We start from the raw sequence: 112,580 nt of genomic DNA on the forward strand, positions 1-112,580 counted from the left end.
CGGAGCCATTCCGCGCCGCTGATGACGGTGCCGCCACCCTCGGTCGCGGCGTAGTAGTCGGTGACGACCGGCCCCCACCAGTCCAGCATCCGGCGCTTGACCTCGGGCGGGCACGGCGCCGCGCCGTGGATCATGTTCCGCAGCGAGGACAGGTCGTAGGCGCCACGCACGTCGTCCGGCAGCGCCAGCAGGCGGCGGAACTGCGTCGGCACCATGTGGCTGTGCGTCACGCGGTACCGCTCGATCAGGCGCAGCATCTCCTCCGGATCCCAGCGGTCCATCAGCACGGCGGTGTGCCCGAGCTGGATGGAGATCGCGACGAAGTTCAGCACCGCCGTGTGGTAGAGCGGCGAACCGCACAGGTGCACGTGGTCGTCGAACGGCGCGAGGCCGAAGATGCCGAAGAACCAGGCGGATGCTGCCGGGACCTCGTCGGGATCGGCGCCGGTGAGCGGCCGGCGGACGCCCTTCGGGCGCCCTGTCGTGCCCGAGGTGTAGAGCATCGGCGAACCGGCGGTGCGGTGCGCGGGCCGTCCTTCGCCACCCGCGCCGAGTTCGCCCACCGCGCGGAACCCGTCGATGCTCCCCACCGCGAACCGCCCTTCGGCGGGCAGCTCCGCCTCGTCGGCGGCGGCGACCGCGGCCCCGGCGAAGCGTTCGTGCGCGAGGAATGCCTTGGCCCCGCTGTCGGAGAGGATGTAGGCGATCTCGTGCCCCACCAGGTGCCAGTTGACCATCACGACGTAGAGCCCGGACTGGATCGCGGCGAAGTACGCGGCGACCAGCTCGTGGCTGTTGGGCTGCAGCACCACGATCGCGTCCCCGGTCTCCAGGCCCAGCTCCTGCAGCCCGCGCGCGTACGCGTCCGCCTTGGCCGCGAGCCTGCCGTAGCTGATCTCGGTGCCGTCCGGGTCGACCACCGCGGTCCGACCGGGTTCCGCCGCCGCGATGCTCCACAGACCGGTCGTGATACGAGTGTCCGCCGAGGTCGTCATGGGCTCGAATCTAGAACGTGTTCCACAGGCGGGCAAGTGCATCTTGCCGCTATTTCGAGAACGTGTTTCACTTCTGAGGTGAGTACAGTGCTGTCAGCTCCGCTCGAAGTCGGCTTCGACTACACACGTTCGCTCGGGCCGGTGCTCGGGCGCTTCTTCACCGGACTGCGCGAGCGCCGCATCGAGGGCGTGCGCGGCTCGGACGGCCGGGTGCACGTGCCACCCGTCGAGTACGACCCGGTGACGGCGGACCCGCTGACCGAGTTCGTCCCGGTCGGCGAGGAGGGCACCGTCGTCTCGTGGTCATGGATGAGCGAGCCGCTCGAGGCGCAACCGCTCACCCGCCCGTTCGCGTGGGCGCTGATCAAGCTCGACGGGGCCGACACGCCGATGCTGCACGCGGTCGACGCCGGCTCGCCCGAGCACGTCCACACCGGGCTGCGCGTGCGCGTCCGGTGGGCCGACGAGCCGGTCGGGCACATCCGCGACATCGCGTACTTCGTGCCCGTCGGCGCGCCCGACGGGACCGCGCCGGAGCCGCCGCCCGCGGCCGACCGCGAGGGCATCATGATCGCCCCGGTGCACCTGCACTACCAGCATTCCGCGTCACCCGAGGAAAGCCGCTACCTGGAGGCGCTGGCCGAAGGCCGGCTGATCGGCCAGCGGTGCCCGGCGTGCGGCAAGGTCTACATCCCGCCGCGGGGCGCGTGCCCGGTGGACGGGGTGCCGACCGAGGAGGAGGTCGAGCTGCCCGACACCGGGATCGTGACGACCTTCTGCATCGTCAACGTGCCGTTCCTCGGGCAGCGCCTCAAGCCGCCGTACGTCGCCGCCTACATCCTGCTCGACGGCGCCGACATCGCGTTCCTGCACCTCGTGCTGGGCTGCGACGCGTCCGAGGTGCGGATGGGCATGCGGGTGCGTGCCGCGTGGAAGCCGCGCGAGGAATGGTGGACGAGCCTGGAGAACGTCGACCACTTCGAGCCGACCGGCGAGCCGGACGCGCCGTACGAGTCCTTCGCCCACCACCTGTGAGGGGTGCTTCGATGTCAGATGTCGCCGTGGTCGGGTTCGCGCAGGCGCCCAACGTCCGCCGCACCCCGGGAACCACGAACGGGGTGGAGATGCTGGTGCCCATCTTCGCCGAGGTGTTCCGGCAGACCGGCTTGTCCAAACAGGACATCGGGTTCTGGTGCTCGGGGTCCTCGGACTACCTGGCGGGCCGGGCGTTCTCGTTCATCTCCGCCGTCGACGCGATCGGCGCCTTCCCGCCGATCCACGAGTCACACGTGGAGATGGACGCCGCGTGGGCGCTGTACGAGGCGTGGCTGAAGATCCGGATGGGCGAGGTCGACACCGCGCTGGTGTACGGGTTCGGCAAGTCGTCGGCCGGGCAGCTGCGCCGGGTGCTGGCGTTGCAGCTCGACCCGTACGCCGTGGCGCCGCTGTGGCCGGACTCGATCAGCATCGCCGCCCTGCAGGCACGGCTCGGGCTCGACGCCGGGCTGTGGAGCGAGAAGGACCTGGCCGAGGTCGCCGCCCGGTACCGGGACGTCGACGTGTCGTCCCTTTTGGACGAGCCGTATCTCGCCGATCCCCTGCGGCCACACGACGTCGCGCCGATCACTGATGGGGCTGCCGTGATCATCCTCGCGTCGGCCGCCCGCGCGAAGGAGTTCGCCGAGCGGCCCGCGTTGATCACCGGTATCGAGCACCGGGTCGACACGCCGGTGCTCGGCGCCCGTGACCTGACCCGGGCCCCGTCGGCGGAAGCGGCGGCGCGGGCGGCGGGCGCGTCCGGGGTCGAGGTCGCGGAGCTGCACGCGCCGTTCACGCACCAGGAGCTGATCCTGCGTGCGTCACTCGGGCTCGACGAGCAGGTGCGGGTGAACCCGTCAGGAGGCGCGCTGACCGGGAACCCGATGTTCGCGGCGGGACTGGCCCGGATCGGCGAAGCGGCGAAGGAGATCTTCACCGGGCGCGCGAACCGGGTGCTCGCCCACGCGACCAGCGGGCCCGCGCTGCAACAGAACCTCGTCGCGGTCATGGAAGGACTCGACTGAATGGGCAAGCAACTCGCCGCGGTGCTCGGCACCGGGCAGACCCACCACCGGGCCAAGCGGACCGACGTGTCGATGCCCGGGCTGCTGCGCGAAGCGATCGACCGCGCCATGGCCGACGCGCAGGTGGAGTGGCCGGACATCGACGCGGTGGTGCTCGGCAAGGCGCCGGACCTGTTCGAGGGCGTCATGATGCCGGAGCTGTTCCTCGCCGATTCCCTTGGCGCGACGGGGAAGCCGCTGCTGCGGGTGCACACCGCGGGGTCGGTGGGCGGTTCGACAGCGCTGGTCGCGGCTTCGCTCGTACAGGCCGGGGTGCACCGGCGGGTGCTGACGGTCGCGTTCGAGAAGCAGTCGGAGTCGAACGCCATGTGGGCCCTGTCGATCATGCCGCCGTTCCAGATGCCGGTCGGCGCCGGTGCGGGCGGGTACTTCGCGCCGCACGTGCGGTCCTACATCCGCCGGTCCGGGGCGCCGGAGCACATCGGTGCCATCGTGGCGGCGAAGGACCGGCGGAACGGGGCGTTGAACCCGTACGCGCATCTACGGCAAAGTGAGATCACGGTCGAGTCGGTGCGGGCGTCGCAGATGTTGTGGGACCCCATCCGGTACGACGAGACGTGTCCTTCCTCGGACGGCGCGTGCGCGATGGTCGTGGGCGACGAGGCCGCCGGCGACGCGGTTCCCGGTGGGGCGGCGTGGATCCACGCGACGGCGATGCGCACCGAGCCGACGACCTTCGCCGGGCGCGACCAGGTCAGCCCGCAAGCGGGTCGCGACGCGGCGGCGGCGTTGTGGAAGGAGGCGGGGATCACCGATCCACTATCGCAGGTGGACACTGCGGAGATCTACGTGCCATTCTCGTGGTTCGAGCCGATGTGGCTGGAGAACCTGGGGTTCATGCCCGAAGGTGAGGGCTGGAAGCTGACGGAAGCCGGCGAGACAGCCCTCGGCGGCCGCCTCCCGGTCAACCCCTCGGGCGGCGTGCTGTCGTCGAATCCCATTGGCGCGTCGGGCATGCTACGTTTTTCCGAGGCGGCGAAGCAGGTGATGGGCCGCGCCGGGGACTACCAGGTGGACGGCGCCCGCATCGCCCTCGGCCACGCCTATGGCGGTGGCTCGCAGTATTTCTCGATGTGGGTGGTCGGCGCGGCGAAGCCTTAGGATTTTCGGCCGCGGCCGCGGTTGTGGTGGTGGTGGTGGTGGTGGTTCCGCGCGGTGGTTCCGCGCGGTGGTTCCGCGCGGTGGTTCCGCGCGGTGGTTCCGCGCGGTGGTTCCGCGCGGTGGTTCCGCGCGGTGGTTCCGCGCGGTGGTTCCGCGCCCGGTGGTTCCGGTTGGCGGTTGCTGGTGGCGGTTCCGCGCGCCGGTTCGAGCGGCAGTTCGAGCGGCGGTTCCGCGCAGTGGTTCCTGCCGGCGGTTGTGGTGGCGGTTCCGTACGCCGATTCGAGCGGCGGTTCCGCGCCCGGTGGTTCCTGGCGGGGCCGCCGCCGTTCGCGCGCGGTAGGTGATCGGATGCTTTCGAGCGCGGTAGACGGTTGGGGGCCGTCGCGATTTCACGGGAGGTGGATCGGCTCCCTCGCCATATCACCCCGCAGGCGCGGTTGGGATCCGCCGCCGCGGCGCGCGCGGGTGGGACAAGGTCGCCGCCGCGTGCTCCCGGGTGGGTGGAGGCGGCCGCAGCGTTGTGCCCGGGCAGGAGAGGGTTCGCCGCCGTATCGCGTCCCAGTGGGGGGCGGCTGCCGTATCGCGCCCGAATGGGGCCGGGTCGGCCACCGTCGCGTCGCAGCCGAACGAGTCGTGGTCGACTGCCGGAGTGGGGCGGGTCGGCCACCGTCGCGCCCGAATGGGGCGGGATCGACCGCCGCGTCGCGGCCGGGTGGTCGGGTCGACCGCCGGGTGGGACGGGGTCTGCCGCCGTCGCGCCCGGGTGGGGCGGCTGGCCCGGCCGCCGTGTCGCGCCTGGACGGCGCGTGAGCCGCCGCCACGCGGGGGGTTGATTGCGCCGCCATGTCATGCCTGGGTGCGCGGGTTCGACCGCCCGCGCGGATTCGGCCCCAGCGTCGCGTGATGAGGGGTTCGACCCACCAACGTTCCGCGCCCAGGAGGGCCCGCCGTGCGGGGGTTTGATCCCACTGCCATATCGCCCCAGGGACGGACAGGCTTTCACTGTCGGGCGGGGTTTGAGCGTAGTGCCGTTGCGCGCGCGGTGATTGCCGCCGTTTCCGTAATCAATCGCGGGACATCGCCATTTCCGCGGGAGTGCAGTGGTTCCCTCGCCATGTCGCGCCGCCCCTTGCCCGGAAGCCAGCGGGCCCCTCCCACCGGGAGGGGCCCACCGGGACAGCCTCAGGAGTAGGCGACCTGATAGTGCTTGATTCCGTTGAGCCACCCCGAGCGCAGTCGCTCCGGCGGGGCGATCTCGCGGATCCCCGGCATCTCGTCGGCGATGGCGTTGAAGATCAGGTCGATCTCCAGCCGAGCCAGGTTGGCGCCGATGCAGTAGTGCGAGCCGGTGCCACCGAAGCCGACGTGCGGGTTGTCCTCGCGCAGGACGTCGAACTGCTCGGGATGGTCGAACACCTCGGGGTCGAAGTTCGCCGAGCTGTAGAACAGCCCGACCCGGTCCCCCCGGCGGATCTGCTGGCCGCCCAGCTCGGTGTCCGCCATCGCGGTGCGCTGGAATGCGACGACGGGCGTCGCCCAGCGGACGATCTCGTCGGGAGCCGTCTTCGGGCGCTGGTCCTTGTAGAGCTCCCACTGGTCCGGGTGATCGAGGAAGGCCTTCATGCCATGCGTGATGGCGTTGCGCGTGGTCTCGTTACCCGCCACCGAAAGCAGGATGACGAAGAATCCGAACTCCTCGGAGTTCAACGACTCGCCGTCGACATCGGCGTGGATGAGCTTGGTGACGATGTCGTCCATCGGGCAGCGGCGGCGTTCCTCTGCCATGTTCCACGCGTAGCCGACCAACTCGGCGGAGGCGGAGAGCGGCTCGACGTTGTACTCGGGGTCGTCGTAGCCGATCATCTGGTTGGACCAGTCGAAGATCTTGCGGCGATCCTCCTGCGGGATGCCGATCAGCTCGGCGATCGCCTGCAACGGAAGCTCGCAGGCGACGTCCTGGACGAAGTCCCCCGAGCCCTTGTTCTTGGCCTCGTGCACGATGCGTGCCGCGCGCTCGCGCAGCGTGTCCTCGAGCTTCCCGATCGCACGTGGCGTGAAGCCCTTCGACACGATGCGGCGCAGCTTCGTGTGCTGCGGCGCGTCCATGTTGAGCAGCACCAACCGGTTCGCGTCCATGTTCTCCGGCGTCATGGTGTGGTCGAACCGAATGATCGCCAGCTTTTCCTGCGACGAGAACAGCTCGCTGTCACGCGAGACCGCCTTGACGTCCTCCAGGCGCGTGACGACCCAGAAGCCGTCGTCGCCGAAGCCGGCGACGTTGTGGGACTGGGCGTTCCACCACACCGGAGCGGTCCGTCGCAGTTCCGCGAACTCCTGCAGCGGAAGTCGTTGGGCGTACAGATCGGGGTCGGTGAAGTCGAAGCCGGCGGGGATCATCGGTGTTGCCACGGCTACCTCCCGGGATGCCACGTCGTCGTGGAACACGTTCTAGAACAGATTGAAGCATACGGTGTTAACTAAAGATAGATCTTCGGTGATACCCGTTTACTTTCTCGATTAGGATCTTGAAACTCCTGGTAGAACCGGTCCTCTTTAAACATGATCATAAATCGACTGACCTGCGGGTTGCTTGCCTGCTTATGAAACTTGTTCTAGTTTGAAAGGAGCGCGAGGCAACTTCGGACGAAGGAGACCACGGTGGGCGAACCCGTCATCGTCGAGGCCGTGCGGACCCCGATCGGCAAGCGGCGCGGCTGGCTGTCCGGGCTGCACGCGGCCGAACTGCTGGGCGCAGCCCAGGCGGCACTGCTCGAACGGGCCGGGCTCGACCCGGTGCTCGTCGAGCAGGTCATCGGCGGTTGCGTCACCCAGGCCGGCGAGCAGTCCGGCAACGTGACGCGCACGGCATGGCTGCACGCGGGTCTCCCTCAGGCCACCGGCGCGACCTCGATCGACGCGCAGTGTGGTTCCGCGCAGCAGGCCACCCACCTGATCGCAGGACTCATCGCCGCGGATGCCATCGACATCGGCGTCGCCTGCGGGGTCGAGGCGATGAGCCGCGTGCCGCTGGGCGCGAACCGCGGTGTGGACGCCGGGCAGCCGAAGCCGGACTCGTGGTCGATCGACCTGCCCAACCAGTACAGCGCGGCGGAGCGCATCGCCACCAACCGCGGCCTCACCCGCGAGGACGTCGACCGCTTCGGCCTCTCGTCACAGACGAGGGCTGCCACGGCCTGGACGCAGGCCCGATTCGACCGCGAGATCGTCCCGGTCAAGGCGCCGGTGCTCGACGACACCGGCGCGCCGACAGGCGAAACCCGGCTCGTCACCAAGGACCAGGGACTGCGCGAGACCACGCTCGAGGGACTGGCCAGGCTCAAGCCCGTCCTCGACGGTGGCGTGCACACCGCGGGCACCTCGTCGCAGATCTCCGACGGCGCGTCGGCCGTGCTGCTGATGGACGCCGCGCGTGCCCGCGAACTCGGGCTGCGGCCCCGCGCCCGCATCCGCGCGCAGGCACTCGTCGGTGCCGAGCCGTACTACCACCTGGACGGTCCCATCCAGGCAACGGAACGCGTACTGCGGCGCACGGGCATGACGATCAGCGATCCGGACCTGTTCGAGGTCAACGAAGCGTTCGCGTCGGTCGTCCTGTCGTGGCAACAGGTCCACCGGCCCGACCCGGCCAAGGTGAACGTCAACGGTGGCGCGATCGCGCTCGGGCACCCGGTCGGCTGCACCGGGGCCCGGCTGATCACCACCGCGCTGCACGAGCTCGAACGCCGCGACGAGAGCACCGCGCTGGTCACGATGTGCGCCGGCGGCGCCCTGTCCACCGGCACGATCCTGGAGCGAGTCTAGAGCTCGATACGCACCACCGGCCCGTTGTCCGGACGCTCGAATCGCACCAGCGACTTCCCGGGCCGCCACAGGGTGACCACGAGCGTCGTGCCCGCCACCTCGGTCAGGACCACCTCGGCGAGGTCGAGGCGGAACAGGTGGCACGGTTCTGTATTGCCTTGCACAGCTTCGATTTCCGCCGGATCGGTGACCTCCGTGGCGACGCCCGCGAGTTTGACGTCACCACTGCCGCCCGGAAAAGCATGGATCGCGTAGCGCCCGTCCCGCTGCAGATCCTGTGCCTTCCGTGCGCCGAGCATCGACCCGACCATCAGCTGCGGCCCCGCGAAATCGACCTCGGTACCGCTGACCCGGGGCGCCCCGTCACGGCGAAGCGTTGCCAGTACGTGACTTTCGGCAGCGTCGAACCGCGCGCGGACCTGCTTCGCAAGCTCGGGCGCGGCCTGGGTGAACTCCTGCCAACTGACCATGACAGCAGTGTGCCAGGGGGTACCGACAAAAACCGTGCCGATCGAAGGCGGCCGGAGGAAGTTACCGCTGCCGTACCTTGGCTGCGTCGTAGCGAGCGCGGGCTTCGGTCACCTCGGGAACCTTGCCCTCCACGAACTCGATGAGATCCCGCAGCTTCGCCGCGACCTCGATACCGCTGGGCGTCAGGCTGTACTCGACGCGCGGCGGGATGCTCGGCTGGGCCTCGCGATGCACGAAGCCGTCGCGCTCGAGTGCCTGCAACGTCTGCGCGAGCATCTTCTCGCTGACCCCGTCGACCTTGCGGCGCAACGCGTTGAACCGGAACGGCCCCTCGGCGAGCGCGGCCAGGGCGAGCGTGCCCCAGCGGCCGGTGATGTGCTCCAGGATGCCGCGCGACGAGCACGCGCGGGCGAAGACGTCCGCGACCAGCTGGTCGACTTCGGACACATCACTGCTCATATGTGTCACGGTACCTCCCGGACCACGCCGATCACTGTGACAACACTTACTCCTAGTTGGCACTTTCTCAAAGTTAGTACAAGCTGGCAGTCAGTATTCGAGACCAAGGAGAACCCCATGATCGTTGTCACCGGTGCCACCGGCCACCTCGGCCGCCTGGTTGTCGAAGGCCTCAAGCAGAAGCTGCCCGCCGAACAGGTCGTCGCCGCCGTCCGAACTCCGGAAAAGGCCTTCGACCTGGGAGTTGTCGTCCGCAAGGCCGACTACGACGAGCCAGAGACCCTGGTCACCGCGCTCGACGGTGCGGACAAGGTGCTGCTGATCTCGGGCAGCGAGGTGGGCAGCCGCGTGCCGCAGCACCGAGCCATCGTCGAGGCAGCACGGAAGGCCGGCGCCACGCACCTGGTCTACACGAGCGCCCCGAAGGCCGACACGACGCCGCTCATCCTCGCGCCCGAGCACAAGGCGACGGAAGAGATCATCCGCGAGTCCGGGCTGACCTTCACGTTCCTGCGCAACGGCTGGTACAACGAGAACTACGAGCAGACCGTGCAGCAGGCCGTACAGACCGGCAGCTTCATCGGCAGCGCCGGCGAGGGCAGGACGGCCAGCGCCGCGCGTGCCGACTACGCGGCCGCGGCCGTCGCCGTGCTGACCGGCGAGGGGCACGAGAACAAGGTCTACGAGCTCTCCGGCGACGTCGCGTGGACCCGCGCGGAACTGGGCGCGACGCTTTCCGACGTGTCCGGAAAGCCCGTCACCTACCGTGATCTGACCCCGGAGGAGCACCAGGCGGCGCTGGTCGAAGCCGGTCTGCCGGAGGCGACCGCGCAGTTCGTCGTCGCGCTGGACGGGAACACCAGGGACGGCCTGCTCGCCGAGACGAGCGGCGAGCTTCGTCAGCTGATCGGCCGCCCGACCACGCCGATCGCCGCCTACGTCGCGGACGTCGTCAAATCACTTTGACGCCGGTGGCCGGGCTCGTTCCGGGCCCGGCCATCTCACGCCCCGTACACCGGCTCCGGTGGCGGCGAGTCCGCCAGCAACCGGGACACCACGTTCCCCAGCTCCGATGGCTCCCACCTGGCACCCTTGTCCACGCTGACCCCGTGCCGCCAGCCCTGGGCCAGCGACACCCGGCCACCGTCGACCTCGAAGACCCGCCCGGTCACCTGCGCCGACTCGGCGCTGCCGAGCCACACGACCAGCGGTGAGACGTTCTCCGGCGCCATCGCGTCGAAGCCGGACTCCGGGGCGGCCATGTCGAAGGTCGGCTCGGTCATGCGGGTCCGAGCCGCCGGCGCGATCGCGTTCACCGTCACGCCGTAGCGCGCGAACTCCGCCGCCGCGACGACGGTGAGACCGGCTATCCCGGCCTTCGCCGCCGAGTAGTTGCCCTGCCCGACACTGCCGAGCAGGCCCGCGCCGGAACTCGTGTTGATCACGCGCGCCTCCGGTGCCCGTCCGGCCTTCGCCTCGGCACGCCAGTACGCCGCCGCATGCCGCATCGGCGCGAAATGCCCCTTCAGGTGCACGCGGATCACCGCGTCCCACTCGTCCTCGCCCAGGTTGACCAGCATCCGGTCCCGAAGGAAACCCGCGTTGTTGACCAGGACGTCGAGGCGCCCGAACCGTTCGAGTGCCGCGGCGACCAGCCGGGACGCACCCTGCCAGTCCGCCACGTCGTCGGTGTTCGCGACGGCTTTCCCGCCCAGCGCCTCGATCTCCTCGACGACCTCCTGCGCGGGTCCCCCGGAGGAGCCGCTTCCGTCGAGGGCGGCGCCGATGTCGTTGACGACGACCTGCGCCCCTTCCCTCGCGAAGGCGAGCGCGTGCGCCCGCCCGATGCCACGCCCGGCACCCGTGACGATGACTACGCGTCCTTCGACGATCACGTGTCCTCCCTGAGAAACGCCGGTACCTCGCCGCCGCCGTGCACCTTCAACGTCGCACCGCTGACGTAGGACGCCAGCGGTGAGGCGAGGAAGGCGACGCAGGCGCCGATCTCCTCCGGCTCGGCCAACCGTCCTAACGGGACGGTCGAGGCAGTGTTTTCCGTGTAGTGCAGGCTGGCGCGTTCCGTGCGCACCATGCCGACATCGAGAGCGTTGACCCGCACCTTCGGCGCCCACTCGACCGCGAGGCTCGCCGTCAGGTTGTCCAGGCCCGCCTTCGCGGCACCGTACGAGGCCGTTCCCGGCGAGGCCCTGGTCGCGGAGACGCTGCTGATGTTGATGACCACACCGCCTGAATCCTGTTGCTGCATCACGAAGTTCGCCTGCCGGGCGACGAACAGCGGGGCGAGCAGGTTCAGCTCGACGATCTTCGCGTGGAACCGCGGGGAGGCACCCGCCTCGGCATACGGGGCACCACCGGCGTTGTTCACCAGCACGTCGAGCCGGCCGATCGCCGCGATGAGCTGCTCCACCTGCTCCGGCTCCCGCACGTCGCACGGCACGAACTCCGCGCCCTCGACGAGGGTCGCGGGTTCCGTACGGCCACAGGCGAAAACCCGCGCCCCAGCGTGCATCAGCGTCCGGGTGATGCCCGCACCGACGCCACGCATGCCGCCGGTCACGAGCGCGACCGCACCGTCGAGCCGCAGGTCCAGCACGGGAACCTCCCGAAGCACTATGCGCTCCCGGAGCGCCCTGTTAACCTACCAAGCAAGTGCTAGGTTTGGAAGAAGGCGCCGATGCCCATCAGCACGCAGCACCCGGAGCCCGGTATCGCCGTGGTCACGGTGGATGCTCCCCCGGTCAACGCCCTCACCGTGCGGGGCTGGTTCGACCTCGCCGACGAGGTGACCGCCGCCGGCCGGGACCCCGCGACGCACGTGGTCGTCCTGCGCGCGGAAGGACGCGGGTTCAACGCCGGCGTCGACATCAAGGAGATCCAGCGCGACGGCGGTTTCGACGCGCTGATCGGGGCCAACCACGGTTGTGCGGCCGCGTTCTCCGCTGTCTACGACTGCGCCGTCCCCGTGATCGCAGCCGTGCAGGGGTTCTGCCTCGGCGGCGGCATCGGCCTGGTCGGCAACGCGGACGTCGTCGTCGCAGCGGACGACGCGACGTTCGGACTGCCCGAAGTGGACCGCGGCGCGCTCGGGGCCGCAACCCATCTCGCGCGGCTCGTGCCGCAGCACCTCATGCGCGCGCTCTTCTACACGGCCAGCACGATCGACGCACACCAGCTGCACCACCACGGATCGGTGTACGCGGTCGTCCCCCGCGAAGAGCTCGACGAGACCGCACTGACTCTCGCCCGGCAGATCGCCGCGAAGGACACGCGCGTCATCCGAGCGGCGAAGCAGGCGATCAACGGCATCGACGTGCAGCCCGTGCACCGCAGCTACCGCTTCGAGCAGGGCTTCACGTTCGAGCTCAACCTGGCAGGCGTGTCCGACGGGGCACGGCAGGCGTTTCTGGAGAAGGGAGCGTGATGGACAAGCGGATGACGGTCGACGAGGTCGTCTCGCAGTTGTGGGACGGGATGACGCTCGGCATCGGCGGCTGGGGCTCGCGGCGCAAGCCGATGGCGCTCGTCCGCGCGATCCTCCGCTCCCCGCTCAGGGAGCTGACCGTCGTCTCCTACGGCGGCCCCGATGTCGGCCTGCTCGCATCCGCGGGCAAGATCCGGCGGCTGGTGTTCGGTTTCGTCACACTCGACTCCATTCCTTTCGATCCATGGTTCAACCGGGTCCGCGAGGCGGGCGAGATCGAGGTGACCGAGTACGACGAGGGCGTCTTCGGCACCGGGCTTTCCGCTGCCGCGCAACGCCTTCCGTTCCTGCCGACCCGGGCGGGGCTCGGCTCGGACGTACTACGGCTCAATCCTCATCTGCGCACCGTCCGCTCCCCTTACGGGGACGAGGAGCTGCTGGCCGTGCCGGCACTGAAGCTCGACGCGTCGCTCGTGCACCTCAACCGAGCCGACGCGCGCGGCAACGCCCAGTACCTCGGCGTCGACCCCTACTTCGACGAACTGTTCGCCCTCGCCGCGGACCGGTGCTACGTGTCGGTGGAGAAGATCGTGGACGAGTTCGACGGTCCCGTGCAGACACTGCTGCTCAACCGTGCGAGCGTGCACGGCGTTGTCGAAACGCCTCACGGAGCGCACTTCACCACCGCCGCACCGGACTACGGGCGCGACGAACCGTTCCAGCGACACTACGTGACGTCCGCGAAGGACCCGGACCTGTGGCCGGGGTTCGTGGACAGGTTCCTCTCCGGCGACGAGGCGAGCTACCAGGCCGCGGTTGCGGAGTTCGCATGAGCGACATCACGCGGGCCGAGGTCGCGATCATCGCCTGTGCGGAACTCTTCCGGGGCGACGGTGAAATCCTTGTGAGCCCGATGGGCGCCATTCCCTCGCTGGGCGCGCGGCTGGCGCGGTTGACGTTCGAACCCGACCTGCTGCTCAGCGATGGCGAGGCCTGCCTGATCGCGGACGGCAGGACCGAGGGCTGGCTGCCGTTCCGGAAGGTGCTCGACACCGTTGTGCCGCACGGGAAACGGCATGTGGTGATGGGCGCGAACCAGATCGACCGGCACGGCAACCAGAACATCTCCGCCATCGGGGACCACGCGCGCCCGAAGAAGCAGCTGCTAGGAATGCGCGGCGGACCGGGCAACACAGTCAACCACCGCACGAGCTACTGGGTGCCCCGGCACAGCCGGCGCGTGTTCGTGGACGAGGTCGACATCGTCTCCGGTGTCGGTTTCGCGCGGGCGCGGCAGGCGGGGGTCGCGGGTTTCCACGACTTGCACCGGGTGGTGACGAACCTCGGCGTGCTCGACCTCCGGCCGGGCGGAATCCGGCTGTTGTCCGTGCACCCCGGCGTCTCGGTGGACGAGGTCGTGGCGAACACGACGTTCGAGCTCGACCTCGCCGATGTCACCGAAACGCGCCTGCCGACCTCCGAGGAACTGCATCTGATACGTGTCGTGCTCGACCCGAAATCGTTGCGGGACAAGGAGGTTTGATGCGGACCGCAATTACGTCCTTGACCGGCGTCACGCACCCTGTGGTACAAACAGCTATGGGCTGGGTGGCCGGACCCCGCCTCGTATCCGCTACCGCCGAAGCGGGCGGGTTGGGGATCCTCGCATCGGCCACCATGAAGTACGACGAACTCGAAGCCGCCATCAAGGAAACCCGGTCCCGCACCGGGAATCCGTTCGGGGTCAACCTGCGCGCCGACGCGGAGGACGCCGAGCGGCGGGTCGACCTGCTCATCCGTGAGGGTGTCAAGGTCGCCTCCTTCGCGCTCGCACCGCGCAAGGAGATGATCGCCCGGCTCAAGGACGCCGGGATCGTGGTCATCCCCTCGGTCGGCGCGGCGCGGCACGCCGAGAAGGTCGCCTCCTGGGGCGCCGACGCGGTGATCGTGCAGGGCGGCGAAGGCGGTGGGCACACCGGCGGCGTCGCGACGACGCTGCTGCTGCCGTCGGTGCTCGACGCGGTCGACATCCCGGTGGTGGCCGCGGGCGGGTTCTTCGACGGCCGCGGACTGGCCGCCGCGCTGGCCTATGGTGCGGCCGGTATCGCTATGGGCACGCGCTTCCTTCTGACGCGGGAGAGCACGGTGCCCGAAGTGGTGAAGCGGGCGTACCTGGTGCGTGGGCTCACCGACACGGTGGTCACGAGGAAGGTCGACGGGTTGCCGCACCGGGTCCTGCGCACGGAACTGGTCGACGGGCTGGAGCGGTCTGGCCGGGTGACGGGGCTGGTGCGCGCGGTCCGCAACGCGCAGCGGTTCCGGCGTATCACGGGCCTCTCGTGGCGCGGGATGCTGCGGGAGGGTGCGGCGATGCACCACGACCGGAACTGGTCGCAGGTGATCATGGCCGCGAACACGCCGATGCTGCTGCGTGCCGGGCTCGTCGAGGGCGACACGACCGCCGGGGTGCTGGCCTCGGGCCAGGTCGTGGGGCTGCTGGACGACCTGCCGGCGGTCGCGGACCTGATCGGGGGCCTCGTGGCCGATGCCGACGCGATCCTCGCTCGCCTGGGCACTCGGTAACCTCTCGGCCACGCTGTGCTTGACTTCGGGCCATGAACACCGAGGACGGCACCTGCGAGGTCGTGGACGCCGAACTGCACGTGCGGAGCCTCGGGGACGGGCCACCCTTGCTGATGATCTCGGGCGGCCTGGGTGCGGCCGGCAGCTACCAGGCGCTGGCCACCAAGCTGGCCGAGGAGTACACAGTCCTGCTGTACGACCGCCGTGGGCACTTCGAGAGCGCCGACATCACCGAAGGGCCGATTCCGGTCGAACGGCACGCCGAGGACGCGCGCGCGGTGATCCGGCACTTCGGGTTCGGCAAGGCCCTGGTGTTCGGCAGCAGCGCGGGCGCACAGATCGGGCTGGCGCTCGCCGCGCAGCACCCCGAGACCGTCGACGGGCTGGTCGCGCACGAACCCCCGGCGGTGCGACTGCTGCCGGACGCCGAAGAGTGGATGGAGTTCGCCGCCGAGCAGGTCGCACACGCCGAGTCCGGCGATGTGCTCACGGCGTTCAAGGGCTTCCTCGGGTCCATCGCGGGGGCCGGGCTCCCGACGGTCGGCACGATCCGGCTGCCGCAGGAGAACGAGTGGCGCCTTTTGTTCACCCGCGAGCTGACCCGGTTCTACGGCTACCTGCCCGATGTCGAATCGTTGCGGCGCTCGCAGGTGCCGATCGTGCTCGCCGCCGGGGAGGGCAGCCGGGGCTACTACCACTACCGGCCGGCCCGGGTGCTCGCGCTCGAACTGGGCCTGCCGTTCGTGGAGATGCCGGGTGCACACCTGGCACCGCAGCGCAACGCCGCCGACTTCGCCGTGGCGCTGTCGCAACTGCTGAGGGATCTGGTGCTCTGACGCCCCCGCTGAGCCGCCCGGACGTCGGGCCCGCCACGGGGGCGCGAGGCCACCGCCGGGCCGCCACCCAGTGCCGGCGCCGGGGCGCAGGGGCCACCACCGAAGTGCCGCCGGGTAACGGCCGGGCCGCCGGGGCGCTGAAGCCACCGCCGGGGCGCCGGGAAGGCTCGACGCCGGGGCCACCACCGCGCCGGCGCCTATTGACGGCCGGGGTGCCGGGGTGCCGGGGCGCTGAAGCCACCGCCGAGCCGCCGGGCGCCGAGGCCGCCCTGGTGCCGCCGCGGCACCCGGGGCCGCCGCTGAGCCCTCGGGGCCGCCGGGCTGCAGGGGCCACCACCGAACCGTCGGGGCGCCGAGGCCCCCGCCCGGTGCCGCCGCGGCGCTAAATCTCCCGAATCACCCGGCACGGGTTGCCCGCGGCGAACACGCGGGAGGGCAGATCCCTGGTCACCACGCTCCCGGCGCCGACCACCGTGTCGTCGCCGACCGTCACGCCAGGGCACACGATGACACCGCCGCCGAACCAGACGTTGTTGCCGATCGTGATCGGGGCGGCCGTCTCCCAGCGCTGACGCCGCAGCTCGTGGTCCTCCACCGGGTGCAGCGCTGTCAGCAGCTGCGCCCGCGGGCCGATCGACACGTCGTCGCCGATGCGGATAGGGGCGCAGTCCATCAGGATCGCGTCATAGTTCAGGAAGCTGTTGGAGCCGATTTCGATCAGGTAGCCGTAGTCACACTGGAAACGCGGCATGATCCACGAGCCTTCGCCGAGTCCACCGAGCAGTTTGCCCAGGAGGGGTTCACGCTGCTCAGCGGGGCAGGCGTTGAACTCGTCGCACAGCTCCTGCGCGCGCCTGCGCTCCGCCACCAGGTCGGGGTCACTGTCGCGGTACAGCTCGCCCCGCAGCATCCGGTCCTTCTGCTCGCCCACCGGCCCAAACTAGCGCATCCACATCGCGGAAACCGCTGTACGCTGGAATGAGGCGACCGGCGCCTTCCTCCCCAGTTTCGCGCCGGTCGCGGCTCCGGCGCACACTCCCCCTCGGGCGCCGGGGCATCCGACCCCCGGGCCGCGTCTTCCTCCCCCAGTTCGACGCCGCCCGGGGGTCCCTTTCAGTCCACTGTGGACGGAATGACCCGCACGCCGTCCCGCCACACCTGCTGGATACCGCCGGGCAGCGCCGCGAGGTCGAAGGCGTCCCCGGAGACCAGCACCAGGTCCGCGCGATAGCCAGGCGCGAGCCTCCCCAGTTCGTCGCCGTGACCCAGCAGCTCCGCCGACGACGAGGTCGTCGCCGCGAGGACCTGGGCCGGGCTCAGCCCACAGGCCTGCATCAACGGCAGCTCCTCGAGGTTCTCGCCGTGCGGACCGACGCCCGAGTCGGTGCCCATCGCGATGCGCACCCCCGCCTCGACCGCCCGCCGCACCGACTCGGCGTGCACCTCGGCGACCTCCTCGGCCTTGCGCACCATTTCCGCCGGCAGCGACGCGCCCGCCTTCACCGCCCGGATGACCGCCAGCGGCGCGACCAGGGTCGGCACCAGCCAGGTGCGGTGCTCGAGCATCAGCTCGATGGCCTCGTCGTCGAGGAAGATGCCGTGTTCGATCGAGCGGATGCCCGCACGCACCGCGTTCTTGATCCCCTCGGCACCCTGCGCGTGCGCCATCACGTGCCGGCCCTGCATCCTCGCCTCGGCGACCAGCACCTGCAGTTCCTCCGGGGTGAACTGGGAGTGCCGCGGATCGTCGCCCGGGGAGAGCACGCCGCCGGTGGTACAGACCTTCAGCACCTGCGCGCCCGCGCGCAACAACGTCCGGGCGACCCGCCGCATGTCGTCAGGGCCGTCCGCGATGGCATCCGGACGGCCGGGGTGGGGGATCCACGGGCCCGCGCACTGGCCCGAGGGCATCCAGTCGTCGCCGTGCCCGCCGGTCTGGCTGATGACGTTGACCGAGATCTGCATGCGCGGCCCGGGAATCAGCCCGTCGGCGACCGCCCGCTGGATGCCGAGGTCCGCGCCGCCGGCGTCCCGCACCGTCGTGATGCCCTGCTCCAGCGTCCGCCGCAGGTTACGGGCCGCCTCGTAGAACTGGTACGAGAACGGCAGCTGCAGCTGGCGGAGCAGGTCGACCCCGGACATGACCACGTGCACATGACAGTCGAAGAAGCCCGGCAGCACGGTCAGGCCGGTGCAGTCGACGGAGACATCGCCGTCGAGCCCGGTCCCGACGTCGACGATCCGCCCGTCCTCCACCACCACGTCACCGGCGGCACGATCGCTTCCGGTGCCGTCGAAAACCTGTCCCCCGGTGAAGAGAACCCTGCTCATACCCGCACCGCCTCCGCTTCGCGATCCGATGTGGTGGCGCGTTCGATGAGCGCCCCGACCAGCAGGACGACGACGTTCGCCGCCAGCCCGATCAGTCCGACGTTGACGTGCCCGACGAGATCCGTGTCGACGAAGGTCAGCCAGATGACCACGATCTCGCCGACGATGAGGCCCGCGAGCACGGGTCCCTTGCCGATCGGGACGCGGCGGGTGAACCCGAGCACGTTCGCCGGGGCGAGCTGCACCGAACCGCTGTAGGTGAGCAGCAACAGGTTCGCGAGGAGGTCTGGCCGGAAGATGCCCAGCAGCAACGAGAGACCGCACGCCAGCACCACCGTGCCGTGGTTGACCCAGAACTGCGTGCGAGGCCTGCGGACCCGCACGATGTTGCGTGCGACGAGCGACGAGATGCCGATCAGGATGCCCGCCGCGGGCACCATCGCCGTCGCGATCGCCGCGACCACCACCAGTCCCGTCGCCCAGCCGGGCAGCACGTCCTTGCTCAGGTTCAGCAGCACGCCGTTGGAGTCCGAGCCCTTGGGCAGCACCAGGATCGCGGCGAAACCGATGATCATCGGCAGCAGCAGGCACAGCTCGTAGATCGGCATCCAGGTGTAGTTGCGGCGCAGCACCTTCGGGTCGCGCGCGGACATCAGCGCCGGCCACGTGTGCGGCAGGCACATCAGCCCGACCCCGATCGCGCTGACCAGCATGCTCGTGATGAACCACGTGTGGTCGTTGCTGCCCGCGTGCACGGTCAGCACCTGCGGGTGCAGCTGGTCGATCCGGTGGAACACCCCGGAGATGCCGCCCGCGAAGTGCGTCGGCACCGCGACGAGCAGCACCACCAGCACGATCAGCATGATGACGTCCTTGAAGTACGAGGTCGCCGCCACGCCACGCAGCCCCGCCCACAGCACGAACGCCACCACCAGCGCGCAGCCGACGACCATCGACAGGGTCGAGGACGCCGCGTTACCGGTGACGAGCTTGACGATCAGCCCGAGGCCGGTGATCTGCAGCTGCAGGTACGGCAGCACGAACAGCACGCCGAGGACCGCCGAGAGCGTGCCGAGGAAGCGGCTGCCGAACCGGTCGGCGAGGAAGTCGCCCTGGGTGAGGTAACCGCGCTCCTTTCCCAGCGACCACAACCGCTTCGCCAGGAAGAACAGCACCATGTACCCGATCGGCACATAGGGCAGCGAGTACATCGCGGCTACCCCGCCGCTGAACGCCAGGCCCGCCATGCCGAGAAAGGTGAAGGTGGTGAACACCTCACCGGCCTGCAGGAACCACATGGTGACCGCGCCGAACTTGCGGCCGCCGACCACCCACTCCGACAGGTCGGCGGCCGGAGTGCGGCGGCCGAGGAACCCGAGCACGCCGATCAGCACGATGCCGGCGAAGGTGAAGACCAGGGTGACGGTCATTCGTCGTCACCCCGCTTGGCCATCATCCGCTCGGTGATCAGCAGGGCGGGCGTGCACAGCACGCACCACACGCCGCCCCAGACCATCATCTTCGGCAGCCCGAACCACAGGCCGGTGGTGTTGACGAACGGCAGGAACGGCATGATCGCCAGCGCCAGAGCGGGGATCAGGGGCACGAGATAGTACGACTTCACCGGATGCCTCCGCGTGCTTTTCAGGGAGTGAGCCGCCGCGCCGCGAGCTCGGCCAGCAGGGTGGCGGCGTCGGCGACCACGTTGTCGTCGAACGCCGCCCGGGGAGAGTGGTTGTAGGCGGCGGTGTCCGGGTCTTCGGCGAAGGTGGCGCCGAGGAAGACGAACGCGCCGGGAACGCGGTCGAGCACCCGGGAGAAGTCCTCCGAGCCGGTCATCGGGTTGACCAGCGGCTGGAAGCGCTCCTCGCCGAAGACCTCGCGCACCGTCTCGGCGGCGAACTCGTGGCCCGACTGGTGGTTGACGGTGACGGGATATTCCTGCTGGTAGCTGACCTCCGCCTCGAGTCCGTGCGAAGCGGCGATCTCCTGGCACAGCTGGACCGCGAACTTCGCGACCTTCTCCCGGGCTTCGGGGGAGAAGCTGCGGACCGTCGCCTCGAAGGTCGCGTCGTCGGGGATGATGTTGCGGCGGGTGCCGGCGTGGAAGACGCCGACGGTGACCACGACCGGGTCGAACACGTCGAACCGCCGCGTGACCATGGTCTGCAGCGCGGTGACCATCTCGCAGGCGACGGGCACCGGGTCGAGCGCCTGGAACGGGCGCGAGCCGTGCCCGCCGGCGCCGACGACCCGCACGAACAGCCCGTCGGAGGCGGCCATCAGCGGTCCCGGCCGGGACGTGAACATGCCGTTGGGGATGACCGAGGACGTGACGTGGATGCCGAACGCGGCGTCGGCGGGCCGGCCGGCGGCTTCGAGCACCCCTTCGGAGATCATGTGCCCCGCACCGTCCCAGCCCTCTTCCCCGGGCTGGAACATGAACACGACGTCCCCGGCGAGCCGGTCGCGATGCTGTGAGAGCAGGCGCGCGGCGCCGACGAGCCCGGCCGTGTGCAGGTCGTGGCCGCAGGCGTGCATCAGGCCGTCGTGGCGCGAGGTGTAGTCCGCGCCGGTCTGCTCGGTGACCGGCAGCGCGTCCATGTCGCCGCGCAGCAGCACGACCTCGCCGTCACCGCCCTGGCCACGCAGGACCGCCGTGACCGAGGTCAGGTCCTTGCCCGTGGAGATCTCCAGCGGCAGCCCGTCCAGCGCTTCGAGGACCTTCTCCTGGGTGCGCGGCAGCTGCAGGCCGACCTCGGGAATCTGGTGCAGCTCGCGGCGCAGCCGCACCAGGTCCTCGTTCAACGTCGCGGCGTCGTTCCGCAGGTCCATCGGTCTCCTCTCGTACGCTTGCGCTCCGATGTTGCGGTAACCGGGCACAGCCGCGTGGCGGATGCGAAGATTCCGTCATCGACGGACGGCTGAGACGAGGAATCGATCATGGTGACCGAGACCGACCTCAGTTTGGTGAATGCTTTGCAGGTCGACCCGCGCGCGCCGTGGTCGTTCGTCGGCGAGACCCTCGGCATCGGTGCGGTCACCGCGGCCCGCCGCTGGGACCACCTGCTCGGCGAGGGCAAGGCGTGGCTGTCCGCCTATCCGGCGGGCGGGGTCGCGTCGCGGCTGGCGATCGCGTTCGTGCAGATCGACTGCGCCCCCGGCCAACCGCTCCAGGTCGGCGCGGCGCTGGCCGCCGACCCGCACATCCCGACGGTGGAGTACGTCGCCGGTCCCTGCGACCTGCTGGTCCACGTCGTCGCGCCCGATCTGCGCGCCGTGACGGACTACATGGTGCACCGGCTCACGACACTGCCGGGCGTCGTGCGCACACGGACTCTCGTGTCGGCGCGGATGTTCAGCGAAGGCAGCCGCTGGCAGGTGCGCGCGATCTCGCCGGGGCAACGCGACGCGCTCGCGGCACGGGCGAAACAGCCACCGGCTCCGCCCCGCTTCGACGATCTGGACCGGCAGCTGCTGCTCCTGCTCGGCGAGGACGGCCGGATGTCGTTCTCGGTGCTCGCATCCCGGCTCGGCACCAGCGCGAGCACCGTGCGGCGGCGGGTGGAGGGCGCGCTCGCGAGCGGCGCCGTCCGGCTGCGCTGCGAGCTGGCGCGTTCGCTGTCCCCCGCACCGGTCACCACGATGTTGTGGCTGCGCGTGCCGCCGGACCGCCTGGAGTCCACGGCCCGTTCCCTCGCGACGGTGCCGGAGGTCCGGATGTGCGCGGCGATCGGCGGCTCCGCGAACCTGCTGGTCGTCGGCTGGGTCCGGGCGCCGGCGGACTCGGTCGCGCTGGAGAGCTCGCTGGTCACGAAGCTGCCGTGGGTGGACATCGTCGACCGGGCGGTCACCTTGCGCACGGTCAAGCTGATGGGCGCGGTCCTCGACGAGTCCGGCTACGCCCGTTCCCGCGTACCGCTCGACTTCTGGTCGCCGATCCTGCCCAGGCTCACAGACGCTCGATGATGGTGACGTTCGCGGTGCCGCCGCCTTCGCACATCGTCTGCAAGCCGTAGCGCCCGCCGCGACGTTCGAGCTCGTGCAGCAGAGTGGCCAGCAGCTTGGTTCCGGTCGCGCCGATCGGATGACCGAGGGCGATCCCGCCGCCGTTGACGTTCACGCGCTCGGGGTCCGCGCCCGTCTCGTCGAGCCAGGCGAGGACGACGCTGGCGAACGCCTCGTTGACCTCGAAGAGGTCGATGTCGTCGATCGACAACCCCGTCCTGCGCAAGGCATGCGCCGTCGCGGGGATCGGCCCGGTGAGCATCCAGACCGGATCCGCGGCCCGGACGGACAGGTGGTGCACGCGGGCCCGGGGCGTCAGGTCGTGCTCGCGCACGAAGGCCTCCGAAGCGACGAGAGCCGCGCTGGCGCCGTCCGAGATCTGGCTCGCGACGGCTGCGGTGAGCCGTGAACCCTCGCTCAACGGCTTCAGGCTCGCCATCCGTTCGAGGCTGGTGTCCCGCCGCGGCCCCTCGTCGTGGCGGAACCCGTCCACCGGCACGATCTCGGCATCGAACCGGCCCTCGTCCCGTGCCGCGATCGCCCGCTGGTGGCTGCGGTAGGCGTACTCCTCCATCGCCTGGCGGCTGATCCCCCAGTGCTCGGCGATCATCTCGGCACTGCGGAACTGCGAGACCTCGACGCTGCCGTAGCGCTCCTGCCAGCCCTTCGAACCCGAGAACGGGTCGTCGAACCCGAACTCGCGCCCGGCGAGCATCGCGGCGCTGATCGGAATCTGGCTCATGTTCTGCACACCGCCCGCGAGCACCAGGTCCGCCGTGCCCGACAGCACGGCCTGCGCGGCGAAGTGCACCGCCTGCTGGCTCGACCCGCACTGCCTGTCCACGGTCACGCCCGGCACGTGGTCGGGGAGGCCGGCGGCGAGCCAGGCGGTGCGGGCGATGTTGCCCGCCTGCGAGCCGAGGGTGTCGGTGCAGCCGAAGATCACGTCGTCGACCAGGGCCGGGTCGACGCCGGTTCGCTCGACGACGGCGTTGATCACGTGCGCGCCGAGGTCGGCGGAGTGCACGGCGCTGAGCCCGCCCCCGCGCCTGCCGACCGGGGTGCGCAGTGCGTCGAGCAGATATGCCTCAGCCATCGGGTCTCCTTTTCGCCGGGCGACGCCGGGTCGCGATCCCGTCGAGCACGATCGCCAGGTACTCCTGGGCGACCTCGTCGGCCGACAGCGGGCCCTTCGGGTCGTACCAGTGCACCGCCACCCACACGGTGTCGCGGATGAACCGGTAGGTCAGCTCGACGTTCAGTTCGGGGCGGAACGCGCCCTCGCGGACGCCTTCGGCCAGCAGCTCGGTCCACAGCTTGCGGAACTCGGTGTTGCGCCGCTCGATGTAGGAGAACCGGGGCAGCTTCGCAAGCTGCTTGGCCTCGTTCTGGTAGATCGCGACCTCGTCCGGGTGCGCGTCGATCGCCTCGAAGGAGGCGACCACGACGGCTTCGAGCGTCTTGCGCGGCCCGAGCCCGGTCCGCACGATCTCCGCGTAGGTGCCGAACAGCTCGTCGAGGAACCCGCCGAGGATCTCGTCGGCCATCGACTCCTTCGAGTCGAAGTGGTGGTACAGGCTGCCGGACAGGATGCCCGCGGCGTCGGCGATGTCGCGCACTGTCGTCGAGCGGTACCCGTGCTCGGCGAACAGGCGCGCGGCCAGGGTCAGCAGTTCGTCACGACGGCTTTGTTCAGGCATGCTGGCTGCTCACTGAGATCACCTCACCGGTCAGGTAGGACGCGTGGTCGCTGGCGAGGAATACCATCACATTCGCCACCTCCCACGGCTGCGCCGCCCTCCCGGAAACCTCGCGTGCGGTCAGGTCGGCCAGCAGCTCCTCGGTGGTGACCTTCGCCAGGAACGGATGCATCGCGAGGCTCGGCGCGACGGCGTTCACCCGGATCCCGTGTGGCGCCACGTCCACGGCGGCGCAGCGGGTCAGGGCCATGACCCCGGCCTTCGCCGCCGCGTAGTGGGCCTGCTCGGCCTGTGCCCGCCAGCCGACCACGGAGGCGTTGTTCACGATCGCACCCCCGTCTCCCTGCGCGATGAACGCCCGTGCGGCGGCGCGGGTGGCGCGGAAGGTGCCGTTGAGGGTCACGTCGAGCACCCGGAACCACTCGTCGTCGGCCATGTCCACAATAGACTTGCTGCCACCGAGTCCGGCGTTGTTGATGAGCACGTCGATACGGCCGAACCGGGCGATGGTGCCGTCGATCAGCGCCTGCACCTGGTCTTCGCTGGTCACGTCGCAGGGGATCGCGTGGACGTCGCCCAGCTCTTCGGCCTTCTCGCGCAGCCGCCGTTCGTGCCAGTCGCTCAGCACGACCTGCGCGCCTTCCTCGAGACTGCGCTTGGCGACGGCAGAGCCGATACCCGTGCCGGCCGCGGCCGTCACGACGACGACCTTGTCTCGCAACAGGTTCGCGCCCTCGGGGTATTTGGGGACGGGGATCACTGGCGGGCCTCCCGGGGCAACCCGAGCACGCGCTCGGCGATGATGTTCCGCTGAATCTCGTTCGAACCGCCGTAGATGGTGTCGGCGCGGCTGAACAGGTACAGTCGTTGCCAGGCGTCCTCCTCGACCATGGACGCCGGTCCGCGCACCATCATCGCCAGTTCGCCGAGGCTGCGATGCCAGTCCGCCCAGACCAGTTTGGACACTTCCGCGACCCCGGGCACCTGCGAGCCGAGGGTCCGCACAGCGTGAGCGCGCATGACCTCCAGGCCCATCCACGCCCGCGCCAGCCGCTCGGCGATCACCGGATCCTCAGCGGCACCGTTGTGCCGCGCGAGTTCGGTGAGTGCGGTGAGCTCGCGGCGGAAGCCGACCTGCTGGCCGAGGGTGGCCACACCGCGTTCGAACGCGAGCGTGCCCAAAGCGACGCGCCAGCCGTCGCCGGGCGTGCCCACGACGAGGTCCTTGGCGGTGCGGGCGCCGTCGAAGAAGACCTCGTTGAACTCGCTGGTGCCGGTGAGCTGGCGGATCGGGCGTACCTCGATGCCGGGCTGGCGCATGGGCACGAGTAGGTAGGACAGGCCGTGGTGGCGTTTGGACCCCGGCTCCGTTCGGGCCAGGACGAAGCACCAGTCGGCGACGTGGGCCAGGGAGGTCCAGATCTTCTGGCCGCGCAGGACCCACTCGTCCCCGTCGAGGGTGGCGGTGGTCGCGACGGCGGCCAGGTCGGATCCCGCCCCGGGCTCGGAGTAGCCCTGGCACCACAGCTCCTCGACCTTGACGATCTTCGGCAGGAAACGGCGCTGCTGTTCGGGGGTGCCGAAGGCGATCAGCGTGGGTCCGAGGAGCTCCTGCCCGAGGTGACTGACGCGGGCGGGGGCCTGCGCGCGGGCGTACTCCTCGTGGAAGACGACCTGGTCGTCGAGGCTCGCGCCGGCACCGCCGTGTTCTGCCGGCCAGCCGAGACAGTTCCATCCGGCTTCGGCGAGATGTCGCTCCCAGGCGAGGCGCTCTTCGAAGGCTTCGTGCTCCCGGCCGGGGCCGCCCTGCCCGCGCACATGCGCGAACGGCCCGTCGAGGTTCTCCTCGAGCCACGCCCGCAGGCGTTCCCGGAACTCGGGCATCACACCTCCTCGGCTTCGTCTCGCTGGACGCACTCACTGCGCCTCAACCTCTCGCCGCATTGCGAGTCGCGCATGTGGCTTTGAGGACACCCCCTAGGGCACCCGTGCGCTTCTCACCATCGCGCACATCCAGACGGCAGGATCGACTCCGCCGTCTCACCTCTCCGTCGCATTTCGGATGGAGCGAGGACATTTCGCGTGGAGCCGGGGCCACCGTGGCCAGTGTGTCCACACCACTGCACGGGTGCCGCCGCGTCGGCTCCACCCCGCACCTCGAATGGCGTAGGACGTTCCACTCGGTCCCGCCATCGTCGTCCGGCGCATTCAGCGCCATCCAGCCGGGCTCGGCAACCCCAACTCTCCAGCGCCGCGCTCGCATCACTGAAGCGATATCGCGGCGGCGCTTCCCGACACTGTCCCTCACCGCGCATCAAGGGGCGTCGGTGCGCGCCGCCCCTTCGCGCCTTTTCCTGCACGTGCCACCTCCCCCTGTCGCACCTCAACCGTTGCCTCTGTTCAAAACGTAGCCTCGTGCGTAGGCTACCCTACCAAGCACTTGCTAGGGAGAGGCGAATGGAAACCATCCCGGCCGCGGTCGTCCGGGCAGCGGAACGGTTCGGCGATCGCGAAGCGGTGGCCGACGGCCGGGTGCGCTGGACCTGGATGCAGCTGCACGAGCGAGTGCGTCGCTGCGCGGGACTCCTGCTCACCCAAGGAATCCGTCCGGGCGACCGGGTCGCCGTCTGCTCGCCCAACACTCATCACTGGATCGTCGCGGCGCTCGGCGCGTTGCACATCGGCGCGGTGCTCGTGCCGATCAACACTCGTTTCACCGGCCCGGAAATGCGGGACATCCTCGACAGAACAGAGGCGCGAGCACTGTTCGTGGCCACCTCATTCCTGGGCGTGGACCGGTTGTCGCTGCTGCGGGAGACAGGCGCACGACTCCCGGCAACCGTGCTGCCCATTGATCTGGACGAGCCGGCTGCATGGGACGGTGACCCAACAGGCGTAGACGACCTCGCGGCCGCGGTCCGACCCGGCGACATCAGCGATATCTTGTTCACCTCGGGCACAACCGGGCGCAGCAAGGGCGCGATGAGTGCGCACCACCAGGCGCTCTCGGTGGCGGCGGCATGGGCGGAGTGCGGCGAGGTCGGACCCAACGACCGCTACCTGGTCATCAACCCGTTCTTCCACAGCTTCGGTTACAAGGCAGGCATTCTCGTCGCCGTGCTGACAGGCGCAACCCTGCTCCCGGAAGTGACCTTCGACGTCGATCGCGCGCTGCGAGTGATCGCGGACGAACGTGTCACTGTCCTGCCGGGCGCGCCGACGATCTATCAGATGTTGCTGGACGCCCCTTCCCGCCCCGGTCACGATTTGTCGAGCCTGCGGCTGGCCGTGACCGGGGCGGCGACAGTGCCGGTCGCACTGGTCGAACGGATGCAGTCCGAGCTGTCCTTCGAAACGGTACTGACAGCGTATGGGTTGACCGAAGCCGTGGTGGCGACGATGTGCCGGGTGGGGGACGATCCGAAGACCGTTGCCCACACCTCCGGCCGCGCGGCGGCCGGTTGCGAGGTTCGCATCGACCCGTCGTCGAGCGAAATCCTGCTGCGTGGGCCGAACGTGATGCTGGGCTACCTCGACGACCCGGCGTCCACCGCTGCGGCAGTGGACAGCGAAGGCTGGCTGCACACCGGCGATGTGGGGGCGTTGGACGAGCGCGGGTATCTCACGATCACCGATCGCATCAAGGACATGTACATCTGCGGGGGCTTCAACGTGTACCCCGCCGAGGTGGAACAGACGCTCGCGCGGCTGCCTGGCGTTACCGAGTCGGCTGTGGTCGGTGTCCCCGACCCTCGGCTCGGCGAGGTGGGCAAGGCGTACATCGTGCAGCGCGCGCGGCTGTCCGCCGAGGACGTGCTTGCGCACTGCAAACGGAATCTGGCCAACTACAAGGTCCCGCGGCAGGTGGAGTTCTGCACGGAACTGCCGCGGAACGCGTCCGGCAAGGTGCTGAAACGAGTACTGAGGGAGAAGGCATGAGTGACGTCGTCCGTTACGAGCGGCGCGGACCGGTCGCGGTCGTGACGATGAACCGGCCCGAGTACCGGAACGCCCAGAACTCGGCGATGACGTACGCGCTGGACGAGGCCTTCACCCGCGCGGTGGACGACAGCGCGGTCAAGGTGATCGTCCTGGCCGGCGAAGGCAAGCACTTCTCGGCCGGGCATGACATCGGAACACCGGGGCGTGACGTCGACGTGTCGTTCGAGCGCAAGGCCGTGCTGTGGTGGGACCACGTCGACAAGTCCGGTGGAGATCAACGGTTCGCCCGCGAGTCGGAGGTCTACCTGGGGATGTGCCGGCGCTGGCGGGAGATGCCGAAGCCGATGATCGCGAGTGTCCAGGGCGCCTGCATCGCGGGCGCGTTGATGCTGGCCTGGGTGTGTGACGTGATAGTCGCCTCTGAGGACGCCTTCTTCGCCGACCCCGTGGTGCGCATGGGCATTCCCGGCGTCGAGTACTTCGCGCATCCCTGGGTGCTGGGTCCTCGCGCCGCGAAGGAAGTCCTGTTCACCGGAGAGCGCTTTTCTGCGGCCCAGGCCAAGGAGTGGGGGATGCTGAACCGGATCGTCCCGCGCGCCGAGCTGGAAGGCGCCACGATCGCCATGGCGGAGAAGATCGCCAAGATGCCGTCCTTCGGGTTGGCGCTGGCGAAGAAGGCGGTGAACCAGGCGGAGGACCTGATGGGCATGCGCTCCGGCATGGACTCCGTGTTCGGCCTGCACCACCTCGCTCACGCCCACAACGCCGAAGTCGGCGGCGACTCCCTGGCAGGCCAGGATGCCCGGTCGATGCGCGCCGCGAACACGTCGTCATGACGTCCCCGAACCGGGGGCGACTCGCGTCCGTATCGGGCAAGCCCGGCTTGAGCGGCCCGCTGGCCATACGTCCGCCACAGGTCGTGCGCGCCGGGCCGCCGAGCTTGCCACAGCTCGGTATCGCCGTGCCGGCCGTCTTCCGAGCTTCCCCGCGACGTCGTCGCTTGGCGACTGTCACCGTTCACTCACCACGCCACGTTGCCGAGGTGTCGTGACCATGGATCTGGATCTCGACGAGCACACCCTCGCCTTCCGCGACGAAGCCCGCGCGTGGCTCGCGGACCACGTGCCACGCACGCCGCTGGCCTCGTTCGACACGGCCGAGGGTTTCGAGCAACACCGCGCATGGGAGGCCCAACTCGCCGACGCCCGGTGGTCGGCGGTGTCGTGGCCGGCCGAGTTCGGCGGTCGCGACGCAAGTCTCCTGGAGTGGGTGATCCTCGAGGAGGAGTACTACGCGTCGGGCGCGCCGGGCCGAGTGAGTCAGAACGGCATCTTCATGCTCGCGCCGACACTGTTCGCGCACGGCACACCGGAACAACGCGCACGCATCCTGCCCCCGATGGCCCGCGGCGAGGAAATCTGGGCACAAGCGTGGTCCGAGCCCGAAGCGGGCAGCGACATCGCGTCACTCCGCAGCACCGCAGTGAAGACCGACGGCGGCTGGTTGCTCTCCGGCCAGAAGACGTGGAGTTCCCGCGCCGCCTTCGCCGACCGCGCATTCGGACTCTTTCGTAGTGATCCGGAGAGCAAAAGGCACAAGGGCCTGACCTACTTCATGTTCGACTTGTCCGCCTCTGGCGTGCAGGTACGCCCGATCCGGCAGCTCGACGGCGAACCAGGCTTCGCCGAGATATTCCTGGACGAAGTCTTCGTCCCCGACACGGACGTGATCGGCGAACCAGGCGCGGGGTGGCGAGTGGCGATGACCACCGCCAACAACGAGCGAGGGCTTTCCCTTCGCAGCCCAGGTCGTTTCCTCGCAGCAGCCGATCGACTGGTCGCACTGTGGCATGCTCACGGCTACCCCGAGCAGGTCGCCGACCGAGTTGCCGATGCGTGGATCGGCGCAAGGGCGTACCAGCTATACACCTTCGGCACCGTCACCAAGCTCGCAGAAGGCGGCGAGCTGGGTCCGGAGTCGAGCGTGAACAAGCTGTTCTGGTCGCACCTGGATGTGGAGCTGCACGAGACCGCGCTGGACCTACTCGGCCCGGAGGCAGAGCTGCGCCGGCCGCCGGGCAGTGACCGCATCGGCGAGCAGCATCCTGGCCGTTGGCTCAATGGCTGGCTGTTCTCCCTCGCCGGCCCGATCTACGGCGGCACGGATCAGATTCAGCGAAACACCATCGCCGAACGGCTGCTGGGCCTACCGCGAGGTGACCGATGAAGTTCCTCCCTTCCCGCGAACAGACCGACTTCGCCGAGAGCGTCGACCACCTCTTAGCCGCCATTGATCTACCCGCTGTCATCCACGCGTGGAGTGCCGGCGAACACGGCCCAGGACTGAAGGTCTGGCGGCGTCTCGCCGAACTCGGCGTCACGGCACTGTCCGTCCCCGAACGGTATGACGGCCTCGGCGCCACCGCAGTCGACCTCGTGATCACCTTCGAACGCCTCGGCTACCACGCGGTACCAGGCCCGTGGGTCGAAACCGTGGCAGTCTTGCCGGCACTGCTCGACGACGAAGTCCTGTACGGCGTCTCCACCGGCGAAACAGTCGCCTCGATCGCCGCCCCTCCCGAGGTGCCGTACGCGCTCGACGCCGACATAGCCGACCTCCGGGTGTTCGTTCGGGGACACGACCTGCACGTGTTCACCCCAGGGAACGCCCTGTCCTCCGTCGACGAGTCACGCCGCCTTTTCGAAGCCGAGCCCGGCGACCAGATCGGTACCACCGAAGATGTCTCCTATGCCTTCGACCTCGGCGCACTCGCGACCGCGGCGCAACTGCTCGGCGCGGGCCAGTGGCTCCTCGACACCAGCGTGTCCTACGCCTTGCAGCGTCACCAGTACGGCCGCCCAATCGGTCAGTACCAGTCGATCAAACACCTCCTTGCCGACGTTGCAACAAAACTCGAGCTGGCCAGGCCCCTTGTCCATGGAGCCGCGGTCGCAGAGCGCTCGGCGACCCGGTCCCGTGACGTCTCCGCGGCCAAGGTCGCCGCGGCCGACGCGGCCTACCTCGCCGCTCGCACCGGCCTGCAGGTACACGGTGCGATCGGATATACGGCGGAGCACCCACTCGGATTGCGGCTGACGAAGGTCAGGGCACTCCTGGGCGCGTGGGGCACCCCCGCTTTCCACCGCGCGCGACTCCTGCGAGAGCTGGCATGACGTTCACCGACGAGCAGGAGGCTCTGCGCGAGACTGTCCGTGCAGTGACCGAGCGGCACGCCGCCCCGTGGAAGGTGCTGTGCGACCAGGTGGGTGTCGCCGGCCTTGCGGTGCCGGAAGCACATGGCGGCCTCGGCGCGGGCCTTCGTGAGTTGCAGGTGGTGGCCGAGGAACTGGGCAGGGCGCTCGTCTCCGCCCCGTTCCTCGGCTCAGTCGTGCTCGCCACCCAAGCGCTCCTCGAGAGCGGAGACCACGCGGCTGCAGCCCGGCTGCTGCCGAGACTCGCCGAAGGCTCGGTCGCAGCACTCGCGTGGACTCCGAAGAACGGCGCCTGGGACCCGGACGAGGTCGCGTTCTGTGCCAACGGACCCACATTGGACGGCCATGCGCACTACGTCCTCAATGGAGCCGGCGCCGACGTACTCCTCGCAGTCGCCGAGACCGATCAGGGAATCGGCCTGTTCGAACTCGATCCACAACACGCTCGCATCGTCCCCTCGACCGGGATGGACGAGACTCGCGACCTTGCGGAGTTCGAGTTGGTCCAGACGCCTGCCACGAGGATCGGCACCGGCGACTTCCGCGCCGGACTCCGCCGAGTGCGGGATGTGGCCTGTGCTGTTCTCGCCGCCGAGCAAGCAGGCGCAGCCGCTCGAGCGTTGGACATCACAGTTGCCTACAGCAAGCAGCGAGAACAGTTCGGGCGTCCCATCGGCGGGTTCCAGGCCTTGAAGCACCGGATGGCCGACCTCCACGTGCTGGTTGAAACAGCACGGTCCGCGGCCTACGCCGTCAGCGAACCAAACGTGGACGTCTCACGCCTGGCCGCCGTCGCGAAGACCTACTGTTCCGAGGCCTTCTCAACCGTTGCCGCGGAGATGATCCAGCTCCACGGCGGGATCGCCATCACCTGGGAACACGAGGCCCACCGGTACTTCAAGCGCGCGCACGGCACCACCCACCTCTTCGGTCAACCACACCACCACCTTTCCCGGATCACGCCGACGGTCATGTAGACAAATCTCCTTCCATGCTCACCGTCCACAGCAACTCGCACGCCGAGCTCCTGCCGCGAACGAATACGTCGCGCCGGCCAACGGCCAGCACATGGGACAGCGGACACGGCCCGATGTCGGTGCGACGGGCACACACGCGGCCCCGCACTCAGCGAGCCCGAAGACACGTCCCTGCGCGCGCAACCGGGATGTGTTGCAGGGCTTCACCTTGTGCACGAGGTGCCGCGAGAAGACACCGGGCCAGGCCAGCTCAGAACCCGCGCAGGCAGGTGGCGCGTCCGTGGGCACGATGCGCCCGTCCTGGCGGCCCGCACTTGTTCTTGCCGCGGGTTGTCCTGCTGCACCCGGCCGGGTCACGCCCGTCGCGAGTCGTCCACGCCATGGTTTCAGCAGTCACAGACATCATGGGTACCTCCACTCAGAATTACAGGATTTACTGGTGCACCAGTGTTTTTCGGGGTAGATCGCCGCCTACGGCGCCCCATGCATGGCATCACTGTAATCGAACGGACGTTCCCGCGCATCAGCCGAATTAACTATTTACCGATCGCGGCAGAGACGCTACGGTGATCAAAGCCAGTCGTCGGGACCGGCCCACGCGAGCAGTGCGCCGAGATCTGTTCGCAGGGGTTCGGGCGCGGTGTACCGGCCTTGATAGAACAAGAGTGGGCGGGCGGCAGAGGTCTCACCTAGCGCGATGACCCTGCCGATGACCACGTAGTGGTCGCCCGCCTCGTACACCGCTTCCAGTTCGCAGTCGATCCAGGCCAGCACGCCGGCCAGGACGGGTGAACCGGAAGGCGCGGGAGTCCAGTTCACGGTGCCGAACTTGTCGGCACCTCGGGCACCGAAGGCCGCGCTGAGCTCGCGTTGTTCCTCTGCGAGGACGTTGACGGCGAAACGGCCGGCCCGCTGGACGACCGGCCAGGTCCGCGAGTGCTTACTGGGACAGAACAAGACCAGGGGCGGATCGAGCGACAAGGCCGCGAAGGACTGGCAAGCGAAGCCTGCGGGACTGGCGCCGTCGTGCGTGGTTACCACTGTGACGCCGGTACAGAAGTGACCCAGCACGGTGCGGAACCGAGTGTGGTCGACCGTCTCGACGGTCACTGCGCACCCACGCTGAAGTCGTGGCCCCACAGGCTGACCGCGGTGCTCTCCCGCGCGACCCACCGGTCGTCGTCGACCTGGCGGCCTTCACAACCGAATTCCACATCGAACCCACCGGGAGTCTTCATGTAGAACGACAACATCAGATCGTTGACGTGCCGGCCCAATGTTGCCGACATCGGGACCTTCCGGCGCTTCGCACGATCCAGGCACAACCCCACGTCGTCGGTGTTCTCGACCTCGACCATGAGATGCACGATGCCGCTGGGCGTCGGCATCGGCAGGAACGCCAGACTGTGATGACGCGGGTTGCAGCCGAAGAAGCGCAGCCAGGCCGGGGCGTCGTCAGCTGGACGACCGACCATCTGGGGCGGCAGGCGCATCGAGTCGCGGAGCCGGAAGCCGAGTACGTCGCGATAGAACCGCAGGGACGCTTCGTCGTCGTGAGTGGAGAGTACGACGTGCCCCAGGCCCTGTTCCTCCGTCACAAAACGGTGACCGTAGGGGCTGACCACGCGCCGGTGTTCCAATGCGACGCCGTGGAACACTTCCAGGGTGTTGCCCGAGGGATCCTCGAAGATGATCAGCTCGACCACCCGGCGGTCAGCGAGCTGCTCCGCGGTGCCTTCCTTGTAGGGCACACCGTTGGCCTCAAGACTTGCCCGGACCCCGGCCAGTTCGGCGGCGTTGGCGACCTCCCAGCCGGCCTGAGCCAGCCGGTCGGACTCGCCGGGAACGATCACCAGGCGTGCGGGGAAGTCGTCCATGCGGAGGTAGAGAGCGGCGGGGTCAGCGCCTTTCCCTTCGACCATGCCGAGCACCTTGAGCCCGTACTCTCGCCACTTGTCCATGTCCGTGGCTTCGATCCGGAGGTAACCCAGTGACCTGATACCCATCATGTGCTCCCGAGGAAATCGAGGGTCAGTCGATTGAACTCGTCGAACTTCTCCAGCTGCGCCCAATGACCGCACTGGCCGAACACGTGCAGCTGCGCCCGCGGGATCATCTTCAACGCGAGGAGTGCACCGTCGAGGGGATTCACCCTGTCCTCACGGCCCCAGATGAGGAGTACCCGTTGGCGGAGGCGGTGACCGTCGCGCCAGAGCATGCCTTGCTCGTAGCTGTCGGGGCGCATGAACGAAGCGCCCATGGCGCGCATGGCGGCGAGCGACTCCGGTGTACTGGCGGCGGCGAACCGCTCGGCGATCAGGTCTTCGGTGATCAGCGATTGGTCGTGGACCATCACCCGAAGGAACGCCTCCAGCTTTTCCTTCGTGGGTCCTGGCGGGGCGGCGAAACGGCCGAGGTTCTTGACGCCCTCGGTGGGGTCCGGCGCGAAGACGTTGACGCTGAGCCCGCCGGGTCCCATGAGCACGAGCCTGCCCGCCCGGCCCGGATGGTCCAGCGCGAGCCGGACGGCGGTTCCACCGCCGAGGGAATTGCCGACCAGGTGGGCCTTCTCGATCCCGAGGCGGTCCAGCAGGCCGATCACGGCCTGGGCGCTGTGCGTGAAGTACTGGGGATGTTCGGTCGGCTTGTCCGATCTGCCGAACCCGGGCTGGTCCACGGCAATGGTGCGATAGGTCTTGGCGAACACCGGGATGTTCCGTCCGAAGTTGCTCCACGCGGACGCGCCCGGACCGCCGCCGTGCAACAACACGACAGTGTCGGCATGCTCGACCCCGGACTCGTGGTAGTGCAGGCGCAGGCCTTCACGGACCTCGACGTACTTGCCCTCGGCCATGATCACACCATCGCGTTTTCGACCGGCAGGCCGAACTCGCCGGTGCCGAACATCGTGTAGGCGCGTTCGGGGTCGTTGGCGGCGTGCACGCGGCCCGCGTGGGCGTCGCGCCAGAAGCGCTGGATCGGCGTGCCCACCCTGAGCGCCCGGCCGCCCGAGTTCTCGAAGAGCCGGTCGACCGCGGTGATCGCACGCTCGGTCCCTCGTACCTGGTCCCGGCGAACCCGAAGTCGCGTGGCGAACGGCAGCTTCTCGCCCTGGCACGCCAACTGGTACAGCTCGTCGATGTTATGCGTCAGCTGCAGCCAGGCCGCGTCGATCTCGCTGGCCGCCTCGGCGATACGGACCTTGGCGAAGGGGTCCTCTTTGGACTGCTCTCCCGCGTACGCCGCGCGCACGCGCTTACGCTGGTACTCGACGTGGGCGTCGTACGCGCCTTGCGCCATGCCGATGATCGGTGCGGTGATCGTGGACGGATGCACCGAGCCGTACGGGAGCCGGTACAGCGGACCCGGGTTGACCTCCTGACCGGGCGTCTTGCATTTCGACGTCAGGCGGAAGCTCAACGCGCGGTGCTGGGGAACGAACACGTCCTCGACCACAACATCGTTGCTGCCGGTGCCGCGCAGGCCGACCGTGTCCCACACATCGACGATCTGGTAATCCGCGATGGGAAGGAGATAGGTACAGAAGTCCACTGGCTTGCCGTCCGCGAAGGCAGGCGCACCGAGCAGGACCCACGTCGCGTGATCGCAGCCGGACGAGAAGCTCCACCGTCCGGAAAGGCGGTACCCGCCGTCGACGACCGTCGCCTTGCCCATGGGCGCATAGGAGGACGAGATGCGGGTGTCGAAGTCGGCGCTCCAGACGTCTTCCTGGGCCTGCGCCTCGAACAGCGCGAGGTGCCAGGGATGCACGCCGAGGATCGACGCGACCCAGCCGGTCGAACCGCAGGCGCTCGCGATCATCTTGACAGCCGTGTAGAAGGTCACCGGGTCGGCCTCGTAGCCGCCGTAGGTCTTGGGCTGCAGAAGCTTGAAGAACCCGGTCTCCTGCAACGACTTGATTGACTCGTCGGGAATGCGCCGCGAGTCTTCGGTGTCCTGAGCCCGCTCCCGCAGAACCGGCAGGAGCTCTGCGACTCCGGCGATCACTCCACGCGTGTCCTGCTCGCTCATCGGCCTTGCCCCATCCTCGTCATCCTGCACTCTCGCGACCAAGACTAGAACACGTTCTCGTTTTTGTCATCACGATGGACCACCGCGGCGCCTGCTCGTCGTCCTGAAAACACACAATCGGCCAGGGAGAGCCCACTGACATAAGACCTGGAACAGATTCCAACTGCGGACCGCCCGGCCGCGTAGAGACCGGGAATGGGAGCACCGCTCTCGGCGCGAACCTGACCGCTCACCTCGTCGACCACCAGGCCGCCCAGCGTGAGCATCGGACACGGGAAGCTGAGGCTGGGCTTGATCGAGATGTCCAGAAGCGAGAAGGGCGGGGTGCGCAGGGGCTGCACGTACTCACTCGGCTTACCGGCAGGATCCGCGGCACCGGACGCGGCTGCGGAGTTGTACGCCTCGACAGTCGCTTCGAGGCCGTCCGGATCGATGCCGACCCGCTTCGCCACCTCCGCGAGCGACGAACCCGTCACCCGACCGCGCCGCAACATGTACAGCGCCTGGAGCCACTGGAACCACTGGGCTTCCTTCCGGACGGATCTCTTCGCGGTGGCAGCGATCTCGTCGTCGACCAGCAGCCAGCCCTTCGCCTGGTGACGCAGGACCAGCACCTCGCCGACGGCCGCGCCGTAGCGTGATTCGTCGATGACACGCGCTCCCTCCGCGTCGACGATCAGGCCGCGCACGAAAACGCTCGGCGGCGTCACGAAACGCCACGCGGTCACCCGATCCAGGAATGCCGTCGCACCGCCGGCGCCGCTGCCCAGCCGGATTCCCGAGCCGTCGTCGGCGGAGGTGCCCAGGGCCAGGCCACCGCGATAGGCAGGCGCGTGCTCGCGCACCATCGCGCGGTTCGCGATGAACCCGCCCGCCGAGATCACCACTCCATGCCGAGCGGAGAGCTCCTCTTCGCGCGCGTAGCGACGTTCGAGCCGTTCGGCACGGCGGTACAGCGCCTTGCGCAGGGCAGGCACGTAGATGCCCGGTTTCGCGGAGTAATGACCGAGCACGCGGTGCATTCGCCGCACCCTGGCCGGAGCGTCGCGCAGCGTCCGCACTCGAACGCCCGTGACCGCACCGGCGGAATCGATGATCAGCTCGGTCGCCCGGGTTCCAGGGAGGACCCGGACGCCTCGCCGACGCGCCGCCTCGGAAAGGCGCGCGAAGAGCAGCTTGCCGGAGGTGCCTGGGCCTTTCACCCGGTGTCCTCGCGCGGCAGGCTTCGCGATGTCGCGAAAACCCCCCGCTGTCTCACTGCCGGAGTAGTACAGGTAGTAGTCGTCGTTCGGATACGACGTCTTGTACGGGCACAGGCTGCCGTCGAAGGGGACGCCGTTGCCCTCGAGCCAGCTGATCATGTCCGCGCTTCCGGCACAGAACCGGCGCAGGGTCTCGTCCGATACGGCCTCGCCGACCTCGATGCGCAGGTAGTCGTACATGGCGTCGACGGAGTCGTCCACCCCTGCCACGCGTTGCTGTTCGGTACCGCCGCCCGCGTAGACGACGCCGCCGCTCAACGCGCTCGCGCCGCCCCCGGCGAACCGGTCGAGGACGAGCACCGAAGCTCCCGCGTCGGCGGCCTCGATCGCCGCGCAGGCGCCGGCGGCGCCGAAGCCGATCACAATGACATCCACAGGTGCACCCACCCCGTCCACCCTAGAACTGAAACACGTTCTCGTCTATGGTGGCGATGGAGCCTGTGAGCAGGCATGCGTGCTAGTGCAACGCGTTTCACTCCGGAGGTGACATGACCGTCGAACGCGACGAGTCCACGGCTGGTGAGCGGGGCGGAACGGTGGCCGCCGCACCTGTGACAGTCGCTGCCGGTGACACCGCTCCGGGCGGCGCGCGAGTCACGAGCGGTAGCGCAGGCCGGGGCAGCGACGGGCGAACGATCAGCGACGGCCAGGGCCGCAAGGTTCCGGAGGACGGAACGAATCGCCGAGGTGAGACGCCGACTGACGGGCAGCGGCAGGCGATGACAGCCTCGGTGGGCGACGCACCCGACGGCAGCCGAGACCGGGAACCGGCAGTCACCCGCAACGGCCCAGCCCACGAGCTGGGAAGTCCAGGCAATGAGCCCCGCACCACCGACTCATCCGCCGCAAAAGACCACCGCACCCCGGCCGAGTACGACGTCGTCGTGGTGGGAAGCGGTGCGGCAGGGATGACGGCGGCACTCGCGGCAGCTCAGGACGGTCTCCAGGTCGTCGTGTTGGAGAAGGCTCCGCGGTTCGGGGGGTCGACGGCTCGGTCCGGCGGCGGGGTCTGGATTCCGAACAACGAAGCGCTCCCCGACCACGGGGACACGCCCGAGCAAGCCGCCGCCTACCTCGAGGCCATCGTCGGGGACGTGGTGCCGCGCGAGCTTCGGAAGGCTTTCCTCGACCACGGGCCCGACGTCGTGAGCTTCGTGCAGCGGCACACTCCCCTGCGCTTCCAGTGGGTACCGAACTACTCCGACTACCACCCCGAAGCCCCGGGCGGCCGCGCCACCGGCCGCTCCGTCGAACCGAAGCCCCTCGACGGGCGCGTCCTCGGCGACGAGCTCGCCGACCTCGAGCCGCCGTACAGCGCTTCCCCCCTTGGCGTGCCCATCACCCAGGCCGACTACCGCTGGCTGAGCCTCATCGCGCGGCACCCGAGGGGCGTGCTGCGACTCCTGGGCCTCGGTACCCGTTGGCTCGCCGGCCGCCTGACGGGCAAGCACCTGCTCGCCATGGGGCAAGCGCTTGCGGCGGGCCTCCGTGCCGGCCTCCAGCAGGCCGGGGTCACCGTCCGCCTGGACACCCCGCTCGTCGACCTCGTGACGGAAAACGACCGGGTGACAGGCGTGCTCACCACCGACGGCGAGGTCATCCACGCCACGCGCGGTGTCATCCTCGCCGCCGGCGGGTTCGAGCACAACGAGGAGATGCGTGCCAAATACCAGCGCCAGCCCATCGGCAGCGCCTGGACGGTCGGCGCCAAGGCCAACACCGGCGACGCCATCACGGCTGGGATGAAGCTCGGCGCCGCGGTCGACCTGATGGACGACGCCTGGTGGGGCCCGACAATCCCGCTCACCGGCGGACCGTGGTTCGCGCTGGCCGAGCGCTCGCGGCCGGGCTGCCTGATGGTCGACGGCCGGGGCGAACGGTTCGTCAACGAGTCCGCGCCGTACGTCGAAGCCGTGCACGCGATGTACGGCCCCGGCGACGGGCCGGGTGAGCACATCCCCACCTGGCTCGTGTTCGACCAGCGCTACCGCAACCGCTACATGTTCACCGGCATCGGACCGCGGCAGCCACTGCCTGGGCGGTGGTTCAAGGCGGGTATCGCGGCGAAGGCGGGGACGCTCGACAAGCTCGCCGAACGCATCGGGGTGCCGGCACAAGCCCTCCGCGGAACCGTCGAGCACTTCAACGGCTTCGCGCGCGACGGCGTCGACGAGGACTTCCACCGCGGGCGGAGCGCCTACGACCACTACTACGGCGACCCCCGCAACCGCCCCAACCCGAGCCTCGGCCCGCTGGACCAGGCGCCGTACTACGCGGTCAAGATCGTCCCCGGCGACCTGGGCACGAAGGGCGGGCTGCGGATCGACACGCACGCCCGTGTCCTGCGCGAGGACGGCTCGGTGATCGCCGGGCTCTACGCGGCCGGGAACACGAGCGCGGCCGTCATGGGCCACACCTACGCCGGACCAGGTGCGACGATCGGGCCAGCGATGGTCTTCGGGTACCTTGCGGCCGCTCACCTGGCCACCCAGAATCACACTGGAGGTCGACGATGACTGAAGTCCGCACCATCGACGCGGGGGCTCCGCCGGAGCGCTTCGCCCGTGGCTGGCACTGCCTGGGCCTTGCCGACTCCTTCAAGGACGGGAAACCGCACGCCATCACCGCGTTCGGCACCAAGCTCGTGGTGTTCCAGGGCGAGGACGGCCGGCTCAACGTGCTCGACGGCTACTGCCGGCACATGGGCGGTGATCTGACCCAGGGCACCGTCAAGGGCAACGAGATCGCCTGCCCGTTCCACGACTGGCGCTGGGGCGGCAACGGCAAGTGCGTCTCGATTCCTTACGCCAAGAGGGTTCCGCTTCGCGCGCGTACCCGCTCGTGGCGCACTCTCGAGGAGAACAAGCAGCTGTTCGTCTGGCACGACCCGCAGGGCAACCCGCCGCCCGACGACATCGTGATCCCGCGGATCGACGGGATCTTCAGCGGCGAGTGGAGCAACTGGACCTGGGACTCGGTGCTCATCGAGGGCGCGAACTGCCGCGAGATCGTGGACAACATGGTCGACATGGCGCACTTCTTCTACATCCACTACGCGTTCCCGACCTACTTCAAGAACGTGTTCGAGGGCCACATCGCGACGCAGTACCTCAACACCAAGGGCCGTCCCGACATGGGCATGGCGTCGAACTACGGCGGCGAGGAGAACCTGCTGCACTCCGAGGCCTCCTACTTCGGCCCGTCGTACATGATCAACAAGCTGGTCAACACGTTCAAGGGCTTCGAGATCGAGAACGTGCTGATCAACTGCCACTACCCGGTCACGCCGAACTCCTTCGTACTGCAGTGGGGCGTCAGCGTCAAGAAGCTGCCCGGGGTGGACGACGAGCAGGCCGACAAGATCGCAGGTAAGTTCGCCAAGAGCATAGGCGTCGGGTTCCTGCAGGACGTGGAGATCTGGAAGAACAAGAGCCGGATCGACAACCCCCTGCTGTGCGAGGAGGACGGTCCCGTGTACCAGCTGCGCCGCTGGTACGACCAGTTCTACGTGGACGTCGAAGAGGTCACCGACGACATGACGCGCCGCTTCGAGTTCGAGGTGGACACCACCACGGCGAACGAGGTCTGGGCGCGGGAGGTGGCCGAAAACCTGGCGCGGCAACAGCAGGAGGTGACGACGTGACGACCACCGAGCGCGCGGAGTTCCTCGCCGGCGGCCTGCGCCCGCACGAGTGCGCGGCCTGCGGAACCTGCGTGCTGGTCAAGAAGAACAGCTGGAAGCACACCAGCATCCAGTGGACCACGGACGCGGCGAGCAGCTGTCCGGTCTTCGCGGACCAGGTCGCGGCCGGCGAGAGCACGGCGTTGCTCGACACGTGCGAGAAGCTGACGGTGAGCATCGCGGAATCGGTGCGGGAGGGCGAGTTCGGGGTTCTGGATGCCTGAGATCCACACGCTCACCGTCGCCGAGGTGGTCACCGAAACCCCGGACGCGCACTCGGTGGTGTTCGAGCTGACACCGGAGCAGGCGGAGGCTTTCCGTTACCGGCCAGGGCAATTCCTCACGTTGAAGGTAGGCACGGCCGCACGGTGCTACTCCCTTTCGAGCGCACCCCACGAGGGTTCGCGGCTCAAGGTGACGGTGAAGCGCACGGACGGCGGGTATGGTTCGAATTGGATTTGCGACAACATCCGCGCCGGGGCTAGAGTCGAGGTGCTCGCCCCCGCGGGGGTCTTCACGCCGAAGGACCTCGACGAGAACCTGCTGCTGTTCGCCGGCGGCAGCGGGATCACGCCGGTCATGTCGATCCTCAAAACCGCGCTGCGGCAGGGAAACGGCCGGATCACTCTGCTCTACGCCAACCGCGACGAGCGGTCGGTGATCTTCGCCGGGGAACTGGCCGCGCTGTCCCGGGAGTTCGCCGGGAGGCTGACGGTTCTCCACTGGCTGGAGAGCGTGCAGGGGCTGCCGACGGTCGAACAGTTGCGAACGCTCGCGCAACCGTTCGCCGAGTTCGAGGCATTCCTCTGTGGACCGGCACCGTTCATGGCGGCCGCGAAGCAGGCGCTCAAGGACTTCGGGCTGCCGAAGAACCGGATCCACCTGGAGAAGTTCGTCTCGCTCGGCGGTGACCCGTTCGCCACCCAGGCCCCCGCGCCCGAGAGCGGCGAGACGACCGCGCTGCGGGTCGACCTCGACGGCACGCAGCACGAGTTCACCTGGCCTCGCCAGCGGAAGCTGCTCGACTTCCTGCTGGACAAGGGCTTGGACGCGCCGTACTCCTGCCGCGAGGGCCAGTGCAGCGCGTGCGCCTGCCGGATCGTCTCCGGCGAGGTGAAGATGCTTGACAACGAAATATTGGACTCCGAGGACATCGCCGACGGCATCGTGCTCGCCTGCCAGTCGGTGCCGCTGACCGACGCGGTGTCGGTCACCTACGAGTAGGAGTGCCGCGTGCCCATCGACCCCGAGCTCGCCATCGGCGCCGACCTGGGTGAGCAGACCTTCGCCTGGACCTCGTCCGACGTGCTGCTCTACCACCTCGCGCTGGGCGCGGGCGCGAACCCGACGGACCCGGCAGAGCTGCGCTACGCCTACGAGCGGGACCTGCGGGTGCTGCCGACGTTCGCCACCGTCGCGCAGAACCTGCACACGGTCGACGCGCCGTCCGTGAAGATGCCGGGTATCGACATCGATCTCGCTCAGGTGGTGCACGGGACACAGGCCATCAGCGTGCACCGGCCGATCCCGGTCGAGGGCAAGGCGGTCGCGCGAACACGCATCGTCGACGTCCAGGACAAGGGCAAGGCGGCGGTGATCCTGAACGAGACCACCGTTCGGGATGCCGATGGAAGTCCACTGTGGACGGCTCAGTCGAGCATCTTCGCGCGGGGCGAGGGTGGGTTCGGCGGTGGGCGTGGCAGCTCGGACAAGGTCGAGCTGCCCGACCGCGAGCCGGACGTGACGATCGACACGCCGACGCTTCCCCAGCAGGCGTTGCTCTACCGGCTCTGCGGCGACCGGAACCCGCTGCACGCCGACCCGGAGTTCGCCCGTGCCGCCGGGTTCGACGTGCCGATCCTGCACGGCCTGTGCACGTACGGGATCGTCGCGAAGGCGGTGACGGACGCGCTGCTCGACGGCGATGTCACACGCGTGAAGGCGTTCTCGGCGCGCTTCGCGGGTGTTGTGCTGCCCGGAGAAACGTTGCGCACGCAGGTGTGGCGGGACGGGGCACGGCTGCTCATCCGCACGTCCTCCGTGGAGCGTGGCGCTCCGGCGCTGTCGGACGCGGTGCTCACGCCGGCGTGATACCGCTCACGCCGGCGTGATACCCGCGAGGAGCATGTACGCCATCCCGACGCCCATCGCGGCCCGGTAGATCGGGCGGGTGGCCCATGCTTCCCGCACGGGCGCACCGCGCACCATCCGCGCCGCGGTGAAGCCCGAACGGGTGGCGTCGAAGGCGAAGTAGCCGACGGCCGCCACGGCGAGCGCCGGCCACGCAAGGCTGCCGGGCATCTCGGACATGGTGAGCCACGGGCCGTGATCCATGCCGTGCCGCGGCATCGCGGTGATCATGTACAGCATCGCGGCGGCGCAGATCATGTGGTGCACCGCACAGCAGCGCCGCCCGCGCAGCGCGGCGACGAGAAACCACCCGGCCATCAGCGCGAGGATCGCCTGCCAGCCCGCCGCCGGGATCGGGCCGCCGAGTGGTGACACCATCGCGACCATGGCCACGACCATCAGCACCTCGGCCACGTCCATCTGACGGATGTCGGGGTCGTACCGGGTCGCGTCCAACCGCACCAGCCGGTACACACTCGGCACGGCCAGCAACGCGAAGAGCACAGTCAGGCTCCAGGCGAGGGCGTCTGGAATGTGCATGAGACCACCGTCGCGGACTTCCCCGTGACCGAGCTAGAGGTCATCCAGGTGAAAAGCCCTACCCACCCGTAAGGATCAGGCCGCTCGTCGGCACGCCGGTACCCGCCGTGACCAGGACGTGTGCGACGTCGCTCACCTGGTTGACGGCTGTGCCGCGGACCTGACGCACCGCTTCCGCGATGCCGTTCATCCCGTGCACGTACGCCTCGCCCAGCTGGCCGCCGTGGGGGTTGAGCGGTAGCTCGCCGTTCAACGACAACGTGTCGCCGGCGGTGAAGCCGGGTGCCTCGCCCCGGCCGCAGAACCCCAGCTCCTCCAGCTGCATCAGCACGTATGGGGTGAAGTGGTCGTACAGCACCGCGACGTCGACGTCCTGCGGGCGCAGCCCCGACTGCGCCCACAGCTGCCGCCCGACGACGCCCATCTCCGGCAGTGCCGCGAGCTCGTCGCGGTAGTAGCTGGTCATGATGTACTGATCGGGCCCGCTGCCCTGCGCCGCCGCCGCGACCACGGCCGGCGGGTTCGGCAGGTCGCGCGCCCGCTCGAGACTGGTCACCACGAGGGCGACGGCGCCGTCGGTCTCCTGGCAGCAGTCGAGCAGGTGCAACGGCTCGGTGATCCAGCGGGAAGCCTGGTGCTCCGCCAGGGTGATCGGCTTCCCGTAGAACCACGCGGCGGGGTTCGTCGCGGCGTGCTGCCGGTCGACGACGGCCACCCGCCCGAAGTCCTCGCTGCTCGCGCCATACTCGTGCAGGTAACGCTGGGCCACCATCGCCACCGTCGCGGCGGGGGTGCCCAGCCCCATCGGGTAGTGGAAGCTGTTGTCCACCCCCGAGGAGTTCACCTGCCCGGCCGCCGCGCTCGACACCTGTCCGAAGCGCATCCCGGACCGCTCGTTGAACGCGCGGTAGGCCACCACGACGTCCGCGACCCCGGTGGCCACGGCCATCGCGGCCTGCTGGACCGTCGCCGCAGCCGCGCCGCCGCCGTAGTGGATGCGGCTGAAGAACGTCAGCTCCTCGATGCCCAGCTCGCGGGCGACGGAGATCTCGCTGTTGGCGTCCATGGTGAACGACACCAGACCGTCCACATCGGACGGCCGCAGTCCGGCGTCGGCGAGTGCCGCCTGCACCGCCTCGGCGGCCAGGCGCAGCTCGCTGCGGCCGGAGTCCTTGGAGAACTCGGTCGCGCCGATTCCCGCGATCGCCGTCGCACCGGACAGGTTCACGACACACCTCCGACCGTCACCGTGCCCGCGATGTGCTCGCCCAGCTCGCCTTTTCCGGTGACCCGGATGGTCACCTCGTCACCGTCCTGCGCGACGACCTCGCCCGAGAGCACAAGCGTGTCGTAGGCGTAGCACGGGACGCCGAGCCTGATCTTGACCGAGCGCACGAACGCCCCGGGCCCGGCCCAGTCCGTCACGAAGCGCTGCACGAGCCCGGTGTCGGTGAGGATGTTGACGAAGATGTCCTTCGAACCGCGCTGGATCGCCGCGTCGCGGTCATGGTGCACGTCCTGGAAGTCGCGGGTCGCGATGGCGGCCGAGATCACGAACGTCGGGGTGACCTCGATGGTCAGCGGGGGCAGCTGCGTGCCGATCACTCGGCCACCCGCCAGGCCGGCAGGGTCAGGTCCTCGTCGACCTTCACGAACGCCGCCTGCACCGGTTGTCCGATGCCGACGGTGTCGACGTCGAGCACCTCACCGAGCATCCGCACGCCCTCCTCCAGCTCCACCAACGCGATGACGAACGGCAGCTTCTTGCCGGGCACGGCGGGCCGGTGGTGCACGACGTAGCTGTAGACCGTGCCACGGCCGCTCGCCACCACCCAGTCCGGCTTCGCGTCCAGGTCGCCGTCGGGGGGCATCGGTCCCGGCGGATGGCGCAGCTTGTCGCCCCACCGCTGGATCCGCAGCTCCCCGGCCTTCGTGCCCTCCCAGAAGAACTCGGTGTCCTTGCTGATCACCGGGCGCAGCACGCCGGACTGCGCGGGCTTCGGCTTGAACTTCAGCACCCGGAACAGCATGTCCGCGACCACCTCGTCCCCCACGTACCAGGTGGTGGTGGTCGTCACGAAGTAGCCCTCGCCCAGCGCTGTCCTTTTCGGGCCGACGACGTCGTCGAGCCTCGTCGTCGCGGCGACGTGCTCGCCGTGCCGCAGCAGCCGCCGGTAGTTCTGCTCCGAGTTCGTCGCGACGACGGAGGTGTACCCGGCTTCGTCCAGGACGGCCATCATCGCGCCCATCGGGTCGTCCTCCGCGCGCTGCCCGTGCAGCCCGTTCATGGTCCACACCTGGGCCATCGCGGGCGGGGCGACCCCTTCTTCCGCGTAACGCGGGTTCTGGTCGCCCAGCGCCTCCAGCCAGTTGTTGATCATCGCCGGGTTCACCGGGTCGCGAGCCAGGCGCGGTGCGGACTCCCCCTGTGCGGCGATCCGGGCGACGGCCTCTTCGATCGTCATCGCGGCACCCTCGGCAATCCCAGTCCGACCGTCGCGATCAGCTCGCGCTGGATCTCGTTCACCCCGCCGCCGAAGGTCAGCACGAGGTTGCGGCGGGCCAGCACGTCGAGCCACCCGGCCAGCTCCGCGGTCTCGGGATCGGTGAGATCTCCGTGCCGGGCAACGGCTTCCTCGAGCAGGCGGGCAATCCGCTGGATGCGCTCGGAGCCGAAGACCTTGGTCGCCGAGGCGTCGGCGACGTCGACCGGTTGCGTCACCGCGACCTGCCAGTTGAGCAGCTCGTTGATCCGCACCGTCGCCTGCGTCTCGTACAGCGCGCTCCGCACGTCCGGCTGGTCGAGCAGCTGCCGTGCGGCCGCCCAGTCGTGGACGCGGTCGTGCAGGCCGCCGATGCGGCCCGCCGGGCCGAGCATGACGCGTTCGTGGTTGAGCTGCGTGGTGATCAGCTTCCAGCCCAGGTTCTCCTCCCCGACCAGCATGTCCGCGGGCACCCGCACGTCCGTGTAGTAGGTCGCGTTCACGTGGTGCGCGCCGTCGCAGGTGATGGTCGGCGTCCACGAGTAGCCGGGGTCGCGCGTGTCGACGATGAGGATCGAGATGCCCTTGTGCTTCGGCGCGGCCGGGTCGGTGCGCACGGCCAGCCAGATGTAGTCGGCGTCGTGTCCGCCGGTGGTGAAGATCTTCTGGCCGTTGACCACGTAGGTGTCCCCGTCGCGGACGGCGGTCGTGCTCAGTGCGGCCAGGTCCGTGCCCGCGCCGGGTTCGGTGTAGCCGATCGCGAAGTGCACCTCCCCGGCCAGGATCCGGGGCAGGAACTCGTCCTTCTGCGTCTGCGTGCCGAACGTCTGCAACGTCGGGCCGACAGTCTGCAGCGTGACCGCCGGAAGCTGTACGTCGGCACGGGCGGCTTCGTCGGCGAAGATGTGCTGTTCGAGGTCGCCGAACCCGCGTCCGCCGTACTCCTTCGGCCAGCCGACGCCGAGCCAGCCGTCCTTGCCCATCCGACGCACGATCCGCCGGTACACCTCGCCGTGCCGTTCCCGCAGCATCGTCCTGCGCTCGTCCGGGGTGATGAGCCCGGCGAAGTACCGGCGTAACTCGGCACGCAGTTGCCGCTGCTCCGCGGTCAGATCGATGTACATGCGCTCAGCTCCTTGATCAGCGCGTAGTACCGGTGGAGCGGGTAGGTGATGTCCACGCCCAGGCCGCCGTGCAGGTGATGGCAGACGGCCAGCGCCTTCGGGCCCTCGTGCGCGAGCCAGTACGCCGCGATGTCCAGGTCAGGTTGCGGGTCCCGGCCCGAGGCCAGCCGCCAGACCGCCGACAGTGCGGCGAGGTGGACCGTGCGGGAGGCGATGTAGACGTCGGCGATCTGTTGCGCGACGGCCTGGAAGGTGGCCAGCGGCCGGCCGAACTGCTCCCGCTGCCCGACGTGCTTGGTGGTCAGGGCGAGCGCACCGGCCAGCACGCCGTCGCCGAGCGCGATCATTCCGGCCAGCAGGTAGCGGCGCACCGTGGCGAGCGCCTCGCCGGGCTCGCGGTCGCGCAGCTGGTCGGCCTCCTCGACCGCGACGCCGTCGAGGCGCATCGTCGTGCCCGCGATCGTGACGCCCTCGGCCCGCGGGTCGACCAGGAACACGCCGGTGCCGCCAGGCATCGACACCGGGACCAGGACCCGGGTCGCGGCCGCGAGGTGCGGCACGCCGGTCTTGACGCCGGTGAGCAGCCACCGGCCCCCGTCGGCGACCGCACGGGTCGACGGCTGCTCGACCAGCGGCGCGGACGGTTCGTGCACTGCCGCGGTGACCACGACCTCACCGGTCGCGATCTCAGGGAGCAGCGTCGCCCGCTGGTCCGGGGTACCGAGGAACTCCAGCGGCAACAGGCCGCAGGCCAGGGTCAGGGCGGGGACCGGCGCGGCGGCCCGGCCCAGCTCGGTGAGCAGGACCGCGACCTCGGCCGGGCCCAGACCGTCCCCACCCAGCTCGGGCGGCAGCGCCAGCGCGAGCAGGCCTGCCTTGCCCAGGGCACGCCACACCTGCTCGTCGTAGCCGCGCTCGCCGGGCGGCCGCTCGAAGTCGATCTCCCGGCCGAGGATGTCGGCGGCAAGGCCGGCGATGTCCCGCTGGGTCTCGTCGAGGGTGAAGTCCACACAGACTCCTCATGCTAAGACTGAAACATGTTCTAGTCTTAGCCGAGCGAGCCTGCTCAGGCAACCCCGTCGGCGGCCTCCAGCAGATCTTTCATCTCGCTGCCGAGCGCGTCGGCGAGCGTCCACAGTTCTGGAACGAGTTCTCGTGCGCCGAGGAGCCCGACGTCGACGCGGCCCGCGTTGGAGATCACCGTGACGTTGAGGCCGGCGCCGTGGAACACCGGGCCGAGCGGGTAGAGCCCGGTGACCTTGGCGCCCAGCATGTACAGCGGCATCGGCGGACCCGGCACGTTCGAGATGACCAGGTTGTGCACGACCGGGTGCTTCTCCGCCAGACGCAGCGCGGAGTAGGCCCGCACGGCGAGGCCGAACAGCCTCGGCGCCGCGAACTGCGCCCAGTCCTGCAGCATGTCGGGCTTGATGCTGAAGTGGTGGTCCTTGGCGACCCGGTTGCTCTCCGCGATCGCATACAGCCGGGCAGCCGGGTCGGCGAGCTGGGTGGGCAGCGAGGCGAAGAACGCCGAGACCTGGTTGCTGCCCATGTCGTTCTCCGTGCGGTCCTGGACCGACACCGGCACGGTCGCGACCAGTGGTTCGTCCGGCAGCTCGCCGCGCGAGCGCAGGTAGCGGCGCAGCGCGCCGGAGCACAGCGCGAGCACGACGTCGTTGACCGTCACGCCGAACGCGTTCTTCACCGTCTTCACCTCGTCGAGGTCGAGGCTCGCGTAGGCGACGGTGCGCAGCCCGGTGATGGTGCTGTTGAACGACGTTCGCGGCGCGGTGAACGGCACCGGCATGCCGGTGCGCTTGAGGGCCCGCCCCAGCCAGCGCGGCGCCATGCCGACCAGGTCGGGCAGCAGTTTCGCCAGCTCGATCGGACGGCGGGCCAGCGACGTCACGCTCGAGCGCAGCAGGTCGAGGTGACTCGGCGGCGACGGGTTGTCCTCGGTGTCCGGCAACGGCAGCAGCGAGCCGGGATCCACCCCGCACAGGTACGCGATGAGGTTCGCGCCGCTGACCCCGTCGACCGTGGCGTGGTGCATCTTCAGCAGCACCGCCACCCCGTCGCCCGGCAGGCCCTCGATGACGTACATCTCCCACAGCGGGCGGGCGCGGTCCAGCGGCTGGCCGGCGAAGTGCGCACACAGCTCGGCGAGGGTTTCGCGGTCGCCGGGGCTGGGCACCGCGACCCGGTGCAGGTGCCGGTCGATGTCGAACGACTCGTCCTCGACCCACACCGGATGCACCAGGTTCAGCGGGGAATTGTGCAGTTTCCGGCGGAACTCCGGAATATCCGCGACCCGTTCGGCGAGCTTCTCCCGGAACGTGGCGAACCGGTAGCCGCCGGGCATGGTCGAGCCGTCGAGGGTGAGCAGGCCGCAGATGTGCAGGACCTGCGAAGGCGTTTCCAGGTACAGGAAACTGGCGTCGAGCCCACTGAGCGGTTGCACATGCCCAGCCTAAGCCGGGCACCTACGATCTACAGCATGCGACCGCGTTTCCTCACCCGTCGGGCGATCCAGCTCGCGCTGACCGCGAACGCACTCCGGCCGCTGGCGGGTGAACGCGCCTCGATCCCCTCGTTCTTCGCGGGCTGGCTCACCGGCGAGCTCGCGCCGCACCTGCTTGCCGTCACCGCCGCCGACACCGCCGCGCACATCGCGCGCTACGGCGTGCGCACTCGCGCGGACCGCGTCGCGCTCGCCCTCGCCGGGGCGTCGGCGGTCGGGCTCGGCGCGCTGATCGCCGACGCGCAGCGGGCACGGGGCGAGGTCGAGCACGCGCTCGCCGAGGCGCTGGGCGAGCAGTACCTGCAGGACCTGCGGCGCCCGCCCGACGCGAAGGACCTCGCGACGCCGTGGGGGCAGCTGGTGCTGCCGTTCCGGATGCGCAACCGGGAGGTCCGCCGCGACCGAAATGTGGCGTACGCACCGGGCGGCAAGCGGTTCCTGCTCGACATCTACCGCCCGAAGGAGCCGGTGCAGGGCAGGCCGGTGCTGCTGCAGATCCACGGCGGTGCGTGGATGATCGACAGCAAGGACCACCAGGGCATCCCGCTGATGCAGCACATGGCGCAACGCGGGTGGGTGTGCGTCGCGATCAACTATCCGCTGTCGCCGTCGGCGCACTGGCCCGAGCACATCGTCGCGGTCAAGCGCGCGGTCGCCTGGATCCGGGAGCACATCGTCGAGTACGGCGGCGACGGGTCGTTCCTGGCGGCCACCGGTGGTTCCGCGGGCGGGCATCTCGCGGCGCTGCTCGCGCTCACCCCGAACGAGGCCTCGCTGCAACCGGGGTTCGAGGACGCGGACACCACGATCCAGGCCTGCTCGCCGCACTACGGTGTGTACGACTTCGCCGCGACGAGCGGGTCGCGGTCGAGCGAGTACCGGCTCAAGACGTTGCTCGCGCGGTACGTCGTCGGCAAGGACCCGGTCGAGCACCTCGACGACTACATCGCCGCGTCGCCGCTGGACCAGGTCAACGACAAAGCGCCGCCGTTCTTCGTGATCCACGGCGAACGCGACACGCTCGTACCGGTGCGAGAGGCGCGCGAGTTCGTGTGGCGCCTGCGCGAGGTGTCGCCGAATCCGGTCGCGTACGCGGAGATTTCCGGCGCACAGCACGCTTTCGACGTCTTCCCCTCGATCCGCAGCGCGCACGTGGTCCGCGGGGTGGAGCGGTTCCTCGACTGGACCTACCTCCGCTCGGTGGCCGGATAACCCGGCGGGATCCTGTTGCCGCACCTGGGTGAGCGCCGTCAGCGAGGCCTCCCGCGCGATCATGGTGTTCGGTCCCCGGCGGGCAGGGGACGCGCGGGTCCCGGCGGAGATCGCGACCGCGGTTCGGCGTGACGTTCGATGGAGGAGTTCACGGAGATGCGCTCGGTCACGCGGGCGAGCAGGCCACGAAGCTTCTGAGGCGAGGGCTCAGGACAGGGCGTCCAGTGGGGTGGGAGCGCCCGGGCCGGCCGGGAGCCAGCCGTCGGGGGTGGGACGGAACAGGTACCAGCGGAAGTCCTTGCCCAGGCGGAGTTGCACGTCGCCGCGGGTGAGGCGGTTGCGCCAGACCTGGGTTTCGCCCGGGAGGTCCGCGTCGTCGAGTTCGGACCGGGCTTGGTACAGCGCGCCGCGCGGTGGCTGCCAGGACTCCCGCAACGCGGCGAGGCCGCCGCGGCCCGCCACCCGCCAGGCGGCGGCCCAACGGGCCAGGTCGGCCGGCGGGACATCGCAGCCGGGCGCCTGGTCCGGCACGTCACCCGCAGCCGCGCGGCGGGCCAGGTCCTCCTCCCACGTCAGGGGCGCCGGGTCGCCGCCGGTGAGCAGGTCCAGTGCCCGGGCCGCCGCGTCGGCGGCCAGCGACGCCAGCGCGGAGGTGCGCAACCCCGACCCCGCGGGCGGGTCACCCCAGGGCGCGGGCCCGCCGGGCGCCGGTGGCGCCGCGGGCAGCGGGGGAACCGGGGAAGGCTTGCGGGCGAAGGCATCCTTCGGCGCCAGGCCGGGCTCGCGTGGCTGCTCGACGACGACCGTCGCCCGGGCGCGCCGGGCCCGCAGCTCCGACAGCACCGCCTCCCGGCCGCGCCCGCGCAGCAGGAACAGCACGAACGGGTCCGCGTCCACCTCGTCCGCGACGAGGTAGCAGACCGCCGCCGAGTGCTTGCACGGATCGGCCGTATCGGGGCACGAACACCGCGGCCGCAGATCGCCGGGACCCGGCAGCAGGTCGACACCGGACTCCCGCGCGTGCGAAGCCAGGTCCGTGGGCAGCTCCCCGTCGAGCAGCGCGGCCGTGTGGCCGAGCCGCCGGCCGATCAGCTCGAGCAACGTCTCCCACTCGTCCGGCGAGAACTGGTGCGTGCGGATCTTCACCCGGTACGGCACCGAGCGGCTGCCCTGCACCCAGGCGCGGATCTCCCCCGCCGTGACGTCCAGCGCGCTCACCCGCCCCTTGCGCGCATACGTCCGCCCGCGCGGCAGGCGGTTCGGGTCCAACTTCGCCCGGCCTTCGAGCGCCTCGACCCATGCGCGGCCCCACCAGGTCGCGCCGAAGGTCCGGCGCGCGGTCACGACGCCTCGCCGAGGCGCACGAGGTCGGTCAGCTGCTCGTCCGACAGCTCGGTGATCCAGTCCTCCCCGGCGCCCACCACGGCATCGGCCAGGCCGCGCTTGCCCTCCAGCACCGTCGCGATCCGGTCCTCCAGCGTGCCTTCGGCGATCAGCCGGTGCACCTGGACCGGCCTGTCCTGCCCGATCCGGTACGCGCGGTCGGTCGCCTGGTCCTCCACCGCCGGGTTCCACCACCGGTCGTAGTGGATGACATGGGTCGCCCTCGTCAGGTTCAGCCCGACCCCGCCCGCCTTGAGCGACAGCAGGAACACCGGAATGTCGCCGGACTGGAACCGCTGCACCATCTCCTCGCGCCGGCGTACCGAAGTCGCGCCCGACAACAGCTCCACCGGCAGCCCTCGCTCGCCCAGCCGGGCCTGCAGCAGCTTGCACAGCTGCACGTACTGGCTGAACACGAGCACGCTGTCGCCCTCGTCTAGGATGACGTCGAGCAGTTCCTCGAACGCCGCGAGCTTGCCCGAGCGCCCGGTGAGCGGCCCGGCCTGCTTGAGGTACTGCGCCGGATGGTTGCAGATCTGCTTGAGCTCGGTGAGCAGCTTCAGCACCTGCCCGCGCCGCTGCACGCCCTTGGACTCGCGGATCACCGCCAGGTTCTCCCGCACGACCGCCTCGTACAGCGTCGCCTGCTCGGTGGTGAGCGGGACGAACCGGTCGGTCTCGGTCTTGCGCGGCAGCTCGGGGGCGATGTCCGGGTCGGTCTTGCGGCGGCGCAACAGGAACGGGCGCACGGTCGCGGCCAGCCGCTCGGTGCTCTCCCGGTCCCGGTTGCGCTCGACGGGACGCGCGATCGTGCGCCGGAAGTGCTCCAGCGTGCCCAGCAGGCCGGGGGTAGTCCAGTCCACAATGGACCACAGCTCGGTGAGCCGGTTCTCCATCGGCGTGCCGGTGAGCGCGACCCGTGCCGCGCCGGGGATCCGGCGCAGCTCCTTGGCCGTGATCGAGAGCGGGTTCTTCACGTGCTGCGCCTCGTCCGCGGCCAGCAGTCCCCAGCCGACCTCGGCCAGCGCTTCCCGGTCGCGGCGCAGCACGCCGTACGTCGCGAGCACGACCTCGTCCGGCGCGACCTCGTCCAGGTGCCGCCGTCCGCCGTGGAACCGCCGCACCGGAACCGAGGGCGCGAACCTCGCGAACTCGCGCTCCCAGTTGCCCAGCAGCGAGGTCGGGCACAGCACGAGCGTCGGGCCCGCACCGAGCGAACGGCGGTGCAGGTGCAGCGCGATGAGCTGGATCGTCTTGCCCAGTCCCATGTCGTCGGCCAGGATGCCGCCCAGGCCCAGCTCGGTCATCCGTGCGAGCCAGCCCAGCCCGGTGCGCTGGTACGGGCGCAGCGTCGCCTGCAGGTCCGGAGGCACCTCGACCGCCGACGACGGGCTGTGGCGGATCCGGTCGAGCAGGCCGGAAACCGCCGGCGGGGGCGCGAAGTCCAGCTGTTCGCCGTCCACCTCGAGCGACCCGGTCAGCGCCGCGGCCAGTGCCTCGGCCGCGTTGAGCGTGCGGGTGGAGCGGCGCCGCAGCTTCGCCAGCATGCCGGGGTCGACCCGGACCCACTGACCGCGCAACCGGATCATCGGGCGCTTCGCCTCGGCCAGTGCGGTGATCTCGGCCTCGGTCAGCGTCTCGCCGCCGAGGCTGAGCTGCCAGCGGAACTTCAGCAGGTCGGTCATCCGGAAGGCCGCGGCGGCCTCGCTGCCCGGCGCGGGGGTCGCACTCGCCTTCGCCCGCAGGCCTTCGCTGAACATTCCCTTGGGCCACAACACTTCCACGCCCGCGGCACTGAGCGCGGCACTGCCCGTGTCGAGCAGCTCCACCAGTTCGTCGTCGGTGAGGATCAGCTCGGCGGGCGCCGCCGCCTCCAGGGCACGCCCCAGCGGCGCCCACACTCGCGCACCGCGGCGCAACGCGATCAGCAGCTGCGCCTCGACCTGGTCGCCCAGCCGCGACAGCACCGCCTCCGGTGCGTCCCACAACGTCTCGGCGTCCACCACCAGGCTCGGATCGATCGCACTGCGCAGCGCCAGCACTCCGGCGAACGTGTACTGCTCCGGCTCCTCCTCGCGGATCTCGACGCGCAGCTGCAGGTGGGCGCCGGTGGGCTGCTGCGCGGCGAGCCATTCGACGTCGGCCGCGTTCAGCAGTGTCGGCTCCGGCGCGGCGAACGCGGGACCGCCCGCGACGACCCGCGCGGCGGGCGTGCGGACCAGCACGTCGGCAGTCGCGTCCCACAACGCGCGGACGAGCGTTTCCGGCGAGTGCAGGCGTACGCGCTTCAACCCCGACAACGGAAGGGCGTGTGCCTCGGGCGGGAGCGCCGCGGCGAGCTCGCGCACCAGCGTCTCGTCCGCGCCGTCGAGCGGGCCGACCCGCCAGGCGTCGGCACCGCCGGAGGTGGCGGTGGGCAGCACGCGACCGCGCGCGATGAGGGTCAGCGCGGCGCCGACGGCCGCCGACCACGCCGCGATGGCGGGACCGGCGTCGTCCGGCGCGGACAGCAGCAGCGGGATCGCCTCGGCCAGCGGCACCACGTGTGCGTCCACTTTGGTCCGCCGGAACGCCTTGCCCCTGGGCAGCACGAGCTCGACGGGCGTGGGACCGGCACCGTCACCCCACAGCGCGAGCACGCCGTCGCGCGGCGGGTCCGAGGGCACGAAGATCGCCCTGGTCTCGGCTGTCAGCTCCACGGGTCCCACGATATGCGGGACCACCGACACTCACCGAGGCAGTCCGAGCAGCCGTTCCGCGGCGACGTTCAGCAGGACCTGGGTGGTGCCGCCGGCGATGCTCAGGCACCGGGTGAGCAGGAACTCGTGCTGGGCGGCGGCGTCGGTGACCCCGGCGGGCCCGAGCAGGTCGAGTGCGGTCTCGGCGACCTCCTGCCGGTGCCGCACGCCGACGAGCTTGCGCACGCTCGACTCCGGCCCCGGGTCCTGCCCGTCCAGCCGCCGCAGAGTGGCCCGCAGATCGAGCAGCGAGCAGGCCGAACCGTCGGTCACCAGCGCGCCCAGCCGGTCCAGCACCGCCGCGTCCGGCGCCTCGACCGACGCCAGCAGCTTCTCGACCTCCTCGCCGACCGACGAGCCCCCGCTCATCGCGACGCGTTCGTTCGCCAAGGTCGTGCGTGCGAGCCGCCAGCCACCGCCGACCTCGCCCACGACGTGCTCGTCCGGGACGAACACGTCGTCGAGGAACACCTCGTTGAACACGGCATCGCCGGTGATCTCCCGCAACGGCCGGATCTCGATGCCCGGCGCCGTCATGTCGACGAGGAAATAGGTGATCCCCTTGTGCTTGGGCGCGTCCGGGTCGGTGCGGGCGAGACAGATCGCCCAATCCGCCTCCCGGGCGAGCGACGTCCACACCTTCTGCCCGGTCAACGCCCAGCCACCGTCCACTTTGGTCGCCCGGGTGCGGAGCGCGGCGAGGTCCGAGCCCGCCTCGGGTTCGGAGAACAGCTGGCACCAGGTGATCTCGCCGCGCAGCGTCGGCGCGGCGAACCGGTCCCGCTGCGCGGGGGTGCCGTGTTCGAGGATCGTCGGCACCGCCCACGCGCCGATCACCAGGTCGGGGCGGCGGACCCCGGCCCGCGCGAGCTCCGCGTCGATGACGAGCTGCCGCGCCGGATCGGCGTCCAGCCCATGCGGCTTCGGCCAGTGCGGCATCAGGTAACCCGTCTCGGCCAGCCGCGCGCGCTGCCGTTCCGGTAGCAGCGCCGCGATCTCCCCGGCCATTTCCCGCACCTGCGCGTCCTCGCCGACATCGACTCCGAGCACGCGCCGCTGCCCGGACAACGCCAGCTCCGCGACGCGACGGCGCCAGCGGCCCGAACCGCCGAGCAGCTGTCGCAGGGTGAGCGCCCGGCGCAGGTAGCGGTGGGCCTCGTGCTCCCAGGTGAAGCCGATGCCGCCGAGTACCTGGATGCAGTCCTTCGCGTTGTCGACGGCGGCATCGAGCGCACCGGCGGCGGCCACGGCCGCGGCGAGCGGATGCTCCCCGCCCGCGCGAGCGGCGTCCCAGGCCAGCGCGGCCGCGACCTCGGACCGGCACAGCATCTGCGCGCACAGGTGCTTGACCGCCTGGAACGAGCCGATGGGCCGGCCGAACTGCTCGCGCACCCCGGCGTACTCGCTCGCCGTGCGCACGCACCAGCGCGCGATGCCCGACGCCTCGGCGGCGGTGAGGGTCGCGGCGAGATCCAGGACCGGCGCGTCCTCCAGCAGCGCGGAGCGCGGAACCTCCAGCGCCAGATCTAAGAACCCCACGTCACGCGAGAGGTCCAGCCCCTCGGCAGGCTCGACCGGTTGTGGCGGCAGCACGAACCAGCCGAGATCGGTGGCGACGACGAGATGCGCCGACGCGTCGGCGTCGAGCACCGGGTCGGTCCGCCCCCGCAGGAAGAAGCCTTGCCCGGTCGGGCTCGCGACCACGGAGCCGGGTCCGAACGCGACCGCCGCCCGCGCGCTGCCGTCGGCCAGCGCGGGCACCAGCTCCTTGGCGAGCGCCGAATCCGGCCGCCTCGCGAGGACCAGTCCGGCGAGGACGCTGCCCAGCAACGGCCCCGGCGCCAGCGCCGCCGCGGCTTCCTCGAGCCCGACTGCGAGATCGGTCACAGTACCCCCGGCGCCGCCCAGCTCCTCGGGCAGCGCGACCCCGCGCAGCTCGCCAGGGTCGCCGCCCCGCGCCCTGATCGACTCGGCCCATGCCCGCTGTTCCGACGTCACCGCGATGGCCATGAGATCACTATAGAACGTGTTTCAGTTTTTCCGAAGGAAGTCCGTTAGGTAAGGTGTACGGGACAGTGGAACAAGTTTCGGAGCAGAGGTCGATGACCGGTAAATCACGAGCATCCCAGACCAGCAACGGGCTGGGCGACGAGCTGGGTTCCGCCGCGCAGCGGGACCGGCGCCGGCGCATCATCGACGCCACCCTCGCGCTCGCGTCGAAGGGCGGCTACGACGCCGTGCAGATGCGCGCGGTGGCGGACAAGGCCGACGTCGCGCTGGGCACCCTGTACCGCTACTTCCCGTCGAAGATCCACCTGCTGGTGTCCGGCCTGGCGCGGGAGTTCGAGCGCGCCAAGGAGAAGCTGGAGCGCAGCGCGATCCCCGGCGAGACCCCGGGCGAACGGCTGGTCTTCGTGCTGAACCGCAACACCAGGATGATGCAGCGCGACCCGCACCTGACCGAGGCCATGGTGCGCGCGTTCATGTTCGCCGACACCACCGCCGCGGCCGAGGTCGAGCAGGTCGGGCGGCTCATGGAGGACATGTTCGCCAAGGCCATGCGCATTGAGGAGCCGACCGAGCACGACCGGGCGGTGTTCCACCTCATCGCGGACGTGTGGATGGCGAACCTGGTCGCCTGGGTCACCCGGCGCGCTTCCGCGGCCGACGTGGCCGACCGGCTGGAGCTGTCGGTGCACCTGCTGCTGGACCGTCCCGCAGCGGACTGAGCACAGTCGATCACCGAAGGTGATCTTGGCTGTGCGCGCGCTGTCAAGGACCTGAGGGTTCTATTTGGATCTCGAAAACCTGCAACAAGCGGAGGTCGGCGCGGCGTTTCCTGGTTCGTGAAGCGCGCGACGGTCGGACGGGCCGTACTCGGAGCAGCGGCCCTCGGCGCCGCGGCCATGTTGGTCGTCTCGATCACCCACGACGACGGCGCGGTGTCGATGGCCAGCACCCACGTCTCGACCACGCCGGAGCCGACGACCGAGACCACCAGCCCGCAGCTGGCCACCCAGGCGGCGCCCACCACCACGCCGTCGCCGACGCTCTCGCCCGCGCAGTCGGCGGCGATCGCCGAACGCGTGCAGGCCACCGCCCGCAAGGTCGTGCCGGCCACGAAGATCGGCATGGAGGTCTACGACCGGCAGGCCAACAAGGTCGTCACGAGCTTGAACGCGGGCCAGACGTTCTCCAGCATGTCCGTGGTGAAGCTGCTCATCGCGGTGGACCGGCTGGCGCGCGACGACTGGGCGCTGCCCGACACGGCCACCCAGAACCGGGTCACCCGGATGCTCTCGACCAGCGACGACGCGCTCGCCAGCTCGTTCTGGCTCGGCGACGGCGGGTCCTCGATCGTCACCCGGGACGTCCAGCTGATGGACCTGACCGACACGAAACCGCCCGCCACCTCCGGCGAGTGGGGCGACACCAAGATCAGCGCGCAGGACATGGTGAAGGTGTTCCGCTACGTCGAGGACGAACTGCCCGACGACGCGCAGAACCTGCTCTACAACGCGATGTACCACGCCTCCGAGACCGCCGCCGACGGCACCGACCAGTACTTCGGCATCCCCGACGGCATCCCGGGCAGCACATGGGCGATCAAGCAGGGCTGGGGCAGCAGCGGCTCGACGGCGTACTACAACACCACCGGCCTGCTCGGGAAGGACGCCCGCTACGTCGTGATCGTCCTGTCCTCGGCACCGCTGGGCGACTACCACGCGCTCGGGCGGGCGCTGACGGCCGGCACCGCCCAGCTCGCGTCCGTGGTGGGCGGTGCCTGAGGCGGTTCAGCCCTTGAGCTTGGGCAGGACCTCGCGGCCGAAGACCTCGATCCATTCCTTCTGGTTGCGGCCCACGTTGTGCACGTAGATCCGGTTGAACCCGGCGTCGACGTACTTCTGCAGTGACGCGCGGTGCACGTCGGGGTCCGAGGAGATGACCATGCGGCCCTCGAAGTCCTCCTCGCGCACCAGCTTCGCCATCTGCGCGAAGTCGAACGGCGAGCGCACGTCGGCCTTCGGGAACTTCATGCCGCCGTTGGGCCACTGGTCCATCGCGTTCTTCAGCGCCTCCTCGTCGGTCGGCGCCCAGGACAGGTGCACCTGCAGCAGCTTCGGCATCTCGTCGGGGTTCTTGCCCGCCTTGCGCGCACCCTGGTTGAAGTTGTCCAGGATTCCGGCGAGCTTGTCGGTCGACGCGCCCGGCGTGATCAGGCCGTCGGCCAGCTCCCCGGTCTTGCGCGAGGTGTACGGGCCCGCCGAGGCGATGTAGACCGGCGGCGGCGCGTCCGGCAGCGTCCACAGCCGCGTGGTGTGCAGCTTGAAGAACTCGCCGGAGTGCTTGACGTCCTTGCCGCTGAACAGCTTCCGGATGATCTCCAGTGCCTCGAACATGCGCCGCACCCGCTCGGGCGCCTCCGGCCAGTAGCCGCCGATGATGTGCTCGTTGAGCGCCTCACCGGAGCCGATGCCCAGCCAGGTGCGGCCCGGGTAGGTGGCCTCCAGCGTCGCGGCGGCCTGCGCGACCATCGCCGGGTGCAGCCGGAACGACGGGCAGGTCACCCCGGGGCCCAGGTCACCGGTCGTGTTCTCCGCCAGCGAGGCGAGCACGCTCCACACGAACGACGCCTGTCCCTGCTGCGGCACCCACGGCTGGAAGTGGTCGGCCGCCATCTGCCCGGAGAACCCGTGCTGCTCGGCCAACGCGGCCAGCTCGATGGACTCGCGCGGGGAGAACTGCTCCAGCGCCGCCGCCATGCCGATCTGAACGTCACTCACGACCTCATCAACCTTTCTGACGTGCGATATCTCGAAACCTACCGGTAAGCGGGCACCAGCGTCGTCAGCCGGTCGAGCCGGCGCAGCGTGTCCGCCTCCGATCCCGGGGGCAGCGACAACGTGACCCGCTCGGCCCCGGCCTCGGCGTACGCGGCCAGCAGCCGCTCGTCCGCCGGTGCGGAGGTCGCGGTCACCGGCAGGTCCGCGCCACCCAGCAGGGCGAGCTGCGCCCGGACCTGCACCGGGTCGCGCACGGCGTTGGGCAGCCAGCCGTCGCCGAGCCGCCGGGCGCGATCGGCCGCGACGTGGCTGTTGCCGCCGAGGTAGACCGGTGGGACCCGGACGGGCTTGGGCCACTGGAAGATCGGGTCGAACCGGACGTGCTTGCCGGAGAACGACGCCTCGTCGTGGGTCCAGATCGTCCGCAGCGCCTCGATCCGCTCGTCCAGCAGCGCACCGCGGGTGCGCGGGTCCGTGCCGTGGTTGCGCATCTCCTCGCGGTTCCAGCCCACGCTGACCGCGTACAGCACGCGGCCGTCCGAGACGAGGTCCAGGCTGGCGACGGACTTCGCGGTGTGGATCACGTCCCGCTGGATCAGCAGGCTCACCCCGGTGCCCAGCCGCAGGGTCGACGTGACGGCCGCGGCCGCCGCGAGCGCGACGAACGGGTCGGCCGCGCGGAAGTACGGTCGCGGCAGCTCGCCGCCGACCGGGTAGGGCGTCTCCCGGCTGACCGGGATGTGCGAATGCTCGGCCAGGAACAGCGCGTCGAACCCGCGTTCCTCGACCGCGAGGGCCAGTGGTCCCGGCAGCATGCTCTCGTCGGTGACGAAAGTGCTGACGCCCAGCTTCACCGCAGCGCTGCCAGCTCGTCGAGCTGGGTCAACGTCTCCGATTCGGGGAGGGTGGGCAGGTAGAAGGTGACGCGCTCGACCCCGGCCTCGGCGTACTCGGCGAGCCTGCCCTTGTCGCGACCGGCGGCGAACACGGTGAAGGGCAGGTCCGGCCTGCCGTTGTCGGCGAGCCAGGCGCGGACGCGTTTGATCTCGGCGATCTCCGTGCCCTCGCGCGGCAGCCACCCGTCCCCGTGCTTGAGCAGCCTGTTCAGCGCGGCCGGGCTTTCGCCGCCGACGTAGATCGGCGGATGCGGCCGCTGGACGGGCTTCGGCCACGCGAAGATCGGGTCGAAGTCGACGTGCTTGCCGTGGTATTCGGCCTGGTCGTTGGTCCAGATCGTCTTCAGCGCCTCGATCTGCTCGTTCAGCAGCGCGCCGCGGGTGCGCGGGTCCGTGCCGTGGTTGCGCATCTCCTCGCGGTTCCAGCCCACGCCGACGCCGAACAGCACGCGGCCGCCGGAGATCAGGTCCAGGCTCGCGACCTCCTTCGCGGTGTGGATCACGTCACGCTGGATCAGCAGGGCCACGCCCGTGGCCAGCAGGAGGTCCGAGGTGACGGAGGCGATCGCGGAAAGCGCGACGAACGGGTCGAGCGTGCGGTAGTACCACCGGGGCAGCTCGGTGCCGCCCGGATAGGGCGACTCCCGGCTGGCCGGGATGTGCGAATGCTCGGCCAGGAACAGCGAGTCGAACCCGCGTTCCTCCAGTGCTCGGCCCAGCGCCGCGGGCCGGATACCTTCGTCGGTCACGAAGGTGGCGATTCCGAACTTCATGTGTGCACCCAACCTCTCTCTTGCACTTGCACTCGCTATTCCCCAGTAGCCACTACCCTCACACACATGGATGTATTCCCGGATTTCGACGAGGTGTACCGCGGCCGGCCGCTGCAGCCGGGACTCACCCAGGTGCCCTGGGACATCGGCGAGCCGCAACCGCTGGTGGTCGCGCTGGAAGCGACGGGCGAGATCCGGGGCGATGTGCTCGACGCGGGGTGCGGGCTCGGCGAGAACACGATGTTCCTGGCCGCCAGGGGATACCGCGTGACGGGGATCGACGGCGCGCCGACGGCGATCGAACGCGCCTCGGCCGCGGCCCGCGAGCGCGGGCTCGCGGCGGAGTTCGAGGTCCGCGACGTGACGCGGCTCGAAGGGCTCGACGGACGATTCGACACCGTCGTCGACAGCGCGCTCTACCACTGTCTCGACGACGAGCAGCAGCACGCGTACGTGGCCGGGCTGCACCGGGCGTGCCGTCCGGGCGCGACGGTGCACGTCTTCGCCCGGTCGGAGGAACTGGGCGAGGTGCCCGGCCCGCGGACGATCTCCGAGTCGAACCTGCGGACCACGTTCGGCGAAGGCTGGGAGATCACGCGTCTGCGACACGCGCAGTACACGACCGCGATCACGTCCGCGGTGTTCGACGGCACCCCGCTCCCCGGCAGCCTTCCGGTCGACGAGCAGGGGCGCTACCTCATGCAGGTGTGGCAGCTCGCGGCCGTGCGCCGCTAGGACGCCTCCCGCCGGGTGCCGCCGGCCTAGGGGCCGTTTCAGAAGTGGCTTGCGGGCCGGTGCGGGTAGCGGTGCAAGCTGACGGCGCAGGCGCAAGCGGCTCCGCCGCTTATGAAACACAACCTAGACGTTGCGCCGGTACTGGCCGCCGACCTCGAAGAACGCCTCGGTGATCTGGCCCAGCGTGCACACCCGCGCCGCGTCCATCAGCACCGCGAACACGTTCTCCCCGCTGGTGGTCGCGTCGCGCAGCGCCTGCAGCGCCTGCTCGGCCTCGTCGCGGTGGCGCTGCTGGAAGTCGGCCACGCGCTCGAGCTGCGACTCCTTCTCCGCCTCCGTCGCCCGCGCGAGCTCGACCTCGATCTCGTCCTCCTCCGGATGCGGGTTGCGGAACGTGTTGACCCCGACGATCGGCAGCGAGCCGTCGTGCTTGAGCCGCTCGTACAGCATCGACTCGTCCTGGATCTTGCCGCGCTGGTAACCGGTCTCCATCGCGCCGAGCACGCCACCGCGCTCGGAGATCCGGTCGAACTCGGTGAGCACGGCCTCCTCCACCAGGTCGGTCAGCTCGTCGATGACGAACGAGCCCTGCAGCGGGTTCTCGTTCTTCGACAGGCCCCACTCCTTGTTGATGATCATCTGGATGGCCATCGCGCGGCGCACCGAGTGCTCGCTCGGCGTGGTGATCGCCTCGTCGAAGGCGTTGGTGTGCAAGGAGTTCGCGTTGTCGTACAGCGCGCACAGCGCCTGCAGCGTGGTGCGGATGTCGTTGAAGCTGATCTCCTGCGCGTGCAGCGACCGGCCCGAGGTCTGCACGTGGTACTTGAGCTTCTGCGACCGCTCGTTCGCGCCGTAGCGCTCCTTCATCGCGACCGCCCAGATGCGCCGGGCCACCCGCCCCAGCACCGAGTACTCCGCGTCCATCCCGTTGGAGAAGAAGAACGACAGGTTCGGTGCGAAGTCGTCGATGTCCATGCCACGGGCGAGGTAGGACTCGACGTAGGTGAACCCGTTGGCGAGCGTGAACGCCAGCTGTGAGATGGGGTTCGCCCCCGCCTCGGCGATGTGGTAGCCGGAGATCGACACCGAGTAGAAGTTGCGCACCCCGTGCTCGATGAACCACTCCTGGATGTCCGCCATCATCCGCAGGCTGAACTCGGTGGAGAAGATGCAGGTGTTCTGCCCCTGGTCCTCCTTGAGGATGTCGGCCTGCACGGTGCCGCGGACGTTGCGCAGCGTCCACTCCCGCAGCTCCGCGGCCTCCTCGGCGCTCGGCTCGCGCCCGTGCTCCTCGCGGAAGGCCGCCATCCGCTGCTCGATCGCGGTGTTGAGGAAGAACGCCAAGATCGTCGGCGCGGGGCCGTTGATCGTCATCGACACCGAGGTCGACGGGGCGGTCAGGTCGAACCCGTCGTAGAGGGCCTTCATGTCCTCGACGGAGGCGATCGACACCCCGGAGGTGCCGACCTTGCCGTAGATGTCGGGGCGGGTGTCCGGGTCATGCCCGTAGAGCGTCACGGAGTCGAACGCCGTCGACAGCCGCTTCGCCGCCGACTCGGCCGAAAGGTACTTGAACCGGCGGTTGGTCCGGAACGCGTCGCCCTCGCCCGCGAACATGCGGGCCGGGTCCTCGCCGTCCCGCTTGAACGGGAAAACCCCTGCGGTGTAAGGGAAGTAGCCGGGAAGGTGCTCGCGGCGCAGGAACGACAGCAGTTCGCCGGACTCGGTGTAGCGCGGCAGCGCGACGCGCGGGACCTTGTTGCCCGACAACGTATCCCGCCACAGCTGGGTGCGCAGCTCCTTGTCCCGCACCTTGAACACCAGCTCTTCGCCGCGATAGGACTCCGACAGCGCCGTCCACTCGTCGAGCAGGCGGCGGGTCGCATCGTCCACACGGGACTCGGCCTCGTCGAGCAGCTCGCCGATCGCCCCGGTGTCCGCGTTCACCTTCGCCAGCGCCGCCTTCGCCGCGGCCAGCTGGTTGCGCTCGCGGACCGCCTCGACCTGCTCCTGGGTGCGCTGGTGGTAGTCGCGCACGGTGTCTGCGATGTCGGCGAGGTAGCGGGTGCGCGAGGTGGGGATGATCGTGCCGGCGCCCGTCGAGACCTTGCCCGCGATCTGCGGCAGCGTGCCCGCGGACACCGAAAGCCCCTTTTCCGCCAAGGCATCGCGCAGGTACTGGTACAGCGCGGTGACCCCGTCGTCGTTGAACTTCGCCGCGCTGGTCCCGAACACCGGCATGTCGTCGGGCGAGGCGCCGAACTCCTCGCGGTTGCGCACGAGCTGACGGGCGACGTCCCGGCGCGCGTCCTCCGCGCCCCGCCGTTCGAACTTGTTGATCGCCACGGCATCGGCGAAGTCGAGCATGTCGATCTTCTCCAGCTGCGACGCCGCGCCGAACTCCGGGGTCATCACGTACAGCGCGTGGTCGACGTGGTCCACGATGCCGGCGTCGCCCTGGCCGATCCCCGGCGTCTCGACGATCACCAGGTCGTGGCCGGCGGCCTTGCAGGCCAGGATCGCCTCGTCCAGCCCCGTCGGGATCTCCCCGCTCGTCGTGCGGGTGGCCAGCGAGCGGAAGTACACCGAGGAGCCGTCGAGGCTGTTCATCCGGATGCGGTCGCCCAGCAGCGCCCCGCCGCCACGACGGCGCGTGGGGTCCACCGCGAGCACCGCGATGCGCAGCTTGTCCTGCTGGTCCAGGCGGAAACGGCGGATCAGCTCGTCGGTGAGCGAGGACTTGCCCGACCCGCCGGTGCCCGTGATGCCCAGGACCGGCACCGTCCTGGCCTTGGCGGTGTCGGCGATCGCGGTGTGCCACTCCTGCGGCAGGACATCGGCCTGCAGCTGGGTGATCGTGCGGGACAGCGCCCGGACGTCCCCGGCGAGCAGGTCGGCGGGCGAGCCCACCGGCTGCGCCGCCAGGTCGACGTCGCACTCCTTGATCATCAGATTGATCATCCCGGGCAGCCCCAGCTCGAGGCCGTCGTCCGGGGAGAAGATGCGGGCCACGCCCCGCGAGTGCAACAGTTCGATCTCTTCGCGGACGATCACCCCGCCCCCGCCGCCGAAGACCCTGATGTGCCCCGCGCCGCGCTCGCGCAGCAGCTCGACGAGGTAGGAGAAGTACTCGACGTGGCCGCCCTGGTAGGCGCTGATCGCGACGCCCTGGGCGTCCTCGGCGATCGCGGCCGTGGCGACCTCGTCCACCGAGCGGTTGTGGCCGAGGTGCACGACCTCCGCACCCTGGGACTGCAGGATGCGGCGCATGATGTTGATGGACGCGTCGTGGCCGTCGAACAGGCTCGAGGCGGTGACGAACCGGACCGGGTGCACGGCTTTGTACAAGGGCGCGCTCATGCCTCCAAAATACTCGGACTTCCTACTATTGCAAAGCCAACTGTCCGAGTGATGTGGCGCACCCTGGCACGGGCAGGTGGGAACGCAGTTCGCCAACGGCCTTCGGCGGCGCGGGCACATGGGAACACAGTCCGGCAACGGCCATCGACAGCACGCGAAGGAGAGCAGGCCGCGACAAAGCGCAGGCCGGCGAGAGAACGCGGGCGGGGACCAGCGGGGGGCGCCTTGGGGCGCGGTTCAGCCACCCGCGCGCTCGCACGCGCGGATCGGCCCAGCGTCAGCGGGCGTTGGCCGCCCGCAGCGCGATCCACTGCCGCATCGCGTACTCGACCAGCGTGATCAGCGTCTGCTTGGTCGACTCGCGATCGCGCGCGTCGCAGCGCACGATCGGGATGCTCGGGTCGATCGCCAGCGCTTCCCGGACGTCGTTGACGTCGTGGTGCATCACACCGTCGAAGGTGTTCACGCCGATGATGTACGGCAGCCTGCGATCCTCGAAGAAGTCGACCGGCGCGAACGAGTCCGCGAGCCGGCGCGTGTCCGCGAGCACCACGGCCCCGATCGCCCCGCGCACCAGGTCGTCCCACATGAACCAGAACCGCTGCTGCCCCGGCGTGCCGAACAGGTACAGGATCAGGTCGGCGTCCAGTGACACCCGGCCGAAGTCCATCGCCACCGTGGTGGTGGCCTTGTTCGGGGTGCTGTCGAGGTTGTCGATGCCGCGGCTGGCATCGGTCATCATGGCCTCGGTGGTGAGAGGCACGATCTCCGACACCGACCCCACGAAAGTGGTCTTGCCGGCGCCGAAGCCACCGGCGACCACGATCTTGGCCGAGGTCATGGTCTGCGGCGCGGCCGGCCGCGGTGCTTTAAAGCCGACGGAGTCCACTCAACACCCTTTCCATCAACATGAGATGCGCCTCGGCGTTTTCACTGCCGGACACGGTCTTGTGCACGGTGATCAAGCCGGCATCGGCCGCGTCACTGATGAGCACCCTGGCCACGCCGACCGGGACCCGCAGCAGCGCCGCGATCTCCGCGACCGAACGTGGCGACCGGCATTCTTCCACTATCTGACGGTGCTCGAACTGCATCGGCACCCCCGCGTCCATGCGGGCGGCGACGACATCCTTGACGGAGACCAGCGTCTCCAGTTCCAGCGCGTAGCTGGCCCTCGTCCGCCCCCCGGTCAGAGCGTACGGCCGGACGGCCGCGGTCTCCTCCTCGAAGGGAGCGGGCTCGGGTCTTTCCGGCAGCATCGGCCCGCTGTTGGACACCGCGGGCTCGAAGTAGCCGGTACCGAAGCTCGTGCCCTGGCTGGGCTCGAAGTACCCCGAACCCTGGCCGGGCTCGAAGTAGCCCGAATCCGGGCCGGACTCGTGGAACCCGGGCGGGCCCGGAGCCGGCGCGGGCTCGTAGGCCTGCGGCGACGGACCGGGCTGCGCCGGGGACAGGCCGGGGTCCGGCTCGTCCTGGCGCGGCTCGGCCGCAGCCTCGGCTTCGGACTCCTTGGCCTTCTTCCGCTTCCGGCGGCCACGTCCCGAATCCAAGGTGAAGCCGTTGAGGACGTCCGCGAATGTCGCGTCGTCGTCCTCGTCAGGAGGGGAACCGCTCCCGGGTCCCATGGTCATCGCGGCATCATCCCACCGGTTCACCGATCAGGGCACCGCCGGAGCCCTGTAGCTGGGCACGCAGTTCCGGGGTGAGGATCTGGCCGACGCGGTCGACCAGCATCGTCATCTCGTAGGCCACCTGACCGATGTCGCAGTTCGGCGCCGCGAGGACCGCGAGGCACGAACCGTCGCTGATGGACATCAGCACCATGATGCCGAGCTCCATCTCGACCACGGTCTCGTTGACCGCCCCGGCCTCGAAACAGCGCGCCGCCCCCTGCGTGAGGCTGATGAGGCCGGAAGCAACCGCGGCGAGCTGGTCGGCGCGGTCGAGGGGCAAGCGGTTCGACGCGGTCAGCAGCAGCCCGTCGGCGGACACGACCACCGCGTGCGCCACACCCGGCACACGCTCGGCGAAGTCATTGACCAGCCATCCGAACTGGTTCTGTTGTGGCTGCGGCGAGGTCATTCACCCTCCATGGTTTCGTGTTCAGACTCGGCAGGCTGTCCCGTGCGGTGCCGTCCACGCCGGACACCTTGCTGGAAACTGTTCAGCCTGCCGCGCACATCCTGCGGGTCACGCTGGGTTCGCGGTCCAGGCGTGCTCGCGGAAGACGCACTGCCCGGCAAGAGTTGTTCACCACGACGGCGGCGCGGCAGTCCCGCCGCCGTGTAGCCCGACGGAGCGGCCTGCGAGACCGCCTCGACCGTCCGCCAGCTTTCGTCCGTCGGGAAGGACCAGGCGGACTCCCCGGCCGCGGCGACGGGTTCGGCCACGGTCTCGGCTTCCCCACGCTGCCGCCGGGGCAGCGGAGCCTCCGTCGCCGGAGCCTCCTCCGGCGACTCGTCGAAGAACCGCGGCTTCTGCCACAGGAACGCGCCTGAGGTCTCGGTGGACTCCTCCGGCGGCTCGAGCCGCCGTGGCGGCTCGGCGGACCGGCGCTGGGGCAGCGGGCTCTCCCCGCCCTGCTGCAACTCCCGCTGCGACTCCCGCTGGGGCAACCGCTGCGACAGCGAGGTCTCCGGGACCGGCTGCGGCGGCCGCTGGGGCAGCCCGCCCTCGCCGGATCGCGGCGGCAACGGCGGGTTCTCCCCGACCGGGCGCCGGTGCGGCAGCGCGCCGCCGGACTGCCGCTGCGGCAACGGGTTCTCGCCCGTCGGCTGCCGGCGCACCGGTGCGCTCTCCTCCGGGGGCTCGGGGCGGCGCCACGGCACCGGGTTCGCCGTCACGGCCTCGGCCTCGTCGGCGTCCGGCCATGACTCCTGCCGCGGATCCTGTCGCGGCTGCGGCTGCGGCACACCGGCGGACCTGCCCGGCGACGGCCGCCGCTGCGGCAGCGCCTGGCTCGCGGTCTCCTCGAGAGCATCCTGCGGTGCGGCGCTCTGTGCCTCGGCCGGCTGCTGATCGCGGGCGGCGTGCCGGGCACGGCTGACGCCCTGCTGGAAGCTGCTCAGCCGGCCACGGATGTCCGCGGGGTCCCGCATCGGCAGCGGCGCGTCCGTCGACGACTCCGCCTGCCGCACCGGCTCCGGGGTGCCACCGGGGGTGGCGCTGCCGGGCATGAGCTGCTCACCGCGGCGGCGGCGTGGCAGGCCGGACTCGGTGAAGCTGGTCGGCTCCACCTCGGCCACGGCACGCGCGGCACGGAAGCTCTCGTCGGCCGCGAAGTCCCAGCCGGTGGTCGCCCTGCCCTCGGCGGGCTGCTCGGGCTCGCGCACCGCTTCGGCCGGCTTCTCGGCTTCCACGGGCTTCGCGGACTTCGCCGGCTTCGCGGCGACTGCCGCCTTCTCCGGCTTCGGCGCCGGCTTGTCGCTGCGGAACCAGGCCGAAAGCGTCTCGTCGAAGATCGGGGTGGTCTCGCGCGGGGTGGGCGGCGGCGGGGGCGGCGCCGGTTCGGCCGCGGCCGCGCTCCACCACTCGGTGAGCGCGCCCGAGCTGGTGTTCGCCTCGAACAGCGCCTTGCCCGCGGGCAGCGCGCCGCCCGGCAGGTCCGCCGGCTCGGGGTTGGCGGGCGGCTGGTCCAGCTCGTCCGGCTGGACCGGGCTGAACAGCTCCGTGCCCGAAACCTCCAGGTCCGACGGCGGCCGCGGCGGCAGCATGCCGGAGTGGCCGTTCTGACCCCACGGCCCCGGCTGGGCGGCACCGTCGCCGAGTGTGCCCGAGGTCGTCCCGGCGAGGCTGGTCAGCGCACCCGCGCGGCCCGCGCCGTTGACGGTGCGCCGACGCGGCAGCTCCGGGTCCTGCTGCTGCTGGGGCACCGGGGCGGGGACGGCCGTCTCCGGCAGGTCCATCACGAGCTCGGCCGGCACGTTGACGGTGGCACGGACACCGACGATGTCCTTGCCGCCGTGCAGGGTCACCCCGATGCGGTGCCGCCCGGCAAGGCGGCCGACCACGAACAGGCCCATCCGGCGCGAGGTGGCGAGGTCGACGCTGGCGGCCTCGGTCAGCCGGGCGTTCGCCTCGCCGACCTCGGCCTCGTTCATGCCGATGCCCTTGTCCATGATGTCGACGACCAGACCGCCCTGGTCCGACACCCGCGTCGACACGGTCACCTGCGTCTCGGGCGCGGAGAACGCGGTCGCGTTGTCCAGCAGCTCCGCGATCAGGCGCATGAGGTCGCTGGCCGCGTAGCCGACGATCCGCGCGGTGGGCGGCGGCTGCACGACCACGCGCTGGTACTGCTCGATCTCCGACACCGCGGCACGCAGCACGTCGGCGGTGGTGACCGGCTGGCCGGACCGGCGGCCCGGCTCGGCGCCGGAGAGGACCATCAGGTTCTCGTTGTTGCGCCGCATCCGGGTGGCGAGGTGGTCGAGCTGGAACAGGGTGGCCAGCTGGTCCGCGTCCTCCTCGTCCCGCTCCAGCCGCTCGATGAGCTGCAGCTGCCGCTGCACGAGGCTCTGGCTGCGGCGGGAGAGGTTGACGAACACGCTGGAGTAGCCGGTCCGCATCGCGGCCTGCTCGATCGCCAGGCGCAGCGCCTGACTGTGCACCGCGTCGAACGCCTTGGCCACCTGGCCGATCTCGTCGGCGGTGCCGACCACGACCGGGGTGACCTCGGCGCCCTGCTCGCGGCCCTCCTGAATGTTCCGCACGGCGGCGGGCAGTTGCCTGTCCGCGACGTCCAGCGCACTGGTGCGCAGCAGGCGCAGCGAACGCAGCAGCTGGCGGGTGATCAGGAAGACCACGGCGGCGGTGAGCACCAGCGCGGCGAACAACAGCACGGCCAGCAGGCCGGCGTCGGTGCCGGAGCTGTCCACCAGCTCGCCGGAGGTCGTCGCGGCGTCGTCGCCGAGGCGGGAGCTGACGGCACGCAGGGAGTTGAGGACCGCGGTGGACACGGTGTCCCACTGCTCGCCGGAGATCGCGTCGAGCGCGTCGCTCGCGGTCAGCCCCTGTGCGGCCAGCACACTGCTGACCAGCCGGCTGCGCGTGTCGAAGTCCGGCCCGGTGACCGTGCGGTCGAAGTCCTGGCCCTGGGCGCCGCTGGCGGCCGCCCGGAAGTCCTCCAGCCGGTCGGCGAGGCGGACCTCGGCCGTGCGCAGCTGGTTGAGCTGGGTCGGGGTGAGGCTGCCCCGCGCGATGCCGTAGCTGAGCAGCACCTGCGACGTGGCCACCTCCTCCTTGGCGACCTGCAGGTCGTGCAGCGCGTTGGCGGTGCCGCTGACGGACGGGTCGCCCATGCCGGCGACGAGCGAGGTGTCGAGGCTCAGCAGCGCGGTGGTCATCGCGGAGTAGGCGTCGAGCGCCTGGACCGAGTCCAGCTGGCCCGCGGCGACCTGCTGGCGGACCTCGGCGAGCCGGGCGAGTGCGTTGTTGCTGGCGGTGCCGGGCGCGGAGACCGCGTCGTCGACCTGCGTCACGCGTGCGGTGTCGGTGCTCAGCGGCTTGAGCGCCCGGTCGGTCGCGGCACGGGCCGCGTCGAGCTCCGGCGAGCTGCCGACCGTGCCCTGGGTGAGCAGCGCCGCGGTGCGGGTGCGCTCCTGCTGCAGCGCGTCGACGAGCCCCCGCACGTCCGTGCCGAGCACGACGAGCCGGTCGATCCGGTCGTAGTCGTTGGACCGCTGCACCTGGTTGTTGATGGTGATGCTGCCCAGCACCAGCGAGATGAGGATGGGGACCAGCGTGACCGCGGCCAGCTTGACCGACAGCGGCCAGTCTCGCCATCTGCTGACCGCGCTCCACTTGGAGGGTCGCCGTGGTTGCTGGCCTAGGAGCTGTCCCACAGGCACTTGGCCTTGTCCTGCAACGGTCACGAAAGTGACTCCCTGTCCGGCATCTCGTGTGCGCGTGCTGCGACGTTCGTTCGTGCGTGCCCCGTCCGGGCCGACGCCGCCGTCCCCGGCCTCGTCGACCTGCCGATCGCCGACGTCCTTGCATGATGCGATGTGCAGCATGGTCGGAACAAGATCGGTAACCTTCGGTCACAGCGAGTCAACGTGGCGAAGGAAGCGTACACCAATGGGGTCGAACTTGACCCGGGTGCAAATAGTGCTTCCGACCTGGGGAAATACCCGTTGTAACAAGGGGTTGACTCGTCAGTAGGCAGCCCTCCGCCGCGTTCCTTCGGATGTGTGACAGCCCAGGTGAGGCCGCTTTCATCCACTTTCACCCACATAGCGCAGGGGTCTCCTGACGATCGCGGGAAAGGCGTACTGACCGTGTGCCCAGTGACGGAGTTACAGAAGAATAACGCCCGATCATGTGGCTTTTGACAGCTGGTCAATCAACGACTATTTCCGACGAACCGGCCTAACCGGACAGAAGTTTTCGCCATCACGCTGCGAATTTGTTAATTCCTCTCAGTTCACTCCATAGAGTGAGCTTTTGCGATTATGGCTACCCATAGTGACATCATTGGAAGCGCTTTCCGGCGACTCTAGCCTGAACGGCTCATTACAGCAGGTAAAAGCACTAATCGGTGCTCACGGATTGAACCTGGCCTGCCCATCGGCCCGTGTCGACCCGTGGCTAGCATGTGCCGCTCAAGGTTCGCCAGCTCGCCGGGAGGCAGCCATGCAGAACGTCGTCCAGAGTTCCACGACGAGAACCTCCGCCGAGGACACCGGCCAGATGCCGGCGCTGTTCGAGGCAGGCGAAGAGGCCCCGAAGCCCAGAAGGCGCGGGGCCGACATCGACTACGTGACGATCCAGCGGAGCCAGGAGTTCGCGACTTTGCGGAGCCGGTTCCGCGGGTTCGCGTTCCCGATGACGCTGCTGTTCATCGTCTGGTACCTCGTGTACGTCCTGCTCGCCGCGTACGCGCACGACTTCATGAGCAAGAAGGTCTACGGCGAGATCAACGTCGCGATCGTGCTGGGCGTCCTGCAGTTCGTCTCGACCGCCCTGATCACGATCGCCTATCTGCGGTTCGCGAAGCGCCGGCTCGACCCCCAGGTCGAGACCGTGCGACAGCAGGCAGGAGTGCGGTAAACCCATGATCACCACGTTCGCGGCCGGCGAGAGCCCGGACAGCAACCCGATCCTCAACACCTCGGTGTTCGCGATCTTCGTCGCGATCACCCTGTTCATCGTGTACCGGGCCAGCAGCGGGAAGAAGTCCCGGTCCGACTACTACGCGGCGAGCAGTGCGTTCACCGGGCGCCAGAACGGCATCGCGCTGTCCGGCGACTTCCTCTCGGCCGCGTCGTTCCTCGGCATCGCGGGCGCGATCGCCATCAACGGCTACGACGGCTTCCTCTACTCCATCGGCTTCCTCGTGGCTTGGCTGGTCGACCTGCTGCTGGTCGCCGAGCTGCTGCGCAACACCGGCCGCTTCACGATGGGCGACGTGCTCAGCTTCCGCATGAAGCAGCGCCCGGTCCGCGCCGCGGCCGCCACGTCCACGCTGGTCATCTCGCTGTTCTACATGCTCGCGCAGATGGCGGGCGCAGGTGCGCTGATCGCGCTGCTGCTCAACGTGCACGGCCGCTTCGGCCAGTCGATCGTGATCGGCGTCGTCGGCATGGTCATGGTGTTCTACGTGCTGGTCGGCGGCATGAAGGGCACCACCTGGGTGCAGATCATCAAGGCCGGGATCCTGATCATCTCCGTCGTGCTCATGACGGTGTTCCTGTTCGGCAAGTTCGGGTTCAGCCTGTCCAACCTGCTCTCCCAGGCCGCCTACCACAGCCCGCTGGGCGAGAAGCTGCTCGAGCCGGGCGCGCAGTACGGCAAGAACGGCACGACGAAGCTGGACTTCCTGTCCCTCGGCGTCGCGCTGATCCTCGGCACCGCCGGCCTGCCGCACGTGCTGATGCGCTTCTACACCGTGCCCAACTCGCACGAGGCGCGCCGCTCGGTCGTGTGGGCGACGGCGTGTGTGTTCGTCTTCTACCTGTGCACGCTGGTGATCGGCTTCGGCGCGACCGCGCTGGTCGGCACCGCCGAGATCAAGGCCGCCCCCGGTGGCGAGAACTCCGCCGCGCCACTGCTCGCGCTGCACATCGGCGGCACGGTGTTGCTGGGCATCATCTCCGCGGTGGCGTTCGCGACCATCCTCGCGGTGGTCGCGGGCCTGACGATCACGGCTTCGGCCTCCTTCGCCCACGACGTGTACGCCAACGTCTTCAAGCACGGGCACGCCGACCCGGAGGACGAGGTCCGGGTGGCCCGCCGCACCGCGATCGGCGTCGGCATCCTGTCCATCCTCGGCGGCATCCTCGCCAACGGGCAGAACGTCGCGTTCCTGGTGGCACTGGCGTTCGCGGTGGCCGCCTCGGCCAACCTGTCGACCCTGCTGTACACGCTGTTCTGGAAGCGGTTCAACACGACCGGGACCCTTTGGGGCATGTACGGCGGGCTGATCTCCTCGGTGGTGCTGGTGATCTTCTCGCCGGTCGTCTCCGGCAGCTCCACGGCGATCATCAAGGGCGTGGACTTCCACTGGTTCCCGCTGACCAACCCGGGCCTGGTGTCGATCCCGTTCTCGTTCGTGTGCGGGTTCGTCGGCACGCTGGTCGGCCGCAAGACCGACCCGCGCAAGTACGCGGAGATGGAGGTCCGGTCGCTGACCGGCATCGGGACCTGACACGCTGGGCGGCGTGAGCTCCGACCGGATCCGCCGCTTCCTGGCGGGACAGCTCCCGCCGACGCCCTTCCTGGTCGTCGACACCGACGTCGTGACCGAACGAGTGCGGGAGTTCGCCGTCGAACTCCCGCACTCACTGCTTTTCTACGCCGTGAAGGCCAACCCCGAACCCGCCGTGCTGGGTGCGGTGCTGGCCGCCGGTGGTGGGTTCGACGTCGCGAGCCCGGCGGAGATCACCGCGTGCCTCGCCGAAGGCGCGAAGCCGGAGCAGCTGTCGTACGGCAACCCGATCAAGAAGCCCGGCGACATCGCGTTCGCGTTCGACCGCGGCGTCCGAAGTTTCACCACGGACACCGGCGCGGACCTGGAGCAGCTCGCGCGGCACGCGCCTGGCGCCGCGGTCACCGTGCGGATGGTGGTGGACGCACCCGCCTCGGCCACGCCGTTCGGCCGCAAGTTCGGCGCCGAGCCCGCCGACGCCGTGCGGCTGCTGCGCCGGGCCGCCGAGCTCGGCCTCGAACCCGCCGGAGTGGGCTTCCACGTCGGCTCACAGCAGCCGGACCCGGCCGCCTGGGATGCCGGGATCGCCGCGGCTGCCAAGGTCTTCGCCGAGGTCCCGTTCCGCAGGCTGAACATCGGCGGCGGCTTCGGCATCACCTACCGGGCACCGGTCCCGTCCCTCGCCACCTACGCCACCGCGGTCCGGGACGCGCTGGACGCGCACTTTCCCGCCGGGGCGCCGGAACTCGCGCTCGAACCCGGCCGCGCGATCGTCGGCCGCGCGGGGCTCATTCGCAGCGAAGTCGTGCTGGTGGCGCAGCGCGGCGGGCACCGGTGGGTGTACCTGGACATCGGACGCTACAACGGACTCGCCGAGACGGAGAACGAAGCCATCCCGTACCGCCTGGAGGCGGGCGACGGCGAACGGGGGCCGGTCGTCATCGCCGGGCCGACGTGCGATGGTGACGACGTGCTCTATCAACACACGTCCTACGAGCTTCCGCTCGCACTGAAGGCGGGCGACACGGTGGACATCCTCGACGCCGGTGCGTACACGGCGAGCTACTCCTCGGTGTCCTTCAACGGGATCGAGCCGCTGCGGACGTACTGCCTTGGGTGAGATCGGCGCCTTCTCCGGGCGGCACGTGCTCGCCGAGCTCGACGGGATCGAGCCGCGCCTGCTCGACGATCCGGACTTCCTGCGGGAGGCCCTGCGCTCGGCGGTCGCCGAGGCGGGCGCGACCGTGGTCGACGTGCTGGCGCACCGGTTCGCCCCGCACGGGGTGACGGTGCTCGCGCTGCTCGCCGAGTCGCACGCCTCGGTGCACGCGTACCCCGAGATCGGCGCGGCGTTCGCGGACGTGTTCACCTGCGGGGAACGCGCCGACCCGGAGCTGGCCGTGCGCCTGCTCGCCCGCGCGCTCGGCACCGGCTCCGTCCGCACCACCACCGCCCGCCGCGGGCACGGCGCGCGGCAGCTGACCGAACCCGTGGGGCGCGGCATCTCGCGGTCCTGGGACGTTTCGGACGTGTTGTTCGAAACCAGGACGGAGTTCCAGCACCTGCTGATCGGCCGGACCGCACAAGGGATCTCGCTGTTCTGCGACGGCGAGCGCCAGAGCACGGAGGCCACCCAGCTCACCTACCACGAGGCGCTGATGGTGCCGCCGATGCTGCTGGCCGGGCAGGTCCGGCGAGTGCTCGTCATCGGGTCCAGCGAGGGCGTAGCGAGCCGGCTCGCCGTCGCCGGGGGCGCCGAGGTCGTCGACCACGTCGACATCGACCGGGTGGCCGTGCGGGCCTGCGCCGAGCACCTGCCCTACGGCTACACGCCCGCAGAGCTCGCCGCGGCCGAACGCGGCGACGGCCCGGTCCGCGTGCACTACCGCGACGGCTGGGAGTTCCTGGCGCGGGCCGAGCCCGGGTACGACGTCGTGGTGATCGACCTGCCCGACGAGAACGACGACCCCGGGGCGCAGCACAACCGCTTGTACGGCAAGGAGTTCCTCGAGCGCTGCACCGCCCTGCTCGCACCCGGCGGGGTGGTCTCCAGCCAGGCGGGCTGCCCGACGATGTGGCGCAACGACACGCTGGTCAGCGCGTGGCGGCGGTTCACCGAAGCCTTCGGCACAGTCGTCTACTACGGCTCGGACGAGCACGAGTGGGCGTTCCTGTCCGGGCGCGTCGAAGGCGGGGAACCGGACCTCGAAGGCCGGCTCGAGAAGGCGGCCTACCGCCCCCGGACGATCGACGCCACGGCGTTGCGGGGCAACACCGTGCCGCCGCTTCGGGTCAGAGCTTCCGGCCCGACTCGGCGCGGTGCGTGACGGCCCGCTCGGCCACGAAGGACAGGAACGGGATGGTGCCGGCCAGCAGCACCAGGATCGTGCCCTTGATCGACCACCGCGACTTGAGCGCCAGGTCGACCGCGACCACCAGGTACACCATGTAGAACAGGCCGTGCGTGACCCCGGCCCAGCTCATCATGCCCGGGGAATCCGCGGCGTACTTGAGGATGAACGCGGCGGTCAGGCACAGCAGCGCGACACCGGTGGCATACGCCAGCACCCGGTAGCGCAGCAGTGGCCCCCGCAGGGACGCCGCGACCTTCGCGGTGCCTTCTGTGCTCACCATTTCGAGCTTCTCCTAGTGGTCCTGTTGGTCTCGCGCGTGCAGTTCGGCGAGGTAACGGTTGTAGGCGGCCAGTTCGTCGTCCTCGTCGTCGGGGACGGCCGGCGTGACGGGCCGGGGCCTCGGCACCTCGGCGACCGGCTTGCGGCCCCACTCCTGGCGGCTCTCCGGCTCCGGCACGGCCGCGTCGTCCGCCGCCGCGGCCTCCCGGTGCAGCTTGCGGATGCGCAGCACCATGAACGCCGGGAAGAGGCCGAACAGCGGCCACTGCAGCACGTAGCCCAGGTTCTGGAAGGTGCCGCTGGCCGATTCGAAGCGGTCCCACTGCCACCAGGCCAGCCCGCAGCACACGATCAGGCTGAGCAGGCACAGCGCGCCGATCGTGAGGCGGCGTGGTGTGAGGAACCCGGCTGGCACGCTTCGACGCTAGCACTCGGGGGGCTTCACGAGACCTTTACCACCTGCGCGGCCTTGGCGTAGGAGTCGGCGAGGCCGAACACCTTCTGCGCGTACTCGACGGAGTTGTTGTACGACAGGACGCCCTGCCACCAGCCCGCGGCGCTGGACATGTCCCGCCCGCCCGCGCACAGGTACTTCGCGGCGGCGAGCGCGGCCGCGTCTATCTGCTGCGGGTCGTAGCCGCCGCCCCACTTCGCCCAGGTGCCGGGGATGAACTGCATGGGACCGACCGCGCGGTCGTAGTTCGGGTCGCCGTCGAACCGCCCGCCGTCGGTGTCCCCGATGGCCCGGACCCCGGCGGAGCCGTCCAGCGGGACGCCGACGATGGGCTTCGACGGGTAGCCGTTGGCCTGCAGGACCGCGCCGCCGTACTGGCCGTGGTTGGACTCGATGCGCCCGATCCCGGCGAGGGTGGCCCAGGAGATCTTGCAACCCGGCTGGCTCTCGCGAACGGCCAGCTCGGCGTTGCCGTAGCCGACCAGCGCCCTGGCCGGGACACCCGTGACGGACGCCACCTTCGCCGCCCACACCGACAGCAGGTCCTTGCCCGAACTCTGGTGCTGCTGCGGCTGCTGCGCGGGCTGGGTGTCCGCCACCGGCGCACCCGCGACGGTGGCGTTCACCGGGGCCGTCGACCCGGGCTGCACGTCGGCGGCCTGCACCGACAACGCCGGGATGTCCGTGGTGGTCTGCCCGGCCGGCGGGGTGCTGACCCTGGTGGTCACCAGCACGGCCGTGGCCGCCACGCCCAGCACCGCCACCACGACGGCGAGCCTGCCCAGCACGGCCAGGCCGGCTCGTCTCGTGCGTGCCTGCTGCTTCTCGGCCGGGGGCACTGCGCCGGTTTCCTGCTCGCCTTGCTCAGTGCCCAAGAATCCTGCCTCCCACCGACGGCGTCCCTATACGAGCAACGACCGTACGCGGGATGACGTTACGGTCAGCTCGCGCGCTGCTGCCTGGCCAGCCGGGCGACGCACCACGCGGGCGCGCTGCCCCGGCGCAGGTGCTGCAGCACGGTCATCGGGCCGAGCCTGCGGCTCAGGTCCGACGGGGCAAGACCGGCCGCGCGGTAGTCGAGCGCACGCTGGTCCAGCGGGCTGATCCCGGCGTCCCACCACTTGGCGGCCTCGGCCACGTCGCCGATCATCTGCCACCAGCCGGCGGCCGCGACCAGCAGCTCGTGCGGCACACCTGGCAGCCGGGCGCGCATGGCGTCGAGGTAGTCGGGGTCGGCCGACTCGACGGGGGCCCAGCCACGGGCTCCGGACCGGGCGCGCTGACCGGGAATTCCGGGCGCCTGCTGCGGTACGTCGGCGAGCCACGCGGACGCGATCCGGTCGATCTCCTGCTCCTCGGCCGTCTGCTCGCGTTCGGCTGCCCACTGCCGAATAACCGCATCAACTCCGGGATCTCCGGTCATCCCTGCCTCCTTGTGCCCCAACTGACAAGTCCTGACGTGAAACCGCGATGATCGAGCGATCGAGCGTGCCAGAACCAGCTGGTCACGCAATGTGAGCACCGTAGAGCCATTTCCCGCTGCTGCGCCAGACCCTTCGGCCGACGAATTCGACGACCAGGGGGTTAATCCGATTGATCCACCCGGATGGTCGAATCAACCGGCCTACATTCCGAGAATCGTGACTTTCAGTGATCGCGTTACAGGGCGCACGAAAGGCCGGCACCGCGGTCCGCGGCGCCGGCGAGATCGATCTGGGGTCAGGAGAAGAGGGCTCGCACGAAGGTCACGATCGCCTCGGCGCCGTCCCGCAGCCAGCCGAGCACGTTGTGCACGACGTCGGCCGACTGGGTGGGCCTGGTGATGAGGAAGAACAACACGAGCGCGACCACGGCGACGATGACGATCTTCTTCGCGTTCGCCGACATGCGCTCCATCCGATCGACTCGCGGGCCCGCGCCCGCGACACCCGCCATCCTGCCCGGCGGACGGGCTTTCCAACAGGCTTTCACCCGCTTGGCGGCCACTCCTGACTCTCCGTGCGCGGCCCAGCCTAACTTTCGCTGTCGCATACCCCGGTCAGGACATGCCGGTAAGGGCGCCGGTGACGGTATTTCCGGCGGCACCGGCGCCCTCAGGGCGACTACGCGATGACGGCGGCCGCCCGCAGAGAGGCGAGTGTGGGCTCGTCGTACCCGAGTTCGGCGAGCACGTCCGCGGTGTCGGCGCCCTTCTCGTGCGGTGGCTCGGGAACCTGCGGCGGCGTCCGGTCGAACCTCGGCGCCGGGGCGGGCTGGACCACGCCGCCGATGTCGACGAAGGTGCCCCGCGCCGCGTTGTGCGGATGACCGGCGGCCTCCCACGGGCTCAGCACCGGGGTCAGGCACGCGTCGGTGCCCTCGGCCTTCGCCACGAGCTCGTCGCGCGTGTGCTTGCCGATCGCTTCGGCCACGATCTTGCGCAGGCGCGGCCACTCGTCGGCATCGATGTGGACCGGCAGGTCCTCGCCCTCGAGCCCGAGCACCTTCACCAGGTCGCCCCAGAACCGCATCTCGATCGCGCCGACGGCCACGTACTTGCCGTCGGCGGTCTCGTAGGTGTCGTAGAACGGGGCGCCGCCGTCGAGCAGGTTGGTGCCGCGCTCGCCCGGCCACAGCCCGGCGGCCCGCATCCCGTGCAGTTGCGTGGTGAGCAACGCGGCACCGTCGACCATCGCCGCGTCCACGACCTGTCCCCTGCCCGAGGACGTCCGCTCGTGCAGCGCGGCCAGGATGCCCATCGCGAGCAGCATGCCGCCGCCCGCGAAGTCGGCCACGAGGTTGAGCGGCGGCACGGGCCGCTCCCCCGCGCGGCCGACCGGTTCGAGCGCACCGGCGATGCCGAGGTAGTTGATGTCGTGCCCGGCCGCGGCGGCCAGCGGGCCGTCCTGGCCCCAGCCGGTGACCCGGCCGTAGACCAGCCGCGGGTTGCGGGCGTGCACCTGCTCCGGGCCGAGGCCCATCCGCTCGGCGACGCCGGGCCGGAAGCCCTCGATCAGCACGTCGGCCTGCTCGGCCAGACGTAGCACCAGCTCGACGCCCTCGGGCTTCTTGGTGTCGACGCCGATGCTCCGGCGCCCGCGCGTCAGCGGGTCACCGGCGATGGCGAGCACGTCGTGCCCCGGCGTCGCCCGGTCCACCCGGACGACGTCGGCGCCGAGGTCCGCGAGCATGGTCGCGGCGAACGGCGCGGGCGCGAGCCCGGCCAGCTCGACGACTTTCAGGCCGCTGAGGGGACCTGGCCTCATAAGTCGAATCCCTTCTCAGAGCGTGCGGGAGATGATTTCCTTCATGATCTCGCTGGTGCCGCCGAAGATGCGGCTGATCCGGACGTCGGTCCAGGCGCGCGCGATCGGGTACTCGCTCATGTAGCCGTAGCCACCGAACAGCTGCAGGCAGTCGTCGATCACCTTGTTGACGCGCTCGGTGGCCCACAGCTTCGCCATCGCCGCGCCCTGCACGTCGAGCTCGCCGCGCAGGTGCCGTTCGATGCACTGGTCGAGGAACGCGCGGGCGACCGCCGCCTCGGTGGCGGCCTCGGCGAGCTTGAACTTCGTGTTCTGGAAGTTGAAGACCGGCCGGCCGAACGCGGTGCGATCCTTGGTGTAGGCGATGGTCTGGTCGATCGCCGCCTCCATCCCGGCCACCGCGGAGACGGCGATGATGAGCCGTTCCTGCGGCAGCTGCTGCATCATCTGGATGAAGCCGTGGCCCTCCTCGCCGAGGAGGTTCGCCGCGGGCACCCGCACGTCGTCGAAGAACAGCTCAGCCGTGTCCTGGCCCTTGAGCCCGATCTTGTCCAGCACGCGGCCGCGGCGGAAGCCCGGGGTGTCGGTCGGCACGGCGATCAGCGAGACGCCCTGCGCGCCCGCGTCCGGGTCGGTCTTGACGGCGAGCACGACGAGGTCGGCAAGGCCGCCATTGGTGATGAAGGTCTTGGCGCCGTTGATGACGTAGTAGTCGCCGTCGCGGACCGCGCGGGTCTTGATGCCCTGCAGGTCCGACCCAGTGCCCGGCTCGGTCATGCCGATGGCGCCCACCAGCTCGCCACTGGCGAACTTGGGCAGCCACTCCTTCTTCTTCTCCTCGGCCGCATAGGCCAGCAGGTAGTGCGCGACGATTCCGTTGTGGACGCTGACGCCCCACGCGCCGTCCCCCGAGCGCGCCTGCTCTTCGTAGAGGATCGCCTCGTGCGCGAAGGTGCCGCCACCGCCGCCGTACTCCTCGGGGATCGACAGTGCGAGCAGCCCGACGTCGCCAGCCTTGTTCCACAGCTCGCGCTCGACGTGCTTCTGCTCGCTCCAGCGCTCCTCGTTGGGCGCGAGCTCCTTCTGGCAGAACGTGCGCGCCAGCTCGCGGACGTCCTCCAGCCCCTCGGCCCAGGCGCTCTTCGGTGTTGGCAGTGGCACGGCGCGGCCTCCTAGAAAACATTACACGCGGAAGGTAAGTTCTGAATGGAATGTACATCCGGGAGGCACCGTGGTCGAGTCCCGAGGGCACCGCACCCAGGCGCAGCGGCGTGAGCAGACCAGGAGGGCGCTGCTCGACGCGACGGTCGACTGTCTCGTCGAGCTCGGCTACGCGCGCACGTCGATGCAGGAGATCTGTTCCCGCGCAGGGGTTTCCAAGGGCGCGGCGCAGCACCACTTCACGGACAAGGCCGAGCTGATGGCGGCCGCCGTGGAGCATCTGACGACCAAGCGGATGACCGCGCTGGCCGAGTCGCTGGGCAAGCTGCCACGCGGCGCCGACGCCATCCCCGCCGCGATCGACATGCTGTGGGCGGGATATTCGGGCGCGCTGGCGACGGCGTCGACAGAGCTGTGGATCGCCGCCCGCACCGACCCGGCCCTGCGCGCCGCGATCCGCCCGGTCGACAGGGCGATGGGCCGCAGCGCGCTGGCGAGTATCAAGGCGATCGCCGAGGACCTGCCCGCGGATCAGGTCGAAACCCTGTTCTGGCTGACCGTGAACCTCACCCGAGGGCTGGCGCTGGACGCCGAACTAGGCGGCGCGCCCGCCCGGCGGAAGCAGCTGCTGGAGGAGTGGAAGCGGGTGGCCGTCCAGCACGCGAGCGAGGGCTGAGGTTGCTGAGACGGGCCGGCCCGGCCCTCACTCGGGCCGGCCCGCATCGTCGGTGAGACGGGCGCGGGCGCTGGCCATGACGTCAGGTCCGGGTCACCCTTCAGGGGAGACCTGCAGGACGGAGTTGGCTGATGACCCGAACCCGGCTCGCCGCCGCGGCGTTGACGCTCGCGGCGGCCGGACTGCTCGTTGCCGGAAGCTTCCTGCCCTCGACCGTGACCGAACACTTCACCCGCGGGAACCGGGACCAGCTGCTGGTGACGTCGTGGCGCCCGGCCTTCGACCCGCCGCTGGAAGGCGAGATCGCCCAGGTCTACGGCGACAGCCATGTGCCCCTGTTCGGCATCCCGCTCGCGGTGGCGGCCGCGGTGGCCTTGATGACCCGGCGATGGGGCCTGGCCGCCGCGCGCACGACGGTGACCGCTGCCGCGGCCGGTGCCGCCGGGGTGGCGTTCATGCTGGGGATGGACGTGGACTCGACGCTCAGCTACGCGGGTCCGACGCCCGTGGACGCCACCATCAACCGGACGGTGTACGCCGTGGGTGCCGGTTTCTGGCTCATCGCGGGCGGTGCGTTGGCGGCCCTCGCGGCGGCGGTCGTGCTGCTGCGCCGCCCCCGGCAGGAGGTGGGGGACGCCACCCCGCCGCAGGGCTTCCGGCCGGCGGGATACGGGTGGGGGCCGGGGTACGCGCAGCCGCCGCAGGGCTATCCGGCGACGGGGGCACACCCTCCCGGGCCAGGCCGGCCGCCGGCGTCTGAGCCGCCGGCGTCTGAGTCCGCGCAGCCCCCGGGCCATCGACCCGAGTACGGCTCGTCCACCGAGCCTTACTCGCGGCAGAACGGGCGGTCGAACCCACCCGCGCAGGAACCGCCCTCGCGGCAGAACGGGCGGTCGAACCCACCCGCGCAGGAACCGCCCTCGCGGCAGAACGGGCGGTCGAACCCACCCGCGCAAGAGCCACCCTCGCGGCAGAACGGGCGGCCGAGCCCACCCGCGCAAGAGCCACCCTCGCGGCAGAACGGGCGGCCGAGCCCACCCGCGCAGGAACCGCCCTCGCCTTGACGCGGCGCCACCCGCCACGGGCCCAGTGCGACCGGACCCTGGTCTGACATACCGGCGGTATGATGTACTCGTCGGTAACGTAGCCGCGCGCCAACGGAGGGGCCATGACGAGCACTGCCGCGACCACCGGGCACGAAGCGAACAAGCCGACCACTGTCGGCGGAATGGTCGGAGCGCCGTCCGCGGCGCGAGCCGCCCAGCTGACCCGGCGCGCGGCCGGCGGGCAGGACTCCGCCCCCGTCGAGGTCACCGCCCCGTTCACCGGCCTCCTCACCGCCACCCTTCCCCAGGCCACGGACGCCGACACGCGCAAGGTGTTCGACGAGGCACGGGAGGCGCAACGCGCCTGGGCGGCGCGCCCGGTCCGCGAACGCCAGCAGATCCTGACCCGCCTGCACGCCCTGGTCCTGGATCGCCAGGACGAGATCCTCGATCTGGTGCAGCTCGAAGCCGGCAAGGCCCGGATGGACGCCTTCGACGAGGTGAGCGCGACGGCACTCGTGGCGGCGTACTACGGGAAGTACAGCGCGCGCATCCTGCGTTCGAAGCGCGCCGCCGGGGTGATCCCCGTGCTGACGAAGGCCGGCGAGCTGCGGCACCCGAAGGGCGTCGTCGGCGTGATCTCACCGTGGAACTACCCGCTCGCGCTGACCGCGATGGACGTCTTCCCCGCGCTCGCCGCCGGTAACGCCGTTGTCCAGAAGCCGGACAACCAGACCGCGCTTTCCGCACTGTGGCTGCACGAGCTGGCCGAGGAGGCCGGGCTGCCCGCGGGTGTGTGGCGGATCGTGCTGGGGCGGGGGTCGAAGATCGGCGACGCGCTCGTCGAGGAGTCGGACTACCTGTGCTTCACCGGCTCCACGCCCACGGGCAAGGACCTCGCGGCGAAGGTCGCGCGCCGCCTCACCGGCTATTCACTGGAGCTGGGCGGCAAGAACCCGATGATCGTGCTGTCCGACGCGTCTGTCGCGAAGGCGGCCGCGGGTGCGGTGACGGCATGCTTCTCCTCGGCCGGGCAGCTGTGTGTGTCGGTCGAGCGGATCTATGTGCACGAGAGCGTCCGCGAGGAGTTCACCCGGGCGTTCGTCGTGAAGACCCAGGCGTTGCGGCTCGGTGGCGAACTGGGTTACGGGGCGGACATGGGCTCGCTGACGTCGGAGAGCCAGCTCGCGACGGTGTCGGCGCACGTCGAGGACGCCCGCGCGAAGGGCGCGACGGTGCTCGCCGGGGGGCGGGCGCGGCCGGACCTCGGCCCGCTGTTCTACGAGCCGACGATCCTCACGGATGTGCCGGAGAGCGCGGACCTGTTCGCGGGCGAGACGTTCGGGCCGGTCGTCTCGATCTACGGCTACAGCGACGTCGAGGACGCGATCGAGCGGGCCAACGACACGACGTTCGGGCTCAACGCCAGCGTGTGGACCGGCGACGCGCACGCGGGCTGGGCGGTTGCGTCGCGGATCAAGGCGGGCACGGTGAACGTGAACGAGGGCTACGCGGCGACGTTCGGCACCGTCGCGCTGCCGATGGGCGGGATGAAGGAGTCCGGCTACGGGCGGCGCAACGGGGCGGAGGGACTGCTCAAGTACACCGAGTCCCAGTCGATCGCCGTGCAACGCGGGCTGCGGCTGCGGCCGCCGCGCCTGGTCCCGCCGAAGCTGTGGGCGCGCGGGATGACCGCCGGGATCCGCGTACTGCGCCGCATCCGGTGAGGCGCGCGGCCGAACGAGCTGGCGGGGGCGACAGGCGCGACGACCCCGAGCCGGGGCGCCGCGACGCCGGCGATCGCCCACACCGTCACGGCCGACGCACGTCGGTCGCGCCTTCTACGTGCGCACCACGGACTGGCCCGCGGGACGTACCAGCAAGCCGCGGTCATAGGCGATCGCGACCGCTTCCGCGCGGCGGGTCGCGCCCAGCTTCGCCATCACCCGGGAAAGGTGCACGCTCACCGTCTTCTCGCTGATGTACAGCTCATCACCCACCTGACGGTTCGTCCGGCCCAGTGCGACCCGCTCGAGCACCGCGCGCTCCCGTTCCGTCAGCGGGTCCACCGTGTCCCGCTGGGGCAGCGCCGCCGCCACCACCCCGGGCAGCTCGATCCGCGCCCGGCGCGCCAGGTCGCGAATCGCGTCGCGCAGGGGCATGGCACGCAGCTTGTCCGCGGTCTGGTGGGCCTCGACCAGCACCTCCGCCGCCCGCTCCGGCTCGGCCGCCGCGAGCAGCGCCTCCGCGTGCTGCCACCGGCACACGGCCTGCTCGTAGACCGTCCCGTAGCCGAACTCCTCGGCCGCCTTCGCCCACAGCGCTGGATCCGCCGGGCCCCGCAGCCCGCTCGCCGTGGCCTCCGCCCGTGCGAGCCAGGCGCGGCCCTCGGGACCGAGGGCACCGGAACGCGGTTCGCCGTGCTCGGCGGCGTACCTGATCCGCTCGATCAGCTGCTCCCCCAACTCGGCGGCGGCCGTGGCGCCGGCGTCGTCTCCGCGCAGGCGCGCCACCGCGGCTTGGGCGGCCACCGCCGCGAGCGCGCCCGTCCCCAGTCTGATACCGCTCAACCGGTATCCAGGGTCGAGCGCCTCCAGGAAGTCCATCGCCTCCCTGGCGCGCTTGACCGCCGTCTCGTGGTCGCCCTGCCAGTACGCCAGCTCGACACCGGCACTGCCCGCGGCGATCGCCGTCAACGGCTCGGCCCGCCAGTGCGGGCGGAGCTCCGCGAGGAGCTTGCCCGCCACCGTGAACCGGCCCCGCGCCACCACGATCGGCAGCCACGACGCCGTCATCCGCGCAGTCAGCACGCTGGACACCCCACGCGCCGGCGCACCGGTGACGGACTCCGACGGCCAGTCCCCGCTCTGGTAGAGCAGCGAAAGGTGCCGCGCCCGCAGCTCCAGCCCGTACGCGCTCCACGTCAGCCCGGTCTCTTCGGCCCGCTTGATCCCCCGCTGGAACACCTCGATCGCCTCGGCGATCTCGCCCTGGTCCTCATAGCTGAACCCGAGGAAGCACAGCGCGCGCAGCTCCACGTTCGGCGCCGAGGCGTCACGGGCCTTGCGCTCGGCATCGCGCAGCCGGGCCCGCGCCTCGACGAAGTCGGCCGCGTTGTCGGCCAGCGCGCCGAGTGTGATCAGCGCTGAGGCTTCGGCCCCGGCGCTCTCGGCCGTCCGGGCGTCCTCGACCGCCGCCTGCGCGCTCGCCAGCGACTCCGCACCCCGCTCCGTACCGCGCAGGATGGCCGCCCTGGTCGCGAGGACCCACGCCCTGGTCTTGCTCGGCTCGGCGTCCGCGACCAGGTGCCACGCCCTGTCGATCGCTTCGAGTGCCTCGTCGATCGTGCCTTCGACGTTCATCAGCGCCTCGGCCAGCCGCCGCCACGTCTTGGTCGCGCGGACCACGTCGGTGTCGGTGCGCAGCTCCTGCACGGCCGAGCGGGCATAGGCGATCGCCCGCTCCGGCTCGCCCGAGGTGCCCGCGAAGTACGAGGCCTCGTGCAGCAGCCTCAGCTCGTCGACGTCGTGCGGGCGGGCCGCGGCCGGGACCGCGTCCCAGATCTCCAGGGCCTGCTCGGCATGACGCAGCGCCGCGCCGGGCGCCCCCAGCCGCTCCGCCTCCTCCGCCGCCCGCAGGAGCGCGGGCAGCGCCGTGGTGAGATCCCGGCTCTGCAGGCTGTGGTACGCCAGCTTGGCGTCGTGACCGCGGCCCTGCGGGGTGCGCGTGATCCGCGCCGCGTACGCCGCGTGCATCCGGGTGCGCTCGCCCGGCAGCAGGTCCCCGTACATCGCCTCCTGCAGCAGCGCGTGCCGGAAGGCGTACGCCCCCTTCTCCACCACCAGCACGTGATGCTGCACGGCCTCGCGCAGCGCCTCGTCCAGCTCGTCCTCACCGAGCCCGGACACCTCGGCCAGCGCCGCGTGCGAGACCGACTCACCCGCCACGGAGATCGCCCGCAGCACGCGCCGCGCGTCCGGCGACAACCGTTCCAGCCGCGCCAGCAACACCTCGGCGAGCCCGGCCGGGATGTCGGTGCAGTCCGAGCACGAGGCCAGCAGCTCCTCGGCGAAGAACGGGTTGCCCTCCGACCGCTCGGCCACGCTGGCGACCACCTCAGGGGCCAGCGGACCGTCCGCGAGCGCTTCGACGAACGCGCGCGCGTCGGCCTCCTTCAGCGGGTGCAGCTCGAGCTGGGTGACCACCGGCAGCCGCACCAGCTCGACCAGCAGGCCGCGCAAGGGATGCCGGCGGTAGACGTCCTCCTCGCGGTAGCTCGCCACGATCAGCAGCCGCTGCGAGCGCAGCCGGGACAGCAGGAACGACAGCAGGTTCCGGGTGGACCCGTCGGCCCAGTGCAGGTCCTCCAGCACCAGCAGCACCGGCCGGTGCTCGGCGATCTCGGTGAGCACGCCGAGCACCGCGTCGAACAGCTGCAGCTGCCCCAGGTCCTGCTCCGGGCGCGGCCGGTACGGCGCCTCGTGCTCGGAGGTGACGGGCACGTACTCCACGTTCGACACCGGACCCGGCTGCGCCAGCGGCAGCAGCCGGCCCAGCGCCGGGCGGATGCGCACCGCGTCGCCGACCGCCGCGTCGTCCGCCGTGGCCAGCGGGCCCAGCGCCTCGGCGAACGGCAGGTACGGCAAACCGCCTTCACGCACGTCCAGGCAGCGACCGGTCAGCACCAGCGCGCCGCGGCTGCCCGCGAACTCCGCCAGCTCGGCCAGCAACCTGGTCTTGCCGACGCCCGCGTCACCCGCGAGCAGCACCGCGCCGGCCTCACCACGTTCGGCACGGGTGAAGCCGGCACGGAGCCGGCGCATCTCGTCGACACGCGCGACCAAGGGGATACCGGAACCTAGACGGGGCACAAGACGCATTCTTACCCACCACACCGACAGTTTCGGAACGGTTTTCGCTGTGCTCTGCGCGGACCGGGCAGGACCCCCGTCACACCACCGGAAATCCGGTGGGCCCGATCCGCGCGGAGCGACATCGTCACGTCCTCCCGATCCCCTTGGTCTCCCTCCTACCGCGCCCGAGCCTCGGAGAGCGCCACTTCGTCCCGGCTCGGGCGCCGCTGCTCGGGCACCTGTACCTCCGGGACCCGTCTGCCGAGCCGCCAGCGCCGCCGCTTCTGCGCCGCCGGCCAGGACTTGTAGAGCTCCTCGGTCCGGTACGCCACCTCGGCCTGCACCGCGTCGAAGATCCAGTCGTTCCGCATGGGAGTTCCCTCTTCCGCTCTAGGTTCTTTTCCTGCGAGCCTCAGAGTCGTCCTGAGGGCGGACCGGCGGCATCGGACGTTCACCCACTCCTGGACGCCAAAAAGACCCCTTACCCCGCCTAGCCCCTGCTCGACGGTGTAAGGGGTCTTCAGTTGGAGCACTCAGTCGCGGCCGACGGTGCCCAGCAGCCCGCGCCAGCCCGACGGGGAGACGCTCAGCGCGCCCGCGTCGGGGTTCTTGGAATCGCGGACACCGACGCGCTCGGCGAGCAGGGCGACCTCGACACAGTCGTTGCCGCCGCCGCTGTAGCTGCTCTTGCGCCAGGTGCCCCCGGAAAATTCGACTTTGGCCATAGCTCCCCGCTCCTCACTTTTCACGCGGTGATCTTTGTTCAGCTGATATACCCCGCTTCAGGCGGAATATCGTTCCGCGGCTTCGGCGACCAAGGCTAGCGAGTCGTCCGGTTTGAGCGCCGCGGCACGCAGATGATCGAACATGAGCGAATAGCGACGAACGTCGGGGGGCAGTTCGAGAAAGAAACCGCCGGACGTGCTGTCGACGTAGACGACATCGGGATCGGCCTGCTCCGGAAAACCGAGGATGAGGAAGGGGCCTTCCATCCCCGGGTGCGCCCCGGCCGTGAACGGGACGACCTGAACCGTCACGTGCGGCAGCTGCCCCAGTTCCAGCAATCGCTGGGTCTGTTTCGCCATCACCTCGGGGCCGCCCACCATCCGGTGCAGCACCGCCTCGTCGATCACCGCCCAGTACTCGGGGGGATTCGGGTCCGAAAGCAGTTGCTGACGGGCGGTGCGGGCGGCGACCCTGCGCTGTATCTCCGATTCGTCGGAATCCGGTCGCATCGCGCGAATGACCGCACGGGCGTAGGTCTCGGTCTGCAACAGGCCGGGCACGAGCAGGGCCTGGAACGCGCGCAACGAGCTGGCGTCCGCCTCCAGCCCCACGAAGGTGCCGGTGAAGACTTCTTTGTAGGCGTGCCACCAGCCGGGCTTGCGCGCTTCGCGGGCGAGCTGGACCAGCGCCTCACGCTCGTCGCCGGTGAGCCCGTACAGCTCCAGCATGTCCCGGGCGTCGCGTGGCGTGACGCCGACGTGCCCGGTCTCGATCCGGCTCACCTTCGACGCGGAGCATTCGAGCTTTTCGCCGACCTCGTCGATGGTCAGATCCGCGGCTTCGCGTAACCGGCGCAACTCGCTGGCCAGCCGCCGACGGCGAATGGTGGGACCCTGACCCCGTTGCACTGTTGCACCTCCGCGTTGGCCGCGACCATTCTCCGGTTGTCCGTTTGGGCCGTACTACATCTAACCAGCCGATTCTCCAAAGATGCGCCGGGTGACCTACCCATCCGGGTTACTTTCCCCGAGTTGGTGGACTGCAAGTTGCACTCTGCGGATGTAGGGTGGCATCCTGCGCCCGATCTGGGTAGCCAGGCATCACCGAGACGAGGCGGCTTCCCGGGAGGCGGCGTGCTCGACAGCGATTCTCCGGCCGGACCACTGCAGACTTCGGTCCACCAGCGCCTGGACGACCTCACCCGGTCCGTCGGACTGTGTGACGCGGACAGAGCCACCGAGCTGGCCCGGCGGGAGATCCCGCTGCTCGTGCAGGCGTTGCGCTCCGTGCTCGCCGCGCACGAGCCCGACGAGCACGGGCGGTGCCCGGTCTGCCGGACCCAGTCGGCCCGGCTGCCGTTCCGGCGCCGCACCCGGATGCCGTGCCGCGCGTACCTCGCCGTCCAGCTACGGCTGGGCACCGTCGAGGCGACCCTGCCGCGCCGCACCCGGCGCCACCGCGCGACGCATCTGCACTCGGTGAGCTGACGGACCGGGTCAGGGGCCGACTCGTAGCAGACCTTCCTGCACCACCGTCGCGATGAGGGTGCCGTCCGCGGCGAAGAAGCGGCCCGTGGCCAGGCCACGCGCGCCCGAGGCAGACGGCGAGGCCGTGTCGTAGAGGAACCACTCGTCCGCGCGGAACGGCCGGTGGAACCACAGCGCGTGATCCAGGCTGGCACCCGTGACGTGGTCGAGGTCCCAGTACACCCCGTGCCGCGCGAGTGGCGAGTCCAGCAGCGTCATGTCCGACGCGTACGTCAGCACGCACACGTGCAACAGCTCCTCGTCGGGCAGCCGGCCGTCGGCACGCATCCAGACCTGGTTCCGCACCACGTGCTCGCCGGTCCCGCGCGTCAGCCACGGCGGATCGGTGACGTAGCGGATGTCGATCGGGCGAGGGCGGCTCTGCAGGCCTGCCATGTCCGGGAACTGCCGCATCCGCTCGGTGAACGTCGGCAGCGTCTCGGGCGCGGGCACCTCCGGCATCTCGTCGGCGTGCTCCAGCCCCGGCTCCACCTTCTGGAACGACGCGGACAGCGCGAAGATCGCCTTGCCGTGCTGCACCCCGACCACCCGGCGGGTCGTGAACGAACGCCCGTCCCGGATGCGGTCGACCTCGTACACGATCGGGATGCTCGGATCGCCCGGCCGGATGAAGTACGCGTGCAGCGAGTGGACCTTGCGCTCGCTCGGCACCGTACGCCCGGCGGCGACCAGCGCCTGCCCCGCGACCTGACCGCCGAACACCCGCACCGGCGAGTGGACCGGGCTCACACCGCGGAAGATGTTCTCCTCGATCTTCTCCAGGTCGAGCAGGTCGACCAGCAGGTCGAGCACCGGCTGCCCGCCGGCCCCCGCCGAGGTCTCGAGGCCGGCCGCGGCACCTTTCGCCAGGTCTGTCATGACCTGAACCCTAGGTGCTCAGGCGTGGTCGTCCTCGCCGAGCCGGTGGACCCGGATCAGGTTCGTCGTGCCGACGGTGCCGGGCGGCGAACCGGCCACGATGACCACCAGGTCACCCGGCTGGTACCTGCCCATCTCCAGCATCGCGTGGTCGACCTGCTGGATCATCCGGTCGGTGGAGTCCACCCTCGGCACGATGTGCGTGGTGGTGCCCCACGTCATCGACAGCTGGTTGCGCACGCTCTCCTCGGGCGTGAACGCCAGCAGCGGCAGCCGCGTGTGCAGCCGCGCCAGGCGTCGCACCGTGTCACCGGACTGGGTGAACGCCACCAGGGCCTTGGCGTTGAGCCGCTCCCCGATGTCGCGCGCCGCGTAGGAGATGACGCCCCGCTTGGTCCGCGGCACGTGCGACAGCGGCGGCACGGTCGGCGAGTCGGTCTCGACCGCTTCCACGATCCGGCCCATGGTCTGCACGGTCTCGATCGGGTAGCGGCCCACGCTGCTCTCCCCGGAGAGCATCACCGCGTCGGCGCCGTCGAGGACCGCGTTCGCCACGTCCGAGACCTCGGCGCGGGTCGGCCGCGAGTTGTTGATCATGGAGTCGAGCATCTGGGTGGCCACGATGACCGGCTTGGCGTTCTCCCGGGCGATCTGGATCGCCCGCTTCTGCACCAGCGGCACCTGCTCCAGCGGCAGCTCCACGCCCAGGTCGCCGCGGGCGACCATGATCCCGTCGAACGCCAGCACGATCGCCTCGAGGTTGTAGACGGCCTCGGGCTTCTCGAGCTTCGCGATCACCGGCAGCCTACCCTTGCCGACCCGGTCCATCACCTGGTGCACCAGGTCGATGTCGGCCGGCGAGCGCACGAACGACAGGGCCACGAAGTCCACGCCCAGCGAGAGCGCGAACTCCAGGTCCTCGATGTCCTTGTCCGACATCGCGGGCACGGACACGTCCATGCCCGGCAGCGAGACGCCCTTGTTGTTGCTGACCGGCCCGCCCTCGGTGACCTCGCAGATCACGTCCGGGCCCTCGACCTTCTTGACGACCAGGCCGATGTTGCCGTCGTCGACGAGCAGCCTGTCGCCGGGCTTGGCGTCCCTGGCGAGGCCCTTGTAGGTCGTCGAGACCCGGTCGTGGGTGCCGGCGACGTCCTCGACGGTGATGCGCACGATGTCGCCCGTGCGCCACTCGACGGGGCCGCCGGCGAACGTGCCGAGCCGGATCTTGGGGCCCTGCAGGTCGGCCAGCACGCCCACCGCACGGCCGGTCGCCGCGGCGGCTTCGCGGACAAGTCCGTAGACCTGCTTGTGGTCGCTGTGGCTGCCGTGGCTGAAGTTCATCCTCGCGACGTCCATCCCGGCGTCGACGAGTGCCCGCACCTTCTCCGCTGTCGCGGTGGCAGGGCCCAGCGTACAAACGATCTTCGCGCGTCGGCTCACGTTTTCCTAGGGTAGACCCTTCGGCGCGATCAGTCTTTACCGATCCCGAGATCGAGTCAGCGGCGCGGCTTCTCGCTCAGCCCTACGTGATCGCGCGCCCACTCGTTGAAGTCACGCACCTGCCGCCACGCCTTGCGCACGCGGTCCAGACAACCACGTTCGTGCAGCGTGTCGTCCGGTTCCCAGGCACGAATCGCGTACAGCGAGCGGTACTTGAGCAGTTCGAGGCGCGGGTGGTCGTCGGCGAACCCGCGCGGCTTGGTGCGCAGCGCGTCGCCGGTGAGCTGCCAGCCCGACTTCCGAAGTTTTCCGAGAATTCCCCCGAGCGTGTGACCGTGGACGTCGCTGTCCACCGCCTCCCGGAAGCGGGTGAGCTGGTCGGACTGCAGGTGGAAACAGCCGCCGCCGACCCGCAGGCCTTCGGACGAGAGCTCCACGTAGTACGCGCCGCCGCCGCGGCCCTGCTCGATCACCGCGCCGCAGTGCGTCTTGTACGGGCTCTTGTCCTTGGCGAACCGGACGTCACGGTGCGGGCGGAACACCTTGCCCTCGCCGAACCCAGGGGCGAACTCGCCGACGAGCTCGGCGAGCAGCGCCTCCATCGGCGCGCGCACGTGCTCGCGGTAGATCTTCAGGTTGTCTTCCCAGTAGGGCTTCGAATTGTCGGCGAGCAGCCCGTCGTAGAACTCGACGGCGTGTTCTCCGAATCCCGCGAACGTCACGGCGCAGACGATAGCCAGGGTCACTGACAAGAGGGACCGCTGGTTTGCCGGCCGCGCTACCCGGGAACCGCTGCGGAGTCCGAAGTGAACAGTGGAGGGAGCGAACCGTGAACCTGTTCGACAAGGCCAAGGAAGCCGTTGGCAAGAACCCCGACAAGGCCGACCAGGGCATCGACAAGGCCGCCGACGCGGCGAAGTCCAAGTGGGGCGAGCACGGCGACCAGATCGACCAGGCCGCCGAGAAGGCCAAGGGCTTCGCCGGCCGGCAGGGCGACCAGCCGCCGGCTCAGGAACCGCCGGCCTGACGGGTCGAGCGCGCGAACTCGACGAGCAGCTCGCTCGTCTCCGCCGGCCGTTCCTGCTGCACCCAGTGCCCCCGCGCCGGACAGCAGCTCGTAGCGCCGGAGGCGGGGCACGCGCCGGCGGAGGGCGCCTTCCAGCTGGTCGAGCGGACCCCAGTTCACCACGGGGTCGCGCTCGCCGGCCAGGAACAGCGCCGGGACCGTGATCGCGGCGCCCGCCCAGGGAGCCGTCAGCTCCCAGTTCCGTTCGAGCGTGCGGTACCAGTTGAGCGGTCCGGTGAAGTCGTTGCCCGCGAAGTGGCCGACGAAGGCGGCGAGGTCGTCCTCGCCGAGCCACGCGGGCAACGACTCCGGACGCCGCAGGACCCCCAGCAGGCCCGAGTCGCCGGCGAGCATCGGGCTGATCTCCGGCGCGTCCCCGGAAAGCCCGTACAGGACCCGGCGGAACGTGTCGTCGAGGTCGGCGGTGAGCTCCTTCTCGGCGACGCCCGGTTCCTGGAAGTAGAGCTGGTAGAAGGCGGGCCCGAAGACCGCCCGGTAGCTTTCGGCCGGCGGCTTCGGCCCGCGGCCGCGGAAGGGCACGCTCAGCCCCGCGACCCCGCGCACCAGATCGGGCCGGAACAACGCGCGGTGTGCCAGGCGACGGGTGCGCCCAAGTCGTGCCCGACCACGGTGGCGTCCGGCTCGCCGAGCTCCGCGATGAGCCCGACCACGTCGCCGACCAAGTGGAACATGTCGTAGTCCTCGGTCGCCGATGGCCTGGCGGAGCCGTACCCGCGCTGGTCGGGGGCGACCGCGTGGAAGCCGGCCTCGGCCAGCGCGACCAGCTGGTGGCGCCAGGAGTACCAGAACTCGGGGAAGCCGTGCAGCAGCAGCACGACCGGCCCCTCCCCGGCCTCGGCGATGGGCAGCTCGAGCCCCTGGACCCGGACGGTCCGGTGGCTGATGGGAGTCATCGGTCCAGCTAAGCGCTTCGCGGCCGGACGCGGAAGGTTCCGGGGGCGACAGTGCCCTGCCGCCCCCGGGCGCCGCGTCAGCTGCTCATCGCGTTGATGAGCTCGCCGTTGCTGGTGTCACCGGAGAGCTCCCAGAGGAACGCGCCGCCGAGACCCTGGTCGCGGGCGTAGCTCAGCTTGCCGGCGATGGTGCTCGGCGTGTCGTAGCTCCACCATTCGCCGCCGCAGAACCCGTATGCCGTGCCCGCGACCGTGCCCGTCGCCGGACACCGCGTCTTGAGCACCTTGTAGTCCTCGATGCCCGCCTCGTACTTGCCCTGCGCGGCGCCGGTCGCGGTGCCGCCCGGAGCGGCCTGCGTGACGCCCGTCCAGCCGCGGCCGTAGAAGCCGATGCCCAGCAGCAGCTTGCCCGCGGGCACACCCTTCGACTTCAGCTTCTGGATCGCGGCGTCGGCGTAGAACCCGGCCGTGGGGATGCCGTCGTAGGAGCTCAGCGGCGCGTGCGGAGCCGTGGGACCGGTGGCGGCCCAGGCACCGAAGTAGTCGTAGGTCATGACGTTGTACCAGTCGACGTACTGCGCCGCGCCACCGTAGTCGGCCGCGTCGATCTTGCCGCCGGAGGTCCCGTCGGCGGTGATCGCGGCGGTGACGAGCTTGCTGCCGAAGCGGGCCCGCAGTGCGGCCATCAGGTTCTTGAACGCGGCGGCGCCGCTGGTGTCGCAGGACAGGCCGCAGGCGTTCGGGTACTCCCAGTCGATGTCGATGCCGTCGAAGACACCGGCCCAGCGCGGGTCGTTGAGCAGGTTGTAGCAGGAGTCGGCGAAGGCGGCCGGGTTCTGCGCGGCCTGCGCGAAGCCGCCGGACCAGGTCCAGCCGCCGAAGGAGTAGATGACCTTCAGGCCGGGGTGCATCGCCTTGAGCCGCTTGAGCTGACCGAAGTTGCCGCGCAGCGCGCCGGCGTCCCAGGTGTCGGCGACGCCGTCGACGCTGTCGGCAGCCGAGTACGCCTTGTCATAGGCGGCGTACGTATCGCCGATCGCGCACTGGCCGTTCGTCACGTTGCCGAAGGCGTAGTTGATGTGGGTCAGTTTCGCCGCCGAGCCACTGGTCTCGACGTTCTTCACGTGATAGTTGCGGTCATACACCCCCCATTCGGTGAAGTAGCCGACCATTTTGCCAAAGGGAGCGGCGGTCGCGGCGGGCGGTGCGAACGTGACGGTCATCAGGACCGCCGCGAGCGCGCCCGCGACGGCGTGGAGTTTGCGGTTTCGGAACATGCTTCCTCCCCGACCGGACAAGAAGGGACGAACAGCACGTTAAGTGGACTAGACCAAGAGTTCAATGGTCTAGTCCAGTATTCCCGACGAAAGTAGCGCGTGCTCACCGGGAGTCAGGGGTTTCGGGCGGCAGCGGGGCGAAGGCCACTCCCCTCGCACCCGCCCGGCGCTCACCCCACTCGTACAGCAGCTGCAGCACCGGCCCCAGCGAGGCCCCCTCGGCGGTGAGGGAGTACTCCACGCGCGGGCGTCGTTCGGCGAACACCGCACGGGTCACCAGACCGTCGGACTCCAGCTCCCGTAGTTGCTGCGTCAGCATTTTCTCGCTGATCCCCGGCATCCGCCGCCGCAGTTCGCCGTAGCGGTGGACGCCCTCCTTCAGGTGCGCCAGGATCACCGGCTTCCACCGGCCGCCGATGACGTCCAGGGTCAGCTCCACCGGGCAGTGGTACCGCCGCGTCACGCGTCCCTCCTCGCCCCGCACCGGAAAGTGCGTACTTGCCGGGTAGCTCGTGCCAGGTGTTGCCTGGGACCGTGAACGACGAGACCACACCCACCCTCTACGAGTGGGCCGGCGGCCGCCCCGCGCTGGCGAGGCTGTTCGAAGCCTTCTACCGCGAGGTGCTCGCCGACGAACTGCTCGAACCGGTGTTCCGCGGCATGGATCCCCAGCACCCGCAGCACGTTGCCGACTGGCTCGGGGAGGTGTTCGGCGGGCCCGCGTGCTACAGCACCGAACGGGGCGGGCACGCGCACATGATCGGGCGGCACCTCGGCCGGGCGATCACCGAGCCCCAGCGCCGGCGCTGGGTCTCGCTGCTGATGGACGCGGCGGACGAGGTGGGCCTGCCGGCCGACCCGGAGTTCCGCGCCGCCTTCGCCGGCTACGTCGAGTGGGGCAGCCGGCTCGCCGTCGTCTTCTCGCGCCCTGGCGCGAACCCGGACGGCGACGAGCCGATGCCGCACTGGGACTGGGCCGTGCCGCCGTGGCGGCCTCAGCCGAAGAAGACCTCGGCCTCTTCGTAGCGCTCCGCCGGAACCGTCTTCAGCTCGGCCGTCGCCTCGGCGAGCTTGACCCGCACGATGTCCGTGCCGCGCAACGCGACCATCACGCCGAAGTCGCCGTCGGTGACCGCGTCCACCGCGTGCAGGCCGAACCGCGTGGCGAGCACCCGGTCGTACGCCGTGGGGGTGCCACCGCGCTGGACGTGCCCGAGCACCACGGCGCGGGACTCCTTACCGGTGCGCGCGCCGAGCTCGTCGGCCAGCCAGGTGCCGATACCACCGAGCCGGACGTGCCCGAAGGCGTCCTTCTCCCCGCTGGTCAGCGTCTCGGCGCCGCCCTCGGGCAGCGCCCCCTCCGCGACGACGATGATCGGGGCGTACATCCGCTCGAACCGGCGCTCGACCCACTCGACGACCTGGTCGACGGAGAACGGCCGCTCCGGCACCAGGATCACGTTCGCGCCACCGGCCAGGCCCGAGTGCAGCGCGATCCAGCCCGCGTGCCGGCCCATCACCTCGACGACCATCGCGCGGTAGTGCGACTCGGCGGTGGTGCGCAGCCGGTCGATGGCCTCGGTGGCGATGTGCACCGCGGTGTCGAACCCGAAGGTGTAGTCGGTCGCGGCGAGGTCGTTGTCGATCGTCTTCGGCACCCCGACCACGCCGATGCCCTCGTCGGTGAGCTTCTTGGCCACGCCGAGCGTGTCCTCGCCACCGATCGCGATCAGCGCGTCGATCTTCTGCTCGGCCAGCGTCGCCCTGATCTTGTCGACGCCGCCGTCCTCCTTGTACGGGTTGGTGCGCGACGAGCCGAGGATCGTGCCACCGCGGGTGAGGATCTCCTCGACGTCGGACAGGCCGAGCGGCCTGCTGTCCCCGGTCATCGGGCCGCGCCAGCCGCTGCGGAAGCCGACGACGTCCCAGTCGTGGACCTCGATCCCCTTGCGGACCACGGCCCGGATCACCGCGTTCAGCCCGGGGCAGTCGCCGCCACCGGTCAGCACCCCCACTCGCATGAGGAATCAGCCCTTTCGAAAGTTGTTGTGCGTCACACTTCTCAGCGCCAGCGTAGCCGTGACGGGCCTTGATCGGTCAAGCGGCCGGAGCCTTTGGTAGGGTCGCGTCCGTGCAGCGGTATTTCTGGTTTAGCGGGCCGGCCCTGGGTGGGCCAGCCGGCGAGATCGCCGCGCGCTGAACTTCCACCCTCGAGCCGGAACCAAGACCGGCTCGGGTGGCAGCACGACGGGCCGGTCGGACAAGGACCTGAACCCCTCATGCAGATCGCCGCAGGCCCCGCGCAGCCACTGGAGTCCCTGGACAACCAGCGCACCGTGGGCATCAGTCCGCTGCTCTCCCCCGCCCTGCTCCGCCAGGAGCATCCGATGGACGCCGCCGTCGCCAAGACCGTCGCGGACGGGCGTGCCGCGGGCGTCGACATCCTCGACGGCACCGACGACCGGTTGCTCGTCGTCGTCGGCCCGTGCTCGGTGCACGACCCGGAGGCGGCCGTCGACTACGCGATCCGGCTCGCCGAGAAGGCCGACGCGTTGCGTGACCGGCTGCACGTGGTCATGCGCGTGTACTTCGAGAAACCACGCACGACGCTGGGCTGGAAGGGGCTCATCAACGACCCCGCGCTGGACGGTTCGTACGCCGTCAACCAGGGCCTGCGGATGGCGCGCAAGCTGCTGCTGGACATCTCCGCCCTCGGACTGCCCGTGGGATGCGAGTTCCTGGACCCGATCACGCCGCAGTTCATCGCGGACACGGTCAGCTGGGGCTCGATCGGCGCGCGGACCGCGGCGAGCCAGGTACACCGGCAGCTGTGCAGCGCGCTGTCCATGCCGGTCGGGATCAAGAACTCGACCGAGGGCGACGTGCAGGTGGCCGTCGACGCGACCCGGGCCGCGGCGGCGAGCCACGTGTTCCCGGGCATCAACGCGGACGGGCTGGCCGCGTTGATCACCACGGCGGGCAACCCGGACTGCCACGTGATCCTGCGTGGCCACACGGGCGGGCCGAACTACGACGAGGAGACGGTGCGCGACACCCTCGCGCGGCTGCGCACGAGCGGGCTGCCCGAGCGCGTGATCATCGACGCCTCGCACGGCAACAGCGGCAAGGACCACGTGCGCCAGGGGGTCGTGGTCGAGGAGCTGGCGGACCGCATCGGCCGCGGGGAGCGGGGCATCGTCGGGGTGATGCTGGAGAGCTTCCTCGAGGCCGGGCGGCAGGAGCTGGTGCTGGGCCGGGCCGCGGAGCTGACCTACGGCCGGTCGATCACCGACGCGTGCCTGGACTGGCCGACGACGGCGGGACTGCTGGACCGGCTGGCGCAGGCGGTGGGCCGCCGGGGCTGACTGCCGGGGCGCCTGCCCGCCGCGCCGGCGGTGGTGGGCAGGCGCCCCGGCGGGGCGGACTCACCGCCGGGCGCGGAGGGACTCGATCACGCGCCAGCGCTCCAGGTTGTGCCGGGCGTCGGCGAGGGCGTCGTGGGCGTCGGTGGGCGGGGCGGGCAGCTTGGGCTTGCCGACGTCCTCCCACCGCTGCCGCAGGTCACGCGTGAACCGCGGCAGCTGCCTCGGCAGCGCGGGCATCGGACCCCACAGCTGCGCCAGCGCGACGTGGTCGTAAGCCGCGTACCAGGCCCACAGCTCGATCCCGCCCGGCGGCTTGCCGAGGAACTCCAGCAGGTCCGCGCGGATCCGCTCCCGGCTGCGCCACGCCGGATCGGCCGGCGAGGGCAGCTTCGGCAGCACGTTCTCGCGCACCCACGGCCCCGCCTTGCCCGGGTCGAAGTCCGTCGAAACCGCGTAGAACTCCCGGCCCCGCTCGTCCACGACACCGATCGACACCAGATCGATCGTCACGCCGTCCTCGATGAACTCGGTGTCGTAGAAGAATCGCACCGCAGCACCCTAGGCGGCGCTCAGCCGGCCTTCGTCTCCGGTACCCGGTCGGTCTCGCGCGCCGACTGGGCGGGCACGGCCGGGCGCACGCCCGCGGCCTCGGCCGTCATCAGCTCCTTCGCCCGCGCCGCGTAGATGTCCACGTACTCCTGGCCCGACAGCTCCATCAGCGCGTACATGATCTCGTCGGTGATCGACCGCTCCACGAACCGGTCGCCCTGCAGGCCCTCGTACCGCGAGAAGTCCAGCGGCTCGCCGAAGCGGATCTCCAGCCGCCGCGGCCGCCACATCTTCGAGCCGATCGGGTTGACCTTGTCGGTGCCGATCATCGCCACCGGGACCACCGGCACCCCGGCCTCCAGCGCGATGCGCGCGACGCCGGTCTTGCCCTTGTGCAGCCGCCCGTCGGGCGAGCGGGTGCCCTCGGGGTAGATGCCCAGCAGATGGCCTTCGCGCAGCAGCCGGATGGCGGTGTCCAGCGCGGCCTGCGCGGCGCTGCCGCCGGACCGGTCGATCGGGATCTGGCCGATCCCGGTGAAGAACCACTTCTTCAGCCGGCCCTTGACACCCTTCTCGGTGAAGTACTCCGACTTCGCCGGAAACGTCACCCGCCGGCGCACGCGCAGCGGCATGAAGAACGAGTCGGCGACCGCCAGGTGGTTGCTGGCGAGGATCGCGCCGCCGGTGGCGGGCACGTTCTGTGCGCCGGTGACCTTGGTCGGCCACAGCGTCTTGAGCAACGGGCCGAGCAGCACCCATTTGAGCAATCGGTACAGCACAGCGATCCGCCCCTCCAACCCGCCCGACCAGCCTGCCTGACAGGGTACGAACAGTGACCGCCCGAGCACAACGTCCCTCCTGCCGGGTGCGCGCGATCTCACAGGCCCGCCGGGCATGTCCTGATCCCCGCGCGCGTGCGACGATGGGTCGGGTCAGGTCGAAGAGAAGGGGCGGCCGAGATGCCCGTACTCGCCGGGGCGGAACCGTTCTCGCACACCGGATCGGTCGAAGCCGGGGTGCTGCTCTGCCATGGCTTCACCAGCACGCCGCAGAGCATGCGGCCGTGGGGCGAGTACCTGGCCGAGCGCGACTTCACCGTCCGCTGCCCCCGGCTGCCCGGCCACGGCACCACCTGGCCGGAGCTCAACCGCACGAGCTGGCCCGATTGGTACGGCTGCGTCCGCACCGAGCTGCTCGCGCTGCGGGAGAAGTGCGAATCGGTTTTCGTGTTCGGCCTGTCCATGGGCGGCACGCTCGCGCTGCGGCTGGCACAGGACTTCGGCGAGCAGATCGCGGGCCTGGTGCTGGTCAACCCGTCGGTGACGACGCTGCGGCGGGACGCGAAGCTGCTGCCCCTGCTCGCGCGGGTGCTGCCATCGGTGCCCGCGATCGCGAACGACATCGCCAAGCCCGGCTCGACCGAGCTGGCCTACCCGCGCACCCCCGTGCGGGCGACCGCGAGCCTGGCGCAGCTGTGGCGCCTGGTGCGCGCCGACCTGGCGAAGGTGACCCAGCCGCTGCTGCTGTTCCGGTCCCGGACCGACCACGTGGTGGAACCCGTCAACGCCCGGCTCGTCCTTGCAGGTGTGCGCAGCGAAAACGTCACCGAGGTGGTGCTGGAGAACAGCTTCCACGTGGCTACGCTCGACCATGACGCTCCGCTGATCTTCGAGCGCAGCGTGCAGTTCGCACAGGAGCAGGTGGGATCCCGATGAGCTCGCACGGCACCGACCCGGAGGACGTGGACGCGACTTTCGCGGCCATCGTCGCCGACCTGCGCGCGGAGGGGGTCGGCGAGTTCGTCGACGAACCGGTGGAGCCCCAGCCCCGCCCCGAGAAGACACCGCCCGCCGAACCCGAGCAGCCCGAGCCGTCGTGGCGCGTCGGCGGTACGACGTGGGACGACACGGTGCTCGGGGACGATCCGGCCGACGACGAGGAGCACTACGTCCCGCCCGAGCCGCCGCCGCTGCCCCGCCCCGGCAAGGGCGCGTTCGTGGTGCTGCTGTTCTTCGTGGTGGGCCTGTTCCTGCTGATCGCGCCCGGCCTGATCGGGGTCACCCAGTCACTCGGCACCCCGCTGGGCATCCTCGCGCTCGCCACGGCGATCGCATTGCTGCTGTTGCGCGTCAAGCAGGGGCCGCCCGACGGGGCCGACCCCACGAACGGCGCGCAGGTCTGAATGCGGATCGACTTCTCCCCGTCGCGACGTTCGACGGTGGGGGCGGAGTGGGAGCTCGCGCTGGTCGACCGCCGCAGCGGGGAGCTCTCGTCGGTGGCCGAGCGCATCCTGGAGGCGGTGCGCCCGGACGGCCGGGAGGAACACCCCAAGATCAAGCAGGAGCTGCTGCTCAACACCATCGAGGTCATCACGGGCGTGTGCGACACCGTCGGCGAGGTGGCCGCTGACCTGGCGGAGTCCCTCGAGACGGTGCACTCGGTGATCGACCCGCTGGGCGTCGAGCTGTTCTGTGCGGGGACGCATCCGTTCTCGCCGTGGTACCAGCAGAAGGTCACCGACAAGGCCCGCTACCAGAAGCTCATCGACCGGACCCAGTGGTGGGGACGGCAGATGCTGATCTACGGCGTCCACGTGCACGTCGGGCTCGACTCGCGGGAGAAGGCGCTCCCGGTGCTGGACGCGCTGCTGAACTACGCACCGCACCTGCAGGCGCTCTCGGCGTCGTCGCCGTACTGGGGCGCGGAGGACACCGGCTACGCCTCGAACCGGGCGCTGATGTTCCAGCAGCTGCCGACGGCCGGGCTGCCCTTCCAGTTCCGCAAGTGGTCGGAGCTGGAGCACTACGTCGACGACATGTTCAAGACCGGCGTGATCGACCACTTCTCCGAGATCCGCTGGGACATCCGGCCGGCGCCGCACTTCGGCACGGTCGAGATGCGGGTGTGCGACGGGCTGCCGACGCTGGAGGAGGTGTCCGCGATCGCGGCGCTGACCCAGTGCCTGGTGGACGACTTCAGCGAACGGCTCGACAACGGCGAGGAGCTGCCTTCGCTGCCGCCGTGGCACGTGCAGGAGAACAAGTGGCGCGCGGCGCGCTACGGCCTGGACGCGATCATCATCCTCAACTCGGGCGGGGACGAGCGGCTGGTCACCGAGGACATCTGGGACGTGCTCGACCGCCTGGAGCCGGTCGCCCGCCGGCTGCGCTGCGTGGACGAGCTGCGCGGGGTCGAGACGATCCTGCGCCACGGCGCGAGCTACCAGCGGCAACGGGCCGTGGCACGCGAGCACAACGGCAGCCTGAAGGCCGTCGTCGCCTCGCTGATCGCCGAGATGCGTGAGGGGATTCCGAAGAGTTCCGGTTAACCTGCTCGCATGCCCAAGGTCGTCATCGCGCCGGACAAGTTCAAGGGAACCCTCCCCGCGAAGGAGGTCGCCGACGCGATCGCGGCGGGCCTGCGCCGCGCGGTGCCGGACGTCGAGACGCTGGAGTGCCCGATCGCCGACGGCGGGGACGGGACGGTCGCGGCCGCCGTCGCGGCCGGGTTCGAGTACGTCCCGGCGGAGGCCACCGGGCCCACCGGCGAGCGGGTGCGAACCGGCTACGCCCGCAGGGACGGCACGGCGGTGGTCGAGCTGGCGGCGGTGTCGGGGCTGACCATGATGCCGGAGCTCGCGCCGCTGACCTCGAACACGCTGGGCGTCGGCGAGCTGATCGCACACGCGCTCGACGGCGGGTGCACGAAGATCGTGCTGGGGCTCGGCGGCAGCGCGAGCACCGACGGCGGCGCCGGGCTCGTGCGGGGGCTGGGCGCGCGGCTGCTCGACGCCGAGGGCAACGAGATCCCCTTGGGCGGCAGGGCTTTGCTCGACCTCGCGAGCATCGACCTGACCGGCCTGCGCCGCGCGGAGATCGTGGTCGCCAGCGACGTGGACAACCCGCTCCTCGGCGAGTACGGCGCCGCCGCGGTCTACGGCCCGCAGAAGGGTGCGACCCCGGCGGACGTCGCGCTGCTCGACAGCGCCTTGAAGCACTTCGCGGACATCGTCGGCACCGAACTCGTCGACGCGCCGGGCGCCGGGGCCGCTGGTGGGACGGGGTTCGCCGCGCTGGCGGTCCTCGGCGCGACCTTCCGGCCCGGCATCGACGTGATCCTGGAGATGACCGGGTTCGCGGACAAGCTGCCCGGCGCGGACCTGGTGATCACCGGCGAGGGCTCGTTCGACGAGCAGACGCTGCACGGCAAGGGCCCGGCGGGGATAGCCCAGCAGGCGCGCGGGATTCCGGTGGTCGCGATGGCCGGGCGGATCGCGCTGAGCCGGGAAACCCTCGTGGAGAACGGGTTCTCCGCGGGCTACGGGCTCACCGACATCGAGTCCGATGTGGAGCGTTGCATGACCGACACGGCGGTGTTGCTGGAGCAGCTGGCCGCGAAGGTCGCGGCCGACTGGCTCTAGGCGAACATGGTCTTCCACTCGTCCAGCGACTTCGGCCGGTAGACGAAGTTGTTCTCCCGCACGGAGGACAGCGGCGCCGAGGGTGCGGCGGAGTACTGGTGCCCCGGGAACACCACGGGGTCACCGGGAAGCTCGGCCAGCGCGCGCAGGCTGTGGTACATCGCCTCCGCGTCGCCGCCCGGGAAGTCGGTGCGGCCACAGCCTTCGAGGAACAGCGTGTCCCCCGCGACGAGCCGGTCGCCGAGCAGGAAGCACTGGCTGCCGGGCGTGTGGCCCGGGGTGTGCAGGAGCCGGACCGGGATCTCGCCGACGTGCACGACGTCGTCGTGGTCGTGACGGGTGAGGTCGGTCGCGGACAGGCCGGTGACGCGCTGCACCCACTCGGCCTCGGCGCGGTTGACGTGCACCGGGACGGGCTCGCGGGCGAGCAGCTCCGCGAGCCCGGCGAGGGTGAAGCCCATCATGCTGCCGCCGACGTGGTCGGGGTGGTGGTGCGTGGCCAGCACCCCGGTCAGCCGCATGTCGTCCGCCGCGAGCACGTCGAGCAGGTCGCCAACCGCGTACGCCGGGTCGACCAGCACCGCCTCTCGCGTCTCGCGATCGCCGATCAGGTAGGCGAAGTTCACCATCTGGGTGGCGATCGGGTCGCCGACCGCGAAGTCGCGGCCGGACAGCAGCTGGCGGAAGTACAGGCGGTCGGACATGCTCCTGAGACTAGGACACTCAGGCGAACTTGGTCTTCGGGCGCTCCTGCTTCACGTCGTCCACGAAGACGTCCACCTTCTCGTCGTAGAAGCAGACCAGGCCCTGCACCTTCTGGCTCTCCGGCAACGGCGTCCGGTAGTACCACACGATGTCGCGGTGCAGCTCGTCCCCGACGCGAACCGAGTAGTACTCCGCCGAACCCTTGTACGGGCAGTGCGTGACGGTGTCGCTCGGCTCGAGCAGGTCCAGCCGGATGTCGGTCTTGGGCAGGTAGTACCGCGTCGGCAGGCCGGTCTCGAACAGCAGCCGCGGGCTGTGCGTGTCGGCGACGGTCACGCCGTCGATCTCGATGCGCACGTGCCGGGAGCTGGCGAGGATGTCGACGCGGGTGTGCGGGTCACGGGGGTGGACGAAGATCTCCTCGTCCTCCTCGAACCAGCTGTCCATCGCCTCGAAGTCCAGCCGGATGTGGCCGTGCAGCTCCTCGATCGGCGAGTCCTCGTACTCCAGCGCCGCGTCCACCGCCTCGCGCTCGTCGACCCGGACCGTCGAGAGCTTGCCGTCGCCGCGGCTCGGGGAGTGGTAGGTGTTCGCGGACGGGACGAGCGCGTCCGGGACGAAGTCCTCACGTGGGATGTAGTAGGCGGGGTAGTAGGGGATCTCCCACACCAGCAGCGGCCGGATGGTGTCGGCGACGACCTTGCCGCCGAAGACCACCCGCACCCGCTTGGCACCGTGTTCGACCCGCACCCGGCCTCGGCCGTCGTTGCTCATGCTGGCTGCAACCACGGCCGCCGCGGGGTTATTTCTCCGGCAGCTGCTCGCGTGCCCAGTCCGCCCACTCCCGGTGCATCGCGGTGAAGCGCAGGCCCCATTCCAGAGCCAGCCTGCCGTACACCGCCAACGCGTTGTCGCCCCACTCGAGCTGCTCGTCCAGCTTGCGCAGCGACTCGTGGTGCTCGGTCGCGACCCCGGCGGTGGTGGCGAGGAAGGCCCTGGCCTCGTCGGGTTCGAGCGCGTTGAGGAAGAACACCCGCAACAACAGGTCGTCACGACGGGTGCGCGGGCGGGTCTCGAGCAGCCAGTGCCGCAGCTCGGCCCGACCCTCGTCGGTGATCGCGTAGACCTTGCGGCCCCGCGGCCCCTCCTCCACGACGGTGATCAGGCCCGAGTCCGCGAGCTTGGCCAGCTCGCCGTAGAGCTGGCTCTGGGTCGCCGGCCAGACGTTGCTCAGCGAGACCTCGAACTTCTGCATCAGGTCCCAGCCACTGCCGGGCTCCTCGGACAGCAGGCCGAGCACAGCGTGTCGAAGACTCATGCACGCAGCATACCTTCCAGTCTTGACATGTCTAGTTCTGACCCTCTAGTTTCGACATGTCAAGACTGGAATGTCGAGGAGCGGACGATGAACTACCTGCGGAGTTTCGCCCCCTGGATCGTCTACGCGGCGGTGGCGACCCAGCTCGACTGGCGCTACAGCGCGCTGGTCGGGTTACTGCTCTCGGCAGGACTGGTGGTGTGGGAACGCCGGGAGCGCAGGCCGTGGGACTCGATGGTCATCGAGCTGAGCGCCGCGGTCTTCTTCGGGTTGCTGGCGGTGTTCGCGTTCGCCGATCCGGGCTCGGCCGCGAGCGACCAGGTGGTCACCATGTCCTCCGCCTGGCTCGCGCTCACCGCCTGGGGCTCGCTGGTGATCGGGCGGCCGTTCACGCTCGGCATCGCGCGGCAGATGGTGCAGCCGCAGCTGTGGCGGAACCCGCTCTTCCGGCGGACCAACGTCGTCATCACCGCGGTGTGGGCAAGCGCTTTCACGATCGAGGCGCTCGCACTGGGCTTCCTGCTGGCGTTCGCGCCGCACGCCACCGCCGCCGTCGTCACCTTCAAGGTCGCCGGCTTCGCCGTCCCCGTCCTGTTCACCATCCGCTACCCGCGGATCGTCCGCGCCCGCGCGCTGAAGGAGCCCGCATGACCCGCACGAGCTTCCACCTCAAGGGCAACTACGCCCCCGTCGCCGACGAGCTGACGGCGTTCGACCTGCCCGTCACCGGTGCCATCCCGCCCGAGCTGACCGGCTGGTACCTGCGCAACGGGCCCAACCCGCGCGACGAGTCGGCGCACTGGTTCACCGGGGACGGGATGATCCACGGCGTGCGGCTGGAGAACGGGCGCGCCGCCTGGTACCGCAACCGCTGGGTCCGCACCCGCAGTTTCGAGGACCCGTCGATGCGGCTGCGGGGGCCGGACGGCAGCCGCGACCTCACCGCGTCGCTGGCGAACACCCATGTCGTGAACCACGCCGGGCGGACGCTCGCGCTCGTGGAGTCGTCGCTGCCCTACGAGGTGACGCACGAGCTGGAAACCGTGGGCCCGTACGACTTCCACGGCAAGCTGCACACCGCGATGACCGCGCATCCCAAGATCTGCCCCGAGACCGGGGAGCTGCACTTCTTCGGGTACGACGTGCGCGAGCCCTACGTGACCTACCACCGGGCGGACGCCGCCGGCGAGCTGCAGCTGTCCCGGCCGATCGACGTGCCGGGGCCGACGATGATGCACGACTTCACCCTCACCAGCAGGCACGTGGTGTTCCTCGACCTGCCGGTGGTGTTCGACGGCGCCCGCGACGGGATGCCCTATCACTGGGACGCCGGTTACGGGGCGCGGATCGGGGTGCTGTCGCGGGAGGACCCGCACGGCGAGGTCCGCTGGTTCACCGTCGACCCGTGCTACGTCTTCCACACGCTGAACGCGCACGAGGCGGGCGAGACGATCGTGCTGCACGTGGTGCGGTACGCGCACCTGTGGTGGCCGGGGCACGAGGACGCGCCCTCGACCCTGTGGCGGTGGACGATCGACCTGCGGGCCGGCACCGTCCGCGAGGAGCAGCTGGACGACCGGCCGTGCGAGTTCCCGCGGATCGACGACCGGCTGGCCGGTCTGGACGTCCGCTACGGCCACGTCACCGCCGGCGACGCGCTCGTGCGGTACGACCTGCACGCCGGCGGGTCGGCGGCGCACACCTTCACCGAGGGCCGCACCCCGGGGGAGGCGGTGTTCGCGCCGCCGAACTGGCTGATCACGTACGTGTACGACCGGGCAAGGGACAGCAGCGACCTGGTGATCCTGGACGCGACGGACCTGCGCGCGCCGGTCGCCACCGTGGCGCTGCCCAGCCGCGTCCCGGCGGGGTTCCACGGCAACTGGATCGCGGACGGGCATCCCGGCGCCTGATCGGGCGATGGGCGGCGGCGGGTCCTGGACACGTTCTCCCCGGACTGCTAAGACAGACCAGTCTCCCTCATCGAGGGGAGGAGGACGCATGCTCGAAGGACTCGAGTTCTCGCGCCGCTCCGAGCGCGGCGCCACCACCGTGGTGGTCGCCGGTGAGCTGGACGCCTTCACCGCCCCCTCGCTCGCGAACGAGCTGGACACCCAGCTGGCCCGTGCCGAACGGGACGTGGTGGTCGACGTCAGCGAGGTGACCTTCATGTCCGGCGCCGGGCTGGAGGTCCTGATGACCGCCGCCGCCGAGGCGGCGGGCACCGGGATCAGGATGCGGGTGCGCACCACCGGTTCCCGTGCCGTCGAGCGCGTACTGGAGGCCGCCGGCGGCGAGCACCTGCTCCCTCGCGCCGACTGACCCGGTTTGCCCGCCCGGCCCTGGGGTATCTCCGGGACATGACCTTGCCCGAGGAGGACCGGCTCCGCACCCTGCTGTCCGAAGTGGACTATCCGTGCGACCGCGCCGAACTGCTCCGCCAGGCCGCCGCCCACGGCGCCGACGACGGCACCCTCGGCCATCTCGGCTGCCTGCCCGAACGCAGCTATGCCGGGTTCGACGCGGTCAACAGCGCGCTGACCGAGACCGGATGAGACCCCCACGGAGCCGGGATGCGGCTGGCCAGGAGTGATCTGTCGGCGCCAGGGATCCGGCGCCGGAAAAGCGGTAAGGGCTTTCGCTACTTCACGCCTGAAGGCGAGCCGCTGCGCGACGCGGAGACGCTCGAGCGCGTGCAGGACCTGGTGATCCCGCCCGCGTGGCGCAAGGTGTGGATCTCACCGCGCCCGAACGGGCACATCCAGGCCGTCGGCGTCGATGACGCGGGCCGCAAGCAGTACCTCTACCACGAGCAGTGGCGCCGCGAACGGGACGAGCAGAAGCACGACCGCGTGCTGCGGCTGGCCAAATGCCTGCCGAAGTGGCGCGAGCAGGTCGCGGCCGACCTGCACGAGCGCGGGCTGACGAAGACCAGGGTGCTGGGGGCGGCGCTGCGGATGCTCGACCGCGGCGTGTTCCGCACCGGCAGCGAGGAGTACGCCGAGGCCAACGGCACCCGTGGCGCGGCGACCCTGCTCAAGGACGACGTGCGGGTGCGCGGCAACGAGATCACCTTCTGCTACAACGCCAAGGGCAGCATCGAACGGACGCACAGCATCACCGACGAGGAGCTCGCCAAGGTCATCAAGGCCCTCCTGCGCGCCGATTCCGGTTCGGACCGGTTGCTGGTCTATCGCGACTCGGCGGGCTGGCACGAGGTGCACGCCGACCAGATCAACGAGCGGTTCAAGGAGATCTCCGGCGACGAGTTCACCGGCAAGGACCTGCGGACCTGGCACGCGACGGTGCTCGCCGCGGCGGCGTTCGCGGCCGCCGGGCCCGTCAAGTCCAAGCGCGGTCTGCAGCGCACCCAGGCGGCGGTGATGCGCGAGGTGGCGGAAAGCCTGGGCAACACCCCGGCCGTCGCCAAGCGCTCCTATGTGGATCCGCGGGTGGTGCACGCCTACGAGGAAGGGTCCACGGTGGAGTCCGCGCTGCGGCGCCTCGGCGCCAAGGGCGTCCGCGGCGACCAGGAGCGTCAGGTGCTCGAACGGGCCGTGATCCGCTTGCTGTCGAAGCGATCTCATGTTTGAGCTGCCCCGGTAGAGGTACCAGGACCGGGTGTGGTTGCTGAGACTGCCCGGTGTCTACCGCCCGCAGGCGGACACCCGGCTGCTGCTGAGTGCGTTGCGGGACGCGGGGCTGGGTCGTTCGGCCCGCGCTTTGGATCTGTGCACCGGATCCGGTGTCGCGGCGATCGCCGCGGCCCGGGGCGGCGCCCGGCAGGTGACCGCGGTGGACCGGTACCTGCCCGCGGTGTTCAGCGCGCGCTTCAACGCCCGGGTGCGCGGGTTGCCGGTCAGGGTGCTGCACGGCGGTCTCACGGCCGTGCACGGGCAGTTCGACCTGATCACCGCGAATCCGCCTTACGTGCCTTCCCCGTCGGTCGAGCCCGCACAGGGCGCGGCGATGGCGTGGGACGCCGGGCTGGACGGACGGCGTTGCCTGGACGAGCTGTGCGAACGGGCGGCCGACCTGCTCGCGCCCGACGGCACGATGCTCATCGTCCATTCCGCACTGTGCGGTATCGAGGCGACCCTGGAATCCTTACGGGACAAGGGGTTGAAGTCCTCGGTCGTCGCACGCGCGACGGAACCGTTCGGGCCCGTGATGCGCTCGCGCATCGAGTACCTGGAGGACGCCGGCCTCATCGAGCCCGGCGAGCGGACCGAGGAGCTGGTGGTGATCCGTGCCGACCGCATCGAACGCTGAACCACGCCGGGTGACCATCGAGCCGGGCGGGCCGGTGCTCGTCGAGGGCCCGGTCGAGCTGGAGCTGCCCGACGGCACCACGGTGTCCTCGGACCGTTTCGTGGTCGCGGTCTGCGCCTGCCGCCGCAGCCGCCGTTATCCCTTCTGCGACACCAGTCATCGCAAGAAGGTCCGTCGCTGAAATGGATGAGAAGGGGCCTCCGCGGAGGCCCCTTCTTCATGCCCGCAGTGAGGATCGGCCCGAGTGCCAGGCCGACAGGACGTGCGTCGCGAAGCGGGCCTCGAGCAGGTTCGTCGCCTGGATGCCGAAAACGACGTCCGCCGCCAGCTCCGGTTCGTCGGCCAGCAGCCCGCCGATCACCTCGTGCCGCATGACCTGCTCGTGCACCGCGTCGGCCTCGATGTGCTCGGTGAAGAACACCTTGCAGGCGTCGGGCGCGTCGAGCCGGTTCAGCGCGCGCTCCATCCGCATCGCGCTCGGCGCCGTGGTGATCTCGGCCGCCGCGAAATGCCCCACGAGCGCACCGCGCAGCCGCCGGTGCAGCCCGAACAACGACATCAGGTTGACCACGGCCAGCATGCACCCCGGCACGTCGTCCAGGTAGTGCAGGTAACCCGGGTCCAGCCCGGCCGCGTCCATCAGGTCCGCGTACAGCTTCGCGTGCACCCGGTCGGCGCGGCCGCCGCCGAACTCGTCGAACTCGACCGCGACCAGCGCCGCCTTCGCGCGCCCGCGCAGGCGCGGGATGACCCACGCGTGCGGGTCGGCCTCCTTGAGGTGGTAGATCGAGCGGTGCGTGAGGTACTCGCACATCTGCCACCACTCGCCCGTGTCGGCGAGGTAGTGGCTGATCCCGGTGCCGTCGATCGGTTCGACGAGCAGCTCGTCGAGCTCGCCCTGGACGTCGTCGCCGCCCGCGGTGGCCGCGCGCAGCCCGGCGAGGAACACCCGTTCCATCGAGGCACGCAGGCGCAGCAGCTCGGGGTCCCACTCCCAGTCCGGGTCCACGCCCGGAAAACCCTGGTAGTGCAGCTCGTAGCACAGGTACAGGGCGAGCTGCACGTCCTCGCCGAAGGGGTCGGCGTCGGCCACCGCGCGCAGCTCGGGGAAGTCACCCCGCTCGTCGCGGCGCAACGACTCGATGACCGCCTCGGACAACGGTCCCCGGGCACCAGGCAATACCGCAACAGCACTCGTCATGGCAGCTGAATACCCGTCCGGGTGTGCTGCTACGCGTGTCCGGTCAGCATTGTGATGAGCGCGGGCAACCCGGCCGCGACGGCGCGGCGCTGCCGCTGCGCGCCGGTGCCCTCGCTGAGCAGCCGCCGCACCTGCTCGCGCACGAAGTCCAGGTCCCCGGCCTCCTCCAGCGCCGGCCGCACGTGCTCCAGCAGATTCACGACGACCCGTTCGGCCGGCATCTGCTGGGCCAGGCCGGGATGCACGCCGCTGCCCTCGAGACCGTCCCGTGCGGCGGTCCACAGCGCCGCCGCGGCCACCTGCCCGGACAGCCGCGGCGCCGCCACGCCGCGGTCGAGGTCGGCCAGCGCGCGGCGCACGAGCGCGCGGCCGAGCAACGCCTGCAGCAGCGCCTCGTCGACGGTCAGCGCGGTGTCCGCGACCCGGAACTCGATGGTGGGCAAGCGTTTCGACGGGCGGGCGAGCCAGAACGACATCGACGCGTCGACCAGCGCACCGCAGTCGACCAGCCGGTCCACCTCGTCGTCGTAGGCGGCCAAATCGGGGA

The 112,580-nt window shown here is 70.3% G+C and carries 111 protein-coding genes and 1 pseudogene (2 of these 112 only partly in view); 49 read left to right on the forward strand and 63 right to left on the reverse strand.

The features are described from left to right. Positions 1-995, reverse strand: partial view of an acyl-CoA synthetase gene (locus LWP59_RS29030; RefSeq protein WP_144637710.1) — the 5' portion only. It extends 574 nt beyond the left edge of the window; only the first 995 of its 1,569 coding nucleotides appear in the window; it begins with the start codon at positions 993-995; its stop codon lies beyond the left edge, outside the window. A 78-nt stretch (positions 996-1,073) separates the two neighbouring features. Here LWP59_RS29030 and LWP59_RS29035 point away from each other — a divergent pair, with 78 nt between their 5' ends. Genes LWP59_RS29035 through LWP59_RS29045 form a run of 3 tightly spaced genes read left to right on the forward strand, consistent with a single transcriptional unit; the run spans position 1,074 to position 4,219 of the window. Beyond that, entirely contained in the window at positions 1,074-2,030 is a 957-nt protein-coding gene (locus tag LWP59_RS29035; protein ID WP_144637708.1) for a Zn-ribbon domain-containing OB-fold protein, read from the forward strand. A gap of 11 nt (positions 2,031-2,041) precedes the next feature. Next, complete coding sequence (locus tag LWP59_RS29040) at positions 2,042-3,058, forward strand: thiolase domain-containing protein (RefSeq protein ID WP_144637705.1); 1,017 nt, start codon at positions 2,042-2,044, stop codon at positions 3,056-3,058. Further along, positions 3,059-4,219 carry a thiolase domain-containing protein gene (locus LWP59_RS29045; protein ID WP_144637704.1) on the forward strand — a complete coding sequence of 387 codons (1,161 nt, stop codon included), beginning with the start codon at positions 3,059-3,061 and terminating at the stop codon, positions 4,217-4,219. Positions 4,220-5,401: 1,182 nt separating this feature from the next. Here LWP59_RS29045 and LWP59_RS29050 read toward each other — a convergent pair. After that, the gene (locus LWP59_RS29050; RefSeq protein ID WP_144637702.1) at positions 5,402-6,628 is read right to left on the reverse strand and encodes a cytochrome P450; all 1,227 of its coding nucleotides are present in this window, start codon (positions 6,626-6,628) and stop codon (positions 5,402-5,404) included. A gap of 249 nt (positions 6,629-6,877) precedes the next feature. On the opposite strand from LWP59_RS29050, the gene LWP59_RS29055 reads away from it, so the two are divergent. Then, positions 6,878-8,041 carry a steroid 3-ketoacyl-CoA thiolase gene (locus LWP59_RS29055; RefSeq protein WP_144637700.1) on the forward strand — a complete coding sequence of 388 codons (1,164 nt, stop codon included), beginning with the start codon at positions 6,878-6,880 and terminating at the stop codon, positions 8,039-8,041. On the opposite strand, the gene LWP59_RS29060 is transcribed toward LWP59_RS29055, so the two are convergent. Beyond that, positions 8,038-8,511, reverse strand: coding sequence for a pyridoxamine 5'-phosphate oxidase family protein (locus tag LWP59_RS29060; protein ID WP_144637698.1), 474 nt, complete (start codon positions 8,509-8,511; stop codon positions 8,038-8,040). The two genes, LWP59_RS29055 and LWP59_RS29060, sit on opposite strands and share 4 nt — an antisense overlap. A 61-nt stretch (positions 8,512-8,572) precedes the next feature. Then, positions 8,573-8,971, reverse strand: a complete 399-nt coding sequence (locus LWP59_RS29065; RefSeq protein ID WP_144637696.1) for a winged helix-turn-helix transcriptional regulator — start codon at positions 8,969-8,971, stop codon at positions 8,573-8,575. A gap of 117 nt (positions 8,972-9,088) precedes the next feature. Here LWP59_RS29065 and LWP59_RS29070 point away from each other — a divergent pair, with 117 nt between their 5' ends. After that, entirely contained in the window at positions 9,089-9,937 is an 849-nt protein-coding gene (locus LWP59_RS29070; protein WP_144637694.1) for an SDR family oxidoreductase, read from the forward strand. 35 nt (positions 9,938-9,972) lie between these two features. On the opposite strand, the gene LWP59_RS29075 is transcribed toward LWP59_RS29070, so the two are convergent. Further along, positions 9,973-10,863, reverse strand: coding sequence for an SDR family oxidoreductase (locus tag LWP59_RS29075; RefSeq protein WP_222425522.1), 891 nt, complete (start codon positions 10,861-10,863; stop codon positions 9,973-9,975). After that, positions 10,863-11,603, reverse strand: a complete 741-nt coding sequence (locus tag LWP59_RS29080) for an SDR family oxidoreductase (protein WP_267903760.1) — start codon at positions 11,601-11,603, stop codon at positions 10,863-10,865. Before LWP59_RS29080 ends, LWP59_RS29075 begins: the two co-directional genes overlap by 1 nt. A 63-nt stretch (positions 11,604-11,666) precedes the next feature. Here LWP59_RS29080 and LWP59_RS29085 point away from each other — a divergent pair, with 63 nt between their 5' ends. Genes LWP59_RS29085 through LWP59_RS29105 form a run of 5 tightly spaced genes read left to right on the forward strand, consistent with a single transcriptional unit; the run spans position 11,667 to position 15,832 of the window. Continuing rightward, positions 11,667-12,413, forward strand: a complete 747-nt coding sequence (locus LWP59_RS29085; protein WP_144637690.1) for an enoyl-CoA hydratase family protein — start codon at positions 11,667-11,669, stop codon at positions 12,411-12,413. After that, positions 12,410-13,246 (forward strand): CoA transferase subunit A, encoded by an 837-nt coding sequence (locus tag LWP59_RS29090; protein ID WP_144637688.1) that lies wholly within the window; start codon positions 12,410-12,412, stop codon positions 13,244-13,246. The genes LWP59_RS29085 and LWP59_RS29090 overlap by 4 nt, the downstream gene beginning before the upstream one ends. Next, complete coding sequence (locus tag LWP59_RS29095; protein WP_144637686.1) at positions 13,243-13,956, forward strand: CoA-transferase subunit beta; 714 nt, start codon at positions 13,243-13,245, stop codon at positions 13,954-13,956. Before LWP59_RS29090 ends, LWP59_RS29095 begins: the two co-directional genes overlap by 4 nt. After that, complete coding sequence (locus LWP59_RS29100) at positions 13,956-14,996, forward strand: NAD(P)H-dependent flavin oxidoreductase (protein WP_144637684.1); 1,041 nt, start codon at positions 13,956-13,958, stop codon at positions 14,994-14,996. Before LWP59_RS29095 ends, LWP59_RS29100 begins: the two co-directional genes overlap by 1 nt. A 32-nt stretch (positions 14,997-15,028) precedes the next feature. Continuing rightward, positions 15,029-15,832 carry an alpha/beta fold hydrolase gene (locus LWP59_RS29105; RefSeq protein WP_144637682.1) on the forward strand — a complete coding sequence of 268 codons (804 nt, stop codon included), beginning with the start codon at positions 15,029-15,031 and terminating at the stop codon, positions 15,830-15,832. 382 nt (positions 15,833-16,214) lie between these two features. Here LWP59_RS29105 and LWP59_RS29110 read toward each other — a convergent pair whose 3' ends face one another. From LWP59_RS29110 to LWP59_RS29130, 5 genes are all read right to left on the reverse strand, one after another. Further along, complete coding sequence (locus LWP59_RS29110) at positions 16,215-16,763, reverse strand: sugar O-acetyltransferase (RefSeq protein ID WP_144637680.1); 549 nt, start codon at positions 16,761-16,763, stop codon at positions 16,215-16,217. 182 nt (positions 16,764-16,945) lie between these two features. Further along, positions 16,946-18,163, reverse strand: a complete 1,218-nt coding sequence (locus LWP59_RS29115) for a metal-dependent hydrolase family protein (protein ID WP_144637678.1) — start codon at positions 18,161-18,163, stop codon at positions 16,946-16,948. Next, positions 18,160-19,593 carry a sodium:solute symporter family protein gene (locus LWP59_RS29120; protein ID WP_144637676.1) on the reverse strand — a complete coding sequence of 478 codons (1,434 nt, stop codon included), beginning with the start codon at positions 19,591-19,593 and terminating at the stop codon, positions 18,160-18,162. Before LWP59_RS29120 ends, LWP59_RS29115 begins: the two co-directional genes overlap by 4 nt. Beyond that, a complete protein-coding gene (locus tag LWP59_RS29125) occupies positions 19,590-19,787 on the reverse strand; it encodes a hypothetical protein (protein WP_144637674.1) in 198 nt (65 codons plus the stop codon). The genes LWP59_RS29120 and LWP59_RS29125 overlap by 4 nt, the downstream gene beginning before the upstream one ends. Positions 19,788-19,807: 20 nt before the next feature. Continuing rightward, entirely contained in the window at positions 19,808-20,998 is a 1,191-nt protein-coding gene (locus LWP59_RS29130; protein WP_144637672.1) for a M20 metallopeptidase family protein, read from the reverse strand. A gap of 108 nt (positions 20,999-21,106) precedes the next feature. On the opposite strand from LWP59_RS29130, the gene LWP59_RS29135 reads away from it, so the two are divergent. Continuing rightward, the gene (locus LWP59_RS29135) at positions 21,107-22,132 is read left to right on the forward strand and encodes an Lrp/AsnC family transcriptional regulator (RefSeq protein WP_144637670.1); all 1,026 of its coding nucleotides are present in this window, start codon (positions 21,107-21,109) and stop codon (positions 22,130-22,132) included. Here LWP59_RS29135 and LWP59_RS29140 read toward each other — a convergent pair. Genes LWP59_RS29140 through LWP59_RS29155 form a run of 4 tightly spaced genes read right to left on the reverse strand, consistent with a single transcriptional unit; the run spans position 22,116 to position 25,755 of the window. Next, entirely contained in the window at positions 22,116-23,267 is a 1,152-nt protein-coding gene (locus LWP59_RS29140) for an acetyl-CoA C-acetyltransferase (protein ID WP_144637668.1), read from the reverse strand. The genes LWP59_RS29135 and LWP59_RS29140 overlap by 17 nt on opposite strands. Continuing rightward, on the reverse strand, positions 23,260-23,871 hold the full coding sequence (locus LWP59_RS29145) for a TetR/AcrR family transcriptional regulator (protein WP_144637666.1): 612 nt from the start codon (positions 23,869-23,871) through the stop codon (positions 23,260-23,262). The genes LWP59_RS29140 and LWP59_RS29145 overlap by 8 nt, the downstream gene beginning before the upstream one ends. Further along, positions 23,864-24,631, reverse strand: a complete 768-nt coding sequence (locus LWP59_RS29150) for an SDR family oxidoreductase (protein WP_144637664.1) — start codon at positions 24,629-24,631, stop codon at positions 23,864-23,866. The genes LWP59_RS29145 and LWP59_RS29150 overlap by 8 nt, the downstream gene beginning before the upstream one ends. After that, positions 24,628-25,755, reverse strand: coding sequence for an acyl-CoA dehydrogenase family protein (locus tag LWP59_RS29155; RefSeq protein ID WP_144637662.1), 1,128 nt, complete (start codon positions 25,753-25,755; stop codon positions 24,628-24,630). Before LWP59_RS29155 ends, LWP59_RS29150 begins: the two co-directional genes overlap by 4 nt. A gap of 573 nt (positions 25,756-26,328) precedes the next feature. Here LWP59_RS29155 and LWP59_RS29160 point away from each other — a divergent pair. The 5 genes from LWP59_RS29160 to LWP59_RS29180 all read left to right on the forward strand — a co-directional run bounded on the left by LWP59_RS29160 (position 26,329) and on the right by LWP59_RS29180 (position 32,002). Further along, positions 26,329-27,810 carry a FadD3 family acyl-CoA ligase gene (locus LWP59_RS29160; protein ID WP_144637660.1) on the forward strand — a complete coding sequence of 494 codons (1,482 nt, stop codon included), beginning with the start codon at positions 26,329-26,331 and terminating at the stop codon, positions 27,808-27,810. Then, entirely contained in the window at positions 27,807-28,649 is an 843-nt protein-coding gene (locus LWP59_RS29165; protein ID WP_144637658.1) for an enoyl-CoA hydratase, read from the forward strand. The genes LWP59_RS29160 and LWP59_RS29165 overlap by 4 nt, the downstream gene beginning before the upstream one ends. Positions 28,650-28,866: 217 nt before the next feature. Beyond that, a complete protein-coding gene (locus LWP59_RS29170) occupies positions 28,867-30,039 on the forward strand; it encodes an acyl-CoA dehydrogenase family protein (RefSeq protein WP_144637657.1) in 1,173 nt (390 codons plus the stop codon). Beyond that, complete coding sequence (locus tag LWP59_RS29175) at positions 30,036-30,986, forward strand: acyl-CoA dehydrogenase family protein (protein ID WP_144637655.1); 951 nt, start codon at positions 30,036-30,038, stop codon at positions 30,984-30,986. Before LWP59_RS29170 ends, LWP59_RS29175 begins: the two co-directional genes overlap by 4 nt. Further along, positions 30,983-32,002 carry an acyl-CoA dehydrogenase family protein gene (locus LWP59_RS29180; protein ID WP_144637653.1) on the forward strand — a complete coding sequence of 340 codons (1,020 nt, stop codon included), beginning with the start codon at positions 30,983-30,985 and terminating at the stop codon, positions 32,000-32,002. Before LWP59_RS29175 ends, LWP59_RS29180 begins: the two co-directional genes overlap by 4 nt. 570 nt (positions 32,003-32,572) lie before the next feature. Here the strand turns inward: LWP59_RS29180 and hsaB are convergent. Genes hsaB through LWP59_RS29205 form a run of 5 tightly spaced genes read right to left on the reverse strand, consistent with a single transcriptional unit; the run spans position 32,573 to position 37,692 of the window. Continuing rightward, a complete protein-coding gene (hsaB, locus tag LWP59_RS29185; RefSeq protein WP_144637652.1) occupies positions 32,573-33,112 on the reverse strand; it encodes a 3-hydroxy-9,10-secoandrosta-1,3,5(10)-triene-9,17-dione monooxygenase reductase subunit in 540 nt (179 codons plus the stop codon). Next, entirely contained in the window at positions 33,109-34,008 is a 900-nt protein-coding gene (gene hsaC / locus LWP59_RS29190; RefSeq protein WP_144637757.1) for an iron-dependent extradiol dioxygenase HsaC, read from the reverse strand. Before hsaC ends, hsaB begins: the two co-directional genes overlap by 4 nt. Beyond that, complete coding sequence (gene hsaD / locus LWP59_RS29195; RefSeq protein ID WP_186383207.1) at positions 34,008-34,856, reverse strand: 4,5:9,10-diseco-3-hydroxy-5,9,17-trioxoandrosta-1(10),2-diene-4-oate hydrolase; 849 nt, start codon at positions 34,854-34,856, stop codon at positions 34,008-34,010. Before hsaD ends, hsaC begins: the two co-directional genes overlap by 1 nt. A 2-nt stretch (positions 34,857-34,858) precedes the next feature. Next, positions 34,859-36,034, reverse strand: coding sequence for a 3-hydroxy-9,10-secoandrosta-1,3,5(10)-triene-9,17-dione monooxygenase oxygenase subunit (gene hsaA / locus LWP59_RS29200; protein ID WP_144637649.1), 1,176 nt, complete (start codon positions 36,032-36,034; stop codon positions 34,859-34,861). 44 nt (positions 36,035-36,078) lie between these two features. Further along, entirely contained in the window at positions 36,079-37,692 is a 1,614-nt protein-coding gene (locus LWP59_RS29205) for an FAD-binding protein (protein WP_144637647.1), read from the reverse strand. Positions 37,693-38,015: 323 nt separating this feature from the next. Here LWP59_RS29205 and kstD point away from each other — a divergent pair, with 323 nt between their 5' ends. The 5 genes from kstD to LWP59_RS29230 are packed head-to-tail and all read left to right on the forward strand — an operon-like array spanning position 38,016 to position 43,069. Next, positions 38,016-39,812 carry a 3-oxosteroid 1-dehydrogenase gene (kstD, locus tag LWP59_RS29210; RefSeq protein ID WP_144637645.1) on the forward strand — a complete coding sequence of 599 codons (1,797 nt, stop codon included), beginning with the start codon at positions 38,016-38,018 and terminating at the stop codon, positions 39,810-39,812. Beyond that, positions 39,809-40,939, forward strand: coding sequence for a Rieske 2Fe-2S domain-containing protein (locus LWP59_RS29215; RefSeq protein WP_144637643.1), 1,131 nt, complete (start codon positions 39,809-39,811; stop codon positions 40,937-40,939). The genes kstD and LWP59_RS29215 overlap by 4 nt, the downstream gene beginning before the upstream one ends. Then, positions 40,936-41,202, forward strand: a complete 267-nt coding sequence (locus tag LWP59_RS29220) for a hypothetical protein (protein WP_144637641.1) — start codon at positions 40,936-40,938, stop codon at positions 41,200-41,202. Before LWP59_RS29215 ends, LWP59_RS29220 begins: the two co-directional genes overlap by 4 nt. Further along, on the forward strand, positions 41,195-42,202 hold the full coding sequence (locus tag LWP59_RS29225; protein WP_144637640.1) for a ferredoxin--NADP reductase: 1,008 nt from the start codon (positions 41,195-41,197) through the stop codon (positions 42,200-42,202). The genes LWP59_RS29220 and LWP59_RS29225 overlap by 8 nt, the downstream gene beginning before the upstream one ends. 9 nt (positions 42,203-42,211) lie before the next feature. Then, positions 42,212-43,069 (forward strand): MaoC/PaaZ C-terminal domain-containing protein, encoded by an 858-nt coding sequence (locus LWP59_RS29230; RefSeq protein WP_144637638.1) that lies wholly within the window; start codon positions 42,212-42,214, stop codon positions 43,067-43,069. A 6-nt stretch (positions 43,070-43,075) separates the two neighbouring features. Here the strand turns inward: LWP59_RS29230 and LWP59_RS29235 are convergent, their stop codons facing one another. Genes LWP59_RS29235 through LWP59_RS29265 form a run of 7 tightly spaced genes read right to left on the reverse strand, consistent with a single transcriptional unit; the run spans position 43,076 to position 49,716 of the window. After that, a complete protein-coding gene (locus tag LWP59_RS29235) occupies positions 43,076-43,648 on the reverse strand; it encodes a DUF5134 domain-containing protein (RefSeq protein WP_144637636.1) in 573 nt (190 codons plus the stop codon). A 58-nt stretch (positions 43,649-43,706) separates the two neighbouring features. Beyond that, complete coding sequence (locus tag LWP59_RS29240; RefSeq protein WP_144637634.1) at positions 43,707-44,876, reverse strand: lipid-transfer protein; 1,170 nt, start codon at positions 44,874-44,876, stop codon at positions 43,707-43,709. Next, entirely contained in the window at positions 44,873-45,253 is a 381-nt protein-coding gene (locus tag LWP59_RS29245) for a MaoC family dehydratase (protein ID WP_144637632.1), read from the reverse strand. The genes LWP59_RS29240 and LWP59_RS29245 overlap by 4 nt, the downstream gene beginning before the upstream one ends. Further along, positions 45,250-46,113 (reverse strand): bifunctional MaoC family dehydratase N-terminal/OB-fold nucleic acid binding domain-containing protein, encoded by an 864-nt coding sequence (locus LWP59_RS29250; protein WP_144637630.1) that lies wholly within the window; start codon positions 46,111-46,113, stop codon positions 45,250-45,252. The genes LWP59_RS29245 and LWP59_RS29250 overlap by 4 nt, the downstream gene beginning before the upstream one ends. Beyond that, positions 46,110-47,255, reverse strand: a complete 1,146-nt coding sequence (locus tag LWP59_RS29255; RefSeq protein WP_144637628.1) for an acyl-CoA dehydrogenase family protein — start codon at positions 47,253-47,255, stop codon at positions 46,110-46,112. The genes LWP59_RS29250 and LWP59_RS29255 overlap by 4 nt, the downstream gene beginning before the upstream one ends. Next, complete coding sequence (locus LWP59_RS29260; protein WP_144637626.1) at positions 47,240-48,265, reverse strand: acyl-CoA dehydrogenase family protein; 1,026 nt, start codon at positions 48,263-48,265, stop codon at positions 47,240-47,242. The genes LWP59_RS29255 and LWP59_RS29260 overlap by 16 nt, the downstream gene beginning before the upstream one ends. A gap of 56 nt (positions 48,266-48,321) precedes the next feature. Then, positions 48,322-49,716 (reverse strand): WS/DGAT/MGAT family O-acyltransferase, encoded by a 1,395-nt coding sequence (locus LWP59_RS29265; RefSeq protein ID WP_144637624.1) that lies wholly within the window; start codon positions 49,714-49,716, stop codon positions 48,322-48,324. Between the two features lie 36 nt (positions 49,717-49,752). Between LWP59_RS29265 and LWP59_RS29270 the strand changes: the two genes are divergently transcribed. Then, positions 49,753-50,988, forward strand: a complete 1,236-nt coding sequence (locus LWP59_RS29270) for an alpha/beta hydrolase (protein WP_144637622.1) — start codon at positions 49,753-49,755, stop codon at positions 50,986-50,988. Between the two features lie 207 nt (positions 50,989-51,195). On the opposite strand, the gene LWP59_RS29275 is transcribed toward LWP59_RS29270, so the two are convergent. The 3 genes from LWP59_RS29275 to LWP59_RS29285 are packed head-to-tail and all read right to left on the reverse strand — an operon-like array spanning position 51,196 to position 57,119. Further along, positions 51,196-52,332 (reverse strand): SWIM zinc finger family protein, encoded by a 1,137-nt coding sequence (locus LWP59_RS29275; protein WP_144637621.1) that lies wholly within the window; start codon positions 52,330-52,332, stop codon positions 51,196-51,198. Beyond that, complete coding sequence (locus LWP59_RS29280; RefSeq protein ID WP_144637620.1) at positions 52,329-55,070, reverse strand: DEAD/DEAH box helicase; 2,742 nt, start codon at positions 55,068-55,070, stop codon at positions 52,329-52,331. The genes LWP59_RS29275 and LWP59_RS29280 overlap by 4 nt, the downstream gene beginning before the upstream one ends. A 30-nt stretch (positions 55,071-55,100) precedes the next feature. Further along, on the reverse strand, positions 55,101-57,119 hold the full coding sequence (locus LWP59_RS29285) for an acyl-CoA dehydrogenase (protein ID WP_144637618.1): 2,019 nt from the start codon (positions 57,117-57,119) through the stop codon (positions 55,101-55,103). Between the two features lie 92 nt (positions 57,120-57,211). Between LWP59_RS29285 and kstR the strand changes: the two genes are divergently transcribed. Next, entirely contained in the window at positions 57,212-57,838 is a 627-nt protein-coding gene (gene kstR, locus LWP59_RS29290) for a cholesterol catabolism transcriptional regulator KstR (RefSeq protein WP_144637617.1), read from the forward strand. A 117-nt stretch (positions 57,839-57,955) separates the two neighbouring features. After that, positions 57,956-58,897 carry a serine hydrolase gene (locus LWP59_RS29295; protein ID WP_229857585.1) on the forward strand — a complete coding sequence of 314 codons (942 nt, stop codon included), beginning with the start codon at positions 57,956-57,958 and terminating at the stop codon, positions 58,895-58,897. Positions 58,898-58,903: 6 nt separating this feature from the next. Here LWP59_RS29295 and LWP59_RS29300 read toward each other — a convergent pair whose 3' ends face one another. From LWP59_RS29300 to LWP59_RS29310, 3 genes are read right to left on the reverse strand one after another with little or no spacing between them, the layout of a single operon-like run. Then, a complete protein-coding gene (locus LWP59_RS29300; protein ID WP_144637615.1) occupies positions 58,904-59,893 on the reverse strand; it encodes a TIGR03557 family F420-dependent LLM class oxidoreductase in 990 nt (329 codons plus the stop codon). A 38-nt stretch (positions 59,894-59,931) separates the two neighbouring features. Then, positions 59,932-60,747, reverse strand: a complete 816-nt coding sequence (locus LWP59_RS29305; protein ID WP_144637613.1) for an LLM class F420-dependent oxidoreductase — start codon at positions 60,745-60,747, stop codon at positions 59,932-59,934. Next, complete coding sequence (locus LWP59_RS29310) at positions 60,744-61,562, reverse strand: LLM class F420-dependent oxidoreductase (RefSeq protein WP_144637611.1); 819 nt, start codon at positions 61,560-61,562, stop codon at positions 60,744-60,746. Before LWP59_RS29310 ends, LWP59_RS29305 begins: the two co-directional genes overlap by 4 nt. Before the next feature lie 66 nt (positions 61,563-61,628). On the opposite strand from LWP59_RS29310, the gene LWP59_RS29315 reads away from it, so the two are divergent. Next, positions 61,629-62,297: a class I SAM-dependent methyltransferase gene (locus tag LWP59_RS29315; RefSeq protein ID WP_144637609.1), complete on the forward strand. Its 669-nt coding sequence runs from the start codon at positions 61,629-61,631 to the stop codon at positions 62,295-62,297. Between the two features lie 123 nt (positions 62,298-62,420). On the opposite strand, the gene icmF is transcribed toward LWP59_RS29315, so the two are convergent. The 5 genes from icmF to LWP59_RS29340 form a co-directional block, all read right to left on the reverse strand. Continuing rightward, complete coding sequence (gene icmF / locus LWP59_RS29320; RefSeq protein ID WP_144637607.1) at positions 62,421-65,657, reverse strand: fused isobutyryl-CoA mutase/GTPase IcmF; 3,237 nt, start codon at positions 65,655-65,657, stop codon at positions 62,421-62,423. Between the two features lie 277 nt (positions 65,658-65,934). Next, a complete protein-coding gene (locus tag LWP59_RS29325) occupies positions 65,935-66,546 on the reverse strand; it encodes a GTP-binding protein (RefSeq protein ID WP_186383206.1) in 612 nt (203 codons plus the stop codon). Then, positions 66,527-67,288, reverse strand: a complete 762-nt coding sequence (locus LWP59_RS29330) for a DUF742 domain-containing protein (RefSeq protein ID WP_144637606.1) — start codon at positions 67,286-67,288, stop codon at positions 66,527-66,529. The genes LWP59_RS29325 and LWP59_RS29330 overlap by 20 nt, the downstream gene beginning before the upstream one ends. 7 nt (positions 67,289-67,295) lie before the next feature. Next, positions 67,296-67,739: a roadblock/LC7 domain-containing protein gene (locus tag LWP59_RS29335; RefSeq protein WP_144637604.1), complete on the reverse strand. Its 444-nt coding sequence runs from the start codon at positions 67,737-67,739 to the stop codon at positions 67,296-67,298. Continuing rightward, positions 67,736-71,506 (reverse strand): sensor histidine kinase, encoded by a 3,771-nt coding sequence (locus tag LWP59_RS29340; protein ID WP_308431710.1) that lies wholly within the window; start codon positions 71,504-71,506, stop codon positions 67,736-67,738. The genes LWP59_RS29335 and LWP59_RS29340 overlap by 4 nt, the downstream gene beginning before the upstream one ends. Positions 71,507-72,290: 784 nt before the next feature. On the opposite strand from LWP59_RS29340, the gene LWP59_RS29345 reads away from it, so the two are divergent. The 5 genes and pseudogenes from LWP59_RS29345 (at position 72,291) to LWP59_RS29365 (ending at position 76,631) form a co-directional block, all read left to right on the forward strand. Further along, a complete protein-coding gene (locus LWP59_RS29345) occupies positions 72,291-72,707 on the forward strand; it encodes a DUF485 domain-containing protein (protein ID WP_144637600.1) in 417 nt (138 codons plus the stop codon). Between the two features lie 4 nt (positions 72,708-72,711). Continuing rightward, positions 72,712-74,304, forward strand: coding sequence for a solute symporter family protein (locus tag LWP59_RS29350; RefSeq protein ID WP_144637599.1), 1,593 nt, complete (start codon positions 72,712-72,714; stop codon positions 74,302-74,304). Positions 74,305-74,317: 13 nt separating this feature from the next. After that, the gene (locus LWP59_RS29355) at positions 74,318-75,424 is read left to right on the forward strand and encodes a type III PLP-dependent enzyme (protein WP_144637597.1); all 1,107 of its coding nucleotides are present in this window, start codon (positions 74,318-74,320) and stop codon (positions 75,422-75,424) included. Next, positions 75,417-75,767, forward strand: a pseudogene (gene speD, locus LWP59_RS29360) (adenosylmethionine decarboxylase); the annotation flags it as partial. The gene LWP59_RS29355 and the pseudogene speD, both read left to right, overlap by 8 nt. A gap of 15 nt (positions 75,768-75,782) precedes the next feature. Beyond that, positions 75,783-76,631 carry a spermidine synthase gene (locus tag LWP59_RS29365; protein WP_456151355.1) on the forward strand — a complete coding sequence of 283 codons (849 nt, stop codon included), beginning with the start codon at positions 75,783-75,785 and terminating at the stop codon, positions 76,629-76,631. Here the strand turns inward: LWP59_RS29365 and LWP59_RS29370 are convergent. The 7 genes from LWP59_RS29370 to LWP59_RS29400 form a co-directional block, all read right to left on the reverse strand. Continuing rightward, complete coding sequence (locus tag LWP59_RS29370; RefSeq protein ID WP_144637594.1) at positions 76,597-76,938, reverse strand: DUF3817 domain-containing protein; 342 nt, start codon at positions 76,936-76,938, stop codon at positions 76,597-76,599. The genes LWP59_RS29365 and LWP59_RS29370 overlap by 35 nt on opposite strands. Positions 76,939-76,950: 12 nt before the next feature. Continuing rightward, positions 76,951-77,352 (reverse strand): hypothetical protein, encoded by a 402-nt coding sequence (locus tag LWP59_RS29375; protein ID WP_144637592.1) that lies wholly within the window; start codon positions 77,350-77,352, stop codon positions 76,951-76,953. A 26-nt stretch (positions 77,353-77,378) separates the two neighbouring features. Then, the gene (locus tag LWP59_RS29380; RefSeq protein ID WP_373299510.1) at positions 77,379-78,266 is read right to left on the reverse strand and encodes a lysozyme family protein; all 888 of its coding nucleotides are present in this window, start codon (positions 78,264-78,266) and stop codon (positions 77,379-77,381) included. A gap of 65 nt (positions 78,267-78,331) precedes the next feature. Continuing rightward, on the reverse strand, positions 78,332-78,814 hold the full coding sequence (locus LWP59_RS29385; protein ID WP_144637591.1) for a helix-turn-helix transcriptional regulator: 483 nt from the start codon (positions 78,812-78,814) through the stop codon (positions 78,332-78,334). Between the two features lie 296 nt (positions 78,815-79,110). Continuing rightward, positions 79,111-79,278 carry a hypothetical protein gene (locus LWP59_RS29390; protein ID WP_186383205.1) on the reverse strand — a complete coding sequence of 56 codons (168 nt, stop codon included), beginning with the start codon at positions 79,276-79,278 and terminating at the stop codon, positions 79,111-79,113. A 215-nt stretch (positions 79,279-79,493) separates the two neighbouring features. Next, complete coding sequence (locus LWP59_RS29395) at positions 79,494-80,636, reverse strand: CaiB/BaiF CoA transferase family protein (RefSeq protein WP_144637589.1); 1,143 nt, start codon at positions 80,634-80,636, stop codon at positions 79,494-79,496. A gap of 15 nt (positions 80,637-80,651) precedes the next feature. Further along, complete coding sequence (locus LWP59_RS29400) at positions 80,652-81,797, reverse strand: acyl-CoA dehydrogenase family protein (protein ID WP_144637588.1); 1,146 nt, start codon at positions 81,795-81,797, stop codon at positions 80,652-80,654. Between the two features lie 70 nt (positions 81,798-81,867). Here LWP59_RS29400 and LWP59_RS29405 point away from each other — a divergent pair, with 70 nt between their 5' ends. The 3 genes from LWP59_RS29405 (at position 81,868) to LWP59_RS29415 (ending at position 85,246) form a co-directional block, all read left to right on the forward strand. Continuing rightward, on the forward strand, positions 81,868-82,473 hold the full coding sequence (locus LWP59_RS29405; protein ID WP_144637586.1) for a TetR/AcrR family transcriptional regulator: 606 nt from the start codon (positions 81,868-81,870) through the stop codon (positions 82,471-82,473). 131 nt (positions 82,474-82,604) lie between these two features. Continuing rightward, positions 82,605-83,537 carry a hypothetical protein gene (locus tag LWP59_RS29410; RefSeq protein ID WP_191334816.1) on the forward strand — a complete coding sequence of 311 codons (933 nt, stop codon included), beginning with the start codon at positions 82,605-82,607 and terminating at the stop codon, positions 83,535-83,537. Positions 83,538-83,641: 104 nt separating this feature from the next. Then, positions 83,642-85,246: a succinic semialdehyde dehydrogenase gene (locus LWP59_RS29415; protein ID WP_144641690.1), complete on the forward strand. Its 1,605-nt coding sequence runs from the start codon at positions 83,642-83,644 to the stop codon at positions 85,244-85,246. A 114-nt stretch (positions 85,247-85,360) separates the two neighbouring features. Here LWP59_RS29415 and LWP59_RS29420 read toward each other — a convergent pair whose 3' ends face one another. From LWP59_RS29420 to LWP59_RS29435, 4 genes are all read right to left on the reverse strand, one after another. After that, the gene (locus tag LWP59_RS29420; RefSeq protein WP_144641689.1) at positions 85,361-88,399 is read right to left on the reverse strand and encodes a helix-turn-helix transcriptional regulator; all 3,039 of its coding nucleotides are present in this window, start codon (positions 88,397-88,399) and stop codon (positions 85,361-85,363) included. A 149-nt stretch (positions 88,400-88,548) separates the two neighbouring features. Beyond that, positions 88,549-88,743, reverse strand: coding sequence for a hypothetical protein (locus tag LWP59_RS29425; protein ID WP_144641688.1), 195 nt, complete (start codon positions 88,741-88,743; stop codon positions 88,549-88,551). Between the two features lie 162 nt (positions 88,744-88,905). Continuing rightward, positions 88,906-89,097, reverse strand: a complete 192-nt coding sequence (locus LWP59_RS29430; RefSeq protein WP_144641687.1) for a DUF397 domain-containing protein — start codon at positions 89,095-89,097, stop codon at positions 88,906-88,908. 57 nt (positions 89,098-89,154) lie between these two features. Further along, positions 89,155-90,006 (reverse strand): helix-turn-helix domain-containing protein, encoded by an 852-nt coding sequence (locus LWP59_RS29435; RefSeq protein ID WP_144641686.1) that lies wholly within the window; start codon positions 90,004-90,006, stop codon positions 89,155-89,157. A 225-nt stretch (positions 90,007-90,231) separates the two neighbouring features. Here LWP59_RS29435 and LWP59_RS29440 point away from each other — a divergent pair, with 225 nt between their 5' ends. Further along, a complete protein-coding gene (locus LWP59_RS29440; RefSeq protein ID WP_144641685.1) occupies positions 90,232-90,585 on the forward strand; it encodes a hypothetical protein in 354 nt (117 codons plus the stop codon). A 9-nt stretch (positions 90,586-90,594) separates the two neighbouring features. On the opposite strand, the gene tesB is transcribed toward LWP59_RS29440, so the two are convergent. The 3 genes from tesB to LWP59_RS29455 are packed head-to-tail and all read right to left on the reverse strand — an operon-like array spanning position 90,595 to position 93,668. Further along, on the reverse strand, positions 90,595-91,503 hold the full coding sequence (gene tesB / locus LWP59_RS29445) for an acyl-CoA thioesterase II (RefSeq protein WP_144641684.1): 909 nt from the start codon (positions 91,501-91,503) through the stop codon (positions 90,595-90,597). Between the two features lie 18 nt (positions 91,504-91,521). Further along, positions 91,522-92,946, reverse strand: a complete 1,425-nt coding sequence (pyk, locus tag LWP59_RS29450; RefSeq protein WP_144641683.1) for a pyruvate kinase — start codon at positions 92,944-92,946, stop codon at positions 91,522-91,524. 56 nt (positions 92,947-93,002) lie between these two features. Further along, entirely contained in the window at positions 93,003-93,668 is a 666-nt protein-coding gene (locus LWP59_RS29455) for a DUF2461 domain-containing protein (protein WP_144641682.1), read from the reverse strand. A 107-nt stretch (positions 93,669-93,775) separates the two neighbouring features. Between LWP59_RS29455 and LWP59_RS29460 the strand changes: the two genes are divergently transcribed. Then, on the forward strand, positions 93,776-93,973 hold the full coding sequence (locus LWP59_RS29460; RefSeq protein WP_144641681.1) for an antitoxin: 198 nt from the start codon (positions 93,776-93,778) through the stop codon (positions 93,971-93,973). Between the two features lie 250 nt (positions 93,974-94,223). Continuing rightward, entirely contained in the window at positions 94,224-94,475 is a 252-nt protein-coding gene (locus LWP59_RS29465; RefSeq protein ID WP_229857583.1) for a hypothetical protein, read from the forward strand. 79 nt (positions 94,476-94,554) lie between these two features. Here LWP59_RS29465 and LWP59_RS29470 read toward each other — a convergent pair whose 3' ends face one another. The 3 genes from LWP59_RS29470 to LWP59_RS29480 form a co-directional block, all read right to left on the reverse strand. Beyond that, positions 94,555-94,926 carry an alpha/beta fold hydrolase gene (locus tag LWP59_RS29470; RefSeq protein ID WP_229857581.1) on the reverse strand — a complete coding sequence of 124 codons (372 nt, stop codon included), beginning with the start codon at positions 94,924-94,926 and terminating at the stop codon, positions 94,555-94,557. Positions 94,927-95,003: 77 nt separating this feature from the next. Next, positions 95,004-96,203 carry a glycoside hydrolase family 18 protein gene (locus tag LWP59_RS29475; protein WP_144641680.1) on the reverse strand — a complete coding sequence of 400 codons (1,200 nt, stop codon included), beginning with the start codon at positions 96,201-96,203 and terminating at the stop codon, positions 95,004-95,006. A gap of 103 nt (positions 96,204-96,306) precedes the next feature. Then, complete coding sequence (locus LWP59_RS29480; RefSeq protein WP_144641679.1) at positions 96,307-96,666, reverse strand: winged helix-turn-helix transcriptional regulator; 360 nt, start codon at positions 96,664-96,666, stop codon at positions 96,307-96,309. A 71-nt stretch (positions 96,667-96,737) separates the two neighbouring features. On the opposite strand from LWP59_RS29480, the gene LWP59_RS29485 reads away from it, so the two are divergent. Next, positions 96,738-97,229 (forward strand): group II truncated hemoglobin, encoded by a 492-nt coding sequence (locus LWP59_RS29485; protein WP_144641678.1) that lies wholly within the window; start codon positions 96,738-96,740, stop codon positions 97,227-97,229. Here LWP59_RS29485 and LWP59_RS29490 read toward each other — a convergent pair. Next, complete coding sequence (locus LWP59_RS29490) at positions 97,199-98,224, reverse strand: 6-phosphofructokinase (RefSeq protein WP_144641676.1); 1,026 nt, start codon at positions 98,222-98,224, stop codon at positions 97,199-97,201. The genes LWP59_RS29485 and LWP59_RS29490 overlap by 31 nt on opposite strands. A 258-nt stretch (positions 98,225-98,482) precedes the next feature. Here LWP59_RS29490 and LWP59_RS29495 point away from each other — a divergent pair, with 258 nt between their 5' ends. Continuing rightward, positions 98,483-99,568, forward strand: a complete 1,086-nt coding sequence (locus tag LWP59_RS29495; protein ID WP_144641674.1) for a 3-deoxy-7-phosphoheptulonate synthase — start codon at positions 98,483-98,485, stop codon at positions 99,566-99,568. Between the two features lie 60 nt (positions 99,569-99,628). On the opposite strand, the gene LWP59_RS29500 is transcribed toward LWP59_RS29495, so the two are convergent. Continuing rightward, positions 99,629-100,117, reverse strand: coding sequence for a polyadenylate-specific 3'-exoribonuclease AS (locus LWP59_RS29500; protein WP_144641672.1), 489 nt, complete (start codon positions 100,115-100,117; stop codon positions 99,629-99,631). A gap of 20 nt (positions 100,118-100,137) precedes the next feature. Continuing rightward, positions 100,138-100,896 (reverse strand): lysophospholipid acyltransferase family protein, encoded by a 759-nt coding sequence (locus tag LWP59_RS29505; protein WP_144641670.1) that lies wholly within the window; start codon positions 100,894-100,896, stop codon positions 100,138-100,140. A gap of 180 nt (positions 100,897-101,076) precedes the next feature. Between LWP59_RS29505 and LWP59_RS29510 the strand changes: the two genes are divergently transcribed. Genes LWP59_RS29510 through LWP59_RS29525 form a run of 4 tightly spaced genes read left to right on the forward strand, consistent with a single transcriptional unit; the run spans position 101,077 to position 104,537 of the window. Then, positions 101,077-101,832, forward strand: a complete 756-nt coding sequence (locus LWP59_RS29510; protein ID WP_144641668.1) for an alpha/beta hydrolase — start codon at positions 101,077-101,079, stop codon at positions 101,830-101,832. Then, positions 101,829-102,299 carry a hypothetical protein gene (locus tag LWP59_RS29515; RefSeq protein WP_144641666.1) on the forward strand — a complete coding sequence of 157 codons (471 nt, stop codon included), beginning with the start codon at positions 101,829-101,831 and terminating at the stop codon, positions 102,297-102,299. Before LWP59_RS29510 ends, LWP59_RS29515 begins: the two co-directional genes overlap by 4 nt. Next, positions 102,300-103,445, forward strand: coding sequence for a glutamate--cysteine ligase (locus tag LWP59_RS29520; protein WP_144641664.1), 1,146 nt, complete (start codon positions 102,300-102,302; stop codon positions 103,443-103,445). A 9-nt stretch (positions 103,446-103,454) separates the two neighbouring features. Beyond that, positions 103,455-104,537, forward strand: a complete 1,083-nt coding sequence (locus LWP59_RS29525; RefSeq protein ID WP_144641662.1) for a glycerate kinase — start codon at positions 103,455-103,457, stop codon at positions 104,535-104,537. Here LWP59_RS29525 and LWP59_RS29530 read toward each other — a convergent pair. The 3 genes from LWP59_RS29530 to LWP59_RS29540 are packed head-to-tail and all read right to left on the reverse strand — an operon-like array spanning position 104,534 to position 106,560. Further along, complete coding sequence (locus LWP59_RS29530) at positions 104,534-105,241, reverse strand: MBL fold metallo-hydrolase (RefSeq protein ID WP_144641659.1); 708 nt, start codon at positions 105,239-105,241, stop codon at positions 104,534-104,536. The genes LWP59_RS29525 and LWP59_RS29530 overlap by 4 nt on opposite strands. 19 nt (positions 105,242-105,260) lie before the next feature. Beyond that, entirely contained in the window at positions 105,261-106,016 is a 756-nt protein-coding gene (locus LWP59_RS29535) for a DUF427 domain-containing protein (RefSeq protein WP_144641656.1), read from the reverse strand. A 28-nt stretch (positions 106,017-106,044) separates the two neighbouring features. After that, positions 106,045-106,560 (reverse strand): PadR family transcriptional regulator, encoded by a 516-nt coding sequence (locus LWP59_RS29540; RefSeq protein ID WP_144641653.1) that lies wholly within the window; start codon positions 106,558-106,560, stop codon positions 106,045-106,047. 87 nt (positions 106,561-106,647) lie between these two features. Here LWP59_RS29540 and LWP59_RS29545 point away from each other — a divergent pair, with 87 nt between their 5' ends. The 7 genes from LWP59_RS29545 to LWP59_RS29575 all read left to right on the forward strand — a co-directional run bounded on the left by LWP59_RS29545 (position 106,648) and on the right by LWP59_RS29575 (position 111,013). Continuing rightward, positions 106,648-107,211, forward strand: a complete 564-nt coding sequence (locus LWP59_RS29545) for a hypothetical protein (RefSeq protein WP_144641650.1) — start codon at positions 106,648-106,650, stop codon at positions 107,209-107,211. Then, a complete protein-coding gene (locus LWP59_RS29550; protein WP_144641647.1) occupies positions 107,208-108,473 on the forward strand; it encodes a carotenoid oxygenase family protein in 1,266 nt (421 codons plus the stop codon). Before LWP59_RS29545 ends, LWP59_RS29550 begins: the two co-directional genes overlap by 4 nt. 88 nt (positions 108,474-108,561) lie before the next feature. Continuing rightward, a complete protein-coding gene (locus LWP59_RS29555; protein ID WP_186383352.1) occupies positions 108,562-108,882 on the forward strand; it encodes an STAS domain-containing protein in 321 nt (106 codons plus the stop codon). A gap of 38 nt (positions 108,883-108,920) precedes the next feature. Then, complete coding sequence (locus tag LWP59_RS29560; protein ID WP_144641641.1) at positions 108,921-109,115, forward strand: DUF2795 domain-containing protein; 195 nt, start codon at positions 108,921-108,923, stop codon at positions 109,113-109,115. A gap of 18 nt (positions 109,116-109,133) precedes the next feature. Further along, positions 109,134-110,153: a DNA topoisomerase IB gene (locus LWP59_RS29565; RefSeq protein ID WP_144641638.1), complete on the forward strand. Its 1,020-nt coding sequence runs from the start codon at positions 109,134-109,136 to the stop codon at positions 110,151-110,153. A 28-nt stretch (positions 110,154-110,181) separates the two neighbouring features. After that, positions 110,182-110,832 (forward strand): HemK2/MTQ2 family protein methyltransferase, encoded by a 651-nt coding sequence (locus LWP59_RS29570; RefSeq protein WP_144641635.1) that lies wholly within the window; start codon positions 110,182-110,184, stop codon positions 110,830-110,832. Continuing rightward, positions 110,810-111,013, forward strand: coding sequence for a CDGSH iron-sulfur domain-containing protein (locus LWP59_RS29575; RefSeq protein ID WP_144641632.1), 204 nt, complete (start codon positions 110,810-110,812; stop codon positions 111,011-111,013). The genes LWP59_RS29570 and LWP59_RS29575 overlap by 23 nt, the downstream gene beginning before the upstream one ends. A gap of 36 nt (positions 111,014-111,049) precedes the next feature. Here LWP59_RS29575 and LWP59_RS29580 read toward each other — a convergent pair whose 3' ends face one another. Next, entirely contained in the window at positions 111,050-112,033 is a 984-nt protein-coding gene (locus tag LWP59_RS29580; protein WP_144641629.1) for an iron-containing redox enzyme family protein, read from the reverse strand. Between the two features lie 29 nt (positions 112,034-112,062). Continuing rightward, positions 112,063-112,580 carry the 3' end of a carboxylate-amine ligase gene (locus LWP59_RS29585; RefSeq protein ID WP_144641626.1) on the reverse strand. Its footprint extends 634 nt past the window's final position, so 518 of the gene's 1,152 nt are visible here — the last part of the coding sequence; the start codon falls outside the window, past its right edge; the stop codon is at positions 112,063-112,065.

This window comes from Amycolatopsis acidiphila, assembly GCF_021391495.1.
Taxonomy (GTDB): domain Bacteria; phylum Actinomycetota; class Actinomycetes; order Mycobacteriales; family Pseudonocardiaceae; genus Amycolatopsis_E; species Amycolatopsis_E acidiphila.

Bases quoted from the DNA above. Each gene is read 5' to 3' on its own strand.
- LWP59_RS29040 (WP_144637705.1), top strand. From the start codon at position 2,042: ATGTCAGATGTCGCCGTGGTCGGGTTCGCGCAGGCGCCCAACGTCCGC.
- LWP59_RS29045 (WP_144637704.1), top strand. From the start codon at position 3,059: ATGGGCAAGCAACTCGCCGCGGTGCTCGGCACCGGGCAGACCCACCAC.
- LWP59_RS29060 (WP_144637698.1), bottom strand. From the start codon at position 8,511: ATGGTCAGTTGGCAGGAGTTCACCCAGGCCGCGCCCGAGCTTGCGAAG.
- LWP59_RS29065 (WP_144637696.1), bottom strand. From the start codon at position 8,971: ATGAGCAGTGATGTGTCCGAAGTCGACCAGCTGGTCGCGGACGTCTTC.
- LWP59_RS29070 (WP_144637694.1), top strand. From the start codon at position 9,089: ATGATCGTTGTCACCGGTGCCACCGGCCACCTCGGCCGCCTGGTTGTC.
- LWP59_RS29085 (WP_144637690.1), top strand. From the start codon at position 11,667: ATGCCCATCAGCACGCAGCACCCGGAGCCCGGTATCGCCGTGGTCACG.
- LWP59_RS29095 (WP_144637686.1), top strand. From the start codon at position 13,243: ATGAGCGACATCACGCGGGCCGAGGTCGCGATCATCGCCTGTGCGGAA.
- LWP59_RS29100 (WP_144637684.1), top strand. From the start codon at position 13,956: ATGCGGACCGCAATTACGTCCTTGACCGGCGTCACGCACCCTGTGGTA.
- LWP59_RS29105 (WP_144637682.1), top strand. From the start codon at position 15,029: ATGAACACCGAGGACGGCACCTGCGAGGTCGTGGACGCCGAACTGCAC.
- LWP59_RS29115 (WP_144637678.1), bottom strand. From the start codon at position 18,163: ATGAGCAGGGTTCTCTTCACCGGGGGACAGGTTTTCGACGGCACCGGA.
- LWP59_RS29120 (WP_144637676.1), bottom strand. From the start codon at position 19,593: ATGACCGTCACCCTGGTCTTCACCTTCGCCGGCATCGTGCTGATCGGC.
- LWP59_RS29130 (WP_144637672.1), bottom strand. From the start codon at position 20,998: ATGGACCTGCGGAACGACGCCGCGACGTTGAACGAGGACCTGGTGCGG.
- LWP59_RS29135 (WP_144637670.1), top strand. From the start codon at position 21,107: ATGGTGACCGAGACCGACCTCAGTTTGGTGAATGCTTTGCAGGTCGAC.
- LWP59_RS29140 (WP_144637668.1), bottom strand. From the start codon at position 23,267: ATGGCTGAGGCATATCTGCTCGACGCACTGCGCACCCCGGTCGGCAGG.
- LWP59_RS29145 (WP_144637666.1), bottom strand. From the start codon at position 23,871: ATGCCTGAACAAAGCCGTCGTGACGAACTGCTGACCCTGGCCGCGCGC.
- LWP59_RS29155 (WP_144637662.1), bottom strand. From the start codon at position 25,755: ATGCCCGAGTTCCGGGAACGCCTGCGGGCGTGGCTCGAGGAGAACCTC.
- LWP59_RS29160 (WP_144637660.1), top strand. From the start codon at position 26,329: ATGGAAACCATCCCGGCCGCGGTCGTCCGGGCAGCGGAACGGTTCGGC.
- LWP59_RS29165 (WP_144637658.1), top strand. From the start codon at position 27,807: ATGAGTGACGTCGTCCGTTACGAGCGGCGCGGACCGGTCGCGGTCGTG.
- LWP59_RS29170 (WP_144637657.1), top strand. From the start codon at position 28,867: ATGGATCTGGATCTCGACGAGCACACCCTCGCCTTCCGCGACGAAGCC.
- LWP59_RS29175 (WP_144637655.1), top strand. From the start codon at position 30,036: ATGAAGTTCCTCCCTTCCCGCGAACAGACCGACTTCGCCGAGAGCGTC.
- LWP59_RS29180 (WP_144637653.1), top strand. From the start codon at position 30,983: ATGACGTTCACCGACGAGCAGGAGGCTCTGCGCGAGACTGTCCGTGCA.
- hsaC (WP_144637757.1), bottom strand. From the start codon at position 34,008: ATGGGTATCAGGTCACTGGGTTACCTCCGGATCGAAGCCACGGACATG.
- hsaD (WP_186383207.1), bottom strand. From the start codon at position 34,856: ATGGCCGAGGGCAAGTACGTCGAGGTCCGTGAAGGCCTGCGCCTGCAC.
- hsaA (WP_144637649.1), bottom strand. From the start codon at position 36,034: ATGAGCGAGCAGGACACGCGTGGAGTGATCGCCGGAGTCGCAGAGCTC.
- kstD (WP_144637645.1), top strand. From the start codon at position 38,016: ATGACAGCCTCGGTGGGCGACGCACCCGACGGCAGCCGAGACCGGGAA.
- LWP59_RS29215 (WP_144637643.1), top strand. From the start codon at position 39,809: ATGACTGAAGTCCGCACCATCGACGCGGGGGCTCCGCCGGAGCGCTTC.
- LWP59_RS29225 (WP_144637640.1), top strand. From the start codon at position 41,195: ATGCCTGAGATCCACACGCTCACCGTCGCCGAGGTGGTCACCGAAACC.
- LWP59_RS29235 (WP_144637636.1), bottom strand. From the start codon at position 43,648: ATGCACATTCCAGACGCCCTCGCCTGGAGCCTGACTGTGCTCTTCGCG.
- LWP59_RS29250 (WP_144637630.1), bottom strand. From the start codon at position 46,113: ATGACGATCGAAGAGGCCGTCGCCCGGATCGCCGCACAGGGGGAGTCC.
- LWP59_RS29255 (WP_144637628.1), bottom strand. From the start codon at position 47,255: ATGTACATCGATCTGACCGCGGAGCAGCGGCAACTGCGTGCCGAGTTA.
- LWP59_RS29270 (WP_144637622.1), top strand. From the start codon at position 49,753: ATGCGACCGCGTTTCCTCACCCGTCGGGCGATCCAGCTCGCGCTGACC.
- LWP59_RS29285 (WP_144637618.1), bottom strand. From the start codon at position 57,119: ATGGCCATCGCGGTGACGTCGGAACAGCGGGCATGGGCCGAGTCGATC.
- kstR (WP_144637617.1), top strand. From the start codon at position 57,212: ATGACCGGTAAATCACGAGCATCCCAGACCAGCAACGGGCTGGGCGAC.
- LWP59_RS29310 (WP_144637611.1), bottom strand. From the start codon at position 61,562: ATGAAGTTCGGAATCGCCACCTTCGTGACCGACGAAGGTATCCGGCCC.
- LWP59_RS29315 (WP_144637609.1), top strand. From the start codon at position 61,629: ATGGATGTATTCCCGGATTTCGACGAGGTGTACCGCGGCCGGCCGCTG.
- icmF (WP_144637607.1), bottom strand. From the start codon at position 65,657: ATGAGCGCGCCCTTGTACAAAGCCGTGCACCCGGTCCGGTTCGTCACC.
- LWP59_RS29330 (WP_144637606.1), bottom strand. From the start codon at position 67,288: ATGACCATGGGACCCGGGAGCGGTTCCCCTCCTGACGAGGACGACGAC.
- LWP59_RS29335 (WP_144637604.1), bottom strand. From the start codon at position 67,739: ATGACCTCGCCGCAGCCACAACAGAACCAGTTCGGATGGCTGGTCAAT.
- LWP59_RS29345 (WP_144637600.1), top strand. From the start codon at position 72,291: ATGCAGAACGTCGTCCAGAGTTCCACGACGAGAACCTCCGCCGAGGAC.
- LWP59_RS29350 (WP_144637599.1), top strand. From the start codon at position 72,712: ATGATCACCACGTTCGCGGCCGGCGAGAGCCCGGACAGCAACCCGATC.
- LWP59_RS29370 (WP_144637594.1), bottom strand. From the start codon at position 76,938: ATGGTGAGCACAGAAGGCACCGCGAAGGTCGCGGCGTCCCTGCGGGGG.
- LWP59_RS29385 (WP_144637591.1), bottom strand. From the start codon at position 78,814: ATGACCGGAGATCCCGGAGTTGATGCGGTTATTCGGCAGTGGGCAGCC.
- LWP59_RS29390 (WP_186383205.1), bottom strand. From the start codon at position 79,278: ATGTCGGCGAACGCGAAGAAGATCGTCATCGTCGCCGTGGTCGCGCTC.
- LWP59_RS29395 (WP_144637589.1), bottom strand. From the start codon at position 80,636: ATGAGGCCAGGTCCCCTCAGCGGCCTGAAAGTCGTCGAGCTGGCCGGG.
- LWP59_RS29410 (WP_191334816.1), top strand. From the start codon at position 82,605: ATGACCCGAACCCGGCTCGCCGCCGCGGCGTTGACGCTCGCGGCGGCC.
- LWP59_RS29415 (WP_144641690.1), top strand. From the start codon at position 83,642: ATGACGAGCACTGCCGCGACCACCGGGCACGAAGCGAACAAGCCGACC.
- LWP59_RS29420 (WP_144641689.1), bottom strand. From the start codon at position 88,399: ATGCGTCTTGTGCCCCGTCTAGGTTCCGGTATCCCCTTGGTCGCGCGT.
- LWP59_RS29425 (WP_144641688.1), bottom strand. From the start codon at position 88,743: ATGCGGAACGACTGGATCTTCGACGCGGTGCAGGCCGAGGTGGCGTAC.
- LWP59_RS29430 (WP_144641687.1), bottom strand. From the start codon at position 89,097: ATGGCCAAAGTCGAATTTTCCGGGGGCACCTGGCGCAAGAGCAGCTAC.
- tesB (WP_144641684.1), bottom strand. From the start codon at position 91,503: ATGACAGACCTGGCGAAAGGTGCCGCGGCCGGCCTCGAGACCTCGGCG.
- LWP59_RS29470 (WP_229857581.1), bottom strand. From the start codon at position 94,926: ATGACTCCCATCAGCCACCGGACCGTCCGGGTCCAGGGGCTCGAGCTG.
- LWP59_RS29475 (WP_144641680.1), bottom strand. From the start codon at position 96,203: ATGTTCCGAAACCGCAAACTCCACGCCGTCGCGGGCGCGCTCGCGGCG.
- LWP59_RS29490 (WP_144641676.1), bottom strand. From the start codon at position 98,224: ATGCGAGTGGGGGTGCTGACCGGTGGCGGCGACTGCCCCGGGCTGAAC.
- LWP59_RS29495 (WP_144641674.1), top strand. From the start codon at position 98,483: ATGCAGATCGCCGCAGGCCCCGCGCAGCCACTGGAGTCCCTGGACAAC.
- LWP59_RS29510 (WP_144641668.1), top strand. From the start codon at position 101,077: ATGCCCGTACTCGCCGGGGCGGAACCGTTCTCGCACACCGGATCGGTC.
- LWP59_RS29515 (WP_144641666.1), top strand. From the start codon at position 101,829: ATGAGCTCGCACGGCACCGACCCGGAGGACGTGGACGCGACTTTCGCG.
- LWP59_RS29520 (WP_144641664.1), top strand. From the start codon at position 102,300: ATGCGGATCGACTTCTCCCCGTCGCGACGTTCGACGGTGGGGGCGGAG.
- LWP59_RS29525 (WP_144641662.1), top strand. From the start codon at position 103,455: ATGCCCAAGGTCGTCATCGCGCCGGACAAGTTCAAGGGAACCCTCCCC.
- LWP59_RS29530 (WP_144641659.1), bottom strand. From the start codon at position 105,241: ATGTCCGACCGCCTGTACTTCCGCCAGCTGCTGTCCGGCCGCGACTTC.
- LWP59_RS29535 (WP_144641656.1), bottom strand. From the start codon at position 106,016: ATGAGCAACGACGGCCGAGGCCGGGTGCGGGTCGAACACGGTGCCAAG.
- LWP59_RS29540 (WP_144641653.1), bottom strand. From the start codon at position 106,560: ATGAGTCTTCGACACGCTGTGCTCGGCCTGCTGTCCGAGGAGCCCGGC.
- LWP59_RS29545 (WP_144641650.1), top strand. From the start codon at position 106,648: ATGAACTACCTGCGGAGTTTCGCCCCCTGGATCGTCTACGCGGCGGTG.
- LWP59_RS29550 (WP_144641647.1), top strand. From the start codon at position 107,208: ATGACCCGCACGAGCTTCCACCTCAAGGGCAACTACGCCCCCGTCGCC.
- LWP59_RS29555 (WP_186383352.1), top strand. From the start codon at position 108,562: ATGCTCGAAGGACTCGAGTTCTCGCGCCGCTCCGAGCGCGGCGCCACC.
- LWP59_RS29560 (WP_144641641.1), top strand. From the start codon at position 108,921: ATGACCTTGCCCGAGGAGGACCGGCTCCGCACCCTGCTGTCCGAAGTG.
- LWP59_RS29565 (WP_144641638.1), top strand. From the start codon at position 109,134: ATGCGGCTGGCCAGGAGTGATCTGTCGGCGCCAGGGATCCGGCGCCGG.
- LWP59_RS29580 (WP_144641629.1), bottom strand. From the start codon at position 112,033: ATGACGAGTGCTGTTGCGGTATTGCCTGGTGCCCGGGGACCGTTGTCC.